The 115,343-nt window shown below is 32.3% G+C and carries 100 protein-coding genes and 1 other RNA gene (2 of these 101 only partly in view); 70 read left to right on the top strand and 31 right to left on the bottom strand.

The window, feature by feature from the left end:
* A protein-coding gene (locus D6T69_RS07525) for a serine hydrolase domain-containing protein (RefSeq protein ID WP_125067162.1) crosses the window boundary here: on the top strand, positions 1 to 451 show its 3' portion. The gene continues 1,049 nt to the left of window position 1, outside the view; only the last 451 of its 1,500 coding nucleotides appear in the window; its start codon lies beyond the left edge, outside the window; it ends in the stop codon at positions 449 to 451.
* Between the two features lie 91 nt (positions 452 to 542).
* Positions 543 to 2,357, top strand: coding sequence for a DUF885 domain-containing protein (locus D6T69_RS07520; protein ID WP_125067161.1), 1,815 nt, complete (start codon positions 543 to 545; stop codon positions 2,355 to 2,357).
* Positions 2,358 to 2,413: 56 nt separating this feature from the next.
* Here D6T69_RS07520 and D6T69_RS07515 read toward each other — a convergent pair whose 3' ends face one another.
* Both D6T69_RS07515 and D6T69_RS07510 read right to left on the bottom strand, forming a co-directional pair.
* On the bottom strand, positions 2,414 to 2,827 hold the full coding sequence (locus D6T69_RS07515; RefSeq protein ID WP_125067160.1) for a hypothetical protein: 414 nt from the start codon (positions 2,825 to 2,827) through the stop codon (positions 2,414 to 2,416).
* The gene (locus D6T69_RS07510) at positions 2,814 to 3,398 is read right to left on the bottom strand and encodes an RNA polymerase sigma factor (protein ID WP_125067159.1); all 585 of its coding nucleotides are present in this window, start codon (positions 3,396 to 3,398) and stop codon (positions 2,814 to 2,816) included. The genes D6T69_RS07515 and D6T69_RS07510 overlap by 14 nt, the downstream gene beginning before the upstream one ends.
* A gap of 138 nt (positions 3,399 to 3,536) precedes the next feature.
* On the opposite strand from D6T69_RS07510, the gene D6T69_RS07505 reads away from it, so the two are divergent.
* The 6 genes from D6T69_RS07505 (at position 3,537) to D6T69_RS07480 (ending at position 10,091) form a co-directional block, all read left to right on the top strand.
* Positions 3,537 to 3,920 carry a DUF6249 domain-containing protein gene (locus tag D6T69_RS07505; protein ID WP_125067158.1) on the top strand — a complete coding sequence of 128 codons (384 nt, stop codon included), beginning with the start codon at positions 3,537 to 3,539 and terminating at the stop codon, positions 3,918 to 3,920.
* A gap of 104 nt (positions 3,921 to 4,024) precedes the next feature.
* Complete coding sequence (locus tag D6T69_RS07500; protein ID WP_125067157.1) at positions 4,025 to 5,353, top strand: M28 family peptidase; 1,329 nt, start codon at positions 4,025 to 4,027, stop codon at positions 5,351 to 5,353.
* Position 5,354: 1 nt separating this feature from the next.
* Positions 5,355 to 5,921, top strand: coding sequence for a YdeI/OmpD-associated family protein (locus D6T69_RS07495; RefSeq protein ID WP_125067156.1), 567 nt, complete (start codon positions 5,355 to 5,357; stop codon positions 5,919 to 5,921).
* Positions 5,922 to 6,008: 87 nt separating this feature from the next.
* Positions 6,009 to 8,603 (top strand): zinc-dependent metalloprotease, encoded by a 2,595-nt coding sequence (locus D6T69_RS07490; RefSeq protein WP_125067155.1) that lies wholly within the window; start codon positions 6,009 to 6,011, stop codon positions 8,601 to 8,603.
* 163 nt (positions 8,604 to 8,766) lie between these two features.
* Positions 8,767 to 9,294 (top strand): RNA polymerase sigma factor, encoded by a 528-nt coding sequence (locus D6T69_RS07485; RefSeq protein WP_125067154.1) that lies wholly within the window; start codon positions 8,767 to 8,769, stop codon positions 9,292 to 9,294.
* Positions 9,294 to 10,091, top strand: a complete 798-nt coding sequence (locus D6T69_RS07480; protein ID WP_125067153.1) for an anti-sigma factor — start codon at positions 9,294 to 9,296, stop codon at positions 10,089 to 10,091. The genes D6T69_RS07485 and D6T69_RS07480 overlap by 1 nt, the downstream gene beginning before the upstream one ends.
* A gap of 113 nt (positions 10,092 to 10,204) precedes the next feature.
* Here the strand turns inward: D6T69_RS07480 and D6T69_RS07475 are convergent, their stop codons facing one another.
* The 4 genes from D6T69_RS07475 to D6T69_RS16170 form a co-directional block, all read right to left on the bottom strand.
* The gene (locus D6T69_RS07475) at positions 10,205 to 12,433 is read right to left on the bottom strand and encodes a TonB-dependent receptor (RefSeq protein ID WP_125067152.1); all 2,229 of its coding nucleotides are present in this window, start codon (positions 12,431 to 12,433) and stop codon (positions 10,205 to 10,207) included.
* Between the two features lie 15 nt (positions 12,434 to 12,448).
* Positions 12,449 to 13,744, bottom strand: coding sequence for a tetratricopeptide repeat protein (locus D6T69_RS07470; protein WP_125067151.1), 1,296 nt, complete (start codon positions 13,742 to 13,744; stop codon positions 12,449 to 12,451).
* A gap of 90 nt (positions 13,745 to 13,834) precedes the next feature.
* A complete protein-coding gene (locus tag D6T69_RS16175) occupies positions 13,835 to 14,395 on the bottom strand; it encodes a DUF4331 family protein (RefSeq protein ID WP_125067150.1) in 561 nt (186 codons plus the stop codon).
* A gap of 28 nt (positions 14,396 to 14,423) precedes the next feature.
* The gene (locus D6T69_RS16170) at positions 14,424 to 15,074 is read right to left on the bottom strand and encodes a DUF4331 family protein (protein WP_125067149.1); all 651 of its coding nucleotides are present in this window, start codon (positions 15,072 to 15,074) and stop codon (positions 14,424 to 14,426) included.
* A 193-nt stretch (positions 15,075 to 15,267) separates the two neighbouring features.
* Between D6T69_RS16170 and D6T69_RS07455 the strand changes: the two genes are divergently transcribed.
* Entirely contained in the window at positions 15,268 to 16,155 is an 888-nt protein-coding gene (locus D6T69_RS07455; RefSeq protein ID WP_125067148.1) for a TIGR01777 family oxidoreductase, read from the top strand.
* Positions 16,148 to 16,825, top strand: a complete 678-nt coding sequence (locus D6T69_RS07450; protein WP_125067147.1) for a GNAT family N-acetyltransferase — start codon at positions 16,148 to 16,150, stop codon at positions 16,823 to 16,825. The genes D6T69_RS07455 and D6T69_RS07450 overlap by 8 nt, the downstream gene beginning before the upstream one ends.
* A 35-nt stretch (positions 16,826 to 16,860) precedes the next feature.
* Here D6T69_RS07450 and D6T69_RS07445 read toward each other — a convergent pair whose 3' ends face one another.
* From D6T69_RS07445 to D6T69_RS07435, 3 genes are all read right to left on the bottom strand, one after another.
* The gene (locus D6T69_RS07445; RefSeq protein ID WP_125067146.1) at positions 16,861 to 17,682 is read right to left on the bottom strand and encodes a hypothetical protein; all 822 of its coding nucleotides are present in this window, start codon (positions 17,680 to 17,682) and stop codon (positions 16,861 to 16,863) included.
* Between the two features lie 214 nt (positions 17,683 to 17,896).
* The gene (locus D6T69_RS07440) at positions 17,897 to 18,637 is read right to left on the bottom strand and encodes a DUF6263 family protein (RefSeq protein ID WP_125067145.1); all 741 of its coding nucleotides are present in this window, start codon (positions 18,635 to 18,637) and stop codon (positions 17,897 to 17,899) included.
* A 99-nt stretch (positions 18,638 to 18,736) separates the two neighbouring features.
* The gene (locus D6T69_RS07435) at positions 18,737 to 20,044 is read right to left on the bottom strand and encodes a dihydrolipoamide acetyltransferase family protein (protein ID WP_125067144.1); all 1,308 of its coding nucleotides are present in this window, start codon (positions 20,042 to 20,044) and stop codon (positions 18,737 to 18,739) included.
* Positions 20,045 to 20,293: 249 nt separating this feature from the next.
* Here D6T69_RS07435 and D6T69_RS07430 point away from each other — a divergent pair, with 249 nt between their 5' ends.
* Positions 20,294 to 22,930, top strand: coding sequence for a DEAD/DEAH box helicase family protein (locus D6T69_RS07430; RefSeq protein ID WP_240628386.1), 2,637 nt, complete (start codon positions 20,294 to 20,296; stop codon positions 22,928 to 22,930).
* Positions 22,931 to 22,938: 8 nt separating this feature from the next.
* Here D6T69_RS07430 and hemF read toward each other — a convergent pair whose 3' ends face one another.
* The 9 genes from hemF to hemA form a co-directional block, all read right to left on the bottom strand.
* Entirely contained in the window at positions 22,939 to 23,841 is a 903-nt protein-coding gene (gene hemF / locus D6T69_RS07425; RefSeq protein WP_125067143.1) for an oxygen-dependent coproporphyrinogen oxidase, read from the bottom strand.
* A 30-nt stretch (positions 23,842 to 23,871) separates the two neighbouring features.
* Entirely contained in the window at positions 23,872 to 24,618 is a 747-nt protein-coding gene (locus tag D6T69_RS07420) for an EI24 domain-containing protein (RefSeq protein WP_125067142.1), read from the bottom strand.
* A gap of 72 nt (positions 24,619 to 24,690) precedes the next feature.
* Positions 24,691 to 25,293, bottom strand: coding sequence for a TlpA family protein disulfide reductase (locus D6T69_RS07415; protein WP_125067141.1), 603 nt, complete (start codon positions 25,291 to 25,293; stop codon positions 24,691 to 24,693).
* Between the two features lie 20 nt (positions 25,294 to 25,313).
* Entirely contained in the window at positions 25,314 to 26,345 is a 1,032-nt protein-coding gene (gene hemE, locus D6T69_RS07410) for a uroporphyrinogen decarboxylase (RefSeq protein WP_125067140.1), read from the bottom strand.
* Between the two features lie 44 nt (positions 26,346 to 26,389).
* Entirely contained in the window at positions 26,390 to 27,679 is a 1,290-nt protein-coding gene (hemL, locus tag D6T69_RS07405) for a glutamate-1-semialdehyde 2,1-aminomutase (RefSeq protein WP_125067139.1), read from the bottom strand.
* Positions 27,680 to 27,928 (bottom strand): hypothetical protein, encoded by a 249-nt coding sequence (locus D6T69_RS07400; protein ID WP_125067138.1) that lies wholly within the window; start codon positions 27,926 to 27,928, stop codon positions 27,680 to 27,682. It abuts the gene before it with no gap.
* 1 nt (position 27,929) lies between these two features.
* Complete coding sequence (gene hemB / locus D6T69_RS07395) at positions 27,930 to 28,892, bottom strand: porphobilinogen synthase (protein ID WP_125067137.1); 963 nt, start codon at positions 28,890 to 28,892, stop codon at positions 27,930 to 27,932.
* Positions 28,893 to 28,895: 3 nt separating this feature from the next.
* Entirely contained in the window at positions 28,896 to 30,482 is a 1,587-nt protein-coding gene (gene hemC / locus D6T69_RS07390; protein ID WP_125067136.1) for a hydroxymethylbilane synthase, read from the bottom strand.
* On the bottom strand, positions 30,466 to 31,737 hold the full coding sequence (gene hemA, locus D6T69_RS07385) for a glutamyl-tRNA reductase (protein WP_125069208.1): 1,272 nt from the start codon (positions 31,735 to 31,737) through the stop codon (positions 30,466 to 30,468). Before hemA ends, hemC begins: the two co-directional genes overlap by 17 nt.
* 211 nt (positions 31,738 to 31,948) lie before the next feature.
* Here hemA and D6T69_RS07380 point away from each other — a divergent pair, with 211 nt between their 5' ends.
* The 5 genes from D6T69_RS07380 (at position 31,949) to D6T69_RS07360 (ending at position 35,637) form a co-directional block, all read left to right on the top strand.
* Positions 31,949 to 32,833, top strand: a complete 885-nt coding sequence (locus D6T69_RS07380; RefSeq protein WP_125067135.1) for a helix-turn-helix transcriptional regulator — start codon at positions 31,949 to 31,951, stop codon at positions 32,831 to 32,833.
* A gap of 14 nt (positions 32,834 to 32,847) precedes the next feature.
* Positions 32,848 to 33,363: a TrmH family RNA methyltransferase gene (locus D6T69_RS07375; protein WP_125067134.1), complete on the top strand. Its 516-nt coding sequence runs from the start codon at positions 32,848 to 32,850 to the stop codon at positions 33,361 to 33,363.
* Between the two features lie 13 nt (positions 33,364 to 33,376).
* The gene (gene hemH, locus D6T69_RS07370; protein ID WP_125067133.1) at positions 33,377 to 34,414 is read left to right on the top strand and encodes a ferrochelatase; all 1,038 of its coding nucleotides are present in this window, start codon (positions 33,377 to 33,379) and stop codon (positions 34,412 to 34,414) included.
* A 162-nt stretch (positions 34,415 to 34,576) separates the two neighbouring features.
* Positions 34,577 to 35,167: a CopD family protein gene (locus D6T69_RS07365; protein ID WP_125067132.1), complete on the top strand. Its 591-nt coding sequence runs from the start codon at positions 34,577 to 34,579 to the stop codon at positions 35,165 to 35,167.
* 68 nt (positions 35,168 to 35,235) lie between these two features.
* Positions 35,236 to 35,637 carry a lipocalin-like domain-containing protein gene (locus D6T69_RS07360; RefSeq protein WP_125067131.1) on the top strand — a complete coding sequence of 134 codons (402 nt, stop codon included), beginning with the start codon at positions 35,236 to 35,238 and terminating at the stop codon, positions 35,635 to 35,637.
* A 56-nt stretch (positions 35,638 to 35,693) separates the two neighbouring features.
* Here D6T69_RS07360 and recR read toward each other — a convergent pair whose 3' ends face one another.
* Positions 35,694 to 36,311 (bottom strand): recombination mediator RecR, encoded by a 618-nt coding sequence (recR, locus tag D6T69_RS07355; protein ID WP_125067130.1) that lies wholly within the window; start codon positions 36,309 to 36,311, stop codon positions 35,694 to 35,696.
* 70 nt (positions 36,312 to 36,381) lie between these two features.
* On the opposite strand from recR, the gene D6T69_RS07350 reads away from it, so the two are divergent.
* The 3 genes from D6T69_RS07350 (at position 36,382) to ggt (ending at position 40,183) form a co-directional block, all read left to right on the top strand.
* The gene (locus tag D6T69_RS07350) at positions 36,382 to 37,845 is read left to right on the top strand and encodes an aminoacyl-histidine dipeptidase (protein WP_125067129.1); all 1,464 of its coding nucleotides are present in this window, start codon (positions 36,382 to 36,384) and stop codon (positions 37,843 to 37,845) included.
* A 64-nt stretch (positions 37,846 to 37,909) separates the two neighbouring features.
* A complete protein-coding gene (locus D6T69_RS07345) occupies positions 37,910 to 38,497 on the top strand; it encodes an acyl carrier protein phosphodiesterase (protein WP_125067128.1) in 588 nt (195 codons plus the stop codon).
* Between the two features lie 6 nt (positions 38,498 to 38,503).
* Positions 38,504 to 40,183 carry a gamma-glutamyltransferase gene (ggt, locus tag D6T69_RS07340; RefSeq protein WP_125067127.1) on the top strand — a complete coding sequence of 560 codons (1,680 nt, stop codon included), beginning with the start codon at positions 38,504 to 38,506 and terminating at the stop codon, positions 40,181 to 40,183.
* Here ggt and D6T69_RS07335 read toward each other — a convergent pair.
* On the bottom strand, positions 40,180 to 41,022 hold the full coding sequence (locus D6T69_RS07335) for a hypothetical protein (RefSeq protein ID WP_125067126.1): 843 nt from the start codon (positions 41,020 to 41,022) through the stop codon (positions 40,180 to 40,182). The genes ggt and D6T69_RS07335 overlap by 4 nt on opposite strands.
* Positions 41,023 to 41,267: 245 nt before the next feature.
* On the opposite strand from D6T69_RS07335, the gene D6T69_RS07330 reads away from it, so the two are divergent.
* The 13 genes from D6T69_RS07330 to D6T69_RS07270 all read left to right on the top strand — a co-directional run bounded on the left by D6T69_RS07330 (position 41,268) and on the right by D6T69_RS07270 (position 54,952).
* A complete protein-coding gene (locus D6T69_RS07330) occupies positions 41,268 to 42,125 on the top strand; it encodes an RluA family pseudouridine synthase (RefSeq protein ID WP_125067125.1) in 858 nt (285 codons plus the stop codon).
* Between the two features lie 31 nt (positions 42,126 to 42,156).
* Positions 42,157 to 42,831: a tRNA (guanosine(37)-N1)-methyltransferase TrmD gene (gene trmD, locus D6T69_RS07325; protein ID WP_125067124.1), complete on the top strand. Its 675-nt coding sequence runs from the start codon at positions 42,157 to 42,159 to the stop codon at positions 42,829 to 42,831.
* A 122-nt stretch (positions 42,832 to 42,953) separates the two neighbouring features.
* The gene (gene rplS / locus D6T69_RS07320; protein ID WP_047789705.1) at positions 42,954 to 43,301 is read left to right on the top strand and encodes a 50S ribosomal protein L19; all 348 of its coding nucleotides are present in this window, start codon (positions 42,954 to 42,956) and stop codon (positions 43,299 to 43,301) included.
* A gap of 714 nt (positions 43,302 to 44,015) precedes the next feature.
* Positions 44,016 to 46,241: an NADP-dependent isocitrate dehydrogenase gene (locus D6T69_RS07315; RefSeq protein WP_125067123.1), complete on the top strand. Its 2,226-nt coding sequence runs from the start codon at positions 44,016 to 44,018 to the stop codon at positions 46,239 to 46,241.
* Between the two features lie 207 nt (positions 46,242 to 46,448).
* The gene (gene murQ, locus D6T69_RS07310; RefSeq protein WP_125067122.1) at positions 46,449 to 47,264 is read left to right on the top strand and encodes an N-acetylmuramic acid 6-phosphate etherase; all 816 of its coding nucleotides are present in this window, start codon (positions 46,449 to 46,451) and stop codon (positions 47,262 to 47,264) included.
* Positions 47,257 to 47,496: a DUF6095 family protein gene (locus D6T69_RS07305; protein ID WP_125067121.1), complete on the top strand. Its 240-nt coding sequence runs from the start codon at positions 47,257 to 47,259 to the stop codon at positions 47,494 to 47,496. The genes murQ and D6T69_RS07305 overlap by 8 nt, the downstream gene beginning before the upstream one ends.
* Before the next feature lie 3 nt (positions 47,497 to 47,499).
* Entirely contained in the window at positions 47,500 to 48,552 is a 1,053-nt protein-coding gene (locus D6T69_RS07300) for an ATP-grasp domain-containing protein (RefSeq protein WP_125067120.1), read from the top strand.
* Between the two features lie 87 nt (positions 48,553 to 48,639).
* Positions 48,640 to 49,587: a hypothetical protein gene (locus tag D6T69_RS07295; RefSeq protein WP_125067119.1), complete on the top strand. Its 948-nt coding sequence runs from the start codon at positions 48,640 to 48,642 to the stop codon at positions 49,585 to 49,587.
* 47 nt (positions 49,588 to 49,634) lie between these two features.
* A complete protein-coding gene (locus D6T69_RS07290) occupies positions 49,635 to 50,342 on the top strand; it encodes a hypothetical protein (protein ID WP_125067118.1) in 708 nt (235 codons plus the stop codon).
* A gap of 5 nt (positions 50,343 to 50,347) precedes the next feature.
* A complete protein-coding gene (locus tag D6T69_RS07285) occupies positions 50,348 to 51,229 on the top strand; it encodes a hypothetical protein (RefSeq protein WP_125067117.1) in 882 nt (293 codons plus the stop codon).
* A 2-nt stretch (positions 51,230 to 51,231) separates the two neighbouring features.
* Positions 51,232 to 52,131, top strand: a complete 900-nt coding sequence (locus D6T69_RS07280) for a hypothetical protein (RefSeq protein WP_125067116.1) — start codon at positions 51,232 to 51,234, stop codon at positions 52,129 to 52,131.
* 89 nt (positions 52,132 to 52,220) lie between these two features.
* Positions 52,221 to 53,771 (top strand): autotransporter outer membrane beta-barrel domain-containing protein, encoded by a 1,551-nt coding sequence (locus D6T69_RS07275; RefSeq protein ID WP_125067115.1) that lies wholly within the window; start codon positions 52,221 to 52,223, stop codon positions 53,769 to 53,771.
* An 8-nt stretch (positions 53,772 to 53,779) separates the two neighbouring features.
* On the top strand, positions 53,780 to 54,952 hold the full coding sequence (locus D6T69_RS07270; RefSeq protein WP_125067114.1) for a gliding motility-associated C-terminal domain-containing protein: 1,173 nt from the start codon (positions 53,780 to 53,782) through the stop codon (positions 54,950 to 54,952).
* Here D6T69_RS07270 and D6T69_RS07265 read toward each other — a convergent pair whose 3' ends face one another.
* Positions 54,953 to 55,447 carry a DinB family protein gene (locus D6T69_RS07265; protein ID WP_125067113.1) on the bottom strand — a complete coding sequence of 165 codons (495 nt, stop codon included), beginning with the start codon at positions 55,445 to 55,447 and terminating at the stop codon, positions 54,953 to 54,955. It lies immediately after the preceding gene.
* A 240-nt stretch (positions 55,448 to 55,687) separates the two neighbouring features.
* Between D6T69_RS07265 and D6T69_RS07260 the strand changes: the two genes are divergently transcribed.
* Entirely contained in the window at positions 55,688 to 56,413 is a 726-nt protein-coding gene (locus D6T69_RS07260) for a hypothetical protein (protein ID WP_125067112.1), read from the top strand.
* Positions 56,414 to 56,468: 55 nt separating this feature from the next.
* On the opposite strand, the gene rny is transcribed toward D6T69_RS07260, so the two are convergent.
* The 4 genes from rny to D6T69_RS07240 all read right to left on the bottom strand — a co-directional run bounded on the left by rny (position 56,469) and on the right by D6T69_RS07240 (position 58,846).
* The gene (rny, locus tag D6T69_RS07255) at positions 56,469 to 58,034 is read right to left on the bottom strand and encodes a ribonuclease Y (protein ID WP_125067111.1); all 1,566 of its coding nucleotides are present in this window, start codon (positions 58,032 to 58,034) and stop codon (positions 56,469 to 56,471) included.
* Positions 58,035 to 58,083: 49 nt separating this feature from the next.
* A non-coding RNA gene (gene ssrS / locus D6T69_RS07250) (6S RNA) lies at positions 58,084 to 58,192 on the bottom strand.
* 60 nt (positions 58,193 to 58,252) lie between these two features.
* A complete protein-coding gene (locus D6T69_RS07245; RefSeq protein ID WP_125067110.1) occupies positions 58,253 to 58,540 on the bottom strand; it encodes a cell division protein ZapA in 288 nt (95 codons plus the stop codon).
* Between the two features lie 15 nt (positions 58,541 to 58,555).
* On the bottom strand, positions 58,556 to 58,846 hold the full coding sequence (locus D6T69_RS07240) for a hypothetical protein (protein WP_125067109.1): 291 nt from the start codon (positions 58,844 to 58,846) through the stop codon (positions 58,556 to 58,558).
* A gap of 148 nt (positions 58,847 to 58,994) precedes the next feature.
* Between D6T69_RS07240 and D6T69_RS07235 the strand changes: the two genes are divergently transcribed.
* The 9 genes from D6T69_RS07235 to D6T69_RS07195 all read left to right on the top strand — a co-directional run bounded on the left by D6T69_RS07235 (position 58,995) and on the right by D6T69_RS07195 (position 69,281).
* Positions 58,995 to 60,692: a M23 family metallopeptidase gene (locus tag D6T69_RS07235; protein WP_240628385.1), complete on the top strand. Its 1,698-nt coding sequence runs from the start codon at positions 58,995 to 58,997 to the stop codon at positions 60,690 to 60,692.
* A gap of 6 nt (positions 60,693 to 60,698) precedes the next feature.
* On the top strand, positions 60,699 to 63,143 hold the full coding sequence (locus D6T69_RS07230) for a carboxypeptidase-like regulatory domain-containing protein (RefSeq protein ID WP_125067107.1): 2,445 nt from the start codon (positions 60,699 to 60,701) through the stop codon (positions 63,141 to 63,143).
* A gap of 1 nt (position 63,144) precedes the next feature.
* Positions 63,145 to 63,504, top strand: coding sequence for a DUF2200 domain-containing protein (locus D6T69_RS07225; protein ID WP_125067106.1), 360 nt, complete (start codon positions 63,145 to 63,147; stop codon positions 63,502 to 63,504).
* Positions 63,505 to 63,657: 153 nt separating this feature from the next.
* Entirely contained in the window at positions 63,658 to 64,236 is a 579-nt protein-coding gene (locus tag D6T69_RS07220) for a non-canonical purine NTP diphosphatase (RefSeq protein WP_125067105.1), read from the top strand.
* Entirely contained in the window at positions 64,237 to 65,268 is a 1,032-nt protein-coding gene (locus D6T69_RS07215) for a FecCD family ABC transporter permease (protein WP_125067104.1), read from the top strand.
* 32 nt (positions 65,269 to 65,300) lie between these two features.
* A complete protein-coding gene (locus tag D6T69_RS07210; protein WP_125067103.1) occupies positions 65,301 to 66,098 on the top strand; it encodes an ABC transporter ATP-binding protein in 798 nt (265 codons plus the stop codon).
* A gap of 65 nt (positions 66,099 to 66,163) precedes the next feature.
* The gene (locus D6T69_RS07205; RefSeq protein ID WP_206197840.1) at positions 66,164 to 67,201 is read left to right on the top strand and encodes a M28 family metallopeptidase; all 1,038 of its coding nucleotides are present in this window, start codon (positions 66,164 to 66,166) and stop codon (positions 67,199 to 67,201) included.
* Between the two features lie 231 nt (positions 67,202 to 67,432).
* The gene (locus D6T69_RS07200; protein ID WP_125067101.1) at positions 67,433 to 68,602 is read left to right on the top strand and encodes a histidine decarboxylase; all 1,170 of its coding nucleotides are present in this window, start codon (positions 67,433 to 67,435) and stop codon (positions 68,600 to 68,602) included.
* A gap of 55 nt (positions 68,603 to 68,657) precedes the next feature.
* The gene (locus D6T69_RS07195) at positions 68,658 to 69,281 is read left to right on the top strand and encodes an outer membrane beta-barrel protein (RefSeq protein WP_125067100.1); all 624 of its coding nucleotides are present in this window, start codon (positions 68,658 to 68,660) and stop codon (positions 69,279 to 69,281) included.
* A gap of 43 nt (positions 69,282 to 69,324) precedes the next feature.
* Here the strand turns inward: D6T69_RS07195 and D6T69_RS07190 are convergent, their stop codons facing one another.
* The 3 genes from D6T69_RS07190 to D6T69_RS07180 form a co-directional block, all read right to left on the bottom strand.
* Positions 69,325 to 70,422, bottom strand: a complete 1,098-nt coding sequence (locus D6T69_RS07190) for a methyltransferase (RefSeq protein ID WP_125067099.1) — start codon at positions 70,420 to 70,422, stop codon at positions 69,325 to 69,327.
* Between the two features lie 20 nt (positions 70,423 to 70,442).
* Positions 70,443 to 71,975, bottom strand: a complete 1,533-nt coding sequence (locus D6T69_RS07185; protein WP_125067098.1) for an FMN-binding glutamate synthase family protein — start codon at positions 71,973 to 71,975, stop codon at positions 70,443 to 70,445.
* A 92-nt stretch (positions 71,976 to 72,067) separates the two neighbouring features.
* Positions 72,068 to 72,319, bottom strand: a complete 252-nt coding sequence (locus D6T69_RS07180; protein WP_047789607.1) for a type B 50S ribosomal protein L31 — start codon at positions 72,317 to 72,319, stop codon at positions 72,068 to 72,070.
* A gap of 197 nt (positions 72,320 to 72,516) precedes the next feature.
* Here D6T69_RS07180 and D6T69_RS07175 point away from each other — a divergent pair, with 197 nt between their 5' ends.
* Both D6T69_RS07175 and D6T69_RS07170 read left to right on the top strand, forming a co-directional pair.
* Positions 72,517 to 73,557, top strand: a complete 1,041-nt coding sequence (locus D6T69_RS07175) for a glutaminyl-peptide cyclotransferase (RefSeq protein ID WP_125067097.1) — start codon at positions 72,517 to 72,519, stop codon at positions 73,555 to 73,557.
* A 16-nt stretch (positions 73,558 to 73,573) separates the two neighbouring features.
* Positions 73,574 to 75,070, top strand: a complete 1,497-nt coding sequence (locus tag D6T69_RS07170; RefSeq protein ID WP_125067096.1) for a hypothetical protein — start codon at positions 73,574 to 73,576, stop codon at positions 75,068 to 75,070.
* A gap of 352 nt (positions 75,071 to 75,422) precedes the next feature.
* Here the strand turns inward: D6T69_RS07170 and D6T69_RS07165 are convergent, their stop codons facing one another.
* Positions 75,423 to 76,703 (bottom strand): metal-dependent hydrolase family protein, encoded by a 1,281-nt coding sequence (locus D6T69_RS07165; RefSeq protein WP_125067095.1) that lies wholly within the window; start codon positions 76,701 to 76,703, stop codon positions 75,423 to 75,425.
* Between the two features lie 74 nt (positions 76,704 to 76,777).
* Between D6T69_RS07165 and D6T69_RS07160 the strand changes: the two genes are divergently transcribed.
* The 6 genes from D6T69_RS07160 to D6T69_RS07135 all read left to right on the top strand — a co-directional run bounded on the left by D6T69_RS07160 (position 76,778) and on the right by D6T69_RS07135 (position 82,614).
* Positions 76,778 to 77,458 (top strand): SDR family NAD(P)-dependent oxidoreductase, encoded by a 681-nt coding sequence (locus D6T69_RS07160; RefSeq protein WP_125067094.1) that lies wholly within the window; start codon positions 76,778 to 76,780, stop codon positions 77,456 to 77,458.
* 139 nt (positions 77,459 to 77,597) lie between these two features.
* Complete coding sequence (locus tag D6T69_RS07155; RefSeq protein WP_125067093.1) at positions 77,598 to 78,194, top strand: SprT-like domain-containing protein; 597 nt, start codon at positions 77,598 to 77,600, stop codon at positions 78,192 to 78,194.
* 21 nt (positions 78,195 to 78,215) lie between these two features.
* Positions 78,216 to 78,779 (top strand): hypothetical protein, encoded by a 564-nt coding sequence (locus D6T69_RS07150; RefSeq protein ID WP_125067092.1) that lies wholly within the window; start codon positions 78,216 to 78,218, stop codon positions 78,777 to 78,779.
* 17 nt (positions 78,780 to 78,796) lie between these two features.
* Positions 78,797 to 79,873 (top strand): mannose-1-phosphate guanylyltransferase, encoded by a 1,077-nt coding sequence (locus D6T69_RS07145; protein WP_125067091.1) that lies wholly within the window; start codon positions 78,797 to 78,799, stop codon positions 79,871 to 79,873.
* A 19-nt stretch (positions 79,874 to 79,892) separates the two neighbouring features.
* Positions 79,893 to 80,447, top strand: a complete 555-nt coding sequence (locus tag D6T69_RS07140) for a hypothetical protein (protein WP_125067090.1) — start codon at positions 79,893 to 79,895, stop codon at positions 80,445 to 80,447.
* 181 nt (positions 80,448 to 80,628) lie between these two features.
* Positions 80,629 to 82,614 (top strand): GTP-binding protein, encoded by a 1,986-nt coding sequence (locus D6T69_RS07135; RefSeq protein ID WP_125067089.1) that lies wholly within the window; start codon positions 80,629 to 80,631, stop codon positions 82,612 to 82,614.
* Here D6T69_RS07135 and lpxK read toward each other — a convergent pair.
* Positions 82,611 to 83,642 (bottom strand): tetraacyldisaccharide 4'-kinase, encoded by a 1,032-nt coding sequence (gene lpxK, locus D6T69_RS07130; protein WP_125067088.1) that lies wholly within the window; start codon positions 83,640 to 83,642, stop codon positions 82,611 to 82,613. The genes D6T69_RS07135 and lpxK overlap by 4 nt on opposite strands.
* Before the next feature lie 103 nt (positions 83,643 to 83,745).
* Here lpxK and D6T69_RS07125 point away from each other — a divergent pair, with 103 nt between their 5' ends.
* From D6T69_RS07125 to D6T69_RS07030, 20 genes are all read left to right on the top strand, one after another.
* Entirely contained in the window at positions 83,746 to 84,840 is a 1,095-nt protein-coding gene (locus D6T69_RS07125) for a Nif3-like dinuclear metal center hexameric protein (protein WP_125067087.1), read from the top strand.
* Positions 84,841 to 84,843: 3 nt separating this feature from the next.
* Complete coding sequence (locus tag D6T69_RS07120) at positions 84,844 to 85,614, top strand: zinc ribbon domain-containing protein (RefSeq protein WP_047789597.1); 771 nt, start codon at positions 84,844 to 84,846, stop codon at positions 85,612 to 85,614.
* 148 nt (positions 85,615 to 85,762) lie between these two features.
* Positions 85,763 to 87,160 (top strand): FAD binding domain-containing protein, encoded by a 1,398-nt coding sequence (locus D6T69_RS07115; RefSeq protein WP_125067086.1) that lies wholly within the window; start codon positions 85,763 to 85,765, stop codon positions 87,158 to 87,160.
* A complete protein-coding gene (locus tag D6T69_RS07110) occupies positions 87,160 to 89,421 on the top strand; it encodes a xanthine dehydrogenase molybdopterin binding subunit (RefSeq protein WP_206197839.1) in 2,262 nt (753 codons plus the stop codon). Before D6T69_RS07115 ends, D6T69_RS07110 begins: the two co-directional genes overlap by 1 nt.
* 1 nt (position 89,422) lies before the next feature.
* Positions 89,423 to 89,992, top strand: coding sequence for a GNAT family N-acetyltransferase (locus D6T69_RS07105; protein ID WP_125067085.1), 570 nt, complete (start codon positions 89,423 to 89,425; stop codon positions 89,990 to 89,992).
* 129 nt (positions 89,993 to 90,121) lie between these two features.
* Entirely contained in the window at positions 90,122 to 90,496 is a 375-nt protein-coding gene (locus D6T69_RS07100; protein ID WP_206197838.1) for a hypothetical protein, read from the top strand.
* Between the two features lie 6 nt (positions 90,497 to 90,502).
* Complete coding sequence (locus D6T69_RS07095) at positions 90,503 to 91,447, top strand: XdhC family protein (protein WP_125067083.1); 945 nt, start codon at positions 90,503 to 90,505, stop codon at positions 91,445 to 91,447.
* A 7-nt stretch (positions 91,448 to 91,454) separates the two neighbouring features.
* A complete protein-coding gene (locus tag D6T69_RS07090) occupies positions 91,455 to 92,057 on the top strand; it encodes a Crp/Fnr family transcriptional regulator (RefSeq protein ID WP_125067082.1) in 603 nt (200 codons plus the stop codon).
* A 51-nt stretch (positions 92,058 to 92,108) separates the two neighbouring features.
* Positions 92,109 to 92,558 carry a DMT family transporter gene (locus D6T69_RS07085; RefSeq protein WP_125067081.1) on the top strand — a complete coding sequence of 150 codons (450 nt, stop codon included), beginning with the start codon at positions 92,109 to 92,111 and terminating at the stop codon, positions 92,556 to 92,558.
* Positions 92,555 to 93,286 carry a GNAT family N-acetyltransferase gene (locus D6T69_RS07080; protein ID WP_125067080.1) on the top strand — a complete coding sequence of 244 codons (732 nt, stop codon included), beginning with the start codon at positions 92,555 to 92,557 and terminating at the stop codon, positions 93,284 to 93,286. Before D6T69_RS07085 ends, D6T69_RS07080 begins: the two co-directional genes overlap by 4 nt.
* A 76-nt stretch (positions 93,287 to 93,362) precedes the next feature.
* A complete protein-coding gene (locus tag D6T69_RS07075; RefSeq protein WP_125067079.1) occupies positions 93,363 to 93,944 on the top strand; it encodes a Crp/Fnr family transcriptional regulator in 582 nt (193 codons plus the stop codon).
* Between the two features lie 58 nt (positions 93,945 to 94,002).
* Complete coding sequence (locus tag D6T69_RS07070; protein ID WP_125067078.1) at positions 94,003 to 94,344, top strand: hypothetical protein; 342 nt, start codon at positions 94,003 to 94,005, stop codon at positions 94,342 to 94,344.
* A gap of 5 nt (positions 94,345 to 94,349) precedes the next feature.
* Positions 94,350 to 94,928, top strand: coding sequence for an NAD(P)H-dependent oxidoreductase (locus tag D6T69_RS07065; protein WP_125067077.1), 579 nt, complete (start codon positions 94,350 to 94,352; stop codon positions 94,926 to 94,928).
* A 302-nt stretch (positions 94,929 to 95,230) separates the two neighbouring features.
* Positions 95,231 to 96,550: an ApeA N-terminal domain 1-containing protein gene (locus D6T69_RS07060; protein ID WP_125067076.1), complete on the top strand. Its 1,320-nt coding sequence runs from the start codon at positions 95,231 to 95,233 to the stop codon at positions 96,548 to 96,550.
* Positions 96,551 to 96,637: 87 nt separating this feature from the next.
* Positions 96,638 to 97,174 (top strand): HD domain-containing protein, encoded by a 537-nt coding sequence (locus D6T69_RS07055; RefSeq protein ID WP_125067075.1) that lies wholly within the window; start codon positions 96,638 to 96,640, stop codon positions 97,172 to 97,174.
* Positions 97,175 to 97,301: 127 nt separating this feature from the next.
* Positions 97,302 to 97,748: a hypothetical protein gene (locus D6T69_RS07050; RefSeq protein WP_125067074.1), complete on the top strand. Its 447-nt coding sequence runs from the start codon at positions 97,302 to 97,304 to the stop codon at positions 97,746 to 97,748.
* Between the two features lie 481 nt (positions 97,749 to 98,229).
* A complete protein-coding gene (locus D6T69_RS07045) occupies positions 98,230 to 100,368 on the top strand; it encodes an amino acid permease (protein WP_125067073.1) in 2,139 nt (712 codons plus the stop codon).
* A 104-nt stretch (positions 100,369 to 100,472) separates the two neighbouring features.
* The gene (locus tag D6T69_RS07040; protein WP_125067072.1) at positions 100,473 to 101,618 is read left to right on the top strand and encodes a putative phage abortive infection protein; all 1,146 of its coding nucleotides are present in this window, start codon (positions 100,473 to 100,475) and stop codon (positions 101,616 to 101,618) included.
* Between the two features lie 84 nt (positions 101,619 to 101,702).
* Complete coding sequence (locus D6T69_RS07035) at positions 101,703 to 103,544, top strand: PLP-dependent aminotransferase family protein (protein WP_125067071.1); 1,842 nt, start codon at positions 101,703 to 101,705, stop codon at positions 103,542 to 103,544.
* 743 nt (positions 103,545 to 104,287) lie between these two features.
* Complete coding sequence (locus tag D6T69_RS07030) at positions 104,288 to 104,563, top strand: hypothetical protein (protein WP_125067070.1); 276 nt, start codon at positions 104,288 to 104,290, stop codon at positions 104,561 to 104,563.
* 978 nt (positions 104,564 to 105,541) lie between these two features.
* Here D6T69_RS07030 and D6T69_RS07025 read toward each other — a convergent pair.
* Positions 105,542 to 115,343: the 3' portion of a LysM peptidoglycan-binding domain-containing protein gene (locus D6T69_RS07025; RefSeq protein ID WP_125067069.1), read on the bottom strand. The gene runs 983 nt beyond the window's last position; 9,802 of the gene's 10,785 nt are visible here — the last part of the coding sequence; the start codon falls outside the window, past its right edge — the gene reads right to left on this strand; its stop codon occupies positions 105,542 to 105,544.

The following is a 115,343-nucleotide window of genomic DNA, read 5'->3' as shown; positions in this document are numbered from 1 at the left end:
TGTTTTCCCAGATCAAAAACTTTCAATAGCTATAATGACTAATGCTTTTAGACTTTGGGCCATTGAAGAAACTGCTCATACCCTTGCTATTCCATTTTTAACAAAACCTTATCCTATAAAACAACCTGAAGGGATATTTCCATTAGAAATAAATGAAGACGTAAGAGGTAAATGGGTAAAAAGAGATGGTACTCTTATTTTAAACGGACAAAACGATCGGCTAATCATCAATCATAAAGCCCAAGATGATGAAATTTATCAACTTGTTTATCTAAATAGAAAAAACAAGTATGCTCTAATTCATCCAGACGGCGTATTATATTCTGAAATAAACTTAAACAATAAACAAATCTCAGGTAAAGTAATGTATTATAGAGGACCCAATCTACATAAAACATCTACAGAACCTCCATATCTAAAATTTACAGGATCAAATAAATCTCTTCAATAAAACTAAAACCTCTCTTAGCTGAGAGGTTTTTAATTTTTTAACCTCTTAGATTTTCTTTTTAATATATTTGTTTACAATCAAAAATACAATCATGAAGAAAATCCTTTTAACCATAGTAGCTACCGCTGCACTTCTTACTTCTTGTAAGCAAGAAAAAAAAGAAGCGGTTAACACTCCTACTCCAGAAAACATGGAGTTTAATCAGTTACTAAAAGACTATAACGAAGGAAAACTACAATTAAACCCTGTAAATGCAACTTTTGCGGGTGATAATCGTTTTAACGATCAATTTCCTAACACACTTTCTGACGAATATCAAGCAAAAAGCAACGAGTTTTTCAAAAACTACAAAGCTAAACTTAACAACTTTAAAGATGCTGACTTAACCGAAAGTCAACAAATGAGCAAAGCTGTATTGGATTGGGACTGTGATATGGCATTGGCACAAGCTAGCTATAAAAACGACTTATTAATGCCTATTAACCAAATGTGGACAATTAACCTTACCATGGGGCAATTAGCAAGTGGTAGTAGCGCACAACCTTTTAAAACAGTTGAAGATTACGACAATTGGTTAAGCAGATTAGACAAATACAATACGTGGTTACAATCGGCTAAAGAACGTATGCAACAAGGTATCAAAGAAGGGTATGTTTTACCAAAATCATTAATCAAAAAAGTAATTCCTCAATTCGAAAGCTTAACTGTTGTAAAAAAGTCATCTGAAGGAATTACCGATTTTTCTGAACATTTATTTTATTCTCCGATAAATGCTTTACCTGCTAATTTTTCGGATGCTGATAAAACAAGATTAACAGAAGCGTATACCAATATATTGAATGATAAATTAATTCCGTCATTCAAAGCTATGTATGAATTTTTAAAGGTTGACTATTTAGCTGCTGGTAGAGAGAGTAGCGGTATTTCTGATATTCCTAACGGAACAGCATACTACCAACATGCTATCAAAAATTATACGACTACCAACATGACAGCTGATGAAATTCATGAATTAGGGCTAAAAGAAGTTGCTCGAATTTTATCAGAAATGGAAAAAGTAAAAGAGCAAGTTGGATTTGAAGGAAACTTAAAAAAATTCTTTGATTTTGTTCGTAACAACAAAGAGTTAATGCCATATACTGAACCGCAACAAATTATTGATAACTTTAATGCGATTCATGAAAAAATGAAGCCACAATTAGAAAAATTATTTGGTAATAAGCCAAAAACTCCTTTTGTGGTAAAGCAAACTGAAAAATTCAGAGAAGCTTCTGCTAGTGCTGAATACAACCCAGGTTCGTTAGACGGAACTCGCCCAGGAGTTTTCTATACACCAATTCCTGATGCTACTAAATACAATGTATTTTCTGATGAAGCTTTATTTTTACACGAGGCTATTCCGGGGCACCATTATCAAATTTCATTAACGCAAGAAAATGAAGATTTACCTGATTTTAGAAAAACGTTATGGTACAGTGCTTATGGTGAAGGTTGGGCTTTATATACTGAAAACTTAGGAAAAGAATTAGGTTTATATACAGATTCTTATCAATACTTCGGAATGTTAGGTATGGAAATGCACCGAGCTATTCGCTTAGTAGTTGACACAGGGATGCACGCTAAAGGTTGGAGTCGTGAAAAAGCAATTCAATATTCATTAGATAATGAAGCGGAAGGCGAAGCTAGTATTATTTCAGAAATTGAACGTTATATGGCGAACCCTGGACAAGCATTATCATATAAAATCGGACAATTAAAAATCCGTGAATTACGCGCTAAAGCTAAAAAAGAATTAGGAGATAAATTCGATATTAAAGAATTCCACAATCAAGTTTTAGAAACAGGATGCATTCCGTTAGCACTTTTAGAAAACAAAATTGACAAATGGATTGCTTCTCAAAAGTAATCCCATTACTCTAATAAAAAATAAAAATCCGCTTTGAGTTTTCAAAGCGGATTTTTTTATGAGTTAAATTTTCTAGTAAAATGGTTTTTCAAATAATAGATTTGTACAAATACCATCACGGTAAAAAAGAAGCAGGCACTTAGCATTAAATTTGATACTGTGATATTTTCAAATAAATTGGGTATTTGAATATTTGACAAGTAATCTATTCTCATCTTGGGTATTTTCAACCAACTCAATGAAGTTCCTTTTGACACAAGCAACATACTAATAGCTAACAAACTAGCTAAAACAACCCATACTTTTTTAGAAATTAATGGTGTAGCTTTATAAATAGAAGATTGTTCTTCGTTTAAAATAGCATCCATAATATTTGCAGTAAAATCAACAGATGGTGTTTCCTCTTCTATTTCGTTGATATACTTTTTCACAAAAGCATCTAACTCCTTTATATTTTTATTTTCTCCCATAATGATTAATCAATTCTGGTTCTACTTTTTTCTCAACTATATTCAGTAAACTTTTTCTCGCTCTGTGTAATTTCACCTTAACATTCGCTTCAGAAAAATCGGTTACTTCTACTATTTCCTTCAAACTTAATTCTTCAAAATAAAACATCCATAAAATAGAACGTTCTTCTTCTGGCAAACTTAATAGACAACTATTTATTACTTGTGCTCGTTCTTTTCGTTCAATACCTTCTAAAATACTGTCTGTAGATTGTATTCTGTTGATAGTAACTTCATCAATTGCATCGGTATTGTACCTTTCTTTATTCCTTTTCAAACTATCTAAACAAGTTCTGTAAGTTATTTTATACAGCCAAGTAGAAAACTTGGACTCTCCTTTAAACTTACTTAAATTCTTATATGCTTTTATAAAAGTATCTTGTGATATTTCTTCAGCTTCTTCTCTACTCTTTACCATTTTTAACGCTAACGAAAACACCATTACTTTATACTTCTCAACTAAAAAAGCATAAGCATTAGCATCCCCTTTAAGAATTTTATCTATGTAAGTTTGATCGTTAATAATAGTCATTTTATACTATGACTGTACCTTCTTAAAAAAGGTTACAAGTATTTATCAAAAAAAAGTAAATATTTTCTGTAACCTTTTTTAAAATACAACTGTCATACTTGCAAACACATTAAAAATAATCATTTTAAACTTAAAAATATGGAAGTAGCAATTGTATTTATGTTCTTGTTTGCAGTAATATTCGGAATCTTTTATTTATTCTATTCAACAAGAAATAAAGAACGTTTAGCTTTAATTGAAAAAGGTGTAGATGCCAAAATTTTTATGCAAGGCGAAAAAAAACGTTCTACACTAACAGGAAGAGTTATTATCTTAAACTTGGCTTTACTAACTATGGGAATAGGTGTAGGTGTTTTATTAGGTGCTATTTTAAGTTCTTTCTTTGGTTATAATGGCCCTTGGGAAACTCGTCCAGCAGATGCTATTGATTCTGAAGTTTTCTTTATAGCTTCTATTTTTCTATGTGCTGGTGGAGCTTTATTAATCGGATTTAATCAAACCAAAAAATTAGATAACGAATAGAATTTGTTTAAATAGACACCTTCTTAAATAAATATGTTAAAAGAGAATAAAGCTAATTTTATTCTCTTTTTTGTTTTGTAATTTAGTAAGCTAAATTCCTTAACATGAGAAAACTCATAATACTATTCCTTCTTATTTCTACAAATATATTAGCACAAACCGATACTAAAATATACGATATTATCAATGCTATTTCTAGTGATAGAATTAAAACAGATATTACTACACTAACAAATTTCGGTACTCGACATACACTAAGCGATACTATTTCTAATACACGTGGAATTGGTGCAGCACGTCGTTGGATTAAATCTGAATTCGATAAAATTTCTTCTGATTGTAATAACTGTCTAGAGGTATTTTATCAAAAAGACTTGATAAGAAAAGGAGCTAACAGTAGAATAACTAAAAATGTTTGGGTTGTTAATGTAGTGGCTATTCAAAAAGGAACTAAATACCCTAATAATTACATTGTAATGAGTGGTGATATTGATTCAAGAATTTCCGATCCTAATAATTTTACTGATGATGCACCTGGAGCTAACGATAATGCATCAGGAATGGCTGGAACTATTGAAGCAGCTCGTGTATTAAGTAACTATACATTTGAAAATAGTATTATTTACGTAGGACTGTCTGGTGAAGAACAAGGTTTGTTTGGCGGAAAAGGATTGGCTGCCTACGCCAAGGAAAAAAACTGGAATATTGTTGGTGTTATGAATAATGATATGATTGGAAATATTAAAGGTGTTGATGGTGTAATTGATAATCGTACGTTTAGAATTTTTTCTGAGCCTGTACCTCCAACAGAAACAGAGCGTCAACGAAAAGCACGTCGCTTTTATGGTGGCGAGGTAGACGGAATTTCACGTCAGCTAGCGCGCTATATATACAAAACTACCAAAACTTATATGCCTGAAATGAATCCGAAAATGATTTACCGTTTAGATAGATTTGGTCGTGGTGGACATCATAGGCCTTTTAACGATACAGGTTTTGCCGGCATTCGAATTATGGAGGCGCATGAAAACTATACGCAACAACACCAAGATATTAGAACTGAAAATGGTATTGAATATGGAGACCGCTTACAATTTGTAAATTTTGAATATGCTAAAAAATTAACTGCTGTAAATGCTATTAATTTAGCAAGCATTGCTTCTGCCCCTCCTTCTCCGAAAAATGTAGGAATTGGTGGTATTGTTGAAGCATCTGCAAAATTACAATGGGATAACGTTGATGGTGCTAAAGGGTATAAAATTTATTGGAGAGATACTACTTCCCCAACTTGGGATAACTTCAGATATGTAGAAAACACTACTAAGTTTCCTTTAGAAGGAATTGTTCTTGACAACTACTTCTTTGGTGTAAGTGCTGTAGGAAAAAACGGACACGAAAGTATCGTTTCATTCCCTTCTAAAATTATACGTTAAAATGGAAAACAAACCTCATCTATATTTTAAAACACATATTGAATGGAGAGCTTGGTTATTAGATAACCATAATAAAAGCGATGGAGTTCATCTAATTTTATACAAAGTTGACGTAGACATACCTAGTATGCGCTGGGAAGAAGCAGTAAAAGTAGCTTTATGCTTTGGTTGGATAGATAGTACTGTGAAAAGTTTAGGTGATGGTAAAAGGCGACAATACTTCTGTCCTAGAAAGCCTAAAAGTGTATGGAGTGCTTTAAATAAAAAATACATCAAAGAGCTAACTACCGCCAAATTAATGCACCCTGCTGGAATTAATTCAGTTAAAATTGCTAAAGAAAATGGCTCTTGGTATGCTTTAGATGCTGTAGAAAATTTAATTATTCCTGAAGATTTACAAATTGAATTTGACAAAAACCCTACTGCTTTTAACAATTTTCAAAACTTTGCTCCGTCTTACCGTAAGAGCTACTTGTACTGGATACATCAAGCTAAGAGAGAAGCAACAAGAATAAAACGAATTAATGAAATTATTCGTCTGTGCGAAGCCAATATAAAGTCTAAATAACCTGTTAAATTTTATAATATAATTAACAATTTTAAACAATAATAAAAGTAAATTGGTTGCCTTATTTATCAACTCAAACAAATTATTATGTTTACAAAACAACTAAAGTTAGTTTGTTTACTTTTTTTAACCATTTCAATAGCGGGTATTCAAGACATAAATGCTCAAAAAAGGAAAAAGAAAAAGAACAAAGCTAAAACAGAGATTTCTTCTAAATCAAAGAAAAAGAAACCCAAAAAGACAATCAAAAGCTTAACAAAAAGCAGTAAAAAATTAGATGGTTTATTTACTATTTATCAAGACACAGTTACTGGAGATGTTAAGCTATTATTGAAAAAGGATCAACTAGACAAAGATTTTATCTATTTCTCGCAAATAGCTGATGGTGTTACAGAAGCTCGTGCATTTAGAGGTTCTTATAGAGGTTCAAGCATTTTCAACATAAAAAAACACTTTAATAAAATTGAGTTTGTTGCTCCTAACACTTCATTTTATTTTGATGAAAATAATGCAATTTCAAAATCAGCAAGAGCAAATATTAGTGATGCCATCATAGCTAGTACTAAAATTTTAGCTTCAGATGAAAAGAAAGGAGAATATTTAATAGATGCTAATCCTTTATTTATTTCTGAAGTTTTTACTCGAATTAAAGCTCCAAACTTTCCTAAAAGCTCTCCTTTTGCTTTCAAGTTAGGTAGATTCGATAAGAAAAAATCAAAAATAAATAGCATAAAGAACTATCCAGAAAACACTAATCTTAAAACTGAATATGTATACAACAATCCTTCAGTCTTAAATCAAGGGTCAAGAGCGATTAAAGATGGTAGATATATTTCTATAAAGGTTTTTCATACGTTTATGAACGTTCCTGAAAATAACTACCAAACTAGAATGGATGATCCTAGAGTAGGTTATTTTTTAACTACCACTAACGACATGACCTCTACTGAAACGGTAAACTATAGAGATTTTATACACCGTTGGAAACTTGTTAAGAAAAACCCTGATTTAGCTATTTCTGAGCCTATAAAACCAATTACTTGGTGGATTGAAAACTCAACACCTAAAGAATTTATTGAAACCATAAAAGAAGGTGTTTTAGCTTGGAACGAGGCTTTTGAAAAAGCTGGGTTTAAAAATGCTATGGTTGTAAAAGTTCAACCAGATGACGCTACGTGGGATGCTGGTGATGTTCGTTATAACGTATTACGTTGGACCTCTTCTCCTAACCCTCCTTTTGGTGGTTACGGACCAAGTTTTGTGAATCCAAAAACAGGAGAAATTCTAGGAGCTGACATTATGCTTGAATATGTTCATTTTACCAATCGTGTAAAATACAATAAAATATTTGGTGATGTTTCAAAAGCATCTTCTGAAGAAGAGGCACTTGCTATTTTTACAAATGAAAACAACCACATGTACTGTTCAGCAGGTCATTTAATGCACGAAAACACCATGTTTGGTAAAACAGTTTTAGCTGCTACTGGTGCATCTGATTTAGAAATGGAAGGCATGAAAAGAGAAGCTATGAAATCACTAATCATGCACGAAGTTGGTCATACATTAGGATTAAACCACAATATGAAAGCAAGTCAGTTATTTTCACCTGAACAATTAGCTGACGCTGATTTTATAAAAGGAAAATGCTTAACTGGTTCTGTTATGGACTATGCTGCTATTAACTTAACTCTTGATAGAAGTAAACAAGGGCAATATTATGATACTGCTGTAGGACCTTATGATATTTGGGCTATCCAATATGGTTATACGCCTTTTAAAAATAGAGCAGAAATGGATGCTTTATTAGCACAATCAACAAAACCAGAATTAATTTTTGGTAATGATGTTGATGACATGCGTTCTCCTGGTAAAGCTATCGACCCTCGTGTTATGACAGGCGATTTATCAAACGACCAAATCAAATATTCAATTGATCGTATTAAGTTAGCCAATAATATGATGAAAAACATTAAACAACGTTTTTCTAAAAATGGAGAAACCTATGAAGAACTCAGAAATGCTTATTACATCATAAATGGTCAAGCTGCTAGAGCTGGTGATGTAATTTCAAGGTTTATTGGAGGTGTTTATGTAGATAGAGCTGTATCTGGTCAAGAAAATGCAGCCCAACCATACACACCGGTTAGTTTAGCTGATCAAAAAAGAGCTATGGAAGCTCTAAAAACTTATGTTTTTGCTCCTAACGCTTTTAACGCTCCTAAAGATTTATATAACTATTTAGCAAGACAAAGACGTGGTTTTAACTTCTTTGCAAGATCTGAAGATCCTAAAATTCATGCTGAAGTATTAAGTTATCAAAAAAGAGTTTTAAATCATATTTTACACAGAAACACTTTACAAAGAATTTCTGATTCAGAATTATATGGAAATCAATATAAACTGGCTAATTTTATGACAGACCTTAACAATGCTATTTTTAAGGCTGATATAAATACCAATGTAAACTCCTTCCGTCAAAACTTACAAACAGAGTATACTAAGATGCTATTAAAGATGATTAATGGTAAAAGTAAGTATACAAATGCTTCTAAAGCTATGGCTTTATACAACTTAAATAGAATTAAGTCATGGGTAAGTAATGGTGTTGGAAATATTGCCACTAAAGCTCATAAAAATCAATTAAAACTGTTAATTAATAACACTCTTAAAGATGTAAAATAACAGTATTAATAACTATAATACAACCCCATCATTTTGTAATGATGGGGTTCTTTTTTACTATACGCTTATCACTTTTAATCACTAAACAATAAACCTAATAGAAAAGATATTTAGGTAAATTCTAAATGATTTTTAGTATTTTGTACTCCAATCAATTAACTATATGCAACTAGAATCCCTCGTTAAAAATTTTAAAAACAAAGATGTAAAAGCTTTTGAAAGCCTCTACGAAATGTACAAACAAAGCGTTACTGGTGTAGTTTACAATATTGTCAGAGATCAAACAATAGCTGAAGAAATAACACAAGATGTTTTTATAAAAGCTTGGAATAACGCAAACACTTATTCTGAAAAAAAAGGACGTTTTTTCACATGGATTATCAATATTGCCAGAAATGCAGCTATTGATAAAACAAGATCTAAAAACTTTAAGAACAGTTCTAAAAACCTTGATGCCGAAATTTTCGTAGATATATTAGAGAACCATGACAGTTTAGACTCTAAAACTGATGCTATTGGTATAAAAAACTTTGTAAACAAGTTAAAAGATACTTGTATTAAGGTTATAGAGCTTCTTTACTTTAAAGGCTTTACACAAAAGGAGGTTTCTGAAAGTTTAAAAATGCCTCTTGGCACTGTAAAAACTAGAAGCCGAAATTGTATTAACGAATTAAGACTTATGCTTAAATAATGGCTACAAATAAACACATAGAATCTGGAATATTAGAACTATACATAGCTGGTGCTCTTTCTGATAAAGAAAATGAGCAAGTATATAGTTTGATGGTGGAACATCCTGAGATTTTAGAAGAGGTAAAAGAAATTGAAAAATCAATTTCTATTCTTACTTCTCATGTTGCTCCTAAAAATGCTAAAAATTCTTTTAAAGACGTTTTAATTAAAATGTTACAAGAAAAAGAAGATTCAGCTAAAACAATTCCTTTACGAACATCTAAAAATAATTGGGTAACTTATACAGGGTGGGCTGCTGCTTTAGTAGTTGGTAGTACTTTAATTTTATCGTTAAATAAGAGTGCTAATTTACAAGGTCAAATAGACACGATTAATGAAGCTAAAGAACAATATGAAATTAAGTTAGATGAAACTAATGCTGATTTAGCTGAAAACAAAAAGCTTTTAGCAGTAATAAGAAGCAAAGATATTGTTACAGTTCCTTTACAAGGACAAAAAGTATATCCTGAAGCCTATGCAAAGGTATATTGGAATAAAAACTCTAAAAATATTTACCTTGATGTTCAGGGATTACCTGATCCTCCAGAAGGAAAAGTATACCAAGTATGGTCTTTAAAACTTGATCCGTTATCTCCAACTAGTTTAGGTACTATAGATAACTTTGCTGCTAGTGATAGTAAAATATTTACTATTAACAATCCTAATGATTCACAAGCTTTCGGTATTACTCTAGAGCCAGCTGGAGGAAGCGAAACTCCTACTTTAGAACAATTATATACTCTAGGTGCAGTATAAATAACAATCTATTTTATAAATTAATATAGCCGCTTAAAGCGGCTATATTTTTGTTGCCATTAATCCTTCTAAAAAAATGACAACTATCAAGTCCCCCCGGACTATCATTATCTTTAAAAAGAATATCGTATGGTGGCTTTTGCAGAAAACGGAGTTCCTGGTGTAAAATGAATTTCTTCCACAGAATTTGGTTCATTTTGCAACCTTGATTCTGTAGCAAACTGTGTTTCATTCCAAGCTACATCAAAAATATTTTCTAACGCTACACCTAGTGTTATATTATTTATTTTATAACTAATATTCGCATCGGTAACAAAATAACCTTCTGCTACTATTGAATTATCTTCATTTGCAGGTCTATCACCTATATATCTGTAATGAACTCCTCCTGAAAAGTTCTTATAATTATTTATTGATAATCCTCCTGTTACAGTTACTTTAGGAGCTAAAGGAATATTATTTTCTCCAGACGGATCGTCAACACTTTCTGCTTTTGTAAAAGTAGCATCACTATCAAAATATAACCAATCTGTTAACTGATATCTAAGACCTAAATCAATACCATAGCGTTGTACTTCTCCTGAAGGTTCTACAATACCAGCATCTCCAACATAAACCAATTCATCTTCTGAAAGTAAGTACCATAATGCTGTATTTATAGCTATTTTTGAGGTTGGTTTCCAAACAGCCCCTAAATCAACACCATAAGCTCTAGGTAATGTTTTCCTGTTGGGTTGGGTTGCCACTACCCTAGTATCATTTGAATGAAAGCCTATTCCTGATTTTAAAAACCATTGAATTTTTTCATTTGGAGTATAAGTAACATTTATCTTAGGATTAACTACTACTTGTGATTCAGAAAACGTTTTGTATTCATCTAGTAAATAATCATTGTAGTTAAATTTTAAATAATCTAAACGTAAAGCTGGTGCCACCATAAATTTCCCAAACTCAAACTCACTATTTACAAAAGCGTAATAGTTAGTTTGATTTACCTTTCCTAATTGAATTCGATCTAAAACTTCTTTTCTTTGAAGTGTATGCGATAGCTCTAAATTATCTACAATATCAGCACGTAAACCTGTTCCAAAAGTCAACTCTACAGGTGTATTTGATATATGGGTTTTCTTTTTAAACTGTGTATTGAACCCGAAAACATCTCTGTTTTCAGTTTGCTTTATTTGATCTCCGTTCACAGGATCATCTAAAAAGAAGGTAAAGTTTGAAAATAAATTAAAATTATAATTTGAATAAAAAACGTTTGAAGTTACACTAACATCGTTCTTTAAAACTTTTGAGTGTTCTAAGTTTATGTTTGTTCTCGATGTTGTTCCTCCTTCAGTATCATCAATTGAACCAAAACGAGTAATATTTCCATTATCAACTTCTCTTTGTGGTATTTGCCCAGAAGCATCCCATTTACTAGTAAAATATGAAGCTGATAATGATAAACTACTATTATCTTTTAAAAAGGTTCTATACTTCGTAAAAATATTAATTCGACTAAAATTCTGAGGAGATTCTACAAAACCATCTGTTTCTAAATACTCAATAGCTACATAAGCATTGTCTGTATTATTTTTATCTAACAAATTAAACATTCCTAAAGTTCTAAATGTATTGAACTGTCCTATACCAACTTCTACTCTACTGTTTTGTAAATATGTTTTTGTTTTAAAATCTACATATCCAGCAGTATTAAAATCTCCTTTACTAGCGTAGTAAGGTCCTTTTCCGAAGTTAATTTTTTCGATGGTTTCAGGAATTATAAAGTGTAAATCACTATACCCTTGTCCGTGTGCATGAGAAACCATATTTACTGGTGTTCCGTCTACCGACAACGCTATATCTGTACCGTGATCAATATCAAAACCTCTTAAAAATATTTGTTCCGCTTTTCCTCCACCAGCATGTTGACCTATAAAAAGTCCTGGTACTCGTTGTAATATTTGTTGAGATGAACTTACTGGTTTTTTATCTAAATCAACTCTTACAATTGTTTGTAATGGATCTCTCTTGTTAGATAATACCATCTCATCTAACAAAAAACTTTTCATTTCTAAAATAATTGTTTTTGGAGAGCTTAGATCGTCACTACCTAATTCTAAGTTGATTTTTTTGTATCCTAGAATTCCAAATTCAATAATATCTCCTACTTTTGAATTATCTAAGATAAATTCTCCATTAACTTTTGTATGTGTATGGCTGTTACTAGTAGTATTATATACATATACATTCTCTAAAGGCTTTTTGTTGGTATTTAATACCTTTCCTTTAAATTGTTGTGAAAATACATGGTAACTACCTAACAATAATGCTAAAAATAAAATCTTTGTTTTCAAAATACTGAAGTTTGGTTATATATTTAAAATTTTTTCTGTCATCAACGGACCTAACTCAAAAGAGCTGTCTAATAACTCTTCTTTTAAAGCCATAGCTTTATCATTAATTCCATTTGCTTTGTAAATTTCAGCTATATGATACTGTATTTCGGGCTCGAAAGTTTTATCTACTACATATGTATTAATTACTTCTAAAGCTTTTTTAAAGTCTTTATTTTTGTAATAATACCAGGCTAGTAAATCGTAAGATTGTGGCGTAGACCTACTCTCAATTTCTTTTTCGATGTATGATAACGCACTAGATGTGTCATTAAATTCTTCTAAATATAATTTAGCTAAATGCTGATTATACATTACACCATATGAGCTATTTTTTACAGCCGATAAATATACCTCTATATTACTTTCTTTTATTGTTAAATTATTCTTAAACTCGGCTATTTCTGCCTTTAATAAATAGTAATCTGGAGAAGAATGTTCGTTACTTATGATATCTAAAATTCGCAGTGCTTCATCTGGATTTTTATCATGAGAATATACTATCCAAGCAATACCTTTTTTTGCATACGCGTTACTGTTATCTAGTTCTAATGCTTTTAAATATAATTTATAAGAATCTTTTATTTGACCATTATGACCATAGAAATCAGCTAAATTGGTATAACTCCAAGCTTTTAAGTCTTTATTATTAGCTTCTTCTGCTTTTTTCATGGCTTTTTCCATAAATCGAATTGCAGAAGACAAATCTCCTTTATAATCATGCCATTTAGAAACTCTTATTAGGTAATCAAAGTCAGCATAATTTTCAATTTCAGCTAAGTATTCTGAAGCTTTATGAGGTTCTCCTAACTCTAAATAAACATCAAACAACATTTTTTGAGTCGCATTTAGGTTTTCTCCATTTACCTCAGCTTTTTTTAGTAATTCTAACGATTCTTTAAATCGATGTTGAGAGATATAGTTTCTTGCTAATGATCGTAAATGTGAAGCTTTGTTATAATTCGTTTTTTGGTTGATTTTTAACAGCTTCTTTTCAGCTTCTATCAAATAAGAAATATTTCCTTTTTCTGAGAAAAGTAATGTGTTAGCCTTTGCTATTTTACTTAAATATGGATATTGTGTTGGCTGATTGTTTAGTTTGTTCTGCCAAAAATCTAGTTCTTTTTGTGCTAACGATTCTGAAGTAGTCGTTGTATTTTGTATATACTTATTATACTCTTTTTGGTTAGCTACTTTTGTTGTTTTTGAAGTTGTACAACTCAGTATAGTGCTGCTTAAAATAGCACAAATAATTATTTTTATAGTTTTCATTTTAGAAGGATTTTTAGTTAATAATTTGTTTAAAAATTGGTTGCTAAAAAAGCAACCAATTTTAACCCCAGGAGGTTTAGTCATCCCATTTTACCAAGGACTTGCTAAATATGGAAAAGAGCTTAAGAAGTTTTTATCATTCGCATCTACATGATCATCTGATAATGTTGGATTTTCAGAAAAATCTTCTCCTCCAAAAATCAATAATAACTCAACTGTAATTACATCATCTGCTAAAGCTCTTCCTGTTAAAACATTAGTTCCATCATAAAAAGTTGTTGTACCATCTAATGAAACGGTTAATACATCGGTAGCTAAAACACTCGCAAAAGTTGCAGCGTCTAAACCTAATGCATTCGTATCTCCATCGTTTGCATATGCAGGACTTAATGCTTTTAAATTTGTTTCAAACATTGCAGCAAAATTTGCTCCTTGTTCTGACGGTATTGTTACATTAAACGCATCTTTCATATCACTATTTACAAAAACAGTATTCACTGCTGGTCTACCCATTTGGTCTTTTTGCATGTAACTTCCCGAGAAGTCAATAGAAGCCATTGGTGGTATATTATTATCATCATCACTACAACTTGCTAAGGCAAAGATTGATAGGATTGAAATTGCTAAGATTTTTATATTGTTAAGTTTCATGTCTTTGAATTTTAAAGTTGATTGTTTTTTACTGCTTCGTTTTAGTTTCTACCCAAGTATTAATAGTACCTGAACCTCCAATCATAGATTTTGGAACTTCTACAACAACTGATAATACATTAGTCCCAGCAAAAGTATCTGCTCCTGGGTCGTTAAAGCCACCTGCATTTCCTGCTATAATTTCACCATATTGAGCAAAATCCATAAAGAAAGGATCGTCTCTAGGTCCTGCAAAAAATTGCATTCCTCCTTTACTACCAATAATAGCACTAGATCCATAAGGAGTTATAGAAACCCCATATTCAGAGCCATCTTGTGGTAACGTACTAGTTAAACCAGTAGTTGATGGATTGTATGGACCAAAAAAGTACATTTTTCCATCTCTTGGAATTGCCTGAATTACTAAATCTTCAACTTTATCATCATTGTTGTCGATATTAAATTCAATCAATACGTTTTCATCAAAACTTGCTGATGCTGTAGCAGACGGACTTAAAAGTCCTTGAATATTCGCTACAAATACAAGGTTGCTTGTATTTTCTCCTTGGAAAGCATAAAAGTCTGTAATATCACTTGAGCCTCCTGTTACGTCTGGAGCGTCAATGTGATCGGCTGCTAATAAAACCAGCCCTATTAATGCTAAAGCACTAGCTCCAATAATTAATTTCATTTTTTTCATGGTTGTAAATTTTAAAGTTAATTACTCATTCAACCTTACTTACGAGAAAATAGCAATGACGGTTTTTATTTTTTTAACTTTTTTTTATAAAAACATGAAACCTTCCTATTTTAAAGGGATTACAGGTGATTTTTTTTATACTCTTCTTTTACCTATTCATTTCTTTAAAAATGAATGTTTATTTTTGAGTACTATGGCTACAATATTAATTACAGGCGGAACAGGGTTGATTGGAAAAGAGTTAACCAAAAAATTAACTAGTAAAGGACATGTGGTAAACATTCTTACCCGAACACCTAAAAAGAACAATGAGTTTCGCTGGAATGTAAAAGAAAGTTTTATTGATAAAGATGCTTTTAACAATGTTAGCCATATTATCCACTTAGCTGGAGCAGGTATAGCAGATAAACGTTGGACCAATGAAAGAAAAAAAGAGTTGATTGATAGTCGTGTAAAAACTGCTACTTTACTATTCAATAAAGTACAAGAATATCAAATATCTCTTAAAAAGTTTATTTCTGCTTCTGGTATAGGATATTATGGAGCTGTTACTTCCGATAAAATTTTTACAGAAAATGATAAACCTGAAAATGATTTTATCTCTAAAATTTGTGTAAAATGGGAGAATGCTGCTCTTCAATTCGAACGAATAGATATTCCTGTAACCATTTTACGAACTGGTGTCGTTCTTTCAAAAAATGGTGGAGCTTTACAAAAAATGAATACTCCTTTGTTTTTATCAGCTTTAGGTCATGGTAAACAGTACATGCCTTGGATTCATATTGATGATTTGTGTAAGCTTTATATAAAAGCAATAGAAGACAACAACTTTAGTGGAGTTTATAACGCCGTTGCTCCCGAACATCAAACCAATGAAAGTTTTACAAAATTACTTGGAAAAAGTATTAGTAAGCCTGTGCTTCCTATGAATGCTCCTTCTTTTATTTTAAAAACAGCACTGGGTGAAATGGCTTATATTTTATTAAAAGGAAGTAGAGTTTCTTCTAAAAAAACCAATAATGCTTATAATTTTATTTTTCCAACCTTAAAAACAGCCTTAACTAATATTTATAATGAATAATAAGCTTGAAAATCCTGTTTGGCATTCGTTGTGTGAAACACATGAAAAATTTGCTATTAATTATGATGGTGTAAAGTTTTATAATCCTACAGTTTGTCCTTTTGGTGCTTTTACTGATGTTTCAAAAACTACAGATGCATTGAATGAATATTCAAAACTTACTGATAAATTCTTTTTAGTTTCTGAAAATAAAACACCTACTTATGACAAAGACAAAATTCTTCTATACAAAAAGATTGATGGTTGCCAAATGATACTTGAAGACTTAACTGATTTTGATATTATTGAAGAAATAGTTCCATTAACTGAAGAACATATTGATGAAATTTATAACCTAGTATGGTTAGTAATGCCTGGTTATTATAGAAAAAGAACTTTTGATATGGGAAAGTATTTTGGGATTTTTAAGGATAATAAACTTGTTGCTGTAACTGGGCAACGTATGCAAACTGATAATTTTATTGAAGTTAGTGCCGTAGTTACTCATCCTGAACATACCAGAAAAGGATTAGCTAAACAACTTTCTCAACATGTTACTAAAGAAATTTTAAAAACTGGAAAGCACCCTATTTTACACACTAATAAAGGAAATCCTGCAATACAACTTTACGAAAAGTTAGGTTACAAACAAACAAGGGATATGAACTGGTGGTTTTTCCATAAAAAATAAGAGCTCAGGAATTTCTGAGCTCTTTTAATATCTCTTTATTTAGTTAGTTCTGGTACTGATGTATAAATATAATCCCCATGTTTACCTGTAAAGTACTTTCTCATTTTTTTTCCAAACTCTTTTCTTTTTGCTTCATCAGACCAATGTTCTTTAAAAAGTTCGTTACTTCTTTTTCCCATTTTATCTAAATCTCCCATAGACTCTATTACATAAGCTCTGGTATATTCTGTTCTGTCTGATCCCCAAGCGTGTGCATGTTGGTAAAATCCTTTTATAAATTCATTTTTTTGAATAACATTATCTAAATATTGTTTAGATAATTCATCATATTCTTTCATAGAGCCATCTTCCGGAAATGCAAAATGTCCTTTTACTACCAACCAAATCATTTCTTTATTTGTAGGCTGTAACATCTTAGCTCCTCCAATAGGTGCGTAAATCTCATCGGAGTGATGATGTGTATAATACGCATCCTTTTTCTTAAAGTATGCATCTCTTTTATCTTTATCTGGCCAAGCTTCTTTTGCTAACTCACCACTCCTCTTGGAAGCTTTATCAATATTATCCCAAGAAGAATATGTAGTTACAAAAATTATTTCTGTATTATCTGGTGTAAAGCGATGTAAAAACACAAATGACCTTAAGATAAATTCATTCTTTTTTACAACTTTATCTAAAAACTCTTTTTCTACAGCAATCCATTCTCCTTTATCAAAATTTTCATAATTTAAGTTCCAGTGCCCCGTTGTGACAGTTATATACTCAGGACGTTGATTCTCTTCTTGTGAAAAGACGGTTGATGGAATAAACATGAGTAATAGAAATCCCATTAATAGCTTAAGTTTAACTGTTTTCATAATAGTTAAGTTTTAGTAATGATTGAAAAAATGTAATTATGGGTTTGCTTAAGAAATATACTATAAACTGGCCCCTTTGTGAGAAGTATAATGAGAGTATTACAAAATTAACAAATTATAACACATTAAAAACAAGTGTTTTAACTGTTTTTAACATAAAAAAGCTCAGAATAAATTCTGAGCTTTTTAAGTAAATATATGATTGGTATATTTTTTAACCTTTCGTGAACTTCGCTGTCATGTTGGTTGTTGCATCTTGCCCTTGAATCTTCATTGTCATATTAATTTTTGATTCTAAAGGCATCCCCGTACTTCTATCAATATCCATAGCTCCTGTGATATCACCATCTGCAGCCCCTGTTATTTTTCCTGAAATATCTATTAAAACATTTTTTGGAGAGATTGATTTTACTTTGTAGGTAAAGCTGAAATTCATTGCTCCATCATTTTTAGTTTTTGTCCAAGTATCTCCTACTGCTACTGCTTCTTTAGGATAAATTACACTACTCGATTGTTTTGTAAAGTCTTTTGCCCCTTGAATATTACTAGGCTCAACCTTGGTTTCTAAAATATTTCCTAAGTTATCACCTTTAGTCATGATTGTTGCTGATAACATAGGTTGCATTTTAGACTTCATCATTTTCCCAGTCTCATCTAATTCTTCATCTTTTTTAGATGAGTCATATGATATGTTCACTGCTCCTTGCTTCATATCCATTACCATTTTGGTAATTTTAGCACTACTTTCATATGTATCATCTGAAACACTCGTTATATTGTATTTCATTTGAATATGCATGTTGTTTGTCATTACGCCAACACCTATTACTTGAGCCATTTTCATATCCATAGTGTACTTTTGCCCCTTTTCATAGTTTAAACGTAGTAACACTTTTTCTTGTGCTGTACTCACCATAGTTACACCTAACAAAAGTGCTATTAAAATTTTTTTCATCCTTTTTTGATTTCTATTAGTAGTTAAAGTAGCTAATATAGTTAAAATAAAAAAGGCTTAGGTAAACACCTAAGCCTTTTAAAATATTACATCATTTTTCTAAAAATCTTGATTTACGTCCCAAGACTCTAAAATTTCTTTTAATGTTTTAATAAACATGCCTCCTAAAGCTCCATTTACCACTCTATGATCATAAGAATGCGAAACAATCATCTTATGACGGATACCTATAAAGTCTCCTTCTGGAGTTTCAATAACTGCTGGTTTCTTAACAATAGCCCCTAAAGCTAAAATTGCAACTTGAGGTTGGTTGATTATTGGTGTACCTGTAATACTTCCAAAACTACCAACATTAGTTACTGTATAAGTTCCTCCTTGAATTTCGTCTGGTTTTAACTTATTAGCACGGGCTCTACCTGCTAAATCGTTTACTTGCTTAGTCATGCCTACTAAATTTAACATATCAGCATTTTTGATTACTGGTACAATTAAATTTCCATCAGGCAAAGCTGCTGCCATTCCTAAGTTTACATTTCCTCTTTTAATGATTTTATCACCATCAACAGAAATGTTTATCATTGGGTGCTTCTTAATTGTAGAAGCTACAGCTTGCATAAATATTGGTGTGAATGTTAACTTCTCTCCTTCTCTTTGTTGGAAAGCATTTTTAACCTTGTTTCTCCAATTAACAATATTTGTTACATCGATTTCAATAAACGACTGTACGTGCGCTGATGTTTGAATAGAATCAACCATGTGTTTAGAGATTAATTTCCCCATACGGCTCATTTCTATAATTTCATCTTGACCACTTAATGAAACTGGAGTTGGTGCTGGTGCTGATCGAGGTACCGATTTCTTTTCTGTTGAAGCTGGAGCTGCAACTTTTGGCTGACTTCCTCTGTTTTCTAAATATGATAAAATATCATTTTTAGTTACTCTACCTTCTTTTCCTGTTCCTTTTATGGTTTCTAACTCCTCTACAGATATTCCTTCTGTTTGTGCAATACTCTTTACTAATGGAGAGTAAAAACGATCGCTTGATGAAGTATCAATCGTAGTAGTTACTGTTTCTTTGGCTACTTCAACTGTTTTTTCCACTGCTGCAACAATTTCTGGTTTAACCTCTTCTTTCTTAAGTGCATCTGTTGTTGCTCCTTCTTCACCCTCTGTTTCTATTATTGCAATAGTTTCACCTACTTGCACAACAGCATCTTTTTCAAATAAGATTTCAACTAAGGTTCCTTCTACTTCACTAGGTACTTCGCTATCTACTTTATCTGTAGCTACTTCAACAACGGTGTCATCTATATCAATAGTTTCTCCAACTTCTTTTACCCAAGAAGTTATTGTTGCTTCTGCAACACTTTCGCCCATTTTAGGCAACTTCAATTCGTATCTAGCCATAGTGTATAATTTTAAACGCTTGCGAAGTTACTAAAAAGCAACGATTTTTTCATGGTTTTATACGTTAAAAATTTTTGATTTCTTCTTTATCGATTAAATTATTCTCAATTCAACTCTAAAAAACCACAAACAGATTATTGTTATCTCTATAAAAAACAGATATCATTACGAATAATTTAATATCTAATTAAACTTTTGTTTGTTCACTCAAAATTCTATTTTTGAACTCTTTAACCTAATTTAAAATTGTTGAACGAAGCTATTACCAAACTTAACTTCTTATTTGACTGGAGGCCTTATCAAGCAAAAGTGCTTCAAAATTTTTCAGCTCACATACAGGATGATCATTTTCATATAGTTGCACCGCCTGGTTCAGGGAAAACAATTTTAGGAATAGAAATTATTAAAAGAATCGGTAAAAAAACATTGATTCTAGCTCCCTCTTTAACCATTAGAAATCAATGGGAAGGTCGTTTACAAAACTTTTTTACTACCGATTGTAATTTCACACAGGTTTCATTTGATATTAAACAACCTTCTGAAATTACCTTTTCTACATATCAGGGTTTACACAGTTTTTATAAGTCTTTTGAAACAAAAGAAGACTATTACAACTTCTTCAAAAAACATCAAATAGAAGTTTTGTTATTAGATGAAGCTCATCATTTAAAAAATGCTTGGTGGAAATGTTTGTTTGACTTAAAAGAGCAACACATGCAAACTGTTATTGCTTTAACTGCCACCCCTCCCTACGATAGTGAAAATACTGAAGTTCAAAAATATTTTAAACTATGTGGTGAAATTGACGATGAAATTGTAGTTCCTGATTTAGTTAAAGAGCACAACTTATGTCCACATCAAGATTTAGTTTTTCTTTCCAAACCAGAAGATCACGAAATTAATTTTATTACTGATTTTAGGCTGAAAATTGCTCAGTTTGTTACTGACATTTTAAAAGATGAAGAATTTATTTCTTTCCTAAAACAGCATCGATTTTATGCTAAAACAGAGGAAAACTTAGAAGAACTCTACAAGTATTCTGATTTCTTTTCTTCTATGTTAATCTTCTTACACGAAACAGGAGAAAGGATTCCTTTTGAAAAACTACATGTATTAGGTTTTGACAAAAATGAAGAAATTGAATTTCCTTCAATTACAAATGAATGGATTCAAATTTTGTTTCAACATTTATTGGTAACCAATCGCGATAACCTTATTGAATATGAAGCTTATCTTAATACTTTAGAAAAAAAACTTCGGAAATTGGCTGTTTTCAGTAAAAACAAAGTCAATTTAGTAGGAAATGAACTTTTGTATAAATCACTCAGTAATAGTCCGAGTAAATTAAAAAGTATTACTACAATTGTTCAACAAGAACAACAAAACTTACAAGACGATTTACGTTGTGTTATTTTATCAGATTATATTAGAAAAGAATACCTAAACTGTTCTTTACCTGAAATAAAAAAAATTAAAAAACTAGGAGTCATTCCTATTTTTCATCATGTTAGAACAACTACTCAAAACAAAAATAGTTTAGCTGTTCTTACAGGTAGTTTGGTAATTATTCATAGTAGTAATATTGCTAAGCTTGGTTTAATTGATACCATTGAAAATTACAATTACACTCCTTTAAAATCAGATACTGAGTTTGTAATTCTTTCTAGTAAAAATTCATCTAAACATAGTATTGTTGAAGTCATTACCCAACTTTTTGAGCTTGGTCATATCAAAGTTTTAGTGGGAACAAAATCGTTATTAGGTGAAGGTTGGGACGCTCCATCCATCAATAGCTTAATTTTAGCGTCTGTTGTAGGCTCATTTGTTACTTCTAACCAAATGCGTGGTCGTGCAATTAGAGTAGATAGTAAAAATCCTGATAAAGTGGGCTTGATTTGGCATTTGGCTTGTATTGATACTTCTGATGAATTAGGAGGGCGAGATTTTGAAATTCTTGCTCGTCGTTTTAACGCTTTCTTAGGCATTTCCAACAATGAAAAAGCTGTTATAACTAGCGGAATAGGACGTTTACAGCTTCCTTCTAATTTTATCGACGAAGATATTCAACAACAAAATAAAAAGACTTTAGAGCTTTCTAAAAACAGAAATTTAATTGCTCAACGATGGAAAAATGCAATTAGTCATGGAAAAGGAATTAGTAAAGAACTTACCTTTTTTAATGAAAAGAATAAACAATATCCTAAACAGAAAAAACTATATTATCAAGATATTGTAAAATATACTGTTGGAGAAATTATTATTGGTTTGTCCTTTTTTCTTCCTGAATTTATCATCAAAAACTTTAATGTTTTATTACAAAAAGGAATTGTTTACTTCCTATTTGTATTATCATCTGCTTTAGGATTGACATTCGGTTACAAAATTTATAAGTCTGCTCAATTGTACTTATACTTCGGATTGATTCATAAAAAAACAGATAAAATAGCAGCTGCAATTTTGAATTCTCTTGAGGAATTAAACCATTTAACAACACCGTTAAACGAAATACAAATTCAAACTCAATTACTAATTAAAGGGAATGTTTCTTGTACCATTCACGGAGCAAACAGGTATGAAAGTACATTATTCATAAAGGCTTTGGATGAGTTATTACAACCTATCGATAACCCTAAATATTTACTGATAAAAACGAGTTGGTTCCGTAGAAAACTAAAATTGGATAACTTTTTTCCTGTTCCTGAAATTTTTGGTGTTCGTAAAAAAGAATGTCAAATTTTTCAATCTCACTGGAACAAACATCTTGGTAAATCTAAGTTGGTATATACTCGAACTATGGATGGAAGAAAGCTGTTATTAAAGGCACGCCTTTTCCATATACATAACATAAACAATGAACTTACTAAGAAAAATGTTGTTTGGAAATAAGTTTTAAATTACACCCAGTTTTTAGGTTTAGCCAACACCTCTAACAATTTCGCTTCTTCTGAACCTTCTTCTGGATGGTGATTGTATTTCCATTGTACCGTTGGTGGTAAACTCATTAAAATACTTTCTATACGTCCGTTCGTTTTTAAACCAAATAAGGTTCCTCTATCGTGTACTAAATTAAATTCTACATAACGACCACGACGTACCTCTTGCCAATCTTTGTGCTCCTGAGTATATTCTATATCTTTTCTTCTTTCAACAATCGGCACATAAGAGTTTAAAAAGCTATTTCCTACTTCGGTAACAAAATCATATCGATCTTGCATAGAGACCCCTTCTGTTTCTTTTAAATAATCAAAGAACAAACCTCCTAAACCACGTGCTTCATTTCTGTGTGCATTCCAAAAGTAGTTATCACAGGTTTCTTTAAACTTTGGATAAAAATCTGGATGATGCTTATCACAAGCTTCTTTACATACCGTGTGAAAATGTTTTGCATCTTCTTCAAATAAGTAATATGGGGTTAAATCTTGTCCGCCTCCAAACCATTGGGTAACGATATTACCTTCTCCATCGTACATTTCAAAATAACGCCAGTTAGCATGTACTGTGGGTACAAATGGATTTTTTGGATGGATTACCAAGCTCAATCCACAAGCGAAAAAGTCTCCACTTTCCACTCCAAATTGCTTTCTTAATGCTTCAGGCAACTCACCAAAAACTTTAGATATATTTACGCCTCCTTTTTCAAAAATATTTCCATTTTCAATCACACGAGTCCTACCTCCTCCTCCTTCAGCACGCTTCCATAAATCTTCTTGAAATTTAGCTTTACCATCTATTGCTTCCAATTTTGATGTTATGGTATCTTGTAATTCTTGAATGTAGGCGTAAAATTGTTCTTTCATGTGTTTGTTTCTGTTGAGGTGCAAAAGTACTTATTCTGGTAATTTTTTAAGCTGTATTTTCTTAATAGTTTCTGTAGTCGCTGCGGTAACAGATAATGGTAATACCAGAATTACTCCGACAACAGGAATTAATAAAAACAACATAAATACTACTCCATTTCCTATAGCTAGCCCTTTGTTTTCTTTTACAAAATTGATACTTTCTCTGTATTTAAAATGACGTTCAAGAGTATAGTCCATATTTCCAAAACCGGCATAATATGCTTGCATTAAAAACAGTAATACAGTTGAAACAATACCAATCACAGGAATGAATCCTAATAATAAGATAGGAATTGTAAATAAAAGCTCTCTAGTTAAATTTCTAAGGTTTATTCGTATACCTCTAATTAATTGCTCTTGAAAAGAAGTTATTCTATGTGTATGATCTTCTCCTCTAAGGTGATCTTCAATTTTTTCAGAAACCGGACTCATAAAAGGTGCTGACAATGCCATGACGATATGTTTGTATAATACCAAACCTATTACCACAATAAGTAATCCACTTAAAAAAGTACTAATTACCTCAAAGGTTTCTTTACCAAACTCCCATTTCCAAAAGTTCGCTATGTAATGACCTATATTATCTGAAAATGTATAGGCCATAAAACCCACAAACGCTGCTGTTAATAGGCTTATCAGCATTGGAATGATAAAATACTTCCATAGCTTTAATTTTGAAATCATTCCGAAAGCACCGAAATAAGCTTGAATTCCTTTTACAATATTCTGTATCATTTCTTTTTTTTGTGAAAATAAAAAACCTCTTTCGATTAAGAAAGAGGTCTTTAAAAATATTGTTGAATTAATTTACTTTAAAATTGGTGCTAAAAAGTCTTCAAAATTCTTAGTGTTGATTTCGTTAACTTTATCCCAACCTATTTCTTTTGTTGGTGTCGCAGCACCTCTTTTAACATTAACAAATTGTTTGTCTTTACCTATTAAATATGCTGTTGGATAGTCTAATTTGTGAACAAAACCACTGATATCTAAAAATCCTTTTTGTACTTTATCGATGTCTCTTGCAGGAACTAGCTTAATTCTCTTATCTAATTTTTCAGCCATTCTTTTAACCTTAGCTTCCTTATCCCAGAAAATCATAATAAACTCCAATTGATCATTATATTTTTCTACCATTTTGTTTAAGGCTGGTACGTCTCCCCAACAAGGAGCCGACCAAGTAGCGTTAGCTATCAACACAATTGGCTTGTTAATTTTGTCTGTGCTTACCGTTTTACTGTCTATTGTCGTAAAATTATAATTTAACAAATAAGAGCCTTTAATGCACTTATCAATCAAACCTTCGGCGCTTTCTTCTACACAATTGTTTACTGCAAAATTGTAATACGTTTTATTTTGTGCGAAAATAACAGTTGTTAAAAAACACATCAAAACAAAAGATAATTTCTTCATTTTTAATTATTTAAGAGGGGTTATCTGTCGGCTTTATACTCCTTAACCGCATCTATAAATGCTTTTGCATTCTCTAGCGGGATGTTTGGTAAAATTCCGTGCCCCAAGTTAACAATATATTTGTCTTTACCAAACTCATTTATCATTTGGTGTACCATCTTTTTTATTTCAGCTGGTGGAGACAACAACCTAGAAGGATCAAAGTTACCTTGTAGGGTAATATTTCCTCCTGTTAAATAACGTGCATTTCTTGCAGAACATGTCCAGTCTACTCCTAAAGCTGAGGCGTTTGATTGTGCCATTTCATGTAAGGCAAACCAACATCCTTTACCAAAAGCTATTACTGGTGCATCATCTTTTAATGCTTCTATTATTTGATTAATGTATTGCCATGAAAACTCTTGATAGTCTGTTGGGGATAACATTCCCCCCCAAGAATCAAAAACTTGTACAGCATTCACACCTGCTTTTACCTTTTCTTTTAAATAAGCAATTGTGGTATCTGTGATCTTCTGAAGCAATTCGTGTGCCAAAACTGGTTGCGTAAAACAAAATTCTTTTGCCTTATCAAAGTTTTTAGACCCTTGTCCTTGTACAACGTAACATAAAATAGTCCATGGAGACCCCGCAAAACCTATTAATGGTATTTCATCGTTTAGCTTTTCTTTGGTTGCTTTAATAGCATCCATTACATAGCCTAATTCTTCATGAATATCAGGTATAATTACACTATCTAATCCTTTTTTATCTCTTACAGGATTTGGCAAATAAGGTCCAAAGTTAGGTTTCATTTCCACTTCAATATTCATTGCTTGTGGAATTACTAAAATATCTGAGAATAATATTGCAGCATCCATTCCGTACCTACGAATTGGCTGTACTGTAATTTCTGAAGCTAATTCTGGAGTTCTACAACGTGTAAAGAAATCGTACTTTTCACGAATTTCCATAAACTCTGGCAAATACCTTCCTGCTTGACGCATCATCCATACTGGTGGACGATCAACTGTTTCTCCTTTTAACGCTCTTAAAAATAAATCGTTTTTTATCATGTCTATCTGTACGTCATTCTTCCTCGTAATGACAATTATTTATTCTACATTTTTGATACTGCTTCCATCGACTTATCAATGGCATTAGCTATCTCTTGAATATCTTTTTCTGTTAATGCTGATGATAAGAACCAAGCTTCAAACTGACTTGGAGGTAAAAACACCCCATTTTTAGTCATTTCCCAAAAGAAAGTTGCATATTTCTTAGTATCTGAAGTTTGTGCATCTTCAAAATTGGTTACTTTTTTATTGGTAAAGAATGGATTAATCATCGAACCAAATCGATTGACTGTAATTTCAACTCCATGCTTTTTAGCTGATTCTAATAAGAATACCTCAATAATTTGAGCAATCTCATTAAATTTTTCATATGGGTTTTGCTTCTTTAATTCTGTTAAAGTAGAGATTCCTGCTGCCATTGCAATTGGGTTACCACTTAACGTTCCTGCTTGGTACATTCCTCCTAACGGTGCCACCATTTCCATAATTTCATTACGTGCTCCATACGCTCCTACTGGAAAGCCTCCACCTATTACTTTTCCTAAACAAGTAATGTCAGCTTCAACACCTAATACTTCTTGAGCTCCTCCAAACTTAGAACGGAAACCTGTCATTACCTCATCAATAATTAATAAAGCTCCTTTTGAGTTTACGTACTCTTTTAATTCTTTTAAGAAGTCATCTTGTGGTGTTACCACTCCCATGTTTCCTGCGATAGGTTCTAAAATAACTCCTGCAATATCATCGTGAGCTTCAAAATGCGCTTTTACACTTTCTAAATCGTTGTAATTTGCAATCAAGGTGTTTTTTACAGCCCCTTCTGGCACTCCTTTACTTCCTGGTAAACTCAACGTAGCTAAACCTGAACCTGCTGCCACTAATAAGGCATCTTGATGTCCGTGGTAACAACCAGCAAACTTTATAATTTTGTCTTTTCCAGTAAACGCTCTCGCTAAACGAATTCCGCTTAATACCGCCTCTGTACCAGAATTTACAAAACGAACCTTGTCCATTCCTGGAAAAGCATCACAAACAATTTTTGCTAATTTAATTTCACCTTTTGTTGATGCTCCAAAAGAATACCCATTTTTCAACGCTTTTCTAATAGCTTTTTCTACTTTTCTATGACGGTGTCCTAAAATCATTGGACCATAAGACAATACTAAATCGATGTACGAATTACCATCTACATCAATAATCTTACTTCCTTTCGCTTTTTTTATGAATAAAGGATTCCCTCCTACGGATGCAAATGCACGTACTGGTGAATTTACCGCTCCTACTAAGTTTTCTAATCCTTTGTTATATAATTCTTGTGATTTTTTGAATTCCATTTATTTTTCATTCATTTTAAGAAAGTCGATATAATTATCAATTACATCATCACTAGCTTTCCAGTTCTTACCTTTATTTTCTCTCAAGTATATAATACCTGTCAGTTCTATTATATTATCAGCTATAGCTTCGAAATTATTATTTTTAGCAACCCAATACTCTCCTTGTATAGATATTTTAAACCCTTTATCTAATAGTAATTTATATATCGGGGCTTCTATATTTCCTGCTACAGCTATTCTTTCCATTTTATCTCATTAAAACTTTCGCAGCTTCTTTGGCAAAATAGGTAATGATTATATCTGCTCCTGCTCTTTTCATAGACAGTAAGCTTTCCATCATTACTTTTTCACCATCAATCCAACCTTTTTCAGCTGCTGCCTTTACCATTGAGTATTCTCCACTTACATTGTAGCAAGCAATAGGTCTATCAAAATTATTTTTTAAATCTCTAATGATATCTAAATACGATAGTGCTGGTTTTACCATTAAAATATCTGCTCCTTCTTGATCATCAAAAGTTGCTTCTCGTAATCCTTCATCTCTATTAGAAGGATCCATTTGATAGGTTCTTCTATCTCCAAACGACGGTGCTGAATCTACTGCTTCTCTAAAAGGGCCGTAAAATCCTGATGCGTATTTTACAGAATATCCCATGATTGGTAAGTTCGCAAAACCAGTATTATCTAACGACTCACGCATCATAGCTATAGCACCGTCCATCATTCCTGATGGTGCTACCATATCTGCTCCAGCTTTCGCATGTGATACTGTTTGTTTTGCTAAGTTAACTAGAGTTGCATCGTTATCTACATCATTATCATGTATTACTCCACAGTGACCATGACTTGTATATTCACAAAAACATACATCAGTAATTACATATAAACCTGGGTAATTCTTTTTTATGAATCGGATAGCTTGTTGCATAATTCCGTTATCATTCCATGTTTCAGTCCCTTCATCATCTTTTTTGGATGGGATACCGAATAACAATACTGCTGGAATTTTTAAGGCAACAACCTCATCTAATTCTTTAGAAATGGTATCTAATGAATAACGGTTGATTCCTGGCATTGAAGGAATTTCTGTTTCAATACCTGTTCCTTCTTCAATAAATAATGGGTATACAAAATCATCTACCGAAAGCTTATTTTCTCTAACCAATCGACGGATATTTTCTGTTTTCCTTAGTCTGCGTGTTCTAAACATAGTTTATTCTTTTACAAAGTGAAGATTTACCAACTCTAAAACACTTTCTACGGTTGGCATCTTCGCTATTTGTACTTCTTTAAAATGTTTTTTTGCTTCGTTAGCGGTACTATCTCCAATACAAAAGGCTATTTTATCAGCGGTATTTTTTTCCATATAACTTTCAACAGTTGATGGGCTGTAAAATAATACTCCGTTTACTTTTTCGTCAACTTTTGCAGGACTGTACATGGTTTTATAAGCTTCTACTTCATTTACAGCGATTTCATTTGCTTTTAAAATAAGTGGTAAGGTTTCTAAACGTAAGTTACTACAAAAGTAGGTTACCTCTTGTCCTTTCAATTCTTTAGATAAATATTCAGATAGTTTTTTAGCGTTTCTTTCTGAATGTGTTACTTTTCCTATACGTTGTTCGATTAACTTCTTGGTTCTTCTACCAACACAGTAAATATTTTTGAATTGTAATTCATCTGAAGTAAATGAGTTTAGCAATGCTTCTACTCCATTTTTACTGGTAATAATTACATGTTCAATTTCTTCTTTAACTACTTTAGGAGCAATTCTATTAAAACGAATTTTAATAAAATCACTATCCTGAACACTCATATGTGTTGGTAATAGTTTCTTTTGTGCTTCAGATAGTTTTTTGGTCGAATAGATTGAAAACTGTTTTTCAATTCCTTCGTCTTCCATCATAATTAGCTTCCCTCCTTTATCTATCACATAATTAGCACAATCTTTTGCGACGTACTTATGCTTACCAACTTTTACTTTTTTACTAACTTCTATCTTCTTTTTACCATCTCTACTCAGTAAAATTCCTTTGAAATTAATTTCTTCTTCCTTTTCATTTATAAAGGCCAAAGCTCCAATAGGTGCTGTACATCCACCTTCTAAACGATTTAAAAACTCACGCTCAATGCCTGTACAAATCTCTGTATCCTTATCGTTTAACTCTGCACAGATTTCTTTAATTTCTTCATTCTCTTCTAAAGCTGTAATCATAATAGCTCCTTGTGCTGGTGCTGGAATCATCCAAGATAAATTAACAGCTCCTTTTGGTCGTAAACCTACACGTTCTAATCCTGCTGCTGCGAAAATAGCACCGTTCCAGTCGTTATCTTCTAACTTCTGTAAACGCGTATTTACATTTCCGCGTAAACCTTCTACTGTATGGGTTGGGTAACGGTTTAGCCATTGCGCTTTTCTACGCAAACTACCTGTAGCAATTACTCCGTTAGGTTGCGCCATAAACTCTTCGTTGTCTTTTAACAACAAAATATCGTTATAATTGGCGCGTTTTAAAACCGCTGCTTGTATAATACCTTCTGGCAATACTGTAGGAACATCTTTCATGGAATGTACTGCAATATCAATATCGTCATTTAACATAGCGATATCTAAATTTTTAGTAAAAATTCCTGTGATTCCTAATTCGTAAAGGGGTTTATCTAAAACTAAATCACCCGTTGCTTTAACGGGGATTAATTGAGTTTGATGACCTAATTCTTCTAAAAGTTTTTGAACTTTTTTTGCTTGCCACATAGCCAATTGGCTATCGCGTGTACCTATTCTAATTATCTTCTGCATGGATGGATTCTAAATTTGCTCCGAACACTTTAGCCATTACTTCAATACTAGTATTTACTGAAGTTTCTTCGTCTTTTAAGTGTTTCACAAATTGTGTAGTTATTTTTTGAATAAATCTTGATGTTAATATTTCTGCTTGTTCTTCATCAAAATTTTTAATTTTCTTCTTATGGAAGGCTATCTCACCTTGTTGAATATTTTGTAACGATTCTTTTAAAGCGGTAATTGCTGGGGTAAATCTTCTGTGATTTAACCATTCTTGAAATTCTTGGTTATGAGTTTCAATAATCGCTTCGGCTACTGGTACTTCTTGTTGGCGTATTGCTAATGTTTCATCAGTAATTTTAGAAAGATCATCTACATTCACCATTGTTACATTATCCAAATCAGCAACTTCTTTTGATACATTCGCTGGCATTGATAAATCTAAAATCAACAAGTCCTTATCTGTCGGAACATGTTCTTTTGTAATTGTAGGAAAACTAGCTCCTGTAGAAACAATTAGTACATCACTATTAGAAACCTCCTGTGCTAAATTTGCATATGACGCTTTTCTAATAGAACTATGATCTTTTACAAACGCTGAAGTTTTTTCTTCCGTTCTATTAATTAAACTTACCGATTTATTTTGTGTGTATTCTGCTAGGTTTTTACAGGTGTGTTTTCCCATCTTACCTAAACCAAATACTAGAATATTTTTCGAGTTATAATCTGATAAATTATTAATTAAGTACTGAACAGCTGCATATGATACTGAAGTTGTTCCTGAACTTAATTTTGTTTCGTTCTTAACTCGCTTACTTGCTTGCATTACATGATTTAATAAACGCTCAAAGTATGCATTTGTAGTTCCTACTTCTTTAGCTTGCTTAAATGCCTGACGTAATTGCCCTACTATTTCGTAGTCTCCTAAAATTTGGCTATCCAACCCTGTCCCCATTCTGAACAGATGATTAATAGCTTCTTTATTTTTATATACGTTTGATACGTTTGCAAATTCTTCTACCGAACCATTTGAGTATTTACACAACATACTTATTAACTGAAAAGGGTGTTCTGCAAAACCACAAATCTCAGTTCTATTACAAGTAGACAACACAAAAATTCCGTCTACTCCTTTTTGTTTTGCTTCTTCTAAAAGTTGTATTTGATTTTCTTTAGAAATACTAAACTTTCCCCTAATCGCAGCATCAGCCTTTTTATAACTAACGCCTATGTTGTATAAATTACTATGATGTTTGTTTTCTACTGTCATTGAGTCTTCTTCAAAAAAGTCGGTCAAAAATATAAATATTGAACAAAAAAAAGTATCGCTAAAAGAACTTTTAATGTCGCTATTCGTTTTTTCACTTAAAAACACCTCAAAAACTTACGCAAAAGTGTATTTTTGCAGTAAAATAGACTAGGAGAAACATTTTATTTTAGAATCATTCTAAATAACAAGCTTTATAAAAACCACTAAATCCATGTCAAAAAACATCGCAGAAAGTACATTTAGAGAAGTTTCTATAGAACAAGGTTTTTTTGTACTAAAATTCCAAAATAACTCTGATAAAACAGAGTTTTTCAAAAGAGATATAGACAACTCTTACATACAACTACACTACTGTGTTAAAGGCAATTGCAAATTTCATTTTAACAATAATAGCTATACTTTTAATGTTTTAGACAAGCATTCTATCTTCTTATACAACCCGCAACAAGATTTACCTATTAACTTAGAAATACTACCTAAAACCTCTTTGGTCTCAGTTTTAATTTCTATTGAAAAATTTCATGCTTTTTTCTCTAAAGAAGCTAGTTATATACCTTTTTTAAGCGAAAACAATAAAAACAAAAAGTATTACGATAATGCAGAAATAAATGCTAATGTTTTATTGGTACTTCAACAGATTTTAACGGCAAAAAACCAAAGTTCAATGCGAGACCTTTATATTAAAGGGAAAACATACGAGCTATTAAGTTTACATTTTGACAGTGGCGAAAACACCAATGAAGAATATTGTCCTTTTTTAGTAGATGATCGTGAGGTTTTAAAAATTAGAAAAGCAAAAGATATTATCATTGCTAGAATGAGTGAACCACCAAGTTTGCAAGACTTATCTAACGAAGTAGGTTTAAACCTTAAAAAATTAAAAGAGGGATTCAAGCAAATTTATGGAGATACTGTATATAGTTTCTTATTTGACTATAAAATGGATCATGCTCGAAAACTATTGGAGAGCAACCAATACAATGTCAACGAAGTTGGGTTACAAGTTGGTTATAGTACTTCTAGTCACTTTATTTCTGCCTTTAAAAAGAAATTTGGCACAACCCCTAAACAATATGTAATGAGTTTACAACAATAAATGAGTCTTAAAAAATGAAACAACTAACTCATTACGACATAGAAAACAATCAGCAAGATTTCCCAGTAACTATTGTATGTGATGCTATCCGCACTCCTGAAAATATAGGAATGTGCTTTCGTATCTCTGAAAGTTTTGGAGTGTCTAAAATCTATTTACATGAAAGTTCTCCTTCTATAGACAATAGAATTGTTAAGAAAACAGCTCGAAATACTATTCAACAAATACCATATGATACTTATGGGAATTTTAAACAACTTATCCATCAATTAAAAGAAGAAGGAAACACTATTATTGGTATTGAAATTACCGATGAAAGTATAAACATTAGCGATTACGATTTCACTTCACATTCTAAAATTGTGTTACTTTTGGGTAGCGAAAGAAATGGTATAGAAAACGTTAATTTAGTAGACGAAACAGTAGCTATACCAATGTATGGACGTAACTCTAGCATGAATGTAATTCATAGTTTAGCTATTGCTCTATACGAAACAACAAACCAATTAAATAAAAAGATTCTGAAATAAATTCAGCCAAAATATGAAAGGAGTTTTATTAGTAAACCTTGGATCACCAGAAAGTACAAACCCAAAAGACGTAAAAAAATACTTAGGAGAATTTTTAATGGATGAACGTGTTATTGACGTTCCTTATTGGTTAAGAACATTTATTGTTAAAGGTATTATTTTAAATACTCGTCCTAAAAAATCGGCAGAAGCCTATCAAAAAATTTGGTGGAAAGAAGGTTCTCCTTTAATTGTACTATCAGAACGTTTACAAAATAAGGTACAAGCAAAAACAGAACTCCCTGTTGCTTTGGCAATGCGTTATGGAAATCCTTCAATTAAAAGTGGATTACAAGAACTACATGATAAAGGTGTTACAGAAGTACTATTATTTCCATTATATCCTCAGTTTGCCATGGCAACTACTGAAACTATTTTGGTATTAGCTGAAGAGTTAAGAAAAGAATTCTTCCCTAACATGAAAATTACCGATGTACCTGCTTTTTACAACAAACCAGAATACATCAAAGCACTATCTAATAGCATAAAAGATTATTTATCTGATAAAGATTATGACCATATTTTATTCTCTTATCATGGAGTTCCAGAGCGTCACATCAGAAAATCTGACATTACAAAATCGCACTGTAATCCTGAAGCAGGAAATTTAAGTTGTTGTAATACTCCTTCAGAAGCTCATAAATATTGCTATCGTCATCAATGTTATCAAACCACTAAAAATGTAATTTCTGAATTAGGATTAGACGAAAATAAAGTTTCTACCTCATTCCAATCACGTTTAGGAGTAGATCCTTGGTTACAACCCTATACCGACAGAACGATTGTAAATAAAGCCGAAAAAGATGGCATTAAAAAATTAGCAATTGTAACTCCTGCTTTTGTTTCTGATTGTTTAGAAACACTAGAGGAAATAGCTATGGAAGGAAAACACGAGTTCTTAGAAGCTGGTGGTGAAGAATTTTACACAGTTCCTTGTATTAACGACAACGACGAATGGGTAGATGTTTTAGCTGGATGGATTAATGAATTTCAGTTAACAACAAACAATTAACAGATTGCCACGCTTTCGCTTCTCTTGAGCGACAGTCGAAAGGCTCGCAATGACACAAAAACTGTCACTATGAGAAGCGATAACGACGTGATAATCTCTTTCAAGTTATAAGTTAACAAAATTAAAAACTTGTAATTTTACAACTTTCAAACATTAAAACTCATGGATTTTTATTACGTAAAAGCATTACACATTATATTTGTAGTAACTTGGTTTGCCGGATTATTTTATATAGGTCGTCTGTTTATTTACCATGTAGAAGCAGAAAAAAAAGACGAACCTGCCAAGTCTATATTGCAAACTCAATACAAGTTAATGTCTAAACGTTTATGGTATATTATTACTTGGCCTTCTCTATTTTTAGCTAGTTTCTTTGCTTTTTGGATGCTATATAAAAATCCTTATTACTTAAAAATGCCTTGGATGCATGTAAAATTAGCCTTCGTATTAGCGCTGTATTTTTATCACGGATTTTGTCACAAAATCTATAAAGAACTACAACGTGATGAGATTAAATACTCACCTAATAAGCTTCGCATGTTTAATGAAATTCCAACTGTAATTTTATTCGCTGTTGTATTTTTAGTCGTTTTAAAAAGTGCTATTAACTGGATCTGGGGTGTGGTAGGAATTATTCTATTTGGAATATTATTAATGATTGGCATTCGTTATTACAAAAAAGTAAGAGCTAAAAAATCGTGGGATAAATACGAACAAGAGTTGATGGATGAGGACAAGAAAACTAACAATTAATTTCTTTTTTCTAACGAGTAACTTTACTACTTTCGCGACAAATTTTAAATCTTAAACTATATTAAACTATGAAAAAAATTTTAGTTTTAACAATTGCTATGTTTAGCTTACTAGCCTGTTCTTCTGAAGATGAAAACAATTTAGACCCTATAGTTGGTACTTGGTATAAATTTTCGGAAGAAGGTATAGAAGTAAGTGAGTGTGAGAAAAAAACTTCTGTTACTTTTAACGAAAACGGAACCTTTAACTCAACATCATATGAGTCTATTGAGAACAAATGTGTTATAGAGGATGAGTTTTCTGCAACATGGACTAACAAAGGAAATGGAATTTATTCAAGAATTCATAATGGTGAATCATCTAACACAAGTATTACTTTTTCTGATAATGGTAACACTATGACATCTGTATATAAACAGGAATATAATGGTGAAACTCTTACAGACATAACTGTTTTTAAGAGAAAATAATCTTTTTACATTTAACAACAAAAAAACAGCTTTGAAATAATTTCAAAGCTGTTTTTTTATCCTTTTAATGATTGAGTAAACGGTATCCTATTTACAATACTTCGCCCAAGTGTAACCTCATCTGCATATTCTAACTCATCTCCTACCGAGATTCCTCTAGCAATGGTTGATGTAGTTACTCCGTATTTTTCTATCTGTTTGTAAATATAAAAGTTCGTTGTATCTCCTTCCATGGTAGAACTTAAGGCAAAAATCAGTTCTTTAACCTCTCCTTCTTTTACTTTTTCAACTAAAGATTCTATTTGTAAGTTTTGAGGTCCAATTCCTTCAATAGGAGAAATCTTCCCTCCTAACACATGATACAAACCTCTGTATTGCGCTGTATTTTCAATCGCCATTACATCACGAATATCCTCCACTACACATACAATCTCAGCATTTCGCTTCGGATTACTACAAATATCACATAACACTGTATCAGAAATATTATGACATTTCTTACACGATTTTACATCGTTACGTAAGTGCGTTAAAGCCTCTGCCAAATACTTCGTATTTTCTTTCGGTTGTTTTAATAAATGTAACACCAAACGAAGTGCTGTTCGCTTACCAATTCCTGGCAATCGACTTACTTCATTTACTGCATTTTCTAATAATTTCGACGAAAAATCCATGTTGCGAATTTACAATTTTTCGATAAGGATTAAGTATCTTCGTAGCTTTAAAATTAAAACTTCAATTCACATGAATTCAGAGATAAGAAACCTAGAACCAAAAGCTGTTTGGAAAAATTTTGCCGACTTAAACGCTGTACCTCGCCCTTCTAAAAAAGAAGAAAGAGTCATTCAATTTATGGTAGATTTCGGTAAGAAATTAAATCTTGAAACCATGGTTGACAAGGTAGGAAACGTAATTATTCGCAAACCTGCTTCAGCTGGAATGGAAGACAGAAAAACAGTAGTTATGCAAAGCCATTTAGATATGGTACACCAAAAAAACGCAGATACTGTTTTTGATTTTGACACCGAAGGAATTAAAATGTTTGTAGATGGTGATTGGGTTAAAGCTGATGGAACTACTTTAGGAGCTGACAACGGTTTAGGTGTTGCTGCTATCATGGGAGTTTTAGAGTCTACTGATATTCCTCACCCTGCTATCGAAGCTTTATTCACAATTGATGAAGAAACAGGTATGACAGGTGCAATGGGACTTGAAGGAGGTTTATTAGAAGGTGAAATTTTATTAAACCTAGATACCGAAGAAGATGATGAAATAGGAATGGGATGTGCTGGTGGTGTAGATGTTACTGCTACTAGAAGTTACAATGAAGAAACTACTCCTGAAAATACAATCGCCTATGAAATTTCTGTTACTGGACTAAATGGTGGTCACTCAGGAATGGATATTATTAAAGGTTTAGGAAACGCTAACAAAATTATGAACCGTTTATTATTTGATGGTTTTACAAACTTCGGATTACGTGTTTCGGAAATTAACGGAGGTAGTTTACGTAATGCTATTCCTCGCGAAAGCTTTTCTACTGTAGTTATTGATGCTGTTTCTAAAGAACCTTTCTTATTTGAAATTCATGAGCTTATCAACAACATCAAATCTGAATTTTCAACACTAGAGCCTAATCTAACTATTGAATTAAAAGAAGTTGACACTCCTCAAACTGTAATGGATTTAGGCGTTCAAGAAGGATTAATTAAAGCGGTTTATGCTGCTTTAAATGGTGTATATCGAATGAGTCCTGATATTGAAGGCTTAGTAGAAACTTCAAACAACATTGCTCGTATTATTGTAAAAGACGGCGCTATTAAAATTGGATGTTTAACACGTTCTTCTTCAGAAACTAACAAGTGGGATTTAGCTAACTCGTTACGTTCATCTTTTGAATTAGCTGGTTTTGATGTAGAATTTTCAGGTTCGTATCCTGGATGGTTACCAAATGTAAATTCTGAGATTTTAAAAACTGTAACTAATTTATACGAAGAGTTACACAACGAAAAACCTATTGTAGCGGCATGTCATGCTGGATTAGAATGTGGTATTTTAGGCCAAAACTATCCAGAAATGGATATGGTTTCTTTCGGTCCAAATATTAAAGGTGCACACTCACCTGATGAACGTGCACAAATATCATCAACACAAAAATTCTGGAAGTTCTTATTAGAAATTTTAAAGAATACTCCTGTTAAGAATTAAATATTCCCTCATAAACTTTAAAACCACAGCTTTTCAGTTGTGGTTTTTTGTTTACATTTATAAAATGAATTTTTTAGCGCACTTATACCTTTCTGAAAGCAATACAAATGTTATGATTGGAAACTTTATTGCCGACCATGTAAAAGGAAGAAACTTCTCTCACTATCATGAAGACATTCAAAAAGGGATTTTGCTACATCGCGAAATTGACACCTATACAGATGCGCATAAAATTGTTAGAATCAGCAAACGTCGCCTTCACGAAAGATATCGTCATTATGACGGAGTAATCATCGATATTTTTTATGATCATTTTTTATCTAAAAACTGGAAAAATTATTCGCAAATTCCACTAGACGTCTATGTAAACTCTGTCTATAATTTACTCCAAGAAAATATTGATATCCTTCCTGAAAGAACACAAGAAATGCTCCCTTATATGATACAATATAATTGGCTATACAATTATCAATTTGCCAAAGGAATTCAGGAAGTCCTAAACGGAATGAATAGACGCACTAATGGGAAGTCAAAAATGAATTTAGCGACTGGAGATTTGTTAGAAAATTATCAGATTTTCGAAAATGATTTCACTACTTTTTTTGAAGACCTTCGTGTATTCTCTCATCAAAAACTAAAAGAATTAGGTTAACAACGCATGAAAAAAGCATTCTTATTTTTTTTAATACTCACAGTATTATACAGCTGTAAAAAAGAAAGAGTTGTAGGTACAATTACCGAAAAAGCCATGGTAGTTTCTGCCCGTAAAGAAGCTTCAAAAATTGGTTCGGATATTTTACAAAAAGGAGGAAATGCTTTCGACGCTATGGTAGCCACAGAGTTAGCCTTAGCAGTAGCGTATCCTTATGCTGGTAATCTTGGCGGTGGTGGATTTATGGTTTATCGAAAAAATACAGGAGAAATTGGTGCACTAGACTATCGCGAAAAAGCACCACTTGCTGCTCATAAAGACATGTATTTAGATAGCTTAGGAAATGTAATTAAAAACAAAAGTACTTTAGGAGCTATGGCAGTAGGAATCCCAGGAACAGTAGCTGGTGTTTTTGCTACCCATAAAAAATTTGGTTCATTACCTATCCAAGAGATTTTAGCCCCTGTAATAGCATTAGCTAAAAAAGGTGTTGTAGTTACTCAAAAACAAGAAAACCGTATAAAAAAGTATCAACATTATTTTTTAGAAGTAAATAAAGATTCTATTCTTTTTGACAAACCTTGGAAAAAGGGAGACACCATCAAATACCCTGCTTTAGCAGCAACTTTAGAACGTATTGCAGAAAATGGTCGTGATGAGTTTTACAAAGGAGAAACCGCTAGACGCCTTGTTGATTTTATGCAAAACAATGGCGGAATTATGACCGAAGAAGATTTGGCTAAGTATGAAGCTAGATGGAGAACTCCAATCACTTTTACCTACGACGATTTACGAATTATTTCTATGTCTCCACCTGCTAGTGGGGGAATTTGTTTAGCACAAATTATGAACGGAATTGAACCATTTGATTTAGATAAATACGGCCATAATTCAACAAAAGCTATGCAGGTAATTACTGAAGCAGAACGTAGAGCTTATGCAGATAGAAGTTTTTATTTAGGAGACCCTGATTTTGTAGAAATTCCTATTAAAACACTCATCAGTAAAGAATACACAAAAAATCGCATGAATGATTTTTCTTTTGAAAAAGCTACTTCTTCTACCGATGTTTCTCATGGAAATATTACAATGGTTGAAAGTGATGAAACCACCCACTACTCTATTGTTGATCAATTTGGAAATGCTATTTCAGCCACAACAACCATTAATGGAGCTTACGGTTCTAAGCTATATTGTTCAGATTTAGGCTTTTTCTTAAACAATGAAATGGATGATTTTTCAAGCAAACCTGGTGTGCCGAATATGTTTGGTTTAGTTGGAGCTGAAGCGAATAAAATAGAACCCGAAAAACGCATGCTGAGTTCTATGACTCCTACTATTATAGAAAAAAATAATCAGCTATACATGGTTGTAGGAACTCCTGGTGGCTCAACCATTATTACTTCTGTATTACAAACCATTTTAAATGTACATGAATTTGACATGGGAATGCAAGAAGCCGTGAATCAACCACGTTTTCACCATCAATGGTTACCAGATGTAATTAAAATGGAACCCAAAGGTTTTGACGAACAAGTAAAAAAAGACTTACAACAATTAGGATACAAATTAGATGAAACAAACTCACCTGTTATAGGAAAAGTAGATGCTATTTTAGTGCTTCCTAACGGAAAACTAGAAGGCGGTGCAGATCCTAGAGGAGACGACACCGCTGTAGGGTTTTAATTATTTCTTTTATACTGGAACTTCTTAATCACAACTTCTTGCTCTTCAGAAGGAGTATAATTTTGTGGTTGTCTCCATAAATTTAAATGCACTGTTTGACATCCTTCATTAGGAATATACTGATTTTGACTCGCTGCTGTTGTCCAACTTATATCAGGCTTACCAGGCAAGCTATTTAAATCGTATATACCGTAATAAATTGAATAAATTACTGGAGTATTTTCATTTTTCCAATCCATTACAATAGTTATTTTACCTTTATCCCTCAATGTAATTCTATGTACATTTCCAGCAGGTTCCCAAGGCTGCAATGTAAATTGTGCATTTGTTGGATTACTAAGATTATTCCACCTACTACATTCCAACATATCCAATTCTCTATGACTATTAGTTATCGATGAATCTTTTTCGAATTGATATGTAAACACCCCAAAACAACAATTATTAGCTATATCATTAAAATTACCTACTGGTGTTTCTGCTGCCACCAAGTATTTTCCATAACCAGGATACATACGTTGTGGTGGGTTTCCTGTCGTATTAGGATTGTTAGCTACCTTTCCCCACAACACTAACTCCACTGAAGACCATTGTTTAGGACCGTTAGGCAGTTGTGTTTCTTTCATTTTTAAATGTAATCCATCACTGTCTACAGTCGCACAGCGCGGATCCCATTGTTGATTATTGAACCAATATCCAGAATACGATATTCCAAATGGATAATTAGTCCACCAATAATACCCATCAAACTCTAACATTCCATTTACAGAATTCTCATTAGGTTCGATAGCTCCACTAGGCATTGGATTTCTTAGTATACAACTATCTGATTTATACATAACTTATTTATTTTATAATTATATTAAAAAGAGTATTCACCTCCTCTTCACTTACTCCCAAACAACTAAATGTAAACTAGTTACACCTTTCACTCCTCCTTGTTTTTCCAGTATGACTTAAATTTAGTTTATCCTTTTTCTTATATTTAATTCTTTTCTACTAATGTTTAAAAAAAAGGTACGAACGTACCTTAATTGATAACAAAAATTATTTGCTTAGTTTTGAATAAAATAAGTACTTTGTTTTGAAGATTTCTGAAACTCATAATGTAGAAAGCATAGCAACCCCGATTCGACTACAAGAATATGCTTTCGGAATTTTTAAAACCGTCCCTACTAAATCTAGCCTAAAAAAAGCTATTAAAAAAGGATTAATAAAGGTCAATGGTAAAATAGCTACAACAGCTTTGTATATTAGTAAAGGTGATACTATCGAGTTATTTCAATTAGAAGAAAAAACTCAAAGAAAACATTTTGATTTCCCTTTAGACGTTCTTTTTGAAGATGATTACTTAGCTATTATTTATAAACCAGCAGGAATGTTGGTTAGTGGAAATTCTTTTGCCACAATTGACAATGCTCTAATACAAAATTTACAAAAAAGCAACTTACCTAATGCTACTCGCCCTCGACCTGTGCATCGATTAGATTATCCTACAAGTGGATTGTTACTCATTGGAAAAACAACTGAAAGTATTATTGTTTTGAACCAACTATTCGAAAAAAAGGAGATTCAGAAAACATATCACGCAATCTGTATTGGTAAAATAGAGAAGAAAGGAGAAATTAACTTTCCTATTGATGATAAAGAGGCTTCTACTTCGTTTGAAGTTATTGAAACTGCTGAGTCCCCTAGATTTGATTTCTTGAACTTGGTTAAATTACACCCTAAAACAGGAAGAAAACATCAACTACGCAAACATCTTTTCGCTATTGGTAATCCGATTTTAGGTGATAAAGAATACTTTATAGAAAATAAAGCATTAAAAGGAAAAGGGCTTTTTCTTCATGCTTCAACACTCGAATTCACACACCCTTTTACTAAAGAAACAATCAACATTACAAAAGAACTTCCAAAGAAATTCAAAAAAATATTCCCATAATAAATATCTTTAAAACATCTATCTTTGCCGCATGCGAATAGATATTATTACGGTTGAACCCGACTTAATAAAGAGCCCATTTGAAAACTCAATGATGAAAAGGGCTATTGACAAAGGACTCGCTGAAGTTCATTTTCATAACCTACGAGAATATGGTTTTGGTAATTATCGTCAAATTGACGACTACCAATTTGGTGGAGGTGCTGGAATGGTTTTAATGATTGAACCTATAGCTAAATGTATTGAAAAGCTACAATCTGAAAGAATCTATGATGAAATCATATACATGACTCCAGATGCTAAAACACTAAATCAAGCTACAGCAAATACCCTTTCTTTAAAAGAAAATATAATTATTTTAACGGGACATTACAAAGGTGTAGATCAACGTGTACGTGATAAATATGTAACCAAAGAAATTTCAATTGGTGACTATGTGTTAACTGGAGGAGAATTGGCTGCAGCTGTTTTATGCGATGCTGTCATTCGTTTAATTCCTGGAGTTTTGGGTGATGAAACTTCTGCTTTAACCGATAGTTTTCAGGACAACTTACTATCACCTCCTGTATATACTAGACCTTCAGAATATGAAGGAATGAAGGTTCCTGAGGTGTTACTATCAGGTAATTTCCCTAAAATTGAAGAATGGCGCTCAGAGCAAGCTTACAAAAGAACAAAAGAAATACGTCCAGATTTATTAGATTAACTAATAATCAGTGATTTATTTATTTTTTTTATCAAAAGAAAAATTCTAAATTTGCAGCCACAAAATCAACCTCTGACGAAAATCGTGAATGTTGCTTTTATACAACCATAAATAACAAGAAAATGGATTTAGTAAAATTTGTTCAAGACGAATTTGTAACAAAAAACGAATTACCAGAATTCGCAGCTGGAGATACTATTACAGTATACTACGAAATTAAGGAAGGAAACAAAACTCGTACTCAGTTTTTTAGAGGAGTTGTTATCCAAAAGAGAGGAAGCGGAGCTTCTGAAACATTTACTATTAGAAAAATGTCTGGTACTGTAGGTGTTGAGCGTATTTTCCCTATCAACTTACCTTCTATCCAAAAGATCGAAGTAAACAAAAGAGGTAAAGTACGTAGAGCTCGTATTTACTACTTTAGAGGTCTTACTGGTAAGAAAGCAAGAATTAAAGAAAGAAGACACTAAAAACTTCTTCTCAAAAGAAATTAAAAACACCATGATTTTCATGGTGTTTTTTTATTCACATTTGTTAATAAAACACCGCATCCAACTTGTTGATAACAAAACACCTAAAACACTAAAAAAGAGCCATTTATTTCTTATATTTGGAAAAGAGTTTACAAAGTAAGTGACGTCAGAATTATAGTTAACTGTATTAATCACTAAAAGTAAACCATTAAAGTAACGTTCTTTATATATTTTGTTTTTAAACGTAATTAAAGCTAAATACTATCATCATAATTTTTGATTAATTGTAAGTTATTAATAATTTATAGTTTTCTAGTTATAAGTTTATAAGTATTATTGGTTTAAATTTAGCTGGACTAACCTGTTTAAAAACATCGAAACTTTTATTTTATAGGTGACATAATTTATAAGGTAAAGTTTCTTTTGAGGTAGTAACGTAGCTTTATCTAAGGAAAAAGCATAAACACCGTTTATTTGATAATGTAGTAATACAAATCAGTACCTCTTACTATTTCAAGAAAGCCATATCAATTACAAGAAATTGTTTGATATGGCTTTTATTTTTAATAACAAATTCTCTTTTTCACCTCTTTAAATTATCATATTCATAACAAAACATACTAATTAATAATAATTTACCATCAAAAAACTCAACCGTAATTCTTAAATTTGCGTCACTTCAAAATATAATTTAATTTATTACTTATACATATGAATAAGACTGCTAAAATTATGTACACAAAAACGGATGAAGCTCCAGCATTAGCTACTCGTTCGTTTTTACCAATCGTAAAAGCTTTTACAAAATCATCTAACATAGAAGTAGAAACCAAAGATATTTCTCTTGCTGGTCGTATTCTTGCTAACTTTTCAGACTTTTTATCTAAAGAACAACAAGTTGAAGATGCTTTAGCTTTTTTAGGAGATTTAGCAAAAAAGCCAGAAGCTAATATTATTAAACTTCCTAACATCTCTGCTTCTGTACCTCAATTAAAAGCCGCAATTAAGGAACTACAAACTTTGGGATACTCTCTACCTGATTACCCAGAAGAAGCTACTACCGATGAAGAAAAAGCTATTTTAGCACGTTATAACAAAGTAAAAGGTTCTGCAGTAAACCCTGTTTTACGTGAAGGTAACTCTGACCGTAGAGCTCCAAAAGCTGTAAAAAATTACGCAAAAAAGAATCCTCATTCAATGGGAGCTTGGAGTTCAGACTCAAAAACTCATGTTTCAACAATGACTGAAGGAGATTTTGCACACAGTGAAAAATCAGTTACAGTACCAAATGCTACAGATGTACAAATTGTACATACTGATGCTAATGGAAACAAAACTGTTTTAAAAGAAAAGGTGTCATTATTAGCTGAAGAAGTAATTGATGCTTCTGTTATGAGTAAAAAAGCATTATTAACTTTCTTAGAAGAGCAAGTTAAAGATGCTAATGATAAAGGAGTTTTATTCTCCTTACACATGAAAGCAACCATGATGAAGGTTTCAGACCCTATTATATTTGGTCATGCTGTTCGTGTTTTCTTTAAAGATTTATTTGCTAAGCACGGTGATACATTTAAAAAAATTGGGGTTGATGTAAACAACGGATTTGGTAACTTGTTGAGTAACCTAGAAGAATTACCAGCTGATAAAAAAGCAGAGATTTTAGCAGATATTGAAGCTATTTACACTAGTAACCCTGATGTAGCAATGGTTAATTCTGACAAAGGAATTACTAACTTGCACGTTCCTTCTGATGTAATTATTGATGCTTCTATGCCGGCAATGATTCGTACTTCTGGACAAATGTGGAATAAAGAAGGAAAACAACAAGATACTAAAGCTGTGATTCCTGATAGTTCTTATGCTGGTTTATACCAAGAAACTATCGATTTCTGTATTAAAAATGGAGCTTTTGATCCAACTACTATGGGTACAGTTCCTAATGTAGGATTAATGGCTCAAAAAGCTGAAGAATATGGTTCTCATGATAAAACTTTTGAAATCACTACTGATGGAAAAGTTGAAGTTATCGATGCTAATGGAACTGTATTATTAGGACACACTGTTGAAGCGGGTGATATTTGGAGAATGTGTCAAACTAAAGATGCCCCTATTCAAGACTGGGTAAAGTTAGCAGTTACTCGCGCAAGAGCTACTCAAACTCCAGCTGTTTTCTGGTTAGGTGAAGAAAGAGCACACGATGCAGAAATCATCAAAAAAGTAGAAAAATATTTACAAGACCACGATACTACAGGTTTAGAAATTAAAATCTTATCTCCAATAGAGGCTACCAAATATACTTTAGAAAGAGTTAAAGAAGGAAAAGATACTATTTCTGTTACAGGAAACGTTTTACGTGATTATTTAACTGACTTATTCCCTATTTTAGAATTAGGAACTTCAGCTAAAATGTTATCTATCGTTCCATTAATGAACGGTGGTGGATTATTTGAAACTGGTGCTGGTGGATCTGCTCCAAAACATGTTGAACAATTGGTAGAAGAAAATCACTTACGCTGGGATTCTTTAGGAGAGTTTTTAGCTTTAGCAGTTTCCTTAGAACACTTAGGCGAAACTAACGACAATAATAAAGCAAAAGTTTTAGCGGAAGCCTTAGACGATGCAACAAGCAAATTGTTAGATAATAAAAAAGGTCCATCAAGAAAAACTGGTGAGCTAGACAACAGAGGCTCTCATTTTTATTTAGCTATGTACTGGGCACAAGCTTTAGCTTCTCAAGACAAAGATGCTGATTTAAAATCTCAATTTGCTCCTATAGCAGAAAAAATGGCTACTAATGAAGCGACAATTGTAGAAGAATTAAATTCTGTACAAGGTAAAGCTGTAAACATTGGTGGATATTATGAACCAAATGATGATTTAGCTAATGCAGTAATGCAGCCAAGTAAAACTCTTAATAATATTTTACAAAACATATAATTAATTAGTTATATAAAATTCAAAAGCAGGTGATAAATCACCTGCTTTTTCTATTAAAAAAAGTAAACCAAACAAATTATTAAACAATAATGTCCCCCGAATTATTATTTAACCCCCATTACTTTGTTTGGCTTATAGTTATGACACTATAAAATTATAATCGTCACATTCTAATTTCTTAAAACTTTTAATTAGTAAATTTGAAGCATGAAGTTTACAAAAACAACCGAACAAGATTCCAACTACAATAATTTAGAAAAAATGAGTGTTTCTGAATTATTGTTTAACATCAATAAAGAAGACAAAACAGTTCCTTTAGCTGTAGAAAAAGCGCTACCGCAAATAGAAGAACTAACGAAACAAATTGTCTTAAAATTAAAAGAAGGTGGTCGATTGTTTTACATTGGTGCTGGTACCAGTGGTAGACTGGGAATTGTAGATGCTAGTGAGTGTCCTCCTACTTTTGGTGTTCCTCACGAGTTAGTTATTGGATTAATCGCAGGTGGTGATTATGCTATTAGAAAAGCTGTTGAATTTGCTGAAGATTCAACGAATCAAGGATGGAAAGATTTACAAGAGTATCAAATATCTCCAAAAGATATTGTAGTAGGTATTGCTGCGTCTGGCACTACACCTTACGTTACCTCTGCTTTAGAAGAGTGTAATAATAACGGTATTATTACAGGCTGTATAACGTGCAACCAAGGAAGTCCCTTAGCATTAACTGCTCAATTTCCTATTGAAGTTGTTGTAGGCCCTGAGTTTGTAACTGGAAGCTCTAGAATGAAAGCTGGAACAGCACAAAAATTAGTATTGAATATGCTTTCTACAGCTAGCATGATTCAATTAGGAAGAGTTAAGGGAAATAAAATGGTAGATATGCAACTATCTAATAACAAACTAGTAGATAGAGGTGAGAAAATGTTAGCTTCTGAATTGAATATCGACCAAGAAACAGCTAGCGAACTATTAAAAAAATATGGAAATGTTCGCGAAGCAATAAAAAACTATACAAATGAATAAACCTACTACTTTTGAAACTGGCATAAAAAAGCTCTTAGTTTTTTTAGGGTTGTTAATTATTTCTCCTTTAATATTAAGTATTGCTTTTAAAGCCTTACGCGCTTTTAAAGATGCTCCCAAAGTTTTTATTGCATATGGTCTGCTCGCAGTTGGTATCTTATTAATACTATTTACCGTATATTATGGCTTTAAAACGTTTAAAACTATATTAGACCACCTTTTCAGTAAATAATTTTTGATTAAAAACAATTCCATAAAAAAAATAACAGATTGGGAGCATTGGCCATCCGCTATGTTTTATCTCCCTAACCTTCCTTACGCATTTTATTTAGCTTTCAAAGCAAAACATTTAGCTTTTTTTAGCGCTGCTAATCCATGTATTAAAAGTTCTGGAAATGGCACAGAAAGCAAGTACGAAACAATTTTATTAGTTCCTGAAAAACATAGACCAAAATCAGTTTTAATTAAACCAAAAACTGATTTTAAAACTGTTTGTAAAAATATCAAGGACCAAAAAATTAATTTTCCTTTAATAGCAAAACCCGATGTTGGCTTTAGAGGTTTATTAGTTGAAAAAATAACTACAAAAGAAACACTAAAAAACTATCTTGAAAAATATTCCATTGACATTATTATTCAAGAGTTTTTAGACTATAAAAATGAGTGTGGGATATTTTATCATAGAAACCCAAAGGATGATTCTGGAAAAATTTCTTCATTAACCCTAAAACATTTTTTATCTGTTACAGGAGACGGAACCTCTACTTTAAAAGAATTAATTTTAGCTGATAAAAGAGCTAAATTATACATAGATTTATTTTTTAAAATTCATCAAGATAAACTTACAGAAATCCCTATTAAAAATAAGGTTATTAAACTTACTGCTGTAGGCAATCATTCCAAGGGAACTCAGTTTATTAATGGTAATCATTTGATAAGTGACAAACTAACTGACACCTTTGACAAACTAAGTAAATCAATTCCCGGTTGGTATTATGGACGAATTGATCTAAAGTACAATACTTTTGAGGAGCTAGAAAAAGGAATCAACTTTAAAATACTTGAAATCAACGGAATTATAGCAGAACCTACTCATATTTACGATTCACAAAATTACACCTATCTAAAAGCCTTGAAAGCTATAAGAACACATTGGAAATCACTCTTTAATATTGCTATTACAAACCATAAAAATTTCAATACTCCATACAAAAATTCTTTGAGCTTTCTTAATGAAATTATTTTATTGAAAAGGTATACAAAAAAAATTAAACGCCTTTCTAAATAGAAATTCTTTTCTATATTTGCGCACTAATACATGTTCGTGTATTGTTAAGAATCCCCCGAGTCTTAAACCAATTAATTATAAAGCTGAATGGGAAGAAGATTAGTTTTTTATTTGATTCTTTTTGGTGCAATAATTCCAGCTTTCTCTCAAGTTAAAGTTGGAGAAAATCCCTCTTCCATACATTCAAATTCTATTTTAGAGTTAGAAAGTCCAGACAAAGTTTTAGTCATCAGTAGAATGACTAATGCTCAAATGAGTGCTATCCAACCTTTACGAGGAGCTTTGGTTTTTAACACCGACGAAAACTGTGTGTTTATGTATGACGGTAGTACTTGGAGAGGTTTGTGTGCTTCAGGAACCAGAGAAAGTATTGATGTTACTACTTCTTCCACCGCACCTACAGATAATGAAGTAGGTGATTTTTGGATTAATAATACTCAAAACAATGCTACTAGTATTTGGGATGGAACCAGTTGGATTTCTATAGATAACAACCCAAGAAGAGGTAACGGAGCACCTAATGCTAGTAGTGCTCCCAATCCAACTCCTGGAGATGTTTATGTAGATACAACCACTGGTATAATTTATGCTTATGACGGTACAACTTGGGTAACATCTAACTCAACGCCTTCTGCAAATAACGGACTTTTTATAAATGCTAGTAATACTATTCAATTAGGTGGTGTATTAATTCAACCTACCACTATTGAAACTAGTACTACAAATACATTAGCTATTAGCGGTTTAGAAAATGGAAATACTACAACTGACGATATAGTTACAGTAGACAGAACCACTGGGGTTTTGAAAAAAGTAACTAGTTCTAATTTACTAAGAGAGGAAGTTACAGAAATTACAGCTACAGACGGACAAGTAACGTTTACTGGTTTAACATTATATACTACCGATAAGATTAATGTGTATAGAAATGGAGTGCGTATTGACTTTACAATAGACAACCCTACCACCATAACCATAGAACCTGATGCTACATGTTATGCAGGTGATGAAATACGAATAGTTCAACTTTATTAATAATAATCCTCAATTCAAAATTTTAAAAACAATTTAATTATCAATTTATGAAAACAATTACAAACAAATTTAAAATAGCACTACTTGCAGTTGGTTTCTTAGTAGTTGGTACAGTTAGTGCACAAACAACTGATGCTACTAGCGCCAATATAACTAAAGCAAATGCAGATGGTGAAACAATTAGATTAATTGACAATAAAGGTACCATTAAATACCTACAATCAAATAATGGTATTACAACTATTACTTCAACAACAGCTGGTAATAGAACTACCACTACATGGCAATTAGGGGGTACTTTAAATGAAAACACCTACATTGATGTTGATGGAAATGCTTTCGCTTTAGATGGTATCGAATTAGTAACTGTAGGAACTGGTGCTGGTGAATTACAAGCCTCTACTGATGCTACTACTGAATCTGATCATGGTACAGGAACTGGTTTCACTATTTTAGTTAGAGATGAAGCTACTGGTGCTACAAAAAAGTTATTAGCTACTGACTTAATTCAAAGTGGTCGTGAAGAATATACGGCTAATGCTGCAGCTGAAACTGCTAATTCTGCTACAATAACGGTTACGGGTATGCCTTTGAATGCTTCTAAAGTATTTGTATATAGAAATGGAGCTAAACTAAGAGCTGGGACTGATTATACTTTAACTACCGATACAGTTACTCTTGTTCCCCAAACAACAGCTCCTTATGACTGGAATATTTATGCTGATGACTTTTTTGAAGTTCACTGGATTAAATAATTTTAATGCCTTATAATAGCATTAAACATATTAAACTATTTATATTTACTTCCTATGCATTAGTACTTTTTTCTGTAAGTGTTAATGCACAGGAAGTTAGAGTTATTGATAATAAAGGGACTATACAAAAGGTAAACAATAATAATGTTTTTACATCACCTACTGACCCTAACGATCCTACAATTATTACATTAGAAAATGACGTCTGGTTTGACACAACTAATAACCAGGTAAAGATTTATGATACAACAGATGGGTGGAAATTAATCACATCAACTACAACTCAAAATATCTACACTTTTGACGACACTTTGACTAGTAATAGAACTTTAACTGGTGACGGAAACTCTTTACGTTTTACAGGTTTTAGTAGGTTTGATATTGATAACTCAGGATTTATAAATATCAACTCTACCAATGGCTTTTTAACCTTAAGAGCTAGAGACGGTATTGATTTACAAAACAGTAATGTTAGAATTTTTGAAAACCTTTCTGTAGCTAAAAGTTTTTTAGATAGTAATAATGATGTAGGTACCGCTGGACAAGTTTTATCTTCAACAGTTACTGGAACTGATTGGATTGATCCTAATTTAGCTAAAGTAGTAAACAAAACAACAAATTACACTTTAGTGCTAGCTGATAATGGAAAAGTTTTCACATTCAATAGTGCTGCTGATGTTACGCTAACAATTCCTGCAGGCTTACCAGTAGGATATAACATAAGTATTTATCAAATTGGTAATGGAAATGTTACCATTACTGGAGCTGGTGGTGTTACAGTTCTAAACAGATTATCTCGTTTTAAAACTGCAGGTAAAGATGCTGGAATTGGTTTAATAGCCACAGCTACAAATGTATTTCATTTAACAGGAGATTTAAAAAGGTAAGTATGAAAAGATATATAACTATATTTTTTCTTTTTATAGTATTATTCAGCTACTCGCAAATAGCTAGATATAATCACTTCCCTACAATGAAACCTCTTCACATACTGGATGGCAAACTAGATAATATAAGTTTTGCTTTTTCTATGCGGGTATTAGAAAGTGATTATAATGGTCCTATTATCAGGCTTAGAAGAGCTGGAGATAATGCAGAACAAGATTTTGGTTGGAGCGATAACGATATTGTTGATATTGCAGCGATAAATGCATGGAGGGGAGCTAATAATGTTTTTGTACACACATGGTATGATCAAAGTGGGTTAGGAAGAAATGCTGTGCAAGTAACAAGAAACAGACAGCCTCGTTTTATTCCTGATATAAACAACCCACATTTTCAAGGCGATGGAAATAACGATCATTTATTAATTGACACTCCTAACGGTATTCAAGATGTAACCAATAATGGAAACCAAGGTACAGTTATAGGAATAATGAGAGCAACCAGAAAAGCACAACATACATTTGGTGTATTAAATAACGCTAATCGTTGGTCTTCGCATGTAAACTGGAGTAATCAGAATTTATATTTTGACCCAGGTATTTGTTGCAACGCTACCCGTTCTTTCAATAATAATGGAAATGTTGGTGTTTGGGAAATATATTCTTTTATAAAAAATAATACTAATGTAATTGCTAGATCTGGAGGAATAGAACGATTTAATGGAGCTCATGTAACTGGTAGGTGTACTTTAAATACAGATTTCACCATAGGTTGGGCTAATGGTAATCAACCTCAACATCATGCCACAACTAGTTTTACCGAATTCATTATGTACAGAACTAATATAAATAATATACAAATACAAGAGATAGAACAAAATTCTATAACCTTTTGGAATATTTAGAGCCTCTATTCAGGTTCAACAAAGTTATAATAGCAATGGTCTTTAAACTTAACCACATATATAATACTCTAAAATTATTAGCAATCCTTTTGATAATAACTTTCTCAAATACTGTTTCTTCTCAAGAGATAAGAGTTATTGACAATAAAGGAACTATTCAAAAGGTAAACAATAATAACGTTACTACTTCTACAACTGCACCTACACTCCCAGTTGAAAATGATGTTTGGTTCGATACAACCAACAATGAAATAAAAATATATGATGCTATAGACGGATGGAAGTTAATTACTTCTACACTAGCATCTCAAAACATTTATACTGCTAACGGTAACCTAACAACAGATCGTACTTTGAGTGGCATCAATAATTTTGGATTAACATTAGAAAATCTAAATCACTTTCAGCTATTTAGTAATAGTGTTGAGGTAAATGGTACTAATAGCACCCAAATAAGATCTACTGGTGGTACAATGCAAATATCTTCTGGGACTTCTTCTCAAATTTCAGCAGGTACAACAATGGAGCTTTCTGCTCCAAGTAATATTATGTTACAAAGTCCTACCGAATTTAACAGCACCTTATTAGATGTTAATAACTCTTCTGGTACTTCTGGTCAAATACTAAGCTCTACAGGCACTGGAATTGATTGGATAGATAGTCCCTCATTAAATAGTTGGCTTATTACAGGAAATAATGGAACAAACTCTAGCACTAATTTTTTAGGAACGACTGATGCCCAAGATTTAGTTTTAAGAGCTGGGAATATAGAAAAACTAAGACTTAACAATAACGTTGGACAAGTACTTGTTAATCAAGCTTCCGTTTTTAACACTCATCCTTTAGTTATAAAAGCTAATGGAGTTGATGTTTTAGCTTTTGAAGACAACACAGGAACTCCTAGATGGCACTGGAATCTTTTGGCAGATGGTTTAAACTTTGTTGAAAGTAATGTAGAAGATTATAGGCTCTTCTTAGAAAATGGAGGTGATGTTGGGATTAATACAAGTGACCCCACCGAAAAGTTGGATGTAAATGGAAGGTTACGTGTTCGAGATATTCAAACGGTTACAAGTACTACTGATATTTTAACAACAGACGTTAATGGTGTAGTACAAAAAAAAGCTTTATTAGCAACAGAAGCAAACAATCAAATCACTACTGGCACAAATGGTGGAGTATATTTAGGCCCAACTGTATACACTGGTGCTTTTATAATCAACTCAAACGGAAATATTACTGTAAACACATTACCTTTTCAACCTTCCCAAATTACCTTTGTTGCCCACGCAAATGTTGAATCTTTTAACTTAGATACAGATAATGGTGCAGGCAATAACAATACCGGAATAGCCAATTCATTTGGTACTATGAATGGTTTTGCAAGAGATAATGGTGGTACTATAACTCAGCAAGTTATTTATGTTGGTGGTAGTGGTAATTCTATTAACGACATATCAAGGTTTGCTTCTTCATCAAACTGTATAGGCTTAAGGTATAGTAATCAAAACGGTAACGACCTTGGTAAAATTACAGCTTCGCTTACTTCTTTTAACACTAACGGCTTTACTATTAATGTAAGTAGAACTAATAATGCAAGTAGTGAAAACCTTGTTGTATTATACACCGCCTACAAATAATATGAAATATGAAAAAACTGTTGCTTTTTATATTAATTAATACTACTTACGTAGTAACAGCACAAACAGGGTTTCACAATACTGGAAATGTACAATTACATAGCGGGTCGAAAATTGGGTTTCATATAAATTTAATAAACAATGGTACTATAGATAATACAATAGGTTTTGCAGGCTTTTACGCCGATAGCGAAGTCAGAACCATTTCAGGCACCAATCAAGTTACCTTCTTTAATGTAGAAATTGATGCACTACAAAACCTAGAGTTATATAACTCTCTAGGAATACGTAATCAATTAAGTTTTATTAATGGGCAAATAATCACCCCTAGAAATAATACAAACATTTCATTAGATTTTATAGATTATGACTTCTATGCAGGTGAAGATAATGAACGACACGTAAATGGATACACCTCTTTAAAACAAGGTAACAAAAACACTTCTAGTTTTACTTTTCCTGTAGGAGACGGAACAATGATTCGTACAATGAGCTTACCTCACACTGATAAAAACTACTTCTTTAAAGGAGCTTATTTTTACGAAGACCCAAATTTTCCTACTAATTTTACTGCTAATTTTTTAACGGATCAAAAACAGGCTGTAATTGAAAACATTAGCAATATCGAGTTCTGGGATTTAGACGGAAAAAACGAAACTCAAATCACATTAACGTGGAATAATCGTAGTGATATTGCCTCTTTAGCCAATCAAATTTCTCAATTAATTGTAGTAGGTTGGAGTAAAACTGAAAATCAATGGGTAAATTTAGATGTATTAAGAGTTACTGGAGACTTGTCTGAAGGAACAATTACATCGGCTCCATTTGTCCCTAATGATTACGAAATAATTACTATTGGCTCACTATTAGGTGATGAAATTAACGCAGACAATAATAATATTTTAATTTCTCCAAATGGAGATAATCTTAACGACTTCTTAGTTTTTGACGAAGTAAATGAATATGCTCATAACAAACTGGTTATTTATAATCGTTGGGGAAATATTGTATATCAAACAGAAGACTATAAAAATGATTGGGATGGTACTTCTAATGGTAGATCAACTATTAATAGAGAAGACAAGCTTCCATCAGCAACGTATTTTTACAATTTAGAATTGTGGGACGAACCAAACGCATATCAAAAACTTAAGAAAGGCTGGGTTTACATTAACCGATAATTATTTTACTAGCTCTTTTTTTGGTGTTGTAGGATTATATCCAAAATCTGCATCTGGCAACTCTATTCCTAATTGATTTATAATAAACCCTATACTAGCAAAATGATGTATTGCATGACTATGCGCTTGTATCAAAGCGCTACCTAAAGTATAATTTGCCGTAACTTTTCCTGTTCCTAAATCATCTGTAACAGAAATAATTGTATCAAAATCTTCTTCCTTTAAACAGTATAATTGCTCAATAACTTCTTTAAAATACGCAATTCCAGAGGCTGTTTTTTGTTCTGCTAGTTGATTGCGTTCTCTATCAGAAAAATCAACACATTTTTTATTCAACCCATTAAAAATGCAAGCAAAAACATCTAGAATGTGTCTCATGTTAGCACCTATACTTGAATAATAAGGAGGAATTGACGTATCGCTATATTGTTCATCACTAATCGCTTCTAATAGTTTAATTCCTCTTTGTAAATTTTTATCAATAGCTGCTATCATTCGTACCTATAAGTTTTCAAGTAAGTCGTATAAATATAGAACTTTTTACGGGGAGAAATAAATTATTTTTTTAATTCAAAATAACACACTATATATCAACAAGATAAAATAAAACATCACTTTATATTATCACTTTTAAAAAGCTTTAAAATATTTTTTGGCACGTTCTTTGGAAAATTACATAACAACTGCGGAAGCCGAAAAGCATATAGAGTAAGCATAACCCTAAAATTAGCAATTATGAGAACAGGGATACTTTTATTATTAGCAATGATGTCATTAACAGCTGTAAATGCCGACAACATTGAAAAATCAACTAGCAAAATTGGGGTTACATACCGTTATAATGAAGCTGTTACCTTTGTAGAAAGAGGAATCCAATTTCATGTGTTTTTAAACGGTGATTTCGATTTCAATACCCACTACGATAGATATTCTGACTACGGTGTACGTATAAAACGAGATAGAAGAGGCCGTATTAGAAGTGTAGGAAATGTATACATTAACTACGATGCTAGAGGAAATGTAAAAAGAATTGGTAGCGTATTTATGAGGTATAAGTTTGGAAACTTATTTAAAGTAGGTAACCTACGTATTTTATATGATAGATGGGGCAATCCAAGATTTAGAGGGTTTGTAAAACCAGGACACCACCATCATGATGATGATCATTATTACTACTACGATAATGATGGGTTTGACGTAAATATCGATATAAACATAGGAGATGTTTTTGATTATGATGACGTTTATTTTTACAGAAAAGACTTTGGAAGAAACTATCGTCAATTTAGAGAAGACAATAACTTTTATTACTACAGAGCATTACCTAATGCAAAAATTGGAAAACGTAGTAAAGTTATAAAAAGACGTAAGCATAAGGCTTACAAAAACAAAAAGTACAACAATAAATACAGAAAAGGAAAGCCTGAACAAAGAGGTAAATCAAGAAGAAACCATGATTAAACAAAAATCCCTCATCAAAATTGATGAGGGATTTTTTTATTCTATAATTTAATAATTACTTCGCTACGTTTACTGCTCTTGTTTCTCTAATTACAGTAACCTTAACCTGTCCTGGATAAGTCATATCATTCTGAATTTTTTGAGAAATATTAAATGATAATTCAGCAGCTTTAGTATCGTTTACTTTAGCACTTTCTACCATAACTCTTAATTCACGCCCTGCTTGAATAGCATAAGCCTTTTGTACACCATTAAATCCAAAGGCAATATCTTCTAAATCTTTTAAACGTTGAATATAAGAATCTAATACTTGACGACGTGCACCAGGTCTTGCTCCTGAAATTGCATCACATACTTGTACTATAGGAGCTATTAAACTCTTCATTTCAATTTCATCATGGTGAGCACCAATTGCATTACATACATCTGGTTTCTCTCCATATTTTTCTGCCCATTGCATTCCTAATAATGCGTGTGGTAATTCGCTTTCTGTTTCAGGTACTTTACCTATATCGTGTAATAAACCTGCACGCTTAGCTGCTTTTGCATTTAATCCCATTTCAGCAGCCATAATACCACAAAGGTTTGCTACTTCACGTGAGTGTTGTAATAAATTTTGACCATAAGAAGAACGATACTTCATGCGTCCTACTGTTTTAATCAATTCAGGATGTAAACCATGAATTCCTAAATCAATAACAGTACGTTTACCTACTTCAATAATCTCTTGAGTTATTTGCTTTTCGGTTTTCTTTACAATCTCTTCAATTCTTGCTGGGTGAATTCTTCCGTCTGTAACTAATTTATGCATTGATAAACGAGCAATTTCACGACGAACAGGATCGAAACACGATAAAATAATTGCTTCAGGCGTATCATCTACAATAATCTCAACTCCAGTTGCAGATTCTAAAGCACGGATGTTTCGTCCTTCTCTACCAATAATTCTACCTTTAACGTCATCCGACTCTAAGTTAAATACTGACACACAATTTTCTACAGCTTGCTCTACTCCTACTCTTTGTATAGTGTTTAAAACTACCTTACGAGCTTCTTGTTGTGCTGTCATTTTAGCCTCTTCAATAGTATCTTGAATGAAAGACATAGCATCAGATTTTGCTTCGTCTTTTAATGATGCTACCAATTCTGTCTTAGCTTCATCTGCAGATAATCCAGATATTTGCTCAAGCATATCTACATGACGCTTGTGCATTTTTTCTAACTCTGACTCTTTCTTTTCTAAAAATTCTAATTTATAATCAAAATCAGCTTCTTTCTTTTCTAACTGTTTATTAAGTTTTTTGGTTTTATCTAGTTCTGATGAAACTTGACTTTCTTTATCTCTTATTCTTTTTTCTACATCAGAAACTTTCTTTTCTCGTGACAAGATTACTTTTTCATGCTCAGATTTAAGCTCTATAAACTTTTCCTTAGCTTGTAAAATCTTATCCTTTTTTATTGCTTCAGCTTCTACTTTAGCTTCTTTTAATATGCTATTAGCCTCCTTTTTTGTTTCTTGTATTAATTTATTTGCATTAGATTTTTCTAACATTTTAGCAATAAAAAAACCTACTGCTACACCTATAATTCCTGCTAAAACAGGAAATAATATTCCCTCCATAATTTTGATTTGATTGTATAAAAAAAGCCTACATTAATAGGGTTTTAAAAAACTCCAAAATAACAAGTTTAGGATTAACTGATTGATCAAGGATCCGAGGTAAAATCGGCTTGCTTTACTAACCACGACTCATCCTTTATAATTGAATAACGTTGAGTTTAACAAACAATGTACTAATGTAGGCAGTATATTAAATAATATATATTTTAAAGAACGTTTTATAAATGATCTTCTAGCAAGTTAGTCAATTCATTTATCTTTTGCAATACTTCGGCTTTTTCTTTAGTATTTTTTAACGATACTATTTCCGCTTTTGATGCAAATTGTAAAGCACTCATTGCTAAAACATCTTGCTTATCTGCTACCGCATAACTTTGTTCATAACTGGCAATTAATTCATTAATACTTTTCGCTGCTTTACGTAACCCCTCTTCTTCATCGGTACTATTTACACTCAACGGATACGTTCTACCAGCAATTACCACATTAACTTTTATTTTTGCCATGTAAAGAACTTTATATTATGTGTTCAAAAGAGTAATACATTTATCAATCTCTCGAACTAAAGCATTTATTTTGAGTTTTGTTTCTCTTGTATTTTCGTTACTGCCCTCAATAGTTTTCGCAACTTTCAGCAAATTAAACTGTTTCTGCTGTTCTTCTAATTGCTTCTCTTTTTCTTGTAATAAAACTTGTAACTCCGCGTTATTTTGAAGTAAAACTTTATTTTCTTCTTTCAAAAACTCATAGTTCGAAAGTAAGTTCTTCAACCTATCTTCCAGTAAATGAATTGCTTTTAAAGGGTTACTCATTTATTTTAGAGAATAAAACTATATTCACAAAGTTATTAATATAACTTATAATTAGCAACTCTTTTAGTGTTTTTTACCAAAACACTGATTCTGAGCCCTTAAGGTTTTTGTCAGATTTTTACTAGTTTTGCTTTAAAACTATTGCATTTTGAAATTTTATTTTTCTCTTATTTTATTAGTCTTTTTTATTAGTGGAAATGCACAAAATAAATATCCACGAAATTATTTTTCAAATCCTTTGAAAATACCCATAATATTATCTGGTACTTTTGGAGAGTTACGAAGTAATCATTTTCACTCAGGAATAGATATTAAAACCCAGGGGAAAGAAGGTATTCCTATTTATGCACCGGCAGATGGCTATGTTTCTCGTATAAAAGTACAGCAATATGGTTTTGGAAAAGCTTTGTATATAACACATCCTAATGGTTATACTACTGTATATGCCCATTTAAAACGATTTGAGCCAAGTATTCAACGATATGTAAAAAGCATCCAGTATAAAAAAGAAAAATATAGTACTGGAAATCTTTTCCTCAAATCAGATAAATTTCCTGTAAAAAAAGGGCAACTTATTGGTTATACTGGTGACACAGGTAGTTCTGGAGGTCCACACTTACATTATGAAATTAGGAATACACAAACAGAACATATTATAAACCCAATGCATTTTGGCTTAACGGCTAAGGATGATAAAACTCCTACTGTTCAAAAGCTAATGGCATATCCACTAAGTGACGATGCTAGGATTAATAATTCTGCTTTAGAATCTGTTATTTCTTTCAAAAATAACGGTAATGGTGATTATGTAGCTGAAAAAATTACCGCTAGTGGTACTATTGGTTTTGGCATTAGTGTATTTGACCGATTAAATGGTGCTTTGAATAAAAATGGAATTTATAGCTTAGAGATGAAAGTAAATGGTCAACGCGTATATTATCATGATGTTGAAACTTTTTCTTTTGCTGAAAGCAAATATATTAATCTGTTAATAGACTATAAACACTATAAAAAGTATAAAAACAGAGTACAAAGAACACATAAAGTAAAAGCAAATAGACTTAACTTGTATGAAGATTTGGTAAATAACGGAGAGGTTCATATTGAAGACGGAGCTAATTACAATATTGAGATTATAGCCAAAGATTTTAAGCACAACACTTCTAAAGTAAGAATACCAGTTAGAGGAACTGCAAGCAATTTAGTATTTAAGGAAAAAGATACTACTAACTATAAAATTATAGCAACTAACTTTAATAAATTTCATCAAAAAAATGTAACAGTTGCTTTTCCTAAAAACACTTTTTATAAAGATTGTTTTATTGATTTTAAGGTTGAAAATGGTACTGCTAAGGTTCACGATCCTACAATTCCTTTAGACAAACGTTATACACTAACTTTTGAGACTTCTTTTTTAACAGAAGACCAAAAACAACATGTATATATCGCTAATGTTACAAATCCTAGATATCCAAGATATACATCTACTAAAAAGAAAATAGACAAAGTATATACCACTACTAAACTTTTAGGTAGTTATGCCTTGCGTTTTGACACTGAAAAACCAACAATTCAATTGTATAATTTTAGTAATAACCAATGGATTTCTAAAAACAAAACTCTTAAAGTTAAAATCAGTGATAAAGAAACCGGTATTAAAAATTACCGCGCTACTATTGATGGTGAATGGATTTTAATGGAGTATAACCATAAAAAAAGAATCCTTACATACGATTTTAATGATAAAAAGTTGGTAGGTAGCAAACATATTTTTAAACTTGTAGTCTCTGATAATGTGGGAAATACTGAAACAGTTTCAGCAACATTTTTCAGAAAAGTAAACTAAACAAGCTTGAAAAAATTTATTCTTTTATTACTGCTCCCTTCACTAGTTTTTGCACAAAAAACAGCTACAGTAAAAGGAATCATTACCAATAAATTCAATACACCTATTGAAGGAGTTACGATTTCCTATTTATCTAAAGGAACAACTACTGATGCTAACGGAATGTATCAATTTACAATTCCTATTCGTAAAACAGTTACCGTTACATTTACCCACGTTTCTTATAAAACTTTGGTGAAAAAATTCACTTCTAGAGGAAAAAGAAGCTTTAATTTCTCCCCTACTTTACAAATTAAGAGTGAAGAGTTGGAAGAAGTTATCGTTAAAAACCAACAAAAAGAAGCACAAGGTATTACCAAAATAAAAACTAAAAAGGTAAAAAACATACTTGGTGCTAATGCTGGTGTTGAAAATATACTAATGACATTACCTGGAGTTAGTAACAACAACGAATTAAGCACTCAATACAATGTTCGGGGTGGTAATTTTGATGAAAACCTAGTATATGTTAACGGAATTGAAGTGTATCGTCCATTTTTAATCCGCTCTGGTCAACAAGAAGGCTTAAGTTTTACCAATCCGCACATGATTCAGAATATTAATTTCTCTTCAGGTGGATTTCAAGCAAAATACGGAGATAAACTATCTTCTGTTTTGGATATTACCTATCGAAAACCAACCAATTTTGGTATACAATTAGATTTGAGTTTATTAGGAGGAAGTTTTACTATTGAAGATACTTTTGCTAATAATAAGCTAAGTGCAATTGTTGGTGTTCGTTATCGTGATAATAGCTTATTTGTAAATAATAAGCAGACTGAAGTTAACTTTAGACCCCAATTTACAGATGTTCAATCATTTTTAAGCTACCAAGCCACTAATAAACTCACATTAAACTTCTTAGGAAACTTCTCTCTCAACAATTACAATTACAAACCATTAACTCGTAAAACCCGATTTGGAACCTTAACAAATCCGCTAGAGTTAATTGTTTTTTATCAAGGGCAAGAAAAAGATCGTTTTCAAACCTTATTTGGAGCATTCTCTGCTGATTATCAAGTTAACGACAATCTAAAACTTACTGGTACTATTTCTTCTTTTAATACACAAGAAGAAGAATATTTTGATATTGCTGCCGCTTACGCCATAGGTGAAGTAAATAGCAATATTGGTTCTGAAGATTTTGGTGAAGTTGAATTTTCTCAAGGAATAGGTTCACAAATTAATCATGCACGTAACGACTTGGATGCTTTAATCAGCAATATTCAACTAAAAGCTACTTTAAAAGATGGTAATAATGAATGGAAAGCTGGTATTAAATACCAAAAGGAAAATATTAAAGACCGTATTCGTGAATGGGAAGTGATAGATTCATTAGGTTTTTCTGTTCGTCCACCACACCACACCGGAAATAATCAACCATACGAACCTTTTACAGGTCCTATTGAGCCTTACAGAAATGTGAGAGCAGAAAATGAAACAGACATTAACCGTATTACTAGTTTCTTACAATTCAGTAGAAAAGCAATGTGGAATGACCATCAAGTTTGGATGAATATTGGAGTTCGTTCTCATTATTGGTCTATAAAAACAGCTTTTACTAATAATTTTTCTCAAACAACCTTTAGTCCTAGAGCACAATTTGCTATTAAACCTGATTGGGAGAGCGATATGCTATTTAGAATATCTGGTGGATGGTATTCACAACCTCCATTTTATAAGGAATTACGTGATTATGACGGACAAGTACACCCTGAAGTAAAAGCGCAAAGGTCAATTCACATAGTTGCTGGGAATGAATATAGTTTCAACGTATGGGAACGCCCTTTTAAATTAGTTACTGAACTCTATTACAAAGATTTATCAGATGTAAATGCTTACTCTGTTGATAATGTCCGCATTCGTTATCGCGCAGACAATGTTACTAATGCCTATGCTTACGGTTTAGATGTTCGTTTAAACGGAGAATTTGTACCTGGTAACGACAGTTGGGTTAGCTTTGGTTATTTAAAAACCGAAGAAAATATTAACAATAGAGGTTATATTGCTCGACCAACTGATCAACGGTTAAAATTTGGTGTATTATTTCAAGATTATGTACCTAACTTACCTGACTTAAAAGCTTATCTAAACCTTGTTTATAACACTGGGTTACCTGGTGGAGCTCCTGCTTACGCTGATGTATATCAATTTCAAAATCGTTTGAACGATTATAAACGTGCCGATGTCGGAATTTCTTATGTTTTTGCTGATGCTAATAAACAACATACAACTGGCTTTTTACGAAGCTTTAAAGAACTAACTGCCGGCATAGAACTTTTTAATATTTTCGATATTCGTAATTCCAATACCAATACATGGGTGCGTGATGCTTACAGTAAAAATCAATACGGCATTCCTAACTATATGACTGGAAGAGTGCTAAACTTTAAATTAGGAATGCAGTTTTAAGATGAAAACAACACCAAAACACGACGAAAGAATTGCAAACATGACCTTTGCTTCTGTTTATCCACACTATGTTACGAAAGTTGAGAAAAAAGGAAGAACAAAAGAAGAGCTGCACCAAGTAATTGAATGGCTTACCGGTTTTAACAACCAAAAATTAAACAAATTAATTGATCAAAAAGTAACTTTTGAAACCTTCTTCAAAGAAGCCAACTTAAACCCAAATGCCCATTTGATTACAGGTGTTATTTGTGGTTATCGAATAGAAGAAATCGAAACTCCGTTAACGAAGCAAGTTCGTTATTTAGACAAGCTTGTAGATGAATTAGCTAAAGGTCGTAAAATGGAGAAAATTTTACGATAAACCTTTTAGGGTACTTAATAATTATTAACCCTACCTTCACACAATACCTCTTTATTTACAAGACTTTCAAGACGAATACCTTTTTTATAAAAATAAAAACACAAGCAAAGATGATAAAAATTGAATACATTTGCTTTTGTTAATTTTCAACACATGAAACTAGTTTTTGCTACTAACAATCTAAACAAACTTGCTGAAGTACAAAAAATGTTACCTAACTCTATTGAGTTACTTTCTTTGAAGGACATCGATTGCTTTGATGATATTGAAGAAACCGCAACTACTTTAGAAGGAAACGCCAAAATTAAAGCAAATTATATTACTGAAAAGTTTGGATATAATTGTTTTGCCGACGATACAGGTTTAGAGGTAGAAGCTTTAAATGGAGAACCAGGAGTATATTCTGCTCGCTATGCTGGTGAACCTGCTAATGCAAAAAACAATATGCAAAAACTATTAACAGAATTGAATCATAAAACCAATAGAAGTGCTCAGTTTAGAACTTCTATTTGTTTAAATTTAGATGGAAAGCAATTTTTATTTGATGGAGTTTGTAAAGGAACTATTTTAACATCTAAACAAGGTGAACAAGGTTTTGGATATGATCCCATTTTTCAGCCTGAAGGATACAACAAATCATTTGCAGAAATGACTTCAGAAGAAAAAAACAAAATAAGTCATAGAGGATTAGCTATTCAACAATTAGTCGTTTTTTTAAAATCAATTAGTTAATTGAATTTATCAAAAACATACACAGTTCATTTTTTACTTTTATCAGTTTTACTGATTATTTTTCTACTACTAAACATTAGCTTAGGTTCCGTATCCATTCCTTTAAAAGAAATTTTCAACTCCTTATTTGGCAACCCTGTTGCAAAAGATAGTTGGGAAACCATTATCATTAATTACCGTTTACCAAAAGCGATTACAGCAATGTTAGTAGGGTCAGGATTAGCTATAAGTGGTTTATTAATGCAAACATTATTCAGAAATCCACTTGCAGGCCCTTTTGTATTAGGAATATCTTCTGGTGCAAGCCTTGGTGTAGCATTACTCATTTTAGGCTCTAGTGTTTTTGGAGGATTTTTTCTTGTAGCTATTTACTCTAACTGGGCATTGGCCATTGCTGCAAGTGCTGGGTCTTTCTTAGTATTATCAGCAGTTATTATAGCTGCAAATAGAGTTCGTAATACGATGTCTATTTTAATTATTGGATTAATGTTTGGCTCATTAACATCAGCAGTTATTAGCGTATTAGCTTTTTTTAGTGAAGCTGAACAAATACAACAATATTTATTTTGGAGCTTTGGAAGTTTGGGGAATCTAACTTGGGCTGAACTTTCTGTTTTTGGAATTATTTACCTTGTAGGAATTCTTGGAACATTTTCTGTTATAAAACCTTTAAACAGCTTTTTATTGGGTGAGAATTATGCAAAAAGCTTAGGAATCAACATCAAAAAAAGTAGAAACATTATTTTACTAATCACAAGTATTCTTACAGGAGTAATTACAGCGTTTTCAGGTCCTATTGCTTTTGTTGGACTAGCTGTTCCACATATTGCTAAAATGATTTTTTCTACATCAAACCATAAAGTATTATTACCTGCTGTTGCTTTAATTGGAGCTATTATTCTTTTAATTTGTGACAGTATAGCGCAATTACCCACAAGCGAATTCACCTTACCTATTAACGCAATAACATCATTATTTGGAGCACCTGTAGTTATATGGCTATTAATTAGGAAGAAGAAAATATATGTATAAAACTAAGATTATAAACAGTTAAACAATTAAACATCAAGCAACAACAAAAACATATCGTCTTACAAACAGAAAATCTTTCAATAGGATATAAATCAAAAAAGCAAGAAACACTTATTGCTTCAGATATTGATTTAACTATTGAAAAAGGAAAATTTGTTGCTTTGTTAGGTAAAAATGGAATTGGAAAATCAACATTACTTCGTACCATTTCTAAGGTTCAAAAACCTTTGAACGGAACTGTAAAAATCAATCATAAAGAACTTTCAACCTATACTAATCAAGAATTATCTACTACGCTGAGTTTAGTATTAACCGAACGTTTACCGCTAAGTCAGCTAACGGTTTTTGAACTCGTTGCTCTAGGACGTCAACCTTACACTAACTGGATTGACAAACTAACTCAAGAACATCTAAAAAAAATTCTCTGGGCAATTGAGCAAACTGAAATCTCCCATTTAAAAGACAAACGATTTTATGAATTGAGCGATGGTCAACTACAACGTGTACTTATTGCTCGTGCACTAGCTCAAGATACCGAAATCATTATTTTAGATGAACCTACTGCTCACTTAGATATACATCATACATTCAAGGTCTTTTCTTTATTAAAAAAGCTTGTAGAAAACACAGGAAAAACTATTATTATTTCTACTCACGAAGTAAATATAGCCATTCAATTAGCTGATGAATTTATATTACTTTCTGAAAAACAACTATATACTGGCAATTCACAAGAATTAATTGCTAAAAATGCTTTTGATGAACTTTTTCCAAAAGAATTAATAAGTTTTAACAAAACATTAGAACAATTCGTTATTAAGAAAAATTAAATTTGAACGATTGTAACATTTAGTTACTTTTGAAACCAATCAAACTAAACAAACCTTAATTATTGATGAAAAAATTACTTTATATGGCTAGTGCAATTGCACTGGTAGCGTGTGGTTCAAGCAAGGAAACTGCAAATACTGATAATGAAGCAACCACAGACCAAGCTGCAAAATATGCCAAAACCATTACTGCAAAAGATTTAGGAAAACATCTATTTATCTATGCTTCAGATGAATTTGAAGGAAGAAACACTGGTGAACCTGGACAAAAGAAAGCGGTAAAATACTTAAAAGATTTTTATGTTAGTCAAGGAATAGCTTCTCCTTTAGGTGGTGATGATTACTTTCAAGAAGTACCTTCTGAATACTTAAGTAACAACCGTAGAGGAATGACTTTAAAAGATTCTGAAAACGTTGTTGCTTTTATCAAAGGAACGGAAAAACCAGATGAAATAGTGGTTATTTCAGCTCACTTAGATCACGAAGGAGTTAAAAACGGAGAAATATACAATGGTGCTGATGATGACGGATCAGGAACTGTAGCTATTTTAGAAATTGCTGAAGCTTTTAAACAAGCTGCCGATGCTGGTAAAGGCCCTAAACGTTCTATTTTATTTTTACACGTTACAGGTGAAGAAAAAGGTTTATTAGGATCTAAATATTACACTGAAAACCCAATTTTCCCATTAGCCAATACTGTTACCAACTTGAACATTGATATGATTGGTAGAGTTGATGACCGCCATAAAGGAAACCCAAATTATGTATACTTAATCGGTTCTGATAAGTTAAGTACTGAATTACATAACATTTCTGAAGCGATGAATAAAAAATATACTAACATCGATTTAGATTATAAATACAACGATGATAACGACCCTAATCGTTTTTATTATCGTTCTGACCACTATAATTTTGCTAAGCACAACATTCCTATTATTTTTTATTTTAATGGGACACATGCCGACTATCACAGACCAACTGACACTCCTGACAAAATCAATTACGAAATGTTAGAAAATAGAGCTCGTTTGGTTTTCCATACTGCTTGGGAAGTTGCGAATCGTGAGAATCGTGTTGTGGTTGATAAAGCCGCAAAATAAGGTCTAATCAAATTTAAATTATAAAGTTTAAAAGCTCATCTAAATTAGATGGGCTTTTTTATTTTCTTTAATATTACTCTTAAAATATATCTCTTTTTACACTTAAAAAGAATCCTAACCAGATTATTTATCTACCAAAAAAAATAAATTAGAAAAATAATCTAAATATTAAACTAATAGCTGACAAATAATATTGCTTCGTTTACATTTGCCCGCTTAAATTTTAATACTATGGTTAACGAAGGGAAATTATCATTAGAAAATCAACAAAAACTAGATAAATTACAAGAAGAACTAGCTTCTGCTCGCGATACTTTTTTAGGATATCCTGTATCAAAAGATTTCGATTATTCAGAATTAAATAAATTTTTTCAATATCCAATTAACAACCTTGGTGATCCTTTCGAACAAGGCACTTATCGTGTACGAACTCATGAAATGGAACGTGAGGTTATTGCATTTTTTGCAAAACTATTTAGAGCAAATCCGAAAGATTTTTGGGGGTATGTTACCAACGGTGGTTCAGAGAGTAACCTGTATGGTTTATACATTGCTCGTGAATTATTTCCTAAGGCTATGGTATACTATTCTGAATCTACTCATTACAGTGTACGTAAGAATATCCATTTGTTAAACATCCCAAGTATTGTAATTAAATCGCAAGAAAATGGTGAGATGGATTATGAAGATTTTGAAAATACTGTTCGTATGAACCGTCATAAACCAGTAATTGTATTGGCTACTTTTGGTACCACTATGAAAGAAGCAAAAGACGATATAGGTAGAATTAAAGGAATTTTAAGCAACCTCGCTATCCAAGACCATTATATTCATTGTGATGCTGCTTTAGCTGGCTCTTTTGGACCGTTCATGCAACCTCGTCTTCCTTTTGACTTTATGGATGGCGCAGATAGTATATCTATTAGTGGACATAAATTTATTGGTTCACCAATACCCACTGGTGTGTTAATGGCTAAACGATCTAACAGAGACAGAATTGCTAAAGGAATTTCTTACATTGGTTCTTTTGATACTACTATAACAGGTTCACGTAACGGGCATTCTCCTTTATTCTTGTGGTACGCCTTAAAACAATTAGGTGTTGAGGGTTTACGACAACGTTACCTACATAGCTTAGCTGTAGCTGAATATTGCGAAGCTGAATTACAAAAAATTGGAGTAAATGCTTGGAGAAACCCTAATGCAATTACTGTTGTACTACCAAAAACTCCACAAAGTATTAAAGATAAATGGCAGTTAGCTACTGAAGGGAACATTTCTCATGTTATTTGTATGCCTAACGTAACAAAAACTCAAATTGATGAATTTGTAAATGATTTAAAAAATTGTACAGAACAAATTATTGAAGAGGAATTTTCCTATGATTTTTCATTAAGCTAACCTTATATTAATCTAAGACAAGTACTTTTGATTGCTATAAAAGAAAATTTAATTTATGAAGAAATTATTATTAAGTACAATGCTATTTGCATTGTCATTCGCTTATGGACAAGAAAAAAAAGAAAAATTAACTATTGAAAAAGGTACATGGTATACTAGTGCCAATTTTTCCATAGGACATAATAGTAATGAATTTGAAGGTTCTCCTGAAACTTCTAAATATTTTAACTTTAACTTCTCTCCTAAGGTAGGATACACTATTAACGACAACTTAATTATAGGTTTAGGTGTAGGATATGGATATTCAAAAAGTGAATCTGGGAATGAAATTGGAAAAGGTAACTCCTATAAAATCTTTCCTTATATCAAAAAACACTTTCCACTTGGAAAGAAATTAACTATTTCGTTACAAGGAGAGTTTAGTTATAGTTATTCTGATTATTCAAGCAATATTAATTCTACTCCATACGAAAGAAGCACCAACCAATATTTTGTAGGGATAAGACCTGGACTTACTTATTTTTTAAATAAAAACATCGCCTTAGAAGCTAATATAGGTAGCTTAGGTTATTCTAAAACAGACCAAGATGAAAGTAATTTTCCAGATAGGGAGTCTGATTCATTTCAGTTTAATATAAACTCAACTGATTTAATGTTCGGTTTATCATATTATTGGTAGTATTAAAGTTTACAAAATCTAACAAAAAACGCTAAGAATTTTCTTAGCGTTTTTTTATACACTCTATTATTTGAAACTTTTTATTTTGTTGCAACACACTTACCGAAGTAAAAAGCGTTGTTAGGTGCGTACTATAATTTAAGTGCGAATTAGCCACTAACAAAAATCTCCCTTCGTTTTTCAAACAATTTTCTACTCCTTTAAAAAGGTTGAGTGCTACTTCAATATTATTCTCATGTTCAAAATGAAAAGGTGGATTTGATACGATCAAATCAAAAGAATTTTCTTTGATGTTCTCTAGAGTATCATCACATAAAAACTCTGCTTTTTTTCCTTCTAAGTTAATTTTAGATGACTCAATAGCTAAGTTAAAATCATCTAATAAAGTTACTGCTGCTTGTGGATTTTGATTAGCAACTTCATAAGCTATTATTCCATTACCTGAAGCTACATCTAATACTTTTAACTCCTCTGTTTTAACTTCTAAATTTTCTAAGAAAAATTGCGTTCCTATATCTATGCTTCCAGAAGAAAACACACCGTAATATTGCTGTAAGACTTTACCTTTCCACTGGATGGTATTAACTAGCTTTTTCTTTTGAACTTCTTTTTTAGGAGCTTTTAAAATCAATAAACGTGCTTTTTTCCAAGCTTTTGACTGAGTAACCTCTTCAAAATATTGTTCAGCAACCTTTATATAAGAAGGAGAAAAATACTTAGTCATAAACCCGCAAACAACAACTGTTTCTTTATGTGAAGCTTTATGGATTTGTTGTAAGAATAACTCAAATAACTCTAATGACTTTGGAATTTTAATTAAAGCCACTTCTACATACTGTAGATCATCAATTGGAGTTTTAAAATCAACTTCCGTAGAAAAGTTATTCAATTTTAAATTTTGACGAATTGCTTTTTGCTGACTAGCATACGTCCAAACAGTAGTAATTTTTTTATGCTGTAAAGCACAATTCCACACTCCAAAACGGTCATTAAAAAGGTGTAAACTCTCTACATTCTTATCAGTTATATAATCTAACACTAAGAGTTCAGCGTTACTCCAAGCTCGTAAACTTTTATCGAAAGTCTTAGGGTAACGTTGTAATTGATATGTTTTTGAATTTATTTTTACTGTAGTATCCAATTTTAACTAGCTTTCTTCATTTAACTAACTAAAACCTTTTCTTTAGCGTAGTAAATTTCATCTAACGAAGTTATTTCTCCTGTTCTTTTTCTTCTAAAAATGTGTTTTGCCTCTACATCTTCAATTGAATCTTTTCCCATAGCTGCAACCATTTCTTTAATAGCACTAATTGTCTTATTATGATAATTCTTTACACGCATATTCTTATACTTAACCACCAAAGCCTTTACTAAGTCCTTCTCTTGTGTTGCCACTCCCACAGGACAAGTATCTAAATTACACTCACGTGCCTGAATACAACCTAAACTTAACATAAAGCTACGAGCCATACCAATCGCATCGGCCCCTAATGCTAAATATTTAATCACATCAAAAGCGTCAATAGCTTTACCACTTGCAATGATTTTTATTTGATCTTTTAATCCGTATTTTTTCAACATCTTATTCACAAAAGACAATCCTTCTAGCAACGGTGTACCAATGTAGTTTGAAAACTCTAAAGGTGCTGAACCTGTACCTCCTTCTCCTCCATCAACAGCTATGTAATCAGGATAATTATTAGCATCCGCAAAAGCTTTAATCATCGCTTCAATTTCGTCATTATCCCCAACACAAAACTTAATTCCTATTGGCTTCCCTCCTGACAGCTCTCTTACTTGTTGAATAAATGCTACCATTTCATCAAAGTTAGAAAAAGCATCGTGTGCCGGTGGTGAATCTACTCGTGTAAAAGGCTCTACAGAACGAATTTCAGCAATTTCTTTCGTGTTCTTTTTTGCTGGAAGAATTCCACCATGGCCTGGTTTAGCTCCTTGTGAAAGCTTTATTTCAACCATCTTCACCTCTTCTCTAACAGCATTTTTCTTAAAAACCTCTGCATCAAAAACTCGTTTCCCATTTACACTTTTCCCTGCTCCAAAATATCCAGTACCTACCTGAAAAATTAAATCTCCTCCTTGTAAATGATAAGGAGAAACACCTCCTTCACCTGTGTTATGAGCAAAGCCTCCCATTTTAGCTCCTTGGTTCAATGCCATAATTGCATTTTTACTCAACGAACCAAAAGACATTGCTGAAATATTGATTATAGAAGAATTATATTTTTGTGTACACTTATCTGAACCTATAAGTACTCTTTCACCATTAATATGATGATGATCTTTAGGAAATAATGAATGTTTTACAAACTCATATCCTTTTGCATATACATTGTGTTGTGTACCGAAAGGAACTGTTTCTATTTCTTTTTTCGATCTCTGATAAACAATACTTCTTTTCTCACGGTTAATAGGTTTCCCGCTTAAATCATCTTCTATAAAATACTGTTGAATTTTTTCTCGTTCTTCTTCAAACACCCAACGCAAACGAGCAATTACTGGAAAAGCACGCATTAACGAATGCTTTTTTTGAATAAAGGCGTCATATATTGCTAATAAAGTTACTGCTGAAGCAACAGTTAACAAAATATAATTTCCCATATCTGGCATGAAATAAACCAACACACCACATAAAATATTAATTACAACAATAACAGATAAAATGGTATCTCTCATCTCTTTTATTTTTCTGGCAAAAATACAATTTTAGCATAAAAAAAGCTCTGACATATAGCCAGAGCTTTCTTTTATATTTAAAATACTTGAAATTACTTTTTGAATTTCGCGTACTTGTTTTTGAACTTATCAATACGCCCTGCAGTATCTACTAACTTAGACTTACCAGTGTAGAAAGGATGTGAAGTTCTTGAAATTTCTAATTTAATTAATGGATATTCAACTCCTTCTACCTCTAAAGTTTCTTTTGTATTAGCAGTTGAACGTGTTAAAAAAACATCTCCGTTAGACATGTCTTTAAACGCTACCATTCTATAATTTTCTGGATGTATACCTTTTTTCATCTCTTGTAAATTTAAAATCTTTTATTTTTGTTGAAAAAATTATAAAGTTGGTAAAGCTTTATAGTTGTTTCATATATCAAAAACCTGCAATGGCTATTTGAGGGTGCAAATTTAACCCTTTTTTTTAATTTGCAAACAAATAATTTGCTTTAATTTGTACAACATCTTTATAAACTACAGAAAATAACATTTTATATATGCGTTTTTATAAACTTTTAACCTTGGGATTAACTACTTTACTTGTAACCTCTTGTAGTGAAACTAATTACAAATTTAAATTAGATACTACCAAAAAAACCACACTAGGTAAAAAAGCTGCTATTAAGTTTGAGCAATTGAAAGGTGAACAGATAGATTCTGTACAATTATACGTAAATAACAAACGTGTAAACACGAACGAAACTAGTGTTACCGTTAACACTGCTGATTTTGGTGTGGGGAAACATGCCGTTACTGCTTTAGCTTTTTATCCTAACAAATCAAAAAAACTAAACAACTCTATTGAAGTGCTAGCAAAAGAAGCTCCTGCTGTATATTCTTATAAAATTGTAAATATTTATCCGCACGATAAAGGAGCCTATACGCAAGGGTTAGAATACAAAAATGGTTACTTATACGAAAGTACAGGTCGTAACGGAGAATCTACATTAAGAAAAGTTGAGTTAGAAACCGGAAAAGTTTTACAAAAAACTGATTTAGACAAAAAATACTTTGGAGAAGGTATGACTATTTTTAACAATAAAATTTATTGGTTAACATGGCATGCACGTAAAGGTTTTATATACGATTTTGAAACATTTAAACAACTAGGAAGCTTTAACTACACAAATAGTAATCAAGGATGGGGATTAACACACAACAATTCTGAACTTATTAAAACAGATGGTAGCAATAAGGTTTGGTTTTTAGATGCAAATAACCAACAAGAAAAAAGAAGCATTCAAGTTTACACAAACAAATACCCTGTTGATAATTTAAATGAAATCGAGCTTATCAACGGAAAAATTTACGCAAATAAATGGCAACAAAACTCAATAGTTATTATCAACCCAGAAACAGGTGTTGTTGAAGGTGTAGCTAATTTAAATGGACTAAGAGATATTGTTGCAAAAGATCAAACTCTAGAACCTCAAGACGATGTACTAAACGGAATTGCATATGATGCTGAAAACAACCGTTTATTTGTTACAGGAAAACATTGGGGAAAATTATTTGAAATAGAACTAATCAAGCAATAATCTACTACCTAAAACCATGAAAAATACCCTTCCCGTACTAGCACTTATTTTATCTATTATTGTAATGTCTTGTAGAAAAGACTTCAATACAGTTCCTAGTTATGGGAAGCTACAATTTTCCAAAGACACAGTGTTTCTAGACACAATTTTTAGTAATATTGGTTCTGCTACTTATAATTTAAAAGTATACAATAAGGGTAACAAAACCATTACTATTCCAGAGATTAAACTAGAGAATGGAAATACTTCAAATTACCGATTAAATGTAGATGGTTTAGCTGGTCATAATTTTAATAACATCGATATTTTAGCGAATGATAGTATTTATATTTTTATAGAAACTACTATAGATGTTAACACGGTTACCAACCCTTTATATACTGATAAAATATTATTTGATAATGGAGAAAACCAACAAGATGTAGATCTAGTTACATTAGTACAAGATGCTCATTTTATTTTTCCTTCTAAAAACAGTTCGGGTATTGAAACATTAACTATTAATGGTAAAGAAACCGAAATTCAGGGCCGCTTTTTAACTGACGAAGAACTAACCTTTACTAATGAAAAACCTTATGTTATTTACGGTTACGCTGCTGTACCATCAAGTAAAACACTAACAGTTGAAGCCGGTGCTAAAATTCACTTTCATAATAACTCAGGCTTAATTATTGATAAAGATGCAAACTTTAAAGTAAATGGAACTTTAAATGAAAAAGTAATTTTTGAAGGAGACCGATTAGAACATCAGTTTAGTGAAATTCCAGGACAATGGGGAGTAATTTGGATACGTGAAGGAAGTTATAATAACGAGTTGAATCACGCTCAAATTAAAAACGGAACCGTTGGACTTCTCGTTGACGGACAAGATATCTCCTCTCCCACACTAACTATAAAAAATACTGAGATTTACAACAGCTCAAACTATGGTGTTTTAGGTAGAAACACACATATTGAAGGAGAAAACTTAGTAATAGGTAGTGCTGGACAATCTGCACTAGCTTGTACTTTTGGAGGAAAATATAGTTTTACACATGCTACTTTTGCTAACTTTTGGAACAATAGTATTCGTCAATTACCTTCGGTTTTAGTCAACAACCACATTACTTATCTTAATAATGATAACCAAGAAGTTACAGAGACTAATGATTTGGTTACCGCTAACTTTATAAACTGTATCATTGAAGGAAACAACAACGCTGAATTTATTCTTGATAGAATTGATGGTACAACCTTTAATTACTCGGTTGAAAATTGCTTAATAAAATTTAATGATCTTAATAATTCATTCACCGATAATACTGAATTGAATTTTAATGATACTGAACATTATCAAAATAACATTTTAAACGGAGAGCCTAACTTTAAAGATGTTGCTAAAAATGAGTTTATCATTGGTAAAAATAGCGATGCTATTAACAAAGCGAAATCTTCCGCTGTTTCTCAAGATATTTTAGGAATTTCTAGAAGTTCTACACCTGATATTGGCGCATATCAACACGTTGATTTTTAACAAATAACACTTATCTATAAAAACACTTCCATTCAACGATTAAAACAATCCATTCGTCGAATTATAATAAAACAAACAGCTAAGTAAATATATATTTGTAGTGTATTTGTTTCATTCATAGTAATAAAATAAATAGATTAATTAGTTTGGTTAGTTGAGGGCTATTCTTCTTAACCGTAATGAATAGCTCTTTTTTTAGAAGAAAATTAATAGAAATATACATAAAAATATTTGTCGGGGGGCAATACTAATAGATTGAGGAATCTATACAGGGTAAAAAAGGAATACATATGTATTCCTTTTTTGTTTTAGTTATTTATAATTAGAACTTTTGTTAACTATTATAAATTATTTATTTTTTAAATACTTTTCCATTCTTCATTACAAAAACTACTTTTTCCATTGTATGAATATTTTGGGTCGGGTCTTCATCTACAGCAATAATATCAGCTAAAAACCTTTTTTTTACTTGCCCTAACTCCTTTTCCATATTTAGTAATTTGGCATTGGTTATCGTCGCAGACTGAATTGCTTCCATAGCAGGCATTCCCGCTTCAACCATATATCCAAATTCTTTCCCGTTTTTTCCGTGCTTGAATACTCCTGCATCGGTACCAAATGCAATCTTTACTCCTTTTTTATACGCTCTACCAAACGTTCCTTGTATTTGTGGTCCTACTGCCAATGCTTTAGGCACCACTATTTCAGGGTAAAAACCTTTTACCTTTGCTTTCTCTTCCACTTCTTTACCTGCAGTAATTGTAGGCACTAAATACACATCATACTTTTTCATCAACTCCATAGTTGCATCACTCATATATGTTCCATGTTCAATAGTTTTAACACCTCCCATAATTGCTCGTTGCATTCCCTCATCTCCATGAGCATGAGCCGCAACATGCATTCCATAATCTTTTGCTGTTTCACAAATTGCTTTTACCTCTTCAATAGTAAATTGAGGATTATCTCCTGACTTTGCTACACTCAATACCCCTCCAGTAGCAGTAATTTTTATACAATCTGCTCCATTTTTATAACGTTGACGTACTGCTTTTCGAGCATCTTCTACCGAATTTACTACTCCTTCTTTTGGTCCCGGATTCCCTATAAGTTCTCTTCTACTTCCGTTTGTTGGGTCTGCATGCCCACCCGTAGTTGCTAAAGATTTTCCTGCGGTAAATACTCTAGGCCCTGTAATTTTACCTGCTTTAATTGCTTTAGCTAAAGAAATATTAACTCCAGTTCCTCCTAAATCTCTTACCGTGGTAAAACCATTTGACAAAGTAGTTTCGGCAAATTTCACAGAGTTATAGGCTCTATCTGCATCATTCAAAATATATTTTTCCAATCTTGTTTTTGGACTATGTTCGCTTTCAATATGCACATGCATATCAATCAATCCAGGCATTACCACCTTATCTTTTAAATCTATCGTTATATCATCAGTATTTTCAGGGTTCACATAGCCTTTTAACACATCAACAATCTTATTATCCTTTACAATAATGGTTTGTTGTTCTTTTATATTACCTTTTTTTGTATCAATTAATTTTCCGCAAAATATATAGGTGTTTTGAGTAAATGCTGCAATTGACATTGTTAAGAATAGCGCTAAAAAAAGTCTTTTTTTCATGATAATTTAAGAATGATTAAGCAATAAATGTAGTGATTTTTATGTAGCTTGCCTTTTTAAATTTTGACAATTACATGAAGAACATTGTTATTACTGGAACTAGTAGAGGTATTGGTTTTGAATTAGCGCAGCAGTTTGCTAATCAAGGACATCAAGTCTTAGCTCTATCAAGAAACACAAAACCTTTAGAACAAGTAAACCACTCAAACATCACAACCATCTCTGTCGATTTATCTAGCGAAAAGGATATAAAAAAAGCGGTTGATTTTGTTTCAACTGAATGGAAAAAGGTAGATATCCTTATCAATAATGCAGGAAAATTGATTAATAAACCTTTTGAACAATTAACTACGCAAGATTTTGAAGAAGTTTATAAAGTGAATGTTTTTGCAGTTGCTGAATTGACTAAAAACCTACTGCCTTTTATGCAACAAGGGAGTCATGTAGTAACAGTGAGTAGCATGGGTGGAATACAAGGAAGCATGAAGTTCCCTGGATTAGCCGCCTATAGTTCTGCCAAAGGTGCTGTAATAACTTTATCAGAATTATTAGCTGAAGAATATAAAGAACAACAAATAGCATTTAACGTTTTGGCATTAGGTGCTGTACAAACAGAGATGTTAGAAGAGGCTTTCCCTGGATATGAAGCTCCTTTATCAGCTAAAGAAATGGCTAACTATATTTTTGATTTTGCTTTAACAGGTAACAAATACTACAACGGAAAAGTATTACAAGTTTCTAGTTCTACTCCATAAAAAAATAACGACTGTCACTTCGAGTGATTTTCGTTCAACATAGTTGAAAAGAAAATTGTATCGAGAAGTATTAGCTAGTTCTCGATACAATTTTTATTTTTCCATTTTATTTCAAAATAAAAACCACTCGAACTAACTTTTGAAAAAAACACTGATTAAATACATCCCTGAAGAAGCTATTCCGTTAGTTGAATATTTAATTATTGAGCATAAAATCAACTTAAAAATAGTAAGCGAGCGCCAAACCAAGCATGGTGATTTTCGTCGACTACCCAACGGTCACATGCAAATTACAGTGAATAACAATTTAAATCCTTATCAGTTTTTGTTGACGTTAATTCATGAAATTGCGCATCATGTTACCTATCAAAAATTTGGAAGAGTACAACCTCATGGTAAAGAATGGAAAACCGTTTTTCAACATTTAATGTTACCTTTTTTACAGCCCGAGATTTATCCCAAAAATATTCTGCCTTATTTAGCCAACTATTTAAAAAATCCAAAAGCAAGTACGGATGCTGATGTAAATTTATCACTGGCACTACGAGGTGGAAAATCAGAAGACGGAAAGAATTTTATCTTTGAAATTCCTAACGGAAGTGTTTTTCAATTCAAAGAAAAACTATACAAAAGAGGGGATAAACGAAGAACACGCTATGAATGTTTAAATTTAGAAAACAAGCGTGTATATTTATTCAACCAAAACGCTGAAGTGGAGCTAATAGCTTCAAAATAGATATTAAACTATCTTAACAAAATGAATAAGAAATACTTTTATATTAATTTTAGTATAGAAACTCTTGAACGTTATAGCTTTTTAATAAAAATTTTTAACAAATTGAAAGTTGAAAAAGAAATATACTGGGATTCTGAAACTGTACCTAATATTGATATTATTGAATGGAAACAATTTTTAGATGATAAAACCTATAATTATTATAAAAATTTAAGTTCTAGTTCGAATAAAGAAGAGGATGAAGTATATTATAAGCTTTGGGATTTAACTAGTCCAGAAATAAGAATTAATCACCCTATGTTTAACAGAACCAATGATTGGGATTTTGAATCTGTTATTCACACAATAATAGAAGGGGAATATGAATTAATTGATTTATCTGTAAAAGGAAATAAAGGTACTTTATATTTTGATCCTTTTAGTTTACCTTTTGGAGGGACAGAAAGTTTAGTATCACTTATCGAATCATTTGGTAATAAAGTTTTTTTTGATTCTTGGCATAATGGAGAACACAAAAGACAAAAAATAGGCTGGGACTTTGAATTAGCAAAAAAGCTAGTAAGTCAAAATACAGGACTTACCTAAAAAACTAACTATAAAGTATGAATACTAATTATTACGCAGTAATTATGGCAGGCGGTGTAGGCTCACGTCTTTGGCCAGTAAGCACCGAAAAGTATCCAAAACAGTTTCACGATTTATTAGGAACTGGTGAATCTTTACTGCAAAGAACTTTTAACAGAATCAATCAATTAGTTCCGTCAGAAAATATTTTAATTGCTACAAATAAGCGTTATGAAGGATTAGTGTTAGAACAACTTCCTACAATTAGCAGTAAACAAGTACTACTTGAACCTACAATGCGTAATACTGCTCCTTGTATTTTGTATGCTGCATTAAAAATTCGTCAACAGAATGAAAATGCTGTGATGTTAGTAGCCCCTTCTGATCATTGGATAGAAAACGAAACCAAATTTATTAAGAATATTGAGACTTCTTTTAACGCTTGTGCTAAAGAAGATATATTAATGACTCTAGGAATACAACCAAATCATCCTAATACAGGGTATGGTTATATTCAATTTGAAGAAAATGCTTCTGAAATAAAAAAGGTACAAACGTTTACCGAAAAACCTAATCTAGAAAAAGCTACTCAGTTTTTAGCGAGTGGCGACTATTTATGGAATGCTGGTATTTTTGTTTGGTCTGTTTCTAGCATTTTAGATTCCTTTAAAAAACATCTTCCTGAAATGGTCAACATTTTAGATACTGAAGACAACGTGTACAACACCAATTTTGAAGATGATTTTATTAAAACTAACTATGAAAAATGCGAAAACATTTCTATCGACTTCGGAATTATGGAACGCTCTGAAAAAGTACACGTACTCCCTGTAGATTTTGATTGGGATGATTTGGGTACCTGGGGTTCTTTATATAACAAACTTGGTAAAGATACTCACCAAAATGCAACAGTTGGAGCTACAACTATTTTTAAAGACGCCAACGGAAATATGGTTAGTATTAAAAATGGTAAAAAAGTAGTGGTCCAAGGGTTACAAGATTTTATTATTGTAGAAAAAGATGATGTATTAGTTATTTGTCCACGTAAAGACGAACAAGACATTAAACAACTACGAACTGAAGCAAAAGATAATTTTGGTGAAGAATATGTGTAAATTATTTTAACTAAAAATTTTGAAAGAAATAATCGAACATAATAAAATAAAACTATCCTTTTCAGATAAACTTAGATACTATAGACTCCCTCTATTTTTTTTAGTCCTTACGATAGTATGTTTTACAAATGGTTTTACAAAGTATTCTTTCGATGACTTTAATACTTTAGAAAGAATAAGCCTTACTTCTCTTTTATTTACATTAATCTCTTTTTATTTCTTCTTCCTTAATTTAACTGTAAAAATCCATGATTTTCCATTTAATAAAGAAAAGCTTATAAATAGAATTGAAAATCTTATTGCTTCGAACCTTGATTGGGAATTGTTAGAGAAATCTAACAATCATTTCATAATTAAAACAAAAGAAAGTTTAGAAACTCTTGGAGCAACTAGAAATCTTATTATCTCACCTAATACAGGTAATAGAATTTATATTGGACTAAAAGACAATCAATTTTTTGTGAAATCTATATTTAATTTATCTGATAAAAATCTCTTAGTTTTGAATAACGGAGAAAGTAAGCGAAACGAAAAAACAATAATCGATTTAATAAAACTATCTTCAGAAGAATAAGACATTTAAATTTATTTCTTAAACGTTTTATACATTCAAAAATAAACGCTGTAGAAATGGATCGAAATTATGTTAGCGCTACTCTTATTACCTTTATAAAGCTAATTGTAATTATATCTTTAGAAACCACATATTTCTTTCTGATAAATTATATTAAAACTAAAAACCAAAGGATTGATTAATGGAATATTCTAACATTCTTAACATAGGAATTTTAGCACATGTTGATGCTGGTAAAACTACCTTAACCGAACATTTATTATACCATACAGGAACTATAAGAAATATAGGAAGTGTAGATAAAGGTTCTACTGTTACTGACAGTTTAGCACTAGAAAAAGAACGTGGAATTTCCATAAAAGCTGCAACCACTTCTTTTATTTGGAACAATACTAAAGTTAATCTGATAGATACTCCAGGACACGTAGATTTTTCTAGTGAAGTTGCAAGGACACTATGTGTGGTAGATGCTGTTGTTTTAGTTGTTTCGGCTGTTGAAGGTGTACAAGCTCACACCTTAACTATTGCCGATGCCTTGCAAAAACTAAAAATTCCAACCATAATTTTCATTAATAAAATTGACCGACAAGGAGCAGATACTGAAAGTGTTTTGGAACAAATAAAATACGAGCTTCAAATTAAAACTGTATCTATCTATACCAGTCATCATGAAGGATTAGACACTGCCTATATTAGTCCTGTTTTTCACAATAATTCCCTTACCAAAGAGCAAAAAGAAGCCATTTTAGAAGAGTTAATTGAAACCGATGAAAGTTTGCTAGAACAATACTTAAATGGTCACTCCATTACTGATGAATCCTATATAAAATCTATTATAAAAAACACCTCAAAAGCTTCAATTTCACCTGTATTTACAGGAATTGCTAAAAACAACATTGGTGTAAAGGAACTATTAGATGGATTAACAAGTTTCATTAAACCAGATAAGAATACTGCCACACAAGAAACTTCTGCTTATGTATACAAGTTAGAACATCATAAAACTCATGGTGTTATGGCACATGTAAAAGTTTTTTCGGGTGAGTTATCCTCTAAGTCGGTTATTTATAATCACACACAAGCTGTAGAAACTAAAATAAACCAATCAAAGGTTTTTCATCATACCAAACACATAGACACTACTATTAAAGCAGGTGATATAGGAATTATTACAGGTGTTGTTGATACAAAAACAGGAGATATTCTTGGTAACCCTGAAGGAATCCCTAAACTACCAGAATTAAACACGCCTGTTTTGAGTGTACAAGTAATACCTGATAACGATAAAGATTATAATGCTTTAGCGCAGGCTTTGCAAATCATAGACAGAGAAGATCCAACGCTACAATTCAAATGGCATAAACCCGAAAAAGAACTGTTGTTATTACTAATGGGAGATATGCAAATTGAAGTACTTACTCATGTTTTATTAGAACGATTTTCAATCCCTGCTACTTTTACAGAACCTCAAATTGTTTACAAAGAAACCATAAACAAAGCTGCAGAAGGTTATGTTCGTTATTGGATGCCTAAGCCTTGTTGGGCAATCATGACTTTTTTAATTGAGCCCGCTCCTTTAAATTCTGGTGTTAGTTATCAATCTATTGTTTCTAAAAACGATATTCATAACAAATATCAAAACGAAATAGCTAGAACAATTCCTAAAGCTTTAGAACAAGGATTATTGGGATGGGAAGTAACCGATGTAAAAATCACATTAATCAAAGGAGAAGATCATAATGTTCATTCAAGACCTGGTGACTTTAACTTAGCTACTCCAATGGGTATCATGAAAGGTTTACAAGCTGGTGGAACACATTTGTTAGAGCCATTAGTTCGTTTTGAAATAAAAACTAATGAAGAGTTTTTGAGTAAGATTATTTCTGAACTTACTACTAGAAGAGCTACTATCAACTCTCCTACTTTTCAAAATGAAATGATGCATCTTACAGGAACAATTCCCGTAGCCACTTCTCTAGACCTAAGCATAAAATTAAATACTATTTGTAGTGGACGTATACGTTTACGAATGGTTTTTCATGGTTATGATGTATGCCCTGAAGGAGAAGGAAAATCAAGACCTTTTAAAGGAGTGAATCCTTTGGACGAAGCGCAATGGATATTACACCGTCGTGGTGCTTATAAAGCTGACGAACGAGTGATTTAATTCACTTTCTTTATTTCATCCAACACCAAAGAATTAAAAACTTTCTCTTCACTTATAAAATGACTCTTAATAGAGATATAATTAAGATTATCAACCTTTCCTTCTAAACGCATATAATCTTTTTCGGTAGTAAGTATGATTTTTTGTTGAGAAGGTAATGCTTCATAAGATTTATTAATATTCTCAATATCTTGATTCGTAAAATTATGGTGATCAGGAAAATTTAGGTGTTTAAAATCTACTTTCTTTTCTTTCAAAAAATTCAATAAAGGTGTCGGATTCGCAATTCCCGTTACTAACAAAACTTCTTTATCCTTCAAATCATCAATTGTTAACTCATTTGTTCCTTTTAAATTCTCATCATACACAATCGTTGTAAAGAATACTTTTTGATATGGTTTCGGATTGAGTTTTCGTACTATCTTTTCTTGCGCTGCTTTAGATAAATTCTCAGGACATTTCGTTACCACAATCATCGTTGCTCGTTTAGCTCCTCTCCTACTTTCTCTTAAATTCCCTGTAGGCAATACAAAATCATCTACAAATAAATCGTTATACTTGGTTAGTAAAATATAACTACTCGCTGTTACTTTTCTATGTTGATAAGCATCATCTAACAACACAACTTCTGGTGGATTCTCATGTTGCAATAATTGCTGAATTCCATTTGTTCTATCGGCATCCACAGCTATAGTTACATCTTTTTTAAACTTCTTATAAAATTGTAAAGGTTCATCACCTACATCTTCTGCAGTATGTGTGTTATTTACTAACTGAAACCCTTCTGTTTTACGTTTATATCCTCGACTTAAAACTGCAATTCTATAATTATCTTTTAGTAAACGTATTAAATATTCTATTTGAGGAGATTTTCCTGTTCCACCAACACTTAAATTACCAACAGCAATTACAGGAATATCAAAAGAAGTAGATTTTAAAATACCTACATAAAAAAACCAATTACGAAACCTCGTAACGACATCATACAAAACAGCAAACGGAAATAATAAAAATCGAAGTAGCTTCATTACACCAAAAGTAAAAATTATTTCTTCATTACGAACAAAGTGAAGTAACCTTTATAGTCACAACTAGTTTTACTAACTTTGAACTATTATTAAACTCACCCAAATGCAAATAAAAGACGTTACCAACTACATTGAACAATTAGCTCCACTTTCGTATGCCGAAGATTTTGACAATGTAGGCTTATTAATAGGAAAACACAATACTGAAGTAACTGGAGTTTTAGTTACCTTAGACACGCTTGAAGAAACTGTTGAGGAAGCTATTACTAAAAATTGTAATCTTATTGTAAGCTTTCACCCTATTGTGTTTAGCGGATTGAAAAAGATTAACGGTAACAATTATGTAGAACGTGTTGTATTAAAAGCTATTCAAAACAACATTGCTATTTATGCTACACATACCGCTTTAGATAATGTAAACAATGGTGTTTCAGCTAAAATGGGAGAAATTTTAGGGTTAGAAAACATGAAAACTTTGATTCCTAAAAAAGGAATCATAAAAAAACTAACTACTTATGTTCCTTTTACAGAAGCTAATAATCTTCGTGAAAAATTATTTGAAGCTGGTGCAGGTAATATTGGTAATTATGATAACTGTTCTTTTAATGTAGAAGGAAAAGGAAGCTACAGAGGAAACGAAAACTCAAATCCGACTGTTGGAGAAAAGGGTAAATTGATGTTTGAAGAAGAAACCTGCATTACAGTAACATTCGATTCTTATTTGGAAGGAAAAATACTTTCTGCTCTCTTTAAAAACCATCCTTATGAAGAGGTTGCCTACGAAGTTATTACTTTGGATAACCAAAACCAAAACGTAGGTATGGGAATGATTGGAGAACTATCTTCGGAGATGGATGAAAAAGACTTTTTATTATTTGTAAAAGAAACCTTTAAAACTGGTTGTGTAAGACATTCAGAATTACTTGACAAACCTATTAAAAAAGTTGCAGTACTAGGAGGTTCAGGAAGTTTTGCTATTAAAAATGCCATACGAGCAGGTGCAGATGCCTATATAAGTGCTGATTTTAAATACCATGAATTTTTTAAAGCTGAAAAAAGAATCTTACTTGCAGATGTAGGACATTATGAAAGCGAGCAGTTTACAAAAAAACTTTTAGTTGATTATCTTAGCAAAAAATTTAGTACTTTTGCAATTATTTTAAGCGAAAAGAGTACAAATCCAATACACTATATTTAACAGATGGCAAAAAAAGAAGTAACGGTAGAAGAAAAATTAAGAGCGTTATACGATTTACAGTTAATCGATTCTAGAATTGACGAGATTAGAAACGTTCGCGGTGAATTACCTTTAGAAGTTGAAGATTTAGAAGATGAAGTTGCCGGATTAAACAAGAGACTTTCTAATTTAGCTGAGGATGTTAAAAATTTAGAAACTGACATTAGTAACAAAAAGTTAGCGATTGAAGAATCTAAAAACTTAATTACTAAATACGAAGAACAACAAAAAAATGTTCGTAATAACCGTGAATTCGACTCTTTATCTAAAGAAATTGAGTACCAAGAGCTAGAAATTCAATTATCTGAAAAGAGAATTAAAGAATACAAAGCTAAAATTGCTCAAAAGAAAGAGGTTATTGATAACACCAAAGAAAAATTAGCTAAGCAAGAAGCACATTTAGCTCACAAAAAAGGTGAATTAGATGCTATCTTAAAAGAGACTGAGAAAGAAGAGCAATTATTAAAAGAAAAGTCTGAAGAATTTTCTCAATCTATTGACAAGCACTTATTAACGGCATATAAAAGAATTAGAACTAAAGTAAGAAACGGTTTAGCTGTTGTTGCTATTGAGCGTGGAGCTGCTGGAGGTTCTTTCTTCACTATTCCACCACAGGTACAATTAGAGATTGCTAACCGTAAGAAAATTACAATTGACGAGCACAGTGGTCGTATTTTAGTAGATCCAGCTTTAGCACAAGAAGAAAAAGAAAAAATAGACAGCTTATTTGCTTAATATTTTTCTTAAAGTATATACAAAAGCCTCCAAAAATTTGGAGGCTTTTTTATTGCTATCAGTTTTGATTATAAAATTAGTGACAATTAAAAATCAAAGCTCCTCACTTTTCACCTAACGTTACATTTTCGTATCTTGCATTCTGCTTATGATACAATTTATATTAAATAATCAGGTAATAAAAACTACAGCAAACGCTGGTATTACCCTACTCGATTTTATTCGAGAACATCAACAGTTAAAAGGTACAAAAATAGGATGTCGTGAAGGTGATTGTGGTGCTTGTACCGTTCTAATCGGCGAACAAAAAAACGGTAGCCTTAGCTATCAAAGTATAACTTCGTGTATTTTTCCATTAGGGAATGCTAACGGAAAACACATCGTTACGATAGAAGGCATCAATCTACCAAAAGAACTGAATACCGTTCAAAAAGCAATGGCCGATAATTATGCGACGCAATGTGGTTTTTGTACACCAGGGTTTGTCGTTTCTATGACTGGTTATGCTCTTGACAGTAAACAAACAACTTCTTGTAACGATGCTATTAGCGGAAACATTTGTCGTTGTACAGGGTATAAATCGATTGAAAAAGCCGGTTTTGAAATAGAACAAAAACTGCAACAGAAAGATAAAAACCATCAAATTGACTGGCTAATCAAAGAAGGGTTTATTCCTAATTATTTTGAAACTATCCCTGAAAAATTAGCACAAATACAACCAAAAACCTTTGAAAAAACGGGAATAAAAGTAGCTAACGGAACCGATATTTATGTACAGCATGCTGATAAAATGGCGGAAGAAGATGTACATTTATTAACCGATAAAAACGCTTTAAAAGAAATTTCTTTTACCGAAGGATTTTGTACACTAGGTGCTAATACAACAGTGACCGAAATAGCAGAAAGCAAACAATTACAAACCCTCTTTCCTAAACTCAAACAATTTTTGAAACTTGTTTCTTCTGAGCAAATCAGAAACATGGGAACCATCGGTGGTAACTTTGTAAACGCCTCACCTATTGGCGATATGTCTATTTTCTTTTTAGCATTGAACTCAACGTTAACCATTCAAAAAGAAGATGGAAATACGCGACAAATTCCATTTCAAGAATTTCATCAAGACTATAAAAAGTACGATTTACACGAAGGTGAAATCTTACAATCAATACAGTTCAAAGTTCCACAAGCAGAAGACTTTTTCAATTTTGAGAAAGTCAGCAAACGAACACATTTAGACATTGCTAGTGTAAATTCGGCAGGAAGAATTACACTAAAAAACAATACAATTACAGATGCTCATTTTTCTTTAGGAGGTGTGGCCGCTATTCCAAAGTATTTATCCAATACCAACGCTTTTTTAATCGGAAAAACAATCAATTCTGAAACTATAAAAGAAGCCGAAACTATTTTACAATCAGAAATTTCGCCTATTAGCGATGTTCGTGGAACTGCTGACTATAAGCGTTTGTTAGCAAGACAGTTATTTTTTGCTCACTTTTTAGAACTATTCCCAAATCAAGTAGAACTTAAAAAACTAATTGCCTAATGAAGACGATGAAAAACATTGACAGTTTTACACATGTTAGAGGAGAATCGTTATTTGTTGACGATTTAATGCTAAGACAGGATACCTTATTCGGCTTGGTTTTCGACTCGCCAAAAGCGCATGGAAAAATCAAATCGGTAGATTATTCTAAAGCAGAAGCACTAGAAGGTGTTGTAAAAATATTCACCTATAAAGATGTCTTAGGAGAAAATCAGATTGGAGGCATCATTCCTGATGAACCCTTATGGGCAGAAGATGAAGTCCATTTTTGGGGACAACCCATTGCTTTTATTGTTGCTAAAAGTGAAGCCATCGCTAAAAAAGCTAGAGCCTTAATTACCATAAATATTGAAGAACTTCCTGTAATCACAACCGCTAAAGAAGCCAAAGAAAAAGGAAGTTTTATCAATGCTCCTCGTTCATTTAACTTAGGAGACACCCAAAATGCTTTTACCGAATGTGAATATGTATTTGAAGGCGAAACTTTTTCGAACGGACAAGAGCATTTGTACCTCGAAACACAAGGTTGTTATGCGGTTCCGCAAGAAAATGGAAATATAAAAATTACCTCGTCTACTCAAGGCCCTACTGCTGTACAAAAAACAGCGGCGAAAGTGTTGGGTATCCCGATGCATAAAATTGAAGTAGATGTCATCCGTTTAGGAGGTGGTTTTGGTGGTAAAGAAGATCAAGCAACTCCTTGGGCAGTGATGGCTGCTGTGGCAGTGCAACACTTAAACCGCCCAGTTAAATACATGCTGAATCGCCATGACGATTTACGTATGACAGGAAAACGTCACCCCTATTCCTCATTTTATAAAATAGGACTCACCAAAGACCTAAAAATTAAAGCCTTTGAAGCTGAGTTTTTACAAAACTCTGGTGCCGCCGCTGATTTATCTCCTGCTATTGCTGAAAGAACTTTGTTTCATGCTACCAATAGCTATTTTGTTCCAAATGTACATACTACCGTGTATAGCTGTAAAACCAACCTACCTCCTAATACCGCTTTCCGTGGTTTTGGTGGTCCGCAAGGTATGTTTGTTATTGAAAGTGCTATTGCAGATGCCGCTGATAAAATCGGAATCAACAAAAGAAAAATACAAGAAGTAAATCTATTAGCTGAAAACGATGAGTTTTCTTACGGGCAAATTGCAACCGAAGTACAAGCACAAAGTTCGTGGTTTAGTGCAAAAGAGCAATATCAACTTGAACAGCTAGAACAAGAAGTAGCTGACTTCAATAATAAGAACGACCGCTACAAAAAAGGTATTTCATTAATGCCTATTGCTTTTGGTATTTCGTTTACCAATACCCCGATGAACCATGCACGTGCTTTGGTACATATTTATCAAGATGGAAGTGTTGGTGTTTCTACAGGTGCAGTAGAAATGGGACAAAGTGTAAACACCAAAATATTACAAGTAGCACAAAGTGTTTTAGGAATTTCGCCTCATAAAGTAAAACTGGAAACCACGAACACTACACGCGTTGCCAATACTTCACCTTCTGCAGCAAGTTCAACTGCCGACCTTAACGGAAAAGCAACTGAAATGGCTTGTAATTCGTTAGTTGAACGACTAACAGAAGTTGTCGCTGACATGCTCTCTACCAAAAAAGAAAACATCTCTTTTCAAGAAGATGCTGTTTTTGTAAGCGATAAAAAATCAGATCTAACATGGGAAGCTTTAATTGCTGAAGTGATGCTACGTCGTGTGGCACTATCTGAAAATGCACATTATGCTACACCAGTTATTCATTTTGATAAAACCAAAGAAAAAGGACATCCGTTTGCCTACCATGTATACGGTACTGCAATAACAACAGTTACTGTAGATTGTATCCGTGGTAATTATGAAATTGACAGTGTAAAAATTGTACACGACTTTGGTAAAAGTATGAATATGGGCATTGATTTAGGGCAAGTTGAAGGTGCTTTGGCACAAGGAATTGGTTGGATGACTATGGAAGAAATCTCTTATAATAATGAAGGACGATTATTATCGAATGCCTTGTCTACCTACAAGGTGCCTGATATTTTTTCAGCTCCCAAAACAGTTGAAACCATTCCGTTAAAAACTGAAGGGAATCAAATGGCTATTAAAAAATCGAAAGCGGTTGGTGAACCTCCATTAATGTATGGAATTGGGGCTTATTTTGCCATTCAGCAAGCGGTAAAAACCTTTAACCCTAATTATAAATTAAAATTCCACGCTCCTTTTACACCCGAAAAAGTGTTGATGGGATTGTATGAAAAATAGAATGACATACGCAATAAACGAAAGTATTTTTGATACGTTTCCTAAATTAGAAAGTGAAAGACTTTTATTTAGAGAATACACAAAGGCTGATGCCTCTGAACTGTTTAACGTTAGAACTCACCCTGAAGTTTCTAAATACTTAGACTCTGATGTTCCGCAATCTCCCAAAGACATTGAAAAAAGAATAGCACTTATTCAACAAGCTTTTAAAGATAAAAACGGAATTACTTGGGCTATTACGCTCAAAGAAAACAATACTCTTATTGGTGATTTTGGAATATGGAGATTAGACAAACAAAACTTTAGAGGTGAAATAGGCTATGTATTAAACCCTGATTATTGGGGAAAAGGTTATATGAAAGAAGCTATGAATACCTTAATTCACTTTGCTTTTCACACATTCAACCTTCATAGTTTAGAAGCCAACATAAACCCTAAAAACCAAAACTCAAGAAGTATTCTTTTAAAATTAGGTTTTCAAAAAGAAGCCTATTTTAGAGAGAACTACTTTTATAATGGGAAGTTTTTAGACAGCGAAATTTACTCGTTATTAAAATCAGATTTCGTTTAATTAAAAATAGACAATATCAAACTACAATTCACCAAACAGAATATATTTAGGGGGGCATTAATTTATAGTATTGGAGACACCATTGCATCCCTTTTACTAAACGAGTTTTCTATATACAGACTTCTCGGGATGGTAGTTATTGGTGCTACTGTTTATGCTTTTGAAATCCCTAATTATTTTAATTGGATAGAAAAAAAGACAGCAAACAATAGCGGACTCAAAAGAACTATAGCAAAAACCATATTAGCGATTGCGTACTTTAATCCATTTTGGATTTTTAGACATTTGCTGTTTATCAAATTATTTTCTGGGAATTTTGAACAAATAACCAGTAACTTATTCATTGTTGCTTGTTGGTCGTTTTTAGTGAACATCCCTATTTCATTTATCGCTAATTTTATCATTCAAAATAAAGTAAAACTCGATTGGCGTTTTTTAGCCAGTGCTATTTTTTCTGCACTAATGGCTATTTATTATGCCCTAAGCGAAACCATTTTTAACTAAGCTTTTATGGAATTTTGGCAACAGTTACATACAAAACTTCAAAATAAGCAGAAGGTATACCTTCTAACGGTAATTGAAAACCTTGGCAGTTCTCCTGGACGAAAAGGCTTTAAAATGTTAATTGCTGAAGATGGTTTTATTTTCGGTTCTGTGGGCGGTGGTGTAATGGAGTTTGCACTCGTTGAAGAAGCCAAACAACTATTACAACAAGAGAATCCGCCAACATTCATCAAAAAACAAATCCATAAAGGAAATATCAAAGATGGTTCTGGGATGATTTGTTCTGGTGAACAAACGGTTGCCTTTCATTGCTTAGATGCTAAGCATGTTTCAATAATTTCAACTATTATTTCTTCTTTACAACAGGGTAAAAAAGGGACTTTACATTTGTCTCCTACCCAATTTGATTTTACTCCCCATACTCTAAAAAACCAATTTGAGTATAACATCAACTCGAAAGAAGATTGGTATTTTAAAGAACATATCGGTTTTAAAGAAACCTTGTACATTGTAGGTGGTGGACATGTAGGCGTTGCTGTTTCTGAACTCTTTGTTAAACTTGGTTTCTATGTGGTGGTTTTTGACAATCGAGAAAACCTCAACACCTTAGAAAACAACCAAACTGCTCATAAAAAACAGGTTATTGATTATAACGATATTGAAAACTACATAGAAGAATCTTCTTCAAGCTATGTAGCCATTATGACTAATAAATACACTGATGACAAATTGGTATTGAGTAAACTCCTTAAAAACAACTATCAATTTTTAGGAGTTTTGGGTAGCAAAGCAAAACTACAAACCATGTGGGAAGTTTTACAAAACGAAGGGGTTACTCAAGAAGAATTAAATAAAGTTCACGCACCTATTGGACTTTCAATAAAAAGTGAAACCCCTGAGGAAATAGCGGTAAGTATTGCGGCACAAATCATTCAAATTAAAAACACCTAAACAAATAATGAATCAACCTAATGAATATAAAACCTTTTTAACAAGCGTTTTTAATCGTTATGCTACTGTGGGCGATGATTCCATTTCTTCTTTGTTTTCAGCTGCAAAAATTCATGATTTAAAAAAGGGAACTACTTTATTACCTTTTGGTAAAATCTCAAAACACGTTCATGTACTTTACAAAGGGGCTGTAGTTTCTTGTTTTTTACATAAAGATGGTACGGTATACCATAAAAACATCTTTTTAGCAGAAAACTTTGTAGGTTCAGTCGTATCGTCACTTACCAATACACCTTCTCAGTTTTCTCTGGAAGTTATAGAAGACTCTACAATTATTAGTTTTCCGTATGACACCTACAGACAACTTATTAGAGAAAACCAAGATTTACAAAACTTCTATATTGCTTATCTTGAAAAGAACTGGGTAATTGATAAAGAGAAACGAGAAATTGATATTGTTTTAAAAGAAGCTAAAGAACGATATCTCGATTTTGTAAACGCTAACCCAAACATAGAAAATAGAATACCGTTACACTATATTGCCTCTCACTTAGGTATCACGCCTACTCAATTAAGCCGAATTCGTAAGAGCATTAAAAAAACTGTATAGCAATCAACATATGTAAAGAAAAAGGTTGTATTTCCTTTTCATCTTTGCAGTATGAAAATATTCTTTTTATACTTTTTGGCCTTTATTGGTGGGGTTTCACTAGCAGTTCAAGCAGGATTTAACACACAATTAGGTGCTATTGTAAAACAACCTGTTATTGCTGTTATAGCCACCTCTATAGCCAGTGCTGTTTTTGGGTGCTTATTCATATATCTATTCAAAGAAGAAAGTATTCAACTAACTATAGCGCAACAAGTACCTTGGTATTTATGGTTTATTGGCGGACTTTTTAGCATGATTGGTATTTCTCTTTATTTTTACACCATACCAAAGCTAGGGATTTCAAAAATGATTGCTTTTGGCTTATGTGGTCAATTGATTTTTTCGTTATTCGCAGGAAAATTTGGTTGGTTAAACCTGCCTGTTGAGCCTATAACTACCAAAAAATGTGTTGGAATTGTTTTCATGGCAATTAGTATTCTTTTAATCAACTCAAAATGAAAAAAATAGTATCAAATATTAATAATTTAACTTCTTTGTGGAAAACTGCTGCGGCTCCATATCAAGGATATCATAAAGAAACATCTTTTGAAAGCGCTTATATTGAAAATGCCCAATGGCCTAATAGAATTTGGACCAACCTCTCTCCTTCTAAAAACCAACTAAAAGAAGTACAACAACAAATGTTAGGAGAAGATAAGCATTTTACATTTTCTTTATTTGCACTACCCAATCAAGAAAACAATGTAGAATTTGACACTAAAATTCAGTTAAAGTCAACACAATACGGAATGAGTTTAGAACTAAAAGAAAAGTTTGAAACTCAAAGACAGATCGATTTTAAAAGAGTAGAAAACACAGAAGAAGCTAACATTTGGAGCAACGCTTTTTTTAAAGCCTTTAGTTACGAAATAAGTACAGCAACCATTTTAAAAACCAAAGAAGCCATACCCTACTACCTTGTTTATTTTGAACAAGAACTTGTTGGAACCATAATTTTATACACTACTAATACTATTGCTGGTTTGCACAGCTTGGGTATTATTCCTGAAAAAAGGAAACAAGGTTTTGCTACCGAAATTATGCGCCATACATTGAATAAAGCTATTGACCAGAATTTATCATTAGCTACACTACAAGCCTCAGAAATGGCTAAAGAAATGTATTTAAAACTAGGGTTTTCTTTAGACTTTTTAATGAAAAATTATGGTGTTGCCAACCCTTCTTAAAAGCACAGCATATTAACACACATAACTTTTGAACTTAGTAAAAAAATAGTAGGTTTGAAGCTACTAATGAGAGAGGATGAATTATAAAAAAGTCTTTAAAACGATTGAGGAAGCATACACTCCGCTATCTACTGAGTGTCAACAAGAATTAATTACCAGTTCAAAAGTTTGTGTATATAAAAAAGGTGACATTGTTGTACGAGAAGGACAGTTTTCTAAAAAAGTCTTTTTTATTATACAAGGATGTTCTAGAGCATATTACTTAAAAGATGGTAAAGATATTTCTGATTGGTTTACTTTCGAAAATCAGTTTATGGCTTCCATTGTTAGCTTTTTTAGTAACGAACCTAGTCCACACTATGTTGAATTTGTTGAAGATTCAACCGTTTTGGAATTTTCAAAAGATACGGTTGATAAGCTTTCTCAAAAACATCACGATTTTGAACGCTTAATTAGTAAAATAGTAACTGAAACCATGTTGGGGCTTTGCGAGCGATTATACACCATTCAATTCAACAAAGCAGAAGAAAGGTATAAACACCTCCTTAGTATTTATCCTTTTATAACCAACAGAATTCCCCTTACACATATTGCCTCTTATTTAGGAATAACTCTTGAAACGTTAAGCAGAATAAGAAGCCCCAAAAAACGAATTTGATTTATATCAAATGATAAGCCTTCCATTTACAGCAATTTTGCTAATAAATACAATAACAATGGAAGATAACAACAAACAACAACTAAAGTCAATCTGGGGAAAATGGTGGGAACCTATTAGAAAATGGTTTTACCCCGCTTGGTTAATCTACGAAACTTCAGTTCGGTTTTATGAGTATGCCTTATCGGTTCATATGTACTTTAAAAATCCTCAAAACAATATCGCTTCGTATATAGGAGAAGCTAGCACCCAAATTTTAGGCATATTTTGTAGCCTTAGCACTTTTATAATCTGCACAGTCTTTTTAACAATACCTACCTGTTTTATACTGTATAAGTTTTTTAAAACAAAAAACTTAACAGGTTCTCAATTTGAAGCAACATTAAAACCTATTTTTTAAGATAAATGAAGAAGATACTCATTATAAACGGACACCCAGATAAGGAAAGTTTTAATTTTGGTCTTTCTGAAGCTTATAAAACAGGCGCTAAGAAATCAACTGCTGAAATACAAGAAATAAACATCCGGGAATTAAATTTTAACCCCAACCTTCAATTTGGCTACCGAAAACGAACAGAACTTGAACCTGACTTATTAGAAGCACAAGAAAAACTAAAATGGGCTGACCACTTAGTATTGGTGTATCCTATTTGGTGGGGCTCAGTACCTGCAATTATGAAAGGCTTTTTAGACCGAGTTTTACTCCCTGGTTTTGCTTTTAATAAAAGAGAAAAGTCTTTATGGTGGGATAAATATTTTACAGGAAAAACAGCCAGAATAATTTGCACATTAGACCAACCTGCTTGGTACTATAAATGGTTTTATAAAAGCCCGAGTCATAATGCCATAAAAAAACTAACATTAAACTATATAGGAGTAAAAAAAGTGCGAATTACTACTATTGGTCCTATAAGATTATCAAAAGAAAAGTTTAGAACTAAATGGTTGAAAAAAGTAGCAACTCTTGGAGCAATGAACAAATAACAATACCTCTATTATCCATTCAAGATGCTAACAAACATTTTTCTACACAATACGATATTTTATCTTTTTAATGTTTGGTATCACTTTCCTTAGGCTTCGTGTGTTGACCCGATTAGGCTTCGTGTGTTGACCTGATTAGGCTTCGTGTGTTGACCCGATAAAAAAGTTACACTTTTTTATCTTATTTCTTTATATTTGAAAGTGTTAATAAAATTGCTATACTTTCTACTTATTTTACTTTCTAAAAATGTATTGGTAATTTTAGTACGTATATAAACTAGTTAGGTACAATTTGAAAATCAATGGAAAATTACATAGGAAAAATAGTATCACCCTTTGACGAGAATGAATCCATTGATTTCGTTCGACTATCAGTTTCCAATGAAAGAATAGAAATTGAATTTTCTTCAAGTAAGAGATATTATGGAATTATAAAAACCATAATTGGTGTTTTTAATGGATTTGGAAAAGTAACATTAGTAAATTGTCAAAATATCGGAACATCTAGTGGAGCTGGTGCAGATGTTAGGAAGTTTAGTGCAGATTATTTATTCAAAGGTGAGTTTATCAAAAATCCTGAATCTTTTTATTTCGATAGAGTAAATATTGAAATGGCTGGATTGCTTGATTGGACTAAAATTTCAACAATAAATAATAATCTTTTCATAGATAAAAAATTAACTATTGAAGATATAGACATTATTGAAATATATAATTCTGAAAATTTCTCAGTAGAAATTTTCTCTTCTAATAACATAAATTACAAAAGAGAAAACAACGAAATTACTATAAGAGAAAATGTTGGATTAAAAATTAAATCTTCAAATGGCGATATCAATATTTGGGACTATTTACATTTAATAAAAGAATTAAAGAAAATACTTTTTATTTTAAGTAACAGAAGTACTAAAATTGACAGTACAAATTTCTATAAAGACGATAAATACCCTGTAACCTTATATTGGACTGGTAACAATTCTTTGGGTTCTTCATCCCCAATGAGTCCTAGAATAAAGTTTGAAGAAGTTAAACCTAGTTTAAACAATATTATTCACAATTGGTTTGAAAAAAAAGACCTTCATACAAGTATTGAATTAATTTTAGAAAAGTCTATTAATATTAAACTTAGTCGAGAAAACTATTTTTTGAATAATTGTTTCTCTATTGAGACATTTCATAGACGTTTTAAAAACTATAAGTTATTTGATAAATCAGAATTTAAAGAAATAAAAAAAGGAATATTAGAATCGATTGAAAAAGAAACCATTAGAGAATTAATCTCAAACAATTTAGCACATATTAACGAACCTAACTTTAGAAAAAGGCTATCAGATTTTCATTCAGATTTTTCTAAAATTTTGCCACAAGAATGGATAGTTGAAGACTATATAACTAAGATTGTTAAATCTAGAAACTATTTAGTTCACAGAAGTTCAAGAAAAAAGGTTTTTGATAGATTTGATATGCTATATGCTTCAATTTTTATTGAAACAGTTATTAAAATTAATGTTTACAGAGTTTTAGGAATAAAAGAAGATTTAATTGAAAATTTATTAGTTGAGACGAGTGGTACGATAAAAGGTTTTTATGATGCAAATAAAAGAATACAAATTGAAAAATAAACTGCACATAAGTAATTGCTTCTTATCCTCTTAAACAATAATATACTATGCTAAAAAAACTCTTCTCTTAACAGGAAAACACCCCAAATGACACAAGAACTATATCAAAAAGCAATAAAATTTGCTGGAGAAAAACATAAAGATCAAAAAGTTCCTGGAACAAACTCTAACTATTTGCTACACATCTCTAACGTTGCTATGGAAATAATCATAGCATATAATGCAAATAACAATTTCGATTTGAATTACGCTGTTCAATTAGCGCTACTCCACGATACATTAGAAGATACTGATACCAACTTTTCGGAGTTATTGATCATGTTTGGAGAAAAAGTTGCTAATGGAGTTCAAGCATTGACTAAAAATAAAAACATAAGCTCCAAAAAGGAGAAAATGATAGATAGCTTGAACCGAATAAACAAACTTGAGAAAGAAGTTGGAATGGTAAAATTAGCAGATAGAATCACAAACCTTCAAGAACCACCAAAACATTGGAAAAAAGATAAAATTCAACACTATTTATCTGAAGCTATCGTAATTAATGAAACACTGAATAACAAGAATGAGTATTTAAATAAAAGATTAGAGAGTAAAATTGCTGAATACAAAAAGTATATTAAATAAAAACTGCTATAAGTACTTACTTGCTCTCACTACTTCTAAAAAACCTCATCATAAAATGATATAATAATTTGACGCAACCATAACAACACTTTTGCATCTACATAGTAAATCATTCAAATATTGAGCTATGAAAATTAGAATATCAACTTTACTATTGTTTTTAAGCGCAACGCTATTTATAAACTGTAATAGCGATAATGAAATACCACAAGCTGAAACTATAAATGGAACTTGGAGCTTAAAAAATGTTAACGGAGGGTTTACTGGTGTTGATGTAAACTATGAAAATAAAACCGTTACTTGGCAGTTTAATGCTAAAACAGAAACCCTTACCGTTAAAAGCACACTAATAAATAACGGTCCGCAAAGCACCTACTTACCTTTACAAAGCGGAACCTACAACTATTATCTTTCGGAAGCTAATGGAAATACTTTTGTTCATATTAAAGACTTTGGAATTCATACAAATGACGAGTATGGAAGCTATAGTATACAAGATGGACTATTAATTATTAACCAAGGCGAAAGCTATGAAGGCAGTGCCGTAGATACTTTTGTACTAACTTTTAATTAAAAGCAGTAACCATACTATTTTCAAAAGCCTTTAAAAGAACCTCTTTTAAAACGATACCTCTTAACTAACATTTTTCTACACGGTAGCCAATAAACCATAAAAAACAACTCCCACCACCGTGGGAGAGTCATTCCCCTTAGGCAGGGAGTATCGCTCCCATTACCGTGGGAGTGTCACTCCCCTTAGGCAAGGAGTATCACTCCCATTACCGTTGGGGTGTCATCCCAATTAGGCTTGGGGTATCGTTTCCCTTACCGTTGGGGTGTTACCCCAATTAGGCTTGGGGTGTCGCCCCGATAAAAAACACACTTTTTTTTCACCCTATAAAACAACCAACATAAGCTAGCCTTTCTAACAAAAAAAGCCTCTAAAAGAGCACATTACAAACATTACCTTAACCAAATAGCACCTAAAAAGTGTAATTTTTTTCATATCTTCTCATGGTCTAACCACTTAATAATAAGCCTTAAACACAAAAGCCATGAGGAACAAACTAAAAAAAGACTTAGGATTATTTGATGTTTTTGCCATAAGTACTGGAGCCATGTTTAGCTCTGGTTTCTTTTTACTACCAGGAATCGCCTCACATTACACAGGACCTTCTGTATTTTTAGCCTATTTACTTGCAGGTGTATTAATACTACCCACCATGTTTAGTATTGCTGAAATATCAACAGCTTTACCACGATCAGGTGGAGCTTACTTTTTTTTAGACAGAAGCTTAGGTCCACTCATGGGAACCATTGGCGGACTGGGTACCTATTTTGCTTTAATGCTTAAAACAGCCTTTGCTATTATTGGTATTGGTGCTTATGCCGCTATATTTTGGGAAGTACCCACCAAAATAGTTGCCATTGTGGCTACTCTCTTTTTTATGGCGTTAAACTTAGTAGGTGCTAAAAAAACCTCCGCCTTTCAAAAGGTGTTTGTCATATTCCTATTAATCATTTTAGTTGGTTTTATTGCAGATGGTCTTTTTTCTATATTCACCTCAGATACTATCACCGATGAATCTATTAACAAACAATTTACTCCTTTCTTTTCAAACGGATTTGGGGGTATGTTTACTACTATAGGTTTTGTTTTTGTTTCCTATTTAGGGCTCACTCAAATAGTAAGTGTTGCAGAAGAAATTAAAAACCCTGAAAGAAATATTCCTTTAGGTATGATACTTTCCTTAGTCGTTACAGGATTAATTTATGGTTTAGGTGTTTTTATTATGGTAACTCTTATTGAGCCTACCGCCTTTGCTAACGAATTGGCACCAGCTGCTACAGCTGCTGAACAACTTTTTAAATGGTTACCCGATAATGTGGGAGTATTATTAATGTCGGTAGCTGCACTTGCCGCCTTTGCCTCTACAGGAAACGCAGGACTATTATCTGCATCTCGATATCCGTTTGCTATGGGACGCGATAAACTGTTCCCTGCTATTCTAGCCAAAATTGGTAAGAAAGGAAGTCCTGTAGTCGCTATATTTTTAACCACAGCGTTAATTATTGTATTCATTCTACTACTATCAGAAGAAGGTATTGTAAAGCTTGCTAGTACTTTCCAATTATTGATTTTTATCTTTATTAACTTCTCTGTTATTGTTTTTAGAAAAAGTAAAATAGAATCATACGATCCGGGGTATTTGTCTCCATTATATCCGTTTATGCAAGTTGTGGGAATTATTATTTCATTCATCCTTATTATTTATTTAGGATGGATGCCAGTACTTTTTACCTCTGGTATTATTGTTATTGGTTTACTTTGGTATCACTTTTATTCTAAAGGAAAAGTAAAACGAGAAGGCGCTATTTTTCATTGGTTTGCCCTTTTAGGAAGGCATCAATACGATGAATTGGAAAATGAATTAATGACCATTTTAAAAGAAAAAGGACTTCGTGAAGGGGATCCGTTTGATGAAACCGTAATTACATCGAAAATAAAAATACTTAAGGACACCACTAACTTTGACAAGGTCTTAAATATCGCTTCCGATTACTTTTGTAGGGAGTTAGACCTCAACAAAGAAGGTGTACTCCACAAGTTTTTCCAGTCTATACCCGATGAATCTGTCATCACTTTACCAGGTATTTTAGTTTTTCATGCCAAGTTTAAGAGTGTTACGCATCCTTCCATGAAAATTGTGATTTCTAAAAAACCAATTGAAGGAACACTGCCCTCTGAAGACTATGAGTTTAAAAAGCCCATACAAATCTGTGCTTTTCTAATTAACTCTGATGAAAACCCAAAACAGCAATTACGTATGCTATCGAGACTTCTTGATATTTTAGAACGAGAGCAAATCGTAAAAACCTTGCTTAAAATGAATAGCCACAGAGAAATTAAGGAGTTTTTACTACAAAACGAGCGATTTGTAAGCATCAAACTACTCGAAGGAACTCCGCAAGACACCATGATTGGAAAACAGCTAAAAGATATTCAGTTACCAAAAGATGTTTTAGTGGCTTTGGTTGAAAGAAACGACAAAACGTTTACCCCTAACGGTTCAACTGTTTTTCTAAAAGATGATGTACTTACCATACTTGGAGAAACCAAGTCTATCGCGAAACTGTATAAAGAATATATGAGTTATGAAATAGATAAGCTGGATACGGAGGAGACTAGTTAATTTTTGGTTTGTTTACTAACTTTTAAAACGATATTTTAGCTACCAAACGAATCAAGTTGAAATCTATTAGATATCTTAACCTCTGATTACTAACAAAAAACATTGTGATTGAACGAAAAGAAAATAAAAATATTTATGGGCTAAGTAAAATATCTAAATGGATTCTAACCGCTTCGTTTACAGCCCTATCATTCTCTTTTATAGCCCCTTACCTACTAACTAAATTTTCTATAATCGATTTTACTGAAACTGGAGAGATTGGAGATACTTTAGGAGGGATTATGAATCCTTTTATTGCATTAGGTGGAGCACTACTAACTTATCTTGCTTTTTACATGCAATTTAAGGCTAATAAATTACAAAGGGAACAATTTGACATTCAAATAGAAAATGAAAAAAAACAGTTTCGTGAAGAAATTAAAGAACAAAATGAACAGTTCCTTAAATCTCAGTTTGAGAATCAATTTTATGAAATGATTAGGTTACATAAAGAAAATGTAAGTGAAATTTCAATAAGCTTAAAATCACATTATCTTTCTGGTGGTCAATCAATCTATTCTGATGATAAAGTTTCTGGTCGTGAAGTCTTCAAGTATTTACTAGAAGAAATAAACTTACTATACTGGATAACAAAAGAATTTTTCCCAAAAAAAAGTTCCAATTTCTTAATAAATATGGCCTATGGTGTGTTTTTTCATGGTAATAATTTTGACAAAAAACTTGAGTCAAAAGGACCAAATGATAAGAATCATGTTGACTTTATAAATAGCCTTATAAACATAAACGTCTGGCATTCTCATGGTAATTACAAAGGTCTAAATCAAGTTGTTAAAAGACATACTGGTTTTGAAAATGCTAAAGAGTTAAATTTTATTTTATTTGAAGGACATTCTTCACATCTTGCACATTATTATAGACATTTGTATCAAACAGTTAAATTTGTTGCAAATCAAGATGAAACAAAGATTACCTATAGTGAAAAAAGAAAATATTTAAGAATATTAAGAGCTCAATTATCAAATCAAGAGCAAGTTCTACTATTCTATAATTGGAAATCAGGGTTTGGAAAAAATTGGGAAAACAAGACTAATCGTTTTTTTACTGATTATAGAATGATTCATAATATTTACAATGATTTACTAATAACAGACTTTAATCTAATTAAGCTATTCAACTTAGAAAAAGAATCATATTACAGGAAAGAACCAAATAGAGAAAATGACACTTTATTTGAGTTTCAAGATTGGTAAGTTTTAACAACAAAACTCTCCTCTCCTAACTTTCTAAAAAAATCTAATTAACGTATCTTGCAGTCTTATTAAAAGACACCTATAATGCAAGACAAAAACTTACATACTTATATAAAAAATGTTGTAGAAAATATGCCAGCAGATTGGTTAAACCTAACCACTCACCGTCTGGATATTTATGTAGAAAAACTAGCTAAAACCCAGTTTTTAGAACAGTTTGAAGATTTGTATAACAACAACAATGCTACTGCTTCATCTCTAAACGAGTTACCAACTGCATACGATTATATTCGTTTAGGGCATCCGTTATCGTCTGTATTAGAGTGGACGATAGCCAAACTATACAACACAAAAGCAGCGAATGTAATTAGTTTTTCATCACAAACGGTTCCTTTATTGGCTGTGTTAAGAGCGAATTTATTTGCTAATAAAAACACGCAAATAGTGTACACCAATGAAATCCCTAGCTTTTTTGATGCAGAGGTAATTAAGAACGTATATGGATATCAGTTTGAATTAAAAAAGGTGGATAGTGTTGAAGCTATTCCTGAGTTTGATGGTAGCACCGTATTGATTGTTGAACAAGAAGCTATTTGCAACTTTACCATTCTACCTAATGTTGATTTCTACATCAACATACACCCAGAATTAGGAAGCCTATTATTGGTAAACGGAGAGCAAAACGATTCTTATATTTCAGACATTCAACATGTAAGAAGAAGAGAAACCATTGCCATGACTCCTGCTAATTCGTTAAAAACATTAAAAAGTCTTATCGATGAGCCGTATGAGGTTACAGTAACTGACGTAGCACAAAACAAAGCGAAGGTTGAGAAACTCATCAACGAAATTACCAACACCAGTACAAAAGCGTTAGTTGCTTCAAGTGGACTTTCAATACAATATGCCATTTTAATGGGATTGATTGATGATGCTCTTGAAAACCATGAAGGAAAAGCGATTAAAATTGTAGTGCCTCCAAACTGTTATGGTGGTACAAACGACCAAGCGAGACGTGTTGCTGCCTGTTTAAACAACGTAGACATTGTTGATTTACCTGTTGATGGTGACAACGACATGGTAGAAAGTATTGATACCGTGTTAACCAACATTGCAGCACAAGATGCGGTTCCGTATATCATTGCAGAAATTCCGACCAACCCAAGAGTAGAAGTACCTAATCTTACCGATTTAAGAGATGTTTTAAGTAAAAAACGTACAACTCCTACTGGTGAAACAGCGGTTGATCCTGTGTTTATTTTAGACCAAACTTTCTGTCCGAATGTTCACTTTTTAGGAGATACAGACATGTTAGCCAATATTAGAACTATTTCGTTTGCAAGTGGTTCTAAATTCCCTAGTGGTGGAAAATGTACTGCTGGATACTGTGTTGGAAATAAAACAACCAACTCGTTAATAGAAAAAATAGAAAAGCACTTACACATTTGCGATAACGAGGCTACACCGCTTCAATATGAAATATTGGCTGCACAAATGCCTTCGATGACACAAAGAATTAGTGATGCTTATAAGAATACTCGTGAGTTTGTAAACTTTATTCATGAAGTTTTACCTGATACTAAAATCAATTTTGTTTCAGAAGAACTAGCTTCACAAGGATTTACGCCATCGGTATTTTCGTTAGACCTTCCTACTAAAGGAAATACTCCGGAAGAAAAAGAAGCGTATAAAAGAGCCTTAAACTTAAAGCTTATCAATTTAATGATTACTGAAATTCCGAATGAAAGTAAGTATTGTGTAAGCTACGGACAGTTAAAAGGTTGTTATTGGACGATTCCTGCAACCTCAACACAAGGAACTACCAAAGAAGGTGATAAAGATTATATTGCTCGTGTAGCACTTTCTCCTAATATCGATTTAGCGCTTCATAAAAAAGTTTTCCTTGATTTTGTAAATAGTATTTAAGAATAATAAAACTTCATTTCGACTATATGAGTGACTCTTATTTTAAAGATTTCTCCTTTCGTTACACTTCAGTTCGAAATGACAAAACAAAACGTCATTTCGACCGGAGGGAGAAATCTCACCAAGGGCAGTAACTCCCATCGTTAAGATTTCTCAGTCGTAACCTCCTTCGAAATGACAGTGGTCGAGAAAAAGATTGCTTCGTCATACCTCCTCGCAATGACGGAAACTATAAACAAAATAGTCATTTCGAGCCGAGCGGTAGCGAAGTGTGAGAAAACCCATGAATAATAGTTACTCACAACCATACACTTTCATTTTCTCTTGATACAAAGCGAAACAAAAAATCAAGACTTATTTTTCCTCTTTTGAATTCTACGTTATATTCCGTATTCGAATCCAGACCGCAAACTCTTTGGATTCTCTTACTACTCCATAACCTTGAATTCTACCAAAAAAAATAGGTCAGAGTTTAACCATACCCCTCCTTTTATTCACAAAGACGGTTACAAAACGTCATTACGAACGAACACTGAGCGAAGTCGAAGTGGAAAGTGACGTAATCTCATGAATTAGGAGTAACTCTTAACATTAAGATTTCTCCCGCTGGTCGAAATGACTATAACCAATAATCGAAATCAATAAATACCAATATCACTACGGAAATCCACATTTTTTTCTGCATATATCACCTTTTAAATTATTACTCCAACAAGTAATTTTGCATATATAAAATATGAATTATGGAAGAAGTAGTTTTTAAAGCCTTATTAACTGATACTAAGTTTAATAAAATAGACAATTTTATTCAAGAAGTAATTAACGCTAACAAAAATAACGGAGCTACCTACGAGTCAGTAAGAGAGTCTATTATAAAATTGATTTTATACCGATTTATTAAAATAGACACTAATGCTTCTAACGACTGTATTCTACGAGAGAATAATTTTTACCAAGCTCGTGAACTTGGTAGTGTGAGTTCTTGGTTAGAAAAAAGACGTACTTACGAGTATTCTTAATAAGATTACTTACATACACTAAAGTCAAATTGGATAGTAACCTAATCCAATAAATCAAGAACGGTCATTTCGAAGAAGCGATTTTATGAGCGACTGAGAAATCTTATAAATCAGAGTTACTCATAATTTTAAGACCTCTCACATTTGTTCGAGGTGACGGGAGGCGAGAAAAAGATTGCTTCGTCCTTCCTCCTCGCAATGACGATAATAGAACGTCCTTAGAAAACAAGCCGAAAATTACACCGCAAGAAACGTCAAAAATGAAAAGCTGTTTGAGCGACAGCGAGTTCTTTTCTTTTAGTTTCGAGGATGGTAATTTTCTAGTGAAGGTTTCGAAAGACTAGATTTTTTTGGTTCTTTTTCATCAATGGAAAAAGAGCAATACTACAATAAACAAAACGGTCATTTCGAACCGAGCGGTAGCAAAGTGTGAGAAACCGTAAGGTTCAGCGGAGCTAAAATCAATGAATAGGAGTTACTCATAAACATATACTTTCATTTTGTCTTGATACAAAACGAAACAAAAAATCAAGACTTATTTTTCCTTTTTTTGAATTCTACGTTGTATTCCGTATTCGAATCCAGACCGTAAACTCTTTGGATTCTCTTGTACTCCATAACCTTGAATTCTGGCAAAATAAAAATAGGTCGGTTTTTACTCATAAGCCTTCTTCACTATGCAATCACAATAATAAAACGTCATTACGAACGGACACTGAGCGAAGTAGAAAGTGATGTAATCTCATGAATCAGGATTATTCATAACATTGAGACCTCTCATATCCATTCGAGGTGACAGTAGTCGAGAAAAAGATTGCTTCGTCCTACCTCCTCGCAATGACGAAAACTAACAAATAATAATTTCATTATAGAAGAGTTTAGTTCTTGTTTTCATGATTTCAAACAAGAGCTTTGTTAAATTTAAAAGCGGACTTTCGTCCGCTTTTCTTTTATCTACATCTTTTTAAAATACTTTTCTTATAAGTTTTTTATGTACTTGTAAGGTAGTACTAAATTTGATAATTGTATTAATGGTAACTGAGTTTCGGTTACTTCAGAGAATACCGACAAATCAAATGAAAAATAGGCTTCTGTTGTTGTTGGTTTTTTATCTTCATACCATTTTTCTAATGCTTTTGCTAACTGACATACAAAAGGTGTATCAGAAGTAATTTCTTCTGAACATCCCTCAGCTGGTATTGTATAATCTTCTGGAATTTTAAAAGAAAAAGGTGTGTATAATAACACTGGTAATTGAACCGGTGGTAAATCACTTTTAGCTGTTTCTTGTAAATAGTAATTCCAATAGCCTGTTATCTTAATTGTTTGTTGATGTAATTGATCGTACGTAAAGAATGTTTTAAAGAATGTTGCCAAATGTTCTGACAAAGACACACTGCTTCCATTCTCATCTAAGATTTTAGCTATATTAATTTTAGTATTATTACTTAACAACGGTATTAGTTTATTAGAAAATCTAATTAAAGGAGTTCTATAAATGAACTTAGGATTTGTAGGATTGTCTTCCACCAATCCTTCATTTCTAATTACTGCAATTCCTGCCCATGTATTTTGGAACTGCAATACATTTAACCCGTTTACCTCAACAGTTCTATTTGGTATTTCAAAAGAGCAAGGATATCCTAAATACTCCTTTACTTTGGCTTTAGAGTCTTTTACGTACCAATACGAATTTTCAATTGGTGCTCCAGATTCATCAGTTGCTTGTACTCTTGTATAATTATTTATGTTAATTAATGGAGCACTAGGAATCTCCGCCAGCTTAAATTCACTCATAAATAACTGCTTGTCTATTTCAGACATATCTTGAGGAAGTACTATACTTACTACCAAACGCTTACACTCTTCACCTCCTTGGCAATCACAAGTAGTAGTAAAATGTGGATCTTCTTTTTGTTGTATGATAAAATTATAAGCACTTGTAGTTTCTGTATCCTCCTCTTGAGAAGCTTTATAAAGCACTGCTTTTTTATTATGTTGATCCCAAGCTAATGATAAATTATTAGTTAACTGCACCATAGCTTGCATTGCATAAAATGCTTTGTCAAGATTTGGATCAGTCTCATCAGATGTAGGAGATATAAGAGTTAAATACTTAGTCATATCATTTAACACTGATGACCATACATTTACCATTTGGGCCATATCATTGAATAAATTTCGTGCACTACTACGTTTAGCTTGTGGGTTATTATCCTGACTATCAAAAGTATTAAACCTAACATCAGAATAAATTTGGTCTTGTGCTGCTTGATCTTCAGAATAAGTGTACGTGAAATTCCATTCTGAAGCTTTCTCTAGAACTTCTTTCGTTGTATCACCTACTACTGACACTGCTTTACCTTCTTGAGTTGTTAGCGTTGGTGGTTTTGGATAATTACGAAGAACTATAGGAATATCTACAGTACCTAAAGACTGTTGTAGCGGAGATTTATCAAAATCAGGCTCTACTGTTTCAGCTAAATTAACAGGCACTATAAATGTTAACCATTTTGATGCTTGATATCCTTTTACATCTGGTACATCTGTAATATCAAATTCAACATGAGTAATTTGATAATCCATTCCTAGAGGCACTGTCGTAAACTCTTTTGTGTTTTTAGTAGAAAAGATAAAAGATATATCAGATGTTTTTTCACCATCTTCGTAATCTAACTGTATTTTGGCATTAGAAATTGAATACAGTTTACTATCTCCTTCTTCATTATTAACAATACTTGGAGTACCATATAAACGAGGAGCTATCTGATTTTGACCTTCTCTTGCTATTCCTGATTCGGCAGTAACTTCCATTTGTACTACTGCATTAACAGAATAAGTATTTCCTAACTGAATAAGTAGTTGTTGTTTAAACTTTTCTTGGGCATTTAATTTTCTTGTTTCATTTACTTCTGGTGCTGTAAGAATTGGCTCTACCTTAGTTGAAATAGTTTCTGCCAGTAATGATTTAGCTTTGGTTATGGCTTCAAGGTAAGATGTAGCATCACTATTTAAAGATTTTAAAAACTCTTTTTCTTTTTCAGATTTTAATTCGTCTACCAAAAATGCTGGTACTGCATATTCTGAACTTAAGAAAAGGTCAATTGCATCTAAACATTGTTTTCCCCAAATATCCATATCTACATCCGTAAAGTTCTTTACTGTACTTTTTTCACAATCTAACCCTTTACCTGTTACATAAGAACATATTGGAACATTCTTTTTAGATACTAAGCTAGTAGAAATTGGTAAAGGCGCATAAAAAGATGCATTTAATAAACTATAAGTATAAATCTGTATCTTGTATGTGGTAAACTCTTCTTGGGTAAGAACTCCTTGTATTGCTTCATCAAAACTAGCTTTACTCATATATACAGTTCCTACTAATGGTGTAAGTTTATTTATTACAGAATCTGGAACTCCTAGATTTGGTAGTTTAGAAATTGAATTGTTTGTAAGTTCATAAGATCCTGCTGGCTCAACATTCCAATAAATACCATTGCCTGGTTTTAGCCCCATTCTTACAATGTAAATAGCTTCATTTTTCTGACTTCCAACCAACTCTTTATCTATACCTGTAGCTATTTTAAGTACGTATTCATTTTCTTGATAGAATGTTTTTTCAAAATTGACTGCAAATTTTGTTAATGAGTGATTTTGAACTTTTTCGCCTGCACTATTTTCTTGTTCAAGATTAGGAACATAAGTATTAGGCTGAACAGCTGTATTAGTTGAAGTAACCGATGGACTATCTTTAAAATCGTTGTTAACAAAAGAAAGATCTCTTTCCATACGTAATGCCACTGTTAACTCAAAAATAGAAGCTGTTTCCAAGTTTTCTATTGCAACTGGTTGTTTTATTGAACTCATTGTTGGAGCTGCAGGAACCGATTGACAGTAAGCAATAGCATATAAATAAGCATAAATTTCTTTTACAAAACTGTTGATTGGTGCTAAGTCTATATCAGTTTCAATTCCTGGTAGCAATGAAGTACTTAATGAAAGTGTAACCGTATTTTGATCTTTTACATAAGGGTTAAATTGATTAATTTGATAGTATATGTTGGTATATACAGCTAAGTCGTGTAATGCATTTTTTTGATATTCTGGTGCATCTGGATCATTAGGGTCAGAAACACAAGGTTTACCATCTGTATTTAGGTATCGTGTAACATCAAAAGAGAAATTTAATAATAATTCTCTATCAGTATCATTCTCCAATTTTACATCGTAGGTAATAAATAAACTTGGCCATTGCGAGAACCCTTTTAATTCATCAAGGTATCCTACTTGCACTGGTGGATTGTTAAGAGGTGATTTTGTATTCAACTCTGGATTACTAAACGGTGTTACCGTTTCATTACCGTAATAATCAACCCAATCAAAATGTATTTGTAATGTGTTACCTATACCTCTATATGGATTGTCTTCTTTTGGAGGGAATCCTTCTGGGTAAGAGTTATTAGGATTATCAATCGCATACTGCGCTATAGGAATTACTTGATTATAAGTCCAGGGCGAATTAGTATTCTCTTCGTTTTGGTCTTTATTATTTGCTGGACCTGAAGGCAAGCCTACAATACTTTTGTTAAAATATCTGTTTGCAACTACTTGGTAGCTTAATAAATTGTATAAGTTATTCAAATAGGTTTCTGCATATCCAGAATCACTTGGATTATTTGGAGGAGTTCCCGGATTGGTTCTAGTTAACTCAAAACCTGCTGTACCTTGTTGTATTGATGATACTTTATGAACTACCTGATCAACTATAGCAAATGTTGTATTGACATTAAAAACAGCTGCATCTTTAATTATAAAAGATAATGTATCAACATCTATAAAATAATAATTAGCAATGCTCTGCATCGTATTACCTGGTGTACCTTCTCCTGTTGTTATTTGATAAGTAACTGTAGGTATTTCTACCAATTGCCACACAGGTAAACTATCCCAATTGTCAATACTTGGGTTAAGGCTCTTAACATCATCTGAATTTACATTAAAATATTCTGCAATAGCAGTTAAATTATTAGACGGTGTATCAGTTGAAAGACCAACCTCATATTGCAATCCATCCAATACAATTGGTTTAGCTGAAGTATTAAGTTTTACATCTGTTTCATTAAGATTAGCGAGCTCGCTAATTAATATATTGTATTGAGATGAAATGCTTTGTAACGTTTCATTTGCTGAAGTCGTTGTATAGCTTAAATCTTTTTGGGCTTTAGATTCTGCATAAACGATAGAAGATGACGTATCAATTTTATCTCCCGTTATAGCACAGTTCATAAAATCTTTAAGAACATTATTATATGAATTGCTATAAGTAACCAATAGTGAAATTGTTCCATTTCCTGAACTGTCAAAAATAGTATCAGGGAAACCAGTATTTCCTTCAATTTCGTTGTATAATAAATAGTATCCTCCAGACCTCGTAATACTACACTCCCATAATAATTTTACAAAATCGTATAATGTGTTTAAAACTCCATTAGGTTTTTCAGCTTCTTCTATTTTAAGACTTTTTTGTAATGATTTTAATTGTACTGGATTTGTTTCTGTTGATAAGTTAGATTGAACTATAAATGTTTTCATATTTAGATTTCCAACAGAAAGTAATCCATCACTTCCTTCATACAACCATTGTATATCTTCAATTACTCCTTGATTATTAGAAGAAGAATTAGGGTCTAAAACTCTTAATAATCTTTCTAAAATCTGTGTTCCTGATTCATTCGCCCCTATTAACTCATAAGTAAATGCACTTGTACCCGGAGCAGTATCGTCAGCCTGCTTTTTAATGTCTATTTCTAAAAGTGTAGACCATCCATAATAATCAGAGTTTTTATAATCCATTGCTCCAGTTGTGGCATTATATGTTCCTATTTGAATATCCATAGCTGAGCCAGCTCTTTTAGGTATCGCTATCTGTTGTAAAAGACCTGATGGGAAATTCCAAATTAGTGGAGATATTTCAGTTTGTCCTCCTAAACTACCATAAGGAAGGTTTACCTCTCCTGAGGTACTCCATTGGATAACTGTTTGAAATGTATATTGAACAGGAATTAAGTTATAAGGCTTCATAGCTGCCAGTTTTAAAATATCTGGCTCAATACCTGTTTGTTGAGCATAAGTAACCACAGTAGCTATTTGTGATATATCTTCTGGAGTTAACTGTATTGGTAGTGTCCCTTTTTTAGGATCTCCTGAAGGAACCTTTCCGTTAAATTGCAACCAATCTAATGTAGTGTTGATTAAATTAATCGTAAACCCTTCTTTAACATCACTTGGTATTTCAAATTGTTGTCCTGTTAATCTATATAATGCACAATCATCACCTGTACATGGAGAGTTTGCATTGAGTGTTAAACCTGATAAGGTAGTTGGCAACCTCATTCCATGAAGTTGATATCTCGACACCATACCTGATAATTGTGTATATGATTGTTTTGCTTTGAAATAATCTAATATACTTTGTACATCTAAGCATCTTAATTCTGGTATGTTTGCTGTACTGTAATTATCAGAATCATAAAATAAATTATTGACCTGTTGGTTATGATAGCTTGTTCCTAAAACCTCAGAGGTTGTGTTATATTTTTGAGCTATTTTACCTAAGGTTTCTGCATCATCTGGATTACTAAAAGTAGCAGTTGTGTGAACAAAAGGTTGAATTAATAATACCCCTAATGGTTGCACTTGCAATGATTGAACTTCTGTATCATTAGCAAGATCATTTACTGTCACTGTATTAGTAGGGGCACTTAGTTTTTTTGCAATCCCTGTTAAGGTATCTCCAGGTACAATTTCATAAGTAATATTATCATAAACAAATGAATTACCTGATATAAATAGTCCTGGAACAGATTGGTTTTGTAGTAATAAATCAGCTACTGAAATATTATTAAATGTGGTACTAGCTATACTAGTAAAGGTATCTTCGCTTTTTGCTGTATAATTTGCTGCTGCAATAATCAAGTTTGCTTCCGTAGTTAAAAGTGTATTTTTCTGGAAACTTGAATCATTCGCTAAATCTGCTACGGTAGTTTGTAATCCCGTAGCCACCTTATTAATAGTATCAGTCACTTTTACTGTATAAGTCTTAGCTTCATACGTAATTTCTTGAACTTGTAATAATTCTGGGATGGCTGCATTTTGTGTAATCAGTAATGCTGTTTCTAGGGCGTATTTAGCTCCGATAGAAACAAAATTGTCACCATCAAGAATAGTGTACATTACTCCTGTAATTTGAATATCAATTCCATCATTTAAAGGATGAGATTGGTTGGCCTTAGAAAGGCTACTTACCTCAACAGCATTGGTTGTTCCATCAGAAGTGCTTATACTATTAGCCCAGTTTGCCATGGCATTTAGACTGTTACCTTTAGATAATGGATATGTGTAATTTTTTAATGCATCTTCTGCGTACCCTATAAGTTGTTTTCCTATAAGTACAAAGTAGTCTTCAAATACAAATGTTGATAAAGAATGTTCTACTGAGGTACTTTTTTTCAGAGCTGCGTTCGTATTTTCTTCAGATACTTTTACAGCTAATTCATTAAACCACTTTTTAACTTCAGATAAATACGCATCTGTTGCCATATTATACGTGCTAAAATCAACATCAACTCCTGCATCTGGAACAGATAACTCTAAATCGAAAAACATTGGGAATACGGCTGCTGTTTCAGGTTTTGAACTTTCTGTAACGTTTTGAATGTTCACTGCCTCAAATGTATCTTCTAGGAATGATAATAGTTTATCTGTAGGAATTGGTAATGGCGTATCTTCATTTGACAACAGAGCTAGTAATAGCTGTAAATCGGCCTCAGAAACTGCTAACTCGTCTGCCTTAGCTCTCGTACTTTCTGTAGCTGTTTCATCTGCATAGTTTTGTATTAACCATCTAAAAAAGTCTTGACTTAAATATTCAAACGATGAAGTAACTGTACTATCTGGGTTTTCTACATCAGGAGCATCAATCCAAAGTGAAGTTACATACTGCGCTGTTTGATTCTTTAAATCTCCATTTTCTGATCCAACAACAGTTAAGTGTGGAATAAAATAGATGTTCAATGTAGGTGACTTTTCTTCTGTACTTACCACTAATTTAGAGCTGTAATGCATGTCTTTGATCGGTAACTCCGACAATTGGCTTGATTTTGCTGCATATACCAAAGCTCTGCCATCAATAGACTCTGAAAGTTGTCTGTTCCATGGAGCCATACTTGTTTGATCTGTACCAATGGTAAGATCTGTTCGTATTTCTGCCTTGAAGCTAAAGTTAATTTTAATAGAGAATAATCCTAAATTTATTTTTGCTGAGACTTGTACATCTACTGAAGCTACAATAGCCAGAGGCATTTTGTTATAAGCTTCTAAAGTTGCTTGTGCATATATTTTTATGGTAATATTTACAGATGCCGAAATAATTCCAAAATCTAAAGAACCATATAATTTACCAATTAACCCAAGGGTTCCTTGTAACCAATAGTAATAAGAAGTTTCTACTTCTGTCTTATTGTTCTCTTGAAGAGTTCCTTGATATGGATGATATGTAGCAATTACCCCTTCTAAAATACCAAAAATTGTAATACTAAATCCAGCTTTTAATACTCCGTAATTAATGCTATAACCAACACCTACTTGTAAACCAATTCCAAAAACAATTACTGGATTAAAATTACCATAATTAGTTTGTGGTACTTTTTTGGTGGTAGCACTGCTTAATTTCCCGAAGTAAAAACCTCCTGATCCCATTGCTGGAATTCCTGGTGGTACAATAGCCTGTAAGGTAAAAGATCTTGAAAAGTCAAGTTTATATGGAAATCCTATATCTACCATAAAATCACCATTAGTATAAATGGCTAAAGCAATAGAAGGAAGTGTAATATTAACTGCTCCGAACTGCAAATATCTCAAGGCGTCTGGTAGCGTAAGTGCTATTTGGTATACTCCTACTCCATCTGAGATTTTTTTATACATAATCTCAAAATCTAAGCCCGCAAAAATTTTAGCTTTATCACCCGCCATGGCAATTCGTAAACCATATAGGTTAGGATCGTTGAATACGGCTTGCATTTCTAATGTCCATACCGGTTTTTCTTTGGTGCCAACATTAAGAATTCCAAAATCGGTACCTATTAACCAATTAGAGTTTTCATTAAATGAAAGTAACGAGTTTCCTGAACCAGGACCAATAGGTACTTTGCCTTTTTCTGGAGTATCAAATGCTTTTTCCATAGCATCTGTAACTTCTTTTATTGATTGGTATTGAGCTGCATTATTTAGCTCAACATGTTGCCCCATAGCTAATAAACGTAGCTCAAAATATTCCGTTCCTTGTCCAGGAACCTCTGGCATATTTTTTACATCTTGTCCTTTTTCTTTGTTAAAGACATTACTGTCGTTAATTGCTGGTACTACTGAACTACCATCAAATGCTATTTGAACACCTTGTGCATTTTTTGTTAGCTTAATACCATTGATTGTAATGAATATTAAATCAATACTTTTTGGTAATTTATAATCTACTACTACCTCCTTAGTATCTAAATCATAAGTAACCTTAAATCCATCTAAACTGATTTTATTGAGAATATCCCAAGGAGCATCTAATTCAAAGTTAGGATCGAACAGCATCTTCATAAATGAGGTAAGTAACGATCCTACACTCCAATTTTTAATCTCAAAAATGATCGTTCTACTTTCTCCCGCAACATTATATTTCGCTATAAATCCTTCCCATTCAATCATTAATAATTGGTCATCGCCATCAAAATTATAACCAATCTTAACTTCAGCATTAAAGTATTCAAGTAAAACACTTCCCATTACACCACCAGAATATTGCTTTCCTGCTGCTTTGGTTGCATCATATTTTAAGGCTAACGCCGCTGCAATATCAATTTTCTGATTAATAATAGGGAAAGTAAACTTCCACTCTACACTCGTTTTAACTTCATAAGAACCTTTTTCCTCTCCATTTGGAATATCTGCTGTTAAATCAAAACTAGTAATTGACAAATCTGCTGGTAAAAAACTAGTAGGCAACTCAAAGCCTACTTTTTTAAACAAACCGTCCATCAATTGCCCTAAGTTTAACTTGTCACCTGCAGGCATGTTTATACTTAAATCCCACCCTCCATCTTCTGTTGAAGAATTATAGTTTACTGCTGATTGTAATCTTAGATCTCCGATAGTAAAAAGACCACTAATAGCAGCAGTATAGACACTTGAACCTGTTCCTGTTACTGGAGAAGTAGAGGTAAGTTGTAATGAAGCATCAGTTAATGAAATATTGGTTATAAGGTTCATTTCAATATCTCCTGATGCAAAAAATGCATAGTATTTACTATTGATATCCATATTAATACCAAATCCTGTAAATACTACACTTACCAAACTCTCAGGTATTTTTATAAAACCACCTGTTATGGCTGCTAATAAATCATTGATTGAAACAGTTCCATCAAAAGCTGCTGATAAAGTAAGATCAGAAGTAATTTCTACATCAAAACCTCCTTTGAATATGGTTGGGAAAAAATTTACTCTTGAAGTAAAAAATAGTGTTTGAGCATTTGTAGTTCCAGTCCCAATAATTAACCAATTTACATCAAACTCTTCAATACTGAAATTATCAAATAACACCCAAGGTTTTGTAGAACCTACTGTTGTTGAAACACTATTGAATTTTAGTCCATTACTAAAATCAATTACTGCTGTAAACCCTTTGAATCCGATAGCGTTGAGAAACTGTTGTAGCACAGGAGGAATATTA

Origin of the sequence: Tenacibaculum singaporense (assembly GCF_003867015.1) — a bacterium.
Taxonomy (GTDB): Bacteria; Bacteroidota; Bacteroidia; order Flavobacteriales; family Flavobacteriaceae; genus Polaribacter; species Polaribacter singaporensis.
The sequence above is the reverse complement of the archived record's forward strand: the minus strand, read 5'-3'. Positions and strand labels throughout refer to the sequence as shown.

Excerpts from the sequence above, each read along its gene's own strand:
- D6T69_RS07055 (WP_125067075.1), top strand. The coding sequence starts at position 96,638 with ATGACACAAGAACTATATCAAAAAGCAATAAAATTTGCTGGAGAAAAA.
- D6T69_RS07075 (WP_125067079.1), top strand. The coding sequence starts at position 93,363 with ATGAATTATAAAAAAGTCTTTAAAACGATTGAGGAAGCATACACTCCG.
- D6T69_RS16170 (WP_125067149.1), bottom strand. The coding sequence starts at position 15,074 with ATGAAAAAAATGAAATTAATTATTGGAGCTAGTGCTTTAGCATTAATA.
- D6T69_RS16175 (WP_125067150.1), bottom strand. The coding sequence starts at position 14,395 with ATGAAACTTAACAATATAAAAATCTTAGCAATTTCAATCCTATCAATC.
- D6T69_RS07225 (WP_125067106.1), top strand. The coding sequence starts at position 63,145 with ATGAAAACAACACCAAAACACGACGAAAGAATTGCAAACATGACCTTT.
- D6T69_RS07445 (WP_125067146.1), bottom strand. The coding sequence starts at position 17,682 with ATGAAAACAGTTAAACTTAAGCTATTAATGGGATTTCTATTACTCATG.
- D6T69_RS07070 (WP_125067078.1), top strand. The coding sequence starts at position 94,003 with ATGGAAGATAACAACAAACAACAACTAAAGTCAATCTGGGGAAAATGG.
- D6T69_RS07135 (WP_125067089.1), top strand. The coding sequence starts at position 80,629 with ATGGAATATTCTAACATTCTTAACATAGGAATTTTAGCACATGTTGAT.
- D6T69_RS07165 (WP_125067095.1), bottom strand. The coding sequence starts at position 76,703 with ATGAAAAAAAGACTTTTTTTAGCGCTATTCTTAACAATGTCAATTGCA.
- D6T69_RS07290 (WP_125067118.1), top strand. The coding sequence starts at position 49,635 with ATGAAAACAATTACAAACAAATTTAAAATAGCACTACTTGCAGTTGGT.
- D6T69_RS07335 (WP_125067126.1), bottom strand. The coding sequence starts at position 41,022 with ATGTATAAATCAGATAGTTGTATACTAAGAAATCCAATGCCTAGTGGA.
- D6T69_RS07490 (WP_125067155.1), top strand. The coding sequence starts at position 6,009 with ATGTTTACAAAACAACTAAAGTTAGTTTGTTTACTTTTTTTAACCATT.
- rny (WP_125067111.1), bottom strand. The coding sequence starts at position 58,034 with ATGGAGGGAATATTATTTCCTGTTTTAGCAGGAATTATAGGTGTAGCA.
- D6T69_RS07260 (WP_125067112.1), top strand. The coding sequence starts at position 55,688 with ATGAGAACAGGGATACTTTTATTATTAGCAATGATGTCATTAACAGCT.
- hemL (WP_125067139.1), bottom strand. The coding sequence starts at position 27,679 with ATGGAATTCAAAAAATCACAAGAATTATATAACAAAGGATTAGAAAAC.
- D6T69_RS07170 (WP_125067096.1), top strand. The coding sequence starts at position 73,574 with ATGAAAAATACCCTTCCCGTACTAGCACTTATTTTATCTATTATTGTA.
- D6T69_RS07345 (WP_125067128.1), top strand. The coding sequence starts at position 37,910 with ATGAATTTTTTAGCGCACTTATACCTTTCTGAAAGCAATACAAATGTT.
- D6T69_RS07415 (WP_125067141.1), bottom strand. The coding sequence starts at position 25,293 with ATGAAGAAATTATCTTTTGTTTTGATGTGTTTTTTAACAACTGTTATT.
- D6T69_RS07050 (WP_125067074.1), top strand. The coding sequence starts at position 97,302 with ATGAAAATTAGAATATCAACTTTACTATTGTTTTTAAGCGCAACGCTA.
- D6T69_RS07080 (WP_125067080.1), top strand. The coding sequence starts at position 92,555 with ATGAAAAAAATAGTATCAAATATTAATAATTTAACTTCTTTGTGGAAA.
- D6T69_RS07065 (WP_125067077.1), top strand. The coding sequence starts at position 94,350 with ATGAAGAAGATACTCATTATAAACGGACACCCAGATAAGGAAAGTTTT.
- hemB (WP_125067137.1), bottom strand. The coding sequence starts at position 28,892 with ATGTTTAGAACACGCAGACTAAGGAAAACAGAAAATATCCGTCGATTG.
- D6T69_RS07435 (WP_125067144.1), bottom strand. The coding sequence starts at position 20,044 with ATGGCTAGATACGAATTGAAGTTGCCTAAAATGGGCGAAAGTGTTGCA.
- D6T69_RS07240 (WP_125067109.1), bottom strand. The coding sequence starts at position 58,846 with ATGAGTAACCCTTTAAAAGCAATTCATTTACTGGAAGATAGGTTGAAG.
- D6T69_RS07265 (WP_125067113.1), bottom strand. The coding sequence starts at position 55,447 with ATGATAGCAGCTATTGATAAAAATTTACAAAGAGGAATTAAACTATTA.
- D6T69_RS07085 (WP_125067081.1), top strand. The coding sequence starts at position 92,109 with ATGAAAATATTCTTTTTATACTTTTTGGCCTTTATTGGTGGGGTTTCA.
- D6T69_RS07095 (WP_125067083.1), top strand. The coding sequence starts at position 90,503 with ATGGAATTTTGGCAACAGTTACATACAAAACTTCAAAATAAGCAGAAG.
- D6T69_RS07470 (WP_125067151.1), bottom strand. The coding sequence starts at position 13,744 with ATGAAAACTATAAAAATAATTATTTGTGCTATTTTAAGCAGCACTATA.
- D6T69_RS07285 (WP_125067117.1), top strand. The coding sequence starts at position 50,348 with ATGCCTTATAATAGCATTAAACATATTAAACTATTTATATTTACTTCC.
- D6T69_RS07350 (WP_125067129.1), top strand. The coding sequence starts at position 36,382 with ATGAATTCAGAGATAAGAAACCTAGAACCAAAAGCTGTTTGGAAAAAT.
- D6T69_RS07315 (WP_125067123.1), top strand. The coding sequence starts at position 44,016 with ATGAATAAGACTGCTAAAATTATGTACACAAAAACGGATGAAGCTCCA.
- D6T69_RS07205 (WP_206197840.1), top strand. The coding sequence starts at position 66,164 with ATGAAAAAATTACTTTATATGGCTAGTGCAATTGCACTGGTAGCGTGT.
- hemF (WP_125067143.1), bottom strand. The coding sequence starts at position 23,841 with ATGAAAGAACAATTTTACGCCTACATTCAAGAATTACAAGATACCATA.
- hemC (WP_125067136.1), bottom strand. The coding sequence starts at position 30,482 with ATGCAGAAGATAATTAGAATAGGTACACGCGATAGCCAATTGGCTATG.
- D6T69_RS07195 (WP_125067100.1), top strand. The coding sequence starts at position 68,658 with ATGAAGAAATTATTATTAAGTACAATGCTATTTGCATTGTCATTCGCT.
- trmD (WP_125067124.1), top strand. The coding sequence starts at position 42,157 with ATGCGAATAGATATTATTACGGTTGAACCCGACTTAATAAAGAGCCCA.
- D6T69_RS07365 (WP_125067132.1), top strand. The coding sequence starts at position 34,577 with ATGGATTTTTATTACGTAAAAGCATTACACATTATATTTGTAGTAACT.
- murQ (WP_125067122.1), top strand. The coding sequence starts at position 46,449 with ATGAAGTTTACAAAAACAACCGAACAAGATTCCAACTACAATAATTTA.
- D6T69_RS07220 (WP_125067105.1), top strand. The coding sequence starts at position 63,658 with ATGAAACTAGTTTTTGCTACTAACAATCTAAACAAACTTGCTGAAGTA.
- D6T69_RS07105 (WP_125067085.1), top strand. The coding sequence starts at position 89,423 with ATGACATACGCAATAAACGAAAGTATTTTTGATACGTTTCCTAAATTA.
- recR (WP_125067130.1), bottom strand. The coding sequence starts at position 36,311 with ATGGATTTTTCGTCGAAATTATTAGAAAATGCAGTAAATGAAGTAAGT.
- D6T69_RS07485 (WP_125067154.1), top strand. The coding sequence starts at position 8,767 with ATGCAACTAGAATCCCTCGTTAAAAATTTTAAAAACAAAGATGTAAAA.
- D6T69_RS07115 (WP_125067086.1), top strand. The coding sequence starts at position 85,763 with ATGATACAATTTATATTAAATAATCAGGTAATAAAAACTACAGCAAAC.
- D6T69_RS07400 (WP_125067138.1), bottom strand. The coding sequence starts at position 27,928 with ATGGAAAGAATAGCTGTAGCAGGAAATATAGAAGCCCCGATATATAAA.
- D6T69_RS07150 (WP_125067092.1), top strand. The coding sequence starts at position 78,216 with ATGAATAAGAAATACTTTTATATTAATTTTAGTATAGAAACTCTTGAA.
- D6T69_RS07510 (WP_125067159.1), bottom strand. The coding sequence starts at position 3,398 with ATGACTATTATTAACGATCAAACTTACATAGATAAAATTCTTAAAGGG.
- D6T69_RS07200 (WP_125067101.1), top strand. The coding sequence starts at position 67,433 with ATGGTTAACGAAGGGAAATTATCATTAGAAAATCAACAAAAACTAGAT.
- D6T69_RS07145 (WP_125067091.1), top strand. The coding sequence starts at position 78,797 with ATGAATACTAATTATTACGCAGTAATTATGGCAGGCGGTGTAGGCTCA.
- D6T69_RS07505 (WP_125067158.1), top strand. The coding sequence starts at position 3,537 with ATGGAAGTAGCAATTGTATTTATGTTCTTGTTTGCAGTAATATTCGGA.
- D6T69_RS07060 (WP_125067076.1), top strand. The coding sequence starts at position 95,231 with ATGGAAAATTACATAGGAAAAATAGTATCACCCTTTGACGAGAATGAA.
- D6T69_RS07380 (WP_125067135.1), top strand. The coding sequence starts at position 31,949 with ATGTCAAAAAACATCGCAGAAAGTACATTTAGAGAAGTTTCTATAGAA.
- D6T69_RS07045 (WP_125067073.1), top strand. The coding sequence starts at position 98,230 with ATGAGGAACAAACTAAAAAAAGACTTAGGATTATTTGATGTTTTTGCC.
- D6T69_RS07030 (WP_125067070.1), top strand. The coding sequence starts at position 104,288 with ATGGAAGAAGTAGTTTTTAAAGCCTTATTAACTGATACTAAGTTTAAT.
- D6T69_RS07245 (WP_125067110.1), bottom strand. The coding sequence starts at position 58,540 with ATGGCAAAAATAAAAGTTAATGTGGTAATTGCTGGTAGAACGTATCCG.
- D6T69_RS07455 (WP_125067148.1), top strand. The coding sequence starts at position 15,268 with ATGGCTACAATATTAATTACAGGCGGAACAGGGTTGATTGGAAAAGAG.
- D6T69_RS07090 (WP_125067082.1), top strand. The coding sequence starts at position 91,455 with ATGAATCAACCTAATGAATATAAAACCTTTTTAACAAGCGTTTTTAAT.
- D6T69_RS07500 (WP_125067157.1), top strand. The coding sequence starts at position 4,025 with ATGAGAAAACTCATAATACTATTCCTTCTTATTTCTACAAATATATTA.
- D6T69_RS07440 (WP_125067145.1), bottom strand. The coding sequence starts at position 18,637 with ATGAAAAAAATTTTAATAGCACTTTTGTTAGGTGTAACTATGGTGAGT.
- D6T69_RS07480 (WP_125067153.1), top strand. The coding sequence starts at position 9,294 with ATGGCTACAAATAAACACATAGAATCTGGAATATTAGAACTATACATA.
- lpxK (WP_125067088.1), bottom strand. The coding sequence starts at position 83,642 with ATGAAGCTACTTCGATTTTTATTATTTCCGTTTGCTGTTTTGTATGAT.
- hemA (WP_125069208.1), bottom strand. The coding sequence starts at position 31,737 with ATGACAGTAGAAAACAAACATCATAGTAATTTATACAACATAGGCGTT.
- D6T69_RS07295 (WP_125067119.1), top strand. The coding sequence starts at position 48,640 with ATGGGAAGAAGATTAGTTTTTTATTTGATTCTTTTTGGTGCAATAATT.
- D6T69_RS07035 (WP_125067071.1), top strand. The coding sequence starts at position 101,703 with ATGCAAGACAAAAACTTACATACTTATATAAAAAATGTTGTAGAAAAT.
- D6T69_RS07495 (WP_125067156.1), top strand. The coding sequence starts at position 5,355 with ATGGAAAACAAACCTCATCTATATTTTAAAACACATATTGAATGGAGA.
- D6T69_RS07175 (WP_125067097.1), top strand. The coding sequence starts at position 72,517 with ATGCGTTTTTATAAACTTTTAACCTTGGGATTAACTACTTTACTTGTA.
- D6T69_RS07110 (WP_206197839.1), top strand. The coding sequence starts at position 87,160 with ATGAAGACGATGAAAAACATTGACAGTTTTACACATGTTAGAGGAGAA.
- D6T69_RS07270 (WP_125067114.1), top strand. The coding sequence starts at position 53,780 with ATGAAAAAACTGTTGCTTTTTATATTAATTAATACTACTTACGTAGTA.
- D6T69_RS07305 (WP_125067121.1), top strand. The coding sequence starts at position 47,257 with ATGAATAAACCTACTACTTTTGAAACTGGCATAAAAAAGCTCTTAGTT.
- hemH (WP_125067133.1), top strand. The coding sequence starts at position 33,377 with ATGAAAGGAGTTTTATTAGTAAACCTTGGATCACCAGAAAGTACAAAC.
- D6T69_RS07125 (WP_125067087.1), top strand. The coding sequence starts at position 83,746 with ATGCAAATAAAAGACGTTACCAACTACATTGAACAATTAGCTCCACTT.
- D6T69_RS07160 (WP_125067094.1), top strand. The coding sequence starts at position 76,778 with ATGAAGAACATTGTTATTACTGGAACTAGTAGAGGTATTGGTTTTGAA.
- D6T69_RS07180 (WP_047789607.1), bottom strand. The coding sequence starts at position 72,319 with ATGAAAAAAGGTATACATCCAGAAAATTATAGAATGGTAGCGTTTAAA.
- ggt (WP_125067127.1), top strand. The coding sequence starts at position 38,504 with ATGAAAAAAGCATTCTTATTTTTTTTAATACTCACAGTATTATACAGC.
- D6T69_RS07420 (WP_125067142.1), bottom strand. The coding sequence starts at position 24,618 with ATGATACAGAATATTGTAAAAGGAATTCAAGCTTATTTCGGTGCTTTC.
- rplS (WP_047789705.1), top strand. The coding sequence starts at position 42,954 with ATGGATTTAGTAAAATTTGTTCAAGACGAATTTGTAACAAAAAACGAA.
- D6T69_RS07520 (WP_125067161.1), top strand. The coding sequence starts at position 543 with ATGAAGAAAATCCTTTTAACCATAGTAGCTACCGCTGCACTTCTTACT.
- hemE (WP_125067140.1), bottom strand. The coding sequence starts at position 26,345 with ATGATAAAAAACGATTTATTTTTAAGAGCGTTAAAAGGAGAAACAGTT.
- D6T69_RS07360 (WP_125067131.1), top strand. The coding sequence starts at position 35,236 with ATGAAAAAAATTTTAGTTTTAACAATTGCTATGTTTAGCTTACTAGCC.
- D6T69_RS07280 (WP_125067116.1), top strand. The coding sequence starts at position 51,232 with ATGAAAAGATATATAACTATATTTTTTCTTTTTATAGTATTATTCAGC.
- D6T69_RS07185 (WP_125067098.1), bottom strand. The coding sequence starts at position 71,975 with ATGAGAGATACCATTTTATCTGTTATTGTTGTAATTAATATTTTATGT.
- D6T69_RS07375 (WP_125067134.1), top strand. The coding sequence starts at position 32,848 with ATGAAACAACTAACTCATTACGACATAGAAAACAATCAGCAAGATTTC.
- D6T69_RS07450 (WP_125067147.1), top strand. The coding sequence starts at position 16,148 with ATGAATAATAAGCTTGAAAATCCTGTTTGGCATTCGTTGTGTGAAACA.
- D6T69_RS07120 (WP_047789597.1), top strand. The coding sequence starts at position 84,844 with ATGGCAAAAAAAGAAGTAACGGTAGAAGAAAAATTAAGAGCGTTATAC.
- D6T69_RS07515 (WP_125067160.1), bottom strand. The coding sequence starts at position 2,827 with ATGGGAGAAAATAAAAATATAAAGGAGTTAGATGCTTTTGTGAAAAAG.
- D6T69_RS07100 (WP_206197838.1), top strand. The coding sequence starts at position 90,122 with ATGGTAGTTATTGGTGCTACTGTTTATGCTTTTGAAATCCCTAATTAT.